General features: G+C 47.5%; 65 protein-coding genes (2 of these 65 only partly in view). 41 read left to right on the forward strand and 24 right to left on the reverse strand.

From position 1 onward, the window contains the following. The 12 genes from ACX0G9_RS02015 to ACX0G9_RS02070 form a co-directional block, all read left to right on the forward strand. Positions 1-645, forward strand: the end of a protein-coding gene (locus ACX0G9_RS02015) for a RagB/SusD family nutrient uptake outer membrane protein (protein WP_459063171.1). The gene continues 858 nt to the left of window position 1, outside the view; the window shows 645 of its 1,503 coding nt (coding positions 859-1,503); its start codon lies beyond the left edge, outside the window; it ends in the stop codon at positions 643-645. Positions 646-669: 24 nt separating this feature from the next. After that, entirely contained in the window at positions 670-1,899 is a 1,230-nt protein-coding gene (locus ACX0G9_RS02020) for a glycan-binding surface protein (RefSeq protein ID WP_459063172.1), read from the forward strand. A gap of 37 nt (positions 1,900-1,936) precedes the next feature. Continuing rightward, the gene (locus ACX0G9_RS02025) at positions 1,937-3,529 is read left to right on the forward strand and encodes a GH39 family glycosyl hydrolase (protein WP_459063173.1); all 1,593 of its coding nucleotides are present in this window, start codon (positions 1,937-1,939) and stop codon (positions 3,527-3,529) included. A gap of 11 nt (positions 3,530-3,540) precedes the next feature. Then, positions 3,541-4,962 carry a cellulase family glycosylhydrolase gene (locus ACX0G9_RS02030; RefSeq protein ID WP_459063174.1) on the forward strand — a complete coding sequence of 474 codons (1,422 nt, stop codon included), beginning with the start codon at positions 3,541-3,543 and terminating at the stop codon, positions 4,960-4,962. Between the two features lie 81 nt (positions 4,963-5,043). Next, entirely contained in the window at positions 5,044-7,137 is a 2,094-nt protein-coding gene (locus ACX0G9_RS02035; RefSeq protein ID WP_459063175.1) for a beta-galactosidase, read from the forward strand. Between the two features lie 47 nt (positions 7,138-7,184). Beyond that, the gene (locus ACX0G9_RS02040; RefSeq protein ID WP_459063176.1) at positions 7,185-7,652 is read left to right on the forward strand and encodes a fibronectin type III-like domain-contianing protein; all 468 of its coding nucleotides are present in this window, start codon (positions 7,185-7,187) and stop codon (positions 7,650-7,652) included. 18 nt (positions 7,653-7,670) lie between these two features. Continuing rightward, positions 7,671-9,776 carry an alpha-L-fucosidase gene (locus ACX0G9_RS02045; protein WP_459063177.1) on the forward strand — a complete coding sequence of 702 codons (2,106 nt, stop codon included), beginning with the start codon at positions 7,671-7,673 and terminating at the stop codon, positions 9,774-9,776. Positions 9,777-9,919: 143 nt separating this feature from the next. Continuing rightward, the gene (locus ACX0G9_RS02050; protein ID WP_459063178.1) at positions 9,920-10,483 is read left to right on the forward strand and encodes an RNA polymerase sigma factor; all 564 of its coding nucleotides are present in this window, start codon (positions 9,920-9,922) and stop codon (positions 10,481-10,483) included. An 86-nt stretch (positions 10,484-10,569) separates the two neighbouring features. After that, positions 10,570-11,685 (forward strand): FecR family protein, encoded by a 1,116-nt coding sequence (locus ACX0G9_RS02055; RefSeq protein ID WP_459063179.1) that lies wholly within the window; start codon positions 10,570-10,572, stop codon positions 11,683-11,685. 44 nt (positions 11,686-11,729) lie between these two features. After that, positions 11,730-15,017: a SusC/RagA family TonB-linked outer membrane protein gene (locus tag ACX0G9_RS02060; RefSeq protein ID WP_459063180.1), complete on the forward strand. Its 3,288-nt coding sequence runs from the start codon at positions 11,730-11,732 to the stop codon at positions 15,015-15,017. Positions 15,018-15,037: 20 nt separating this feature from the next. Continuing rightward, positions 15,038-16,801 (forward strand): RagB/SusD family nutrient uptake outer membrane protein, encoded by a 1,764-nt coding sequence (locus tag ACX0G9_RS02065; RefSeq protein ID WP_459063181.1) that lies wholly within the window; start codon positions 15,038-15,040, stop codon positions 16,799-16,801. 190 nt (positions 16,802-16,991) lie between these two features. After that, entirely contained in the window at positions 16,992-19,151 is a 2,160-nt protein-coding gene (locus ACX0G9_RS02070; protein ID WP_459063182.1) for an alpha-galactosidase, read from the forward strand. A gap of 47 nt (positions 19,152-19,198) precedes the next feature. Here the strand turns inward: ACX0G9_RS02070 and ACX0G9_RS02075 are convergent, their stop codons facing one another. The 6 genes from ACX0G9_RS02075 to ACX0G9_RS02100 form a co-directional block, all read right to left on the reverse strand. Further along, positions 19,199-20,236 (reverse strand): GntR family transcriptional regulator, encoded by a 1,038-nt coding sequence (locus ACX0G9_RS02075; protein WP_459063183.1) that lies wholly within the window; start codon positions 20,234-20,236, stop codon positions 19,199-19,201. A gap of 103 nt (positions 20,237-20,339) precedes the next feature. Further along, positions 20,340-22,310: a hypothetical protein gene (locus ACX0G9_RS02080; RefSeq protein WP_459063184.1), complete on the reverse strand. Its 1,971-nt coding sequence runs from the start codon at positions 22,308-22,310 to the stop codon at positions 20,340-20,342. Then, positions 22,310-23,329, reverse strand: coding sequence for a substrate-binding domain-containing protein (locus ACX0G9_RS02085; RefSeq protein WP_459063185.1), 1,020 nt, complete (start codon positions 23,327-23,329; stop codon positions 22,310-22,312). Before ACX0G9_RS02085 ends, ACX0G9_RS02080 begins: the two co-directional genes overlap by 1 nt. A gap of 16 nt (positions 23,330-23,345) precedes the next feature. After that, positions 23,346-24,290: an ABC transporter permease gene (locus ACX0G9_RS02090; protein WP_459063186.1), complete on the reverse strand. Its 945-nt coding sequence runs from the start codon at positions 24,288-24,290 to the stop codon at positions 23,346-23,348. A gap of 43 nt (positions 24,291-24,333) precedes the next feature. After that, positions 24,334-25,806 carry a sugar ABC transporter ATP-binding protein gene (locus ACX0G9_RS02095; protein WP_459063187.1) on the reverse strand — a complete coding sequence of 491 codons (1,473 nt, stop codon included), beginning with the start codon at positions 25,804-25,806 and terminating at the stop codon, positions 24,334-24,336. A gap of 11 nt (positions 25,807-25,817) precedes the next feature. Then, positions 25,818-26,864 carry a Gfo/Idh/MocA family protein gene (locus ACX0G9_RS02100; RefSeq protein ID WP_459063188.1) on the reverse strand — a complete coding sequence of 349 codons (1,047 nt, stop codon included), beginning with the start codon at positions 26,862-26,864 and terminating at the stop codon, positions 25,818-25,820. A 148-nt stretch (positions 26,865-27,012) separates the two neighbouring features. Here ACX0G9_RS02100 and ACX0G9_RS02105 point away from each other — a divergent pair, with 148 nt between their 5' ends. The 13 genes from ACX0G9_RS02105 (at position 27,013) to ACX0G9_RS02165 (ending at position 55,481) form a co-directional block, all read left to right on the forward strand. Further along, positions 27,013-27,837, forward strand: coding sequence for a sugar phosphate isomerase/epimerase family protein (locus ACX0G9_RS02105; protein ID WP_459063189.1), 825 nt, complete (start codon positions 27,013-27,015; stop codon positions 27,835-27,837). Between the two features lie 36 nt (positions 27,838-27,873). Beyond that, positions 27,874-28,707 carry a phosphogluconate dehydrogenase C-terminal domain-containing protein gene (locus tag ACX0G9_RS02110; protein WP_459063190.1) on the forward strand — a complete coding sequence of 278 codons (834 nt, stop codon included), beginning with the start codon at positions 27,874-27,876 and terminating at the stop codon, positions 28,705-28,707. Positions 28,708-28,775: 68 nt separating this feature from the next. Further along, a complete protein-coding gene (locus ACX0G9_RS02115) occupies positions 28,776-30,173 on the forward strand; it encodes a glycoside hydrolase family 140 protein (RefSeq protein ID WP_459063191.1) in 1,398 nt (465 codons plus the stop codon). 5 nt (positions 30,174-30,178) lie between these two features. Next, positions 30,179-31,486, forward strand: a complete 1,308-nt coding sequence (locus ACX0G9_RS02120) for a glycoside hydrolase family 140 protein (protein ID WP_459063192.1) — start codon at positions 30,179-30,181, stop codon at positions 31,484-31,486. 4 nt (positions 31,487-31,490) lie between these two features. Next, positions 31,491-32,744, forward strand: coding sequence for an MFS transporter (locus tag ACX0G9_RS02125; RefSeq protein WP_459063193.1), 1,254 nt, complete (start codon positions 31,491-31,493; stop codon positions 32,742-32,744). Between the two features lie 7 nt (positions 32,745-32,751). Beyond that, positions 32,752-35,136: an NAD-dependent epimerase/dehydratase family protein gene (locus tag ACX0G9_RS02130; protein ID WP_459063194.1), complete on the forward strand. Its 2,385-nt coding sequence runs from the start codon at positions 32,752-32,754 to the stop codon at positions 35,134-35,136. Positions 35,137-35,275: 139 nt separating this feature from the next. After that, positions 35,276-38,398, forward strand: a complete 3,123-nt coding sequence (locus ACX0G9_RS02135) for a SusC/RagA family TonB-linked outer membrane protein (protein WP_459063195.1) — start codon at positions 35,276-35,278, stop codon at positions 38,396-38,398. Positions 38,399-38,435: 37 nt separating this feature from the next. Continuing rightward, the gene (locus tag ACX0G9_RS02140; RefSeq protein WP_459063196.1) at positions 38,436-40,238 is read left to right on the forward strand and encodes a RagB/SusD family nutrient uptake outer membrane protein; all 1,803 of its coding nucleotides are present in this window, start codon (positions 38,436-38,438) and stop codon (positions 40,236-40,238) included. A 101-nt stretch (positions 40,239-40,339) separates the two neighbouring features. Beyond that, the gene (locus ACX0G9_RS02145) at positions 40,340-44,218 is read left to right on the forward strand and encodes an Ig-like domain-containing protein (RefSeq protein WP_459063197.1); all 3,879 of its coding nucleotides are present in this window, start codon (positions 40,340-40,342) and stop codon (positions 44,216-44,218) included. Continuing rightward, positions 44,218-47,220 carry a hypothetical protein gene (locus ACX0G9_RS02150; RefSeq protein ID WP_459063198.1) on the forward strand — a complete coding sequence of 1,001 codons (3,003 nt, stop codon included), beginning with the start codon at positions 44,218-44,220 and terminating at the stop codon, positions 47,218-47,220. Before ACX0G9_RS02145 ends, ACX0G9_RS02150 begins: the two co-directional genes overlap by 1 nt. A gap of 56 nt (positions 47,221-47,276) precedes the next feature. Next, complete coding sequence (locus tag ACX0G9_RS02155; protein ID WP_459063199.1) at positions 47,277-50,882, forward strand: Ig-like domain-containing protein; 3,606 nt, start codon at positions 47,277-47,279, stop codon at positions 50,880-50,882. Positions 50,883-50,962: 80 nt separating this feature from the next. Next, complete coding sequence (locus tag ACX0G9_RS02160; RefSeq protein ID WP_459063200.1) at positions 50,963-53,128, forward strand: alpha-galactosidase; 2,166 nt, start codon at positions 50,963-50,965, stop codon at positions 53,126-53,128. A gap of 76 nt (positions 53,129-53,204) precedes the next feature. Next, complete coding sequence (locus ACX0G9_RS02165; RefSeq protein WP_459063201.1) at positions 53,205-55,481, forward strand: hypothetical protein; 2,277 nt, start codon at positions 53,205-53,207, stop codon at positions 55,479-55,481. A gap of 38 nt (positions 55,482-55,519) precedes the next feature. On the opposite strand, the gene ACX0G9_RS02170 is transcribed toward ACX0G9_RS02165, so the two are convergent. Then, positions 55,520-59,704: a hybrid sensor histidine kinase/response regulator transcription factor gene (locus tag ACX0G9_RS02170; RefSeq protein WP_459063202.1), complete on the reverse strand. Its 4,185-nt coding sequence runs from the start codon at positions 59,702-59,704 to the stop codon at positions 55,520-55,522. Positions 59,705-60,003: 299 nt separating this feature from the next. Between ACX0G9_RS02170 and ACX0G9_RS02175 the strand changes: the two genes are divergently transcribed. The 4 genes from ACX0G9_RS02175 to ACX0G9_RS02190 are packed head-to-tail and all read left to right on the forward strand — an operon-like array spanning position 60,004 to position 71,625. Continuing rightward, positions 60,004-63,225 (forward strand): SusC/RagA family TonB-linked outer membrane protein, encoded by a 3,222-nt coding sequence (locus tag ACX0G9_RS02175; RefSeq protein WP_459063203.1) that lies wholly within the window; start codon positions 60,004-60,006, stop codon positions 63,223-63,225. 20 nt (positions 63,226-63,245) lie between these two features. Continuing rightward, entirely contained in the window at positions 63,246-64,961 is a 1,716-nt protein-coding gene (locus ACX0G9_RS02180) for a RagB/SusD family nutrient uptake outer membrane protein (RefSeq protein WP_459063204.1), read from the forward strand. 20 nt (positions 64,962-64,981) lie between these two features. Beyond that, positions 64,982-68,377: a VCBS repeat-containing protein gene (locus ACX0G9_RS02185; RefSeq protein WP_459063205.1), complete on the forward strand. Its 3,396-nt coding sequence runs from the start codon at positions 64,982-64,984 to the stop codon at positions 68,375-68,377. A gap of 47 nt (positions 68,378-68,424) precedes the next feature. Then, positions 68,425-71,625 carry a glycoside hydrolase family 2 TIM barrel-domain containing protein gene (locus ACX0G9_RS02190; RefSeq protein ID WP_459063206.1) on the forward strand — a complete coding sequence of 1,067 codons (3,201 nt, stop codon included), beginning with the start codon at positions 68,425-68,427 and terminating at the stop codon, positions 71,623-71,625. A gap of 136 nt (positions 71,626-71,761) precedes the next feature. Here ACX0G9_RS02190 and ACX0G9_RS02195 read toward each other — a convergent pair whose 3' ends face one another. The 13 genes from ACX0G9_RS02195 to ACX0G9_RS02255 all read right to left on the reverse strand — a co-directional run bounded on the left by ACX0G9_RS02195 (position 71,762) and on the right by ACX0G9_RS02255 (position 97,981). Beyond that, the gene (locus ACX0G9_RS02195) at positions 71,762-72,178 is read right to left on the reverse strand and encodes a DoxX protein (protein WP_459063207.1); all 417 of its coding nucleotides are present in this window, start codon (positions 72,176-72,178) and stop codon (positions 71,762-71,764) included. Positions 72,179-72,331: 153 nt separating this feature from the next. After that, on the reverse strand, positions 72,332-73,507 hold the full coding sequence (locus tag ACX0G9_RS02200; protein ID WP_459063208.1) for a n-acyl-d-glucosamine 2-epimerase: 1,176 nt from the start codon (positions 73,505-73,507) through the stop codon (positions 72,332-72,334). Positions 73,508-73,650: 143 nt separating this feature from the next. Next, the gene (locus ACX0G9_RS02205) at positions 73,651-77,961 is read right to left on the reverse strand and encodes a chitobiase/beta-hexosaminidase C-terminal domain-containing protein (protein WP_459063209.1); all 4,311 of its coding nucleotides are present in this window, start codon (positions 77,959-77,961) and stop codon (positions 73,651-73,653) included. Positions 77,962-78,273: 312 nt separating this feature from the next. Further along, the gene (locus ACX0G9_RS02210) at positions 78,274-80,901 is read right to left on the reverse strand and encodes a glycoside hydrolase family 3 C-terminal domain-containing protein (RefSeq protein WP_459063210.1); all 2,628 of its coding nucleotides are present in this window, start codon (positions 80,899-80,901) and stop codon (positions 78,274-78,276) included. A gap of 32 nt (positions 80,902-80,933) precedes the next feature. Continuing rightward, the gene (locus tag ACX0G9_RS02215; RefSeq protein WP_459063211.1) at positions 80,934-84,194 is read right to left on the reverse strand and encodes a VCBS repeat-containing protein; all 3,261 of its coding nucleotides are present in this window, start codon (positions 84,192-84,194) and stop codon (positions 80,934-80,936) included. 85 nt (positions 84,195-84,279) lie between these two features. Next, positions 84,280-87,678 (reverse strand): VCBS repeat-containing protein, encoded by a 3,399-nt coding sequence (locus tag ACX0G9_RS02220; RefSeq protein ID WP_459063212.1) that lies wholly within the window; start codon positions 87,676-87,678, stop codon positions 84,280-84,282. After that, positions 87,611-88,198 (reverse strand): hypothetical protein, encoded by a 588-nt coding sequence (locus ACX0G9_RS02225; RefSeq protein ID WP_459063213.1) that lies wholly within the window; start codon positions 88,196-88,198, stop codon positions 87,611-87,613. Before ACX0G9_RS02225 ends, ACX0G9_RS02220 begins: the two co-directional genes overlap by 68 nt. 32 nt (positions 88,199-88,230) lie before the next feature. Beyond that, positions 88,231-89,847: a RagB/SusD family nutrient uptake outer membrane protein gene (locus tag ACX0G9_RS02230; RefSeq protein WP_459063214.1), complete on the reverse strand. Its 1,617-nt coding sequence runs from the start codon at positions 89,845-89,847 to the stop codon at positions 88,231-88,233. Positions 89,848-89,873: 26 nt separating this feature from the next. Then, positions 89,874-93,059, reverse strand: a complete 3,186-nt coding sequence (locus ACX0G9_RS02235; protein ID WP_459063215.1) for a SusC/RagA family TonB-linked outer membrane protein — start codon at positions 93,057-93,059, stop codon at positions 89,874-89,876. A 181-nt stretch (positions 93,060-93,240) separates the two neighbouring features. Continuing rightward, the gene (locus tag ACX0G9_RS02240; protein WP_459063216.1) at positions 93,241-94,359 is read right to left on the reverse strand and encodes a FecR family protein; all 1,119 of its coding nucleotides are present in this window, start codon (positions 94,357-94,359) and stop codon (positions 93,241-93,243) included. 106 nt (positions 94,360-94,465) lie between these two features. Further along, on the reverse strand, positions 94,466-95,044 hold the full coding sequence (locus ACX0G9_RS02245; protein WP_459063284.1) for an RNA polymerase sigma factor: 579 nt from the start codon (positions 95,042-95,044) through the stop codon (positions 94,466-94,468). 70 nt (positions 95,045-95,114) lie between these two features. Then, positions 95,115-97,016 (reverse strand): hypothetical protein, encoded by a 1,902-nt coding sequence (locus tag ACX0G9_RS02250; RefSeq protein WP_459063217.1) that lies wholly within the window; start codon positions 97,014-97,016, stop codon positions 95,115-95,117. Between the two features lie 92 nt (positions 97,017-97,108). Further along, positions 97,109-97,981, reverse strand: a complete 873-nt coding sequence (locus ACX0G9_RS02255; protein WP_459063218.1) for an AraC family transcriptional regulator — start codon at positions 97,979-97,981, stop codon at positions 97,109-97,111. Positions 97,982-98,254: 273 nt separating this feature from the next. Here ACX0G9_RS02255 and ACX0G9_RS02260 point away from each other — a divergent pair, with 273 nt between their 5' ends. From ACX0G9_RS02260 to ACX0G9_RS02295, 8 genes are all read left to right on the forward strand, one after another. Next, the gene (locus tag ACX0G9_RS02260) at positions 98,255-99,001 is read left to right on the forward strand and encodes a hypothetical protein (protein ID WP_459063219.1); all 747 of its coding nucleotides are present in this window, start codon (positions 98,255-98,257) and stop codon (positions 98,999-99,001) included. Positions 99,002-99,016: 15 nt separating this feature from the next. Further along, a complete protein-coding gene (locus tag ACX0G9_RS02265) occupies positions 99,017-100,963 on the forward strand; it encodes a glycosyl hydrolase-related protein (protein ID WP_459063220.1) in 1,947 nt (648 codons plus the stop codon). Between the two features lie 80 nt (positions 100,964-101,043). After that, positions 101,044-101,307: a T9SS type A sorting domain-containing protein gene (locus ACX0G9_RS02270; RefSeq protein ID WP_459063221.1), complete on the forward strand. Its 264-nt coding sequence runs from the start codon at positions 101,044-101,046 to the stop codon at positions 101,305-101,307. Between the two features lie 136 nt (positions 101,308-101,443). Further along, the gene (locus tag ACX0G9_RS02275) at positions 101,444-102,004 is read left to right on the forward strand and encodes an RNA polymerase sigma factor (RefSeq protein WP_459063222.1); all 561 of its coding nucleotides are present in this window, start codon (positions 101,444-101,446) and stop codon (positions 102,002-102,004) included. Between the two features lie 128 nt (positions 102,005-102,132). Next, positions 102,133-103,065, forward strand: coding sequence for a FecR family protein (locus ACX0G9_RS02280; RefSeq protein ID WP_459063223.1), 933 nt, complete (start codon positions 102,133-102,135; stop codon positions 103,063-103,065). A gap of 51 nt (positions 103,066-103,116) precedes the next feature. Further along, on the forward strand, positions 103,117-106,542 hold the full coding sequence (locus ACX0G9_RS02285; protein ID WP_459063224.1) for a TonB-dependent receptor: 3,426 nt from the start codon (positions 103,117-103,119) through the stop codon (positions 106,540-106,542). A 55-nt stretch (positions 106,543-106,597) separates the two neighbouring features. Next, positions 106,598-107,491, forward strand: coding sequence for a hypothetical protein (locus ACX0G9_RS02290; RefSeq protein ID WP_459063225.1), 894 nt, complete (start codon positions 106,598-106,600; stop codon positions 107,489-107,491). A 20-nt stretch (positions 107,492-107,511) separates the two neighbouring features. Further along, positions 107,512-109,248, forward strand: coding sequence for a hypothetical protein (locus ACX0G9_RS02295; protein WP_459063226.1), 1,737 nt, complete (start codon positions 107,512-107,514; stop codon positions 109,246-109,248). Between the two features lie 43 nt (positions 109,249-109,291). Here ACX0G9_RS02295 and ACX0G9_RS02300 read toward each other — a convergent pair whose 3' ends face one another. From ACX0G9_RS02300 to ACX0G9_RS02310, 3 genes are all read right to left on the reverse strand, one after another. Then, positions 109,292-109,585 (reverse strand): putative quinol monooxygenase, encoded by a 294-nt coding sequence (locus ACX0G9_RS02300; RefSeq protein WP_459063227.1) that lies wholly within the window; start codon positions 109,583-109,585, stop codon positions 109,292-109,294. Positions 109,586-109,757: 172 nt separating this feature from the next. After that, positions 109,758-110,690 carry a nuclear transport factor 2 family protein gene (locus ACX0G9_RS02305; RefSeq protein ID WP_459063228.1) on the reverse strand — a complete coding sequence of 311 codons (933 nt, stop codon included), beginning with the start codon at positions 110,688-110,690 and terminating at the stop codon, positions 109,758-109,760. A gap of 12 nt (positions 110,691-110,702) precedes the next feature. Continuing rightward, complete coding sequence (locus tag ACX0G9_RS02310; RefSeq protein WP_459063229.1) at positions 110,703-111,041, reverse strand: hypothetical protein; 339 nt, start codon at positions 111,039-111,041, stop codon at positions 110,703-110,705. A 103-nt stretch (positions 111,042-111,144) separates the two neighbouring features. Between ACX0G9_RS02310 and ACX0G9_RS02315 the strand changes: the two genes are divergently transcribed. From ACX0G9_RS02315 to ACX0G9_RS02325, 3 genes are all read left to right on the forward strand, one after another. Beyond that, positions 111,145-111,714 carry an RNA polymerase sigma factor gene (locus ACX0G9_RS02315; protein ID WP_459063230.1) on the forward strand — a complete coding sequence of 190 codons (570 nt, stop codon included), beginning with the start codon at positions 111,145-111,147 and terminating at the stop codon, positions 111,712-111,714. After that, on the forward strand, positions 111,698-112,114 hold the full coding sequence (locus ACX0G9_RS02320) for a hypothetical protein (RefSeq protein WP_459063231.1): 417 nt from the start codon (positions 111,698-111,700) through the stop codon (positions 112,112-112,114). The genes ACX0G9_RS02315 and ACX0G9_RS02320 overlap by 17 nt, the downstream gene beginning before the upstream one ends. 744 nt (positions 112,115-112,858) lie before the next feature. Beyond that, positions 112,859-113,950 carry an HAD-IC family P-type ATPase gene (locus tag ACX0G9_RS02325; protein WP_459063232.1) on the forward strand — a complete coding sequence of 364 codons (1,092 nt, stop codon included), beginning with the start codon at positions 112,859-112,861 and terminating at the stop codon, positions 113,948-113,950. Here ACX0G9_RS02325 and ACX0G9_RS02330 read toward each other — a convergent pair. Continuing rightward, positions 113,933-114,286, reverse strand: a complete 354-nt coding sequence (locus ACX0G9_RS02330; RefSeq protein WP_459063233.1) for a cupredoxin domain-containing protein — start codon at positions 114,284-114,286, stop codon at positions 113,933-113,935. The genes ACX0G9_RS02325 and ACX0G9_RS02330 overlap by 18 nt on opposite strands. 513 nt (positions 114,287-114,799) lie before the next feature. Here ACX0G9_RS02330 and ACX0G9_RS02335 point away from each other — a divergent pair. Then, positions 114,800-115,343, forward strand: the start of a protein-coding gene (locus ACX0G9_RS02335; protein ID WP_459063234.1) for a DUF5723 family protein. Its footprint extends 662 nt past the window's final position; the window shows 544 of its 1,206 coding nt (coding positions 1-544); the start codon lies at positions 114,800-114,802; its stop codon lies off the right edge, out of view.

The following is a 115,343-nucleotide window of genomic DNA, read 5'->3' on the forward strand; positions in this document are numbered from 1 at the left end:
TTAGCGCCAACCTACGACTTATACCTGAATTATACAGTCCAGGATACTGTAAGGCGTTTAGCCAGTATTATGCTCAATGGAGATTATTATCCCGAATTGAATGCTGCCGGTGGCGGCTATACGGCATCTTCATCGGTAATGAAAAAACACATTATCGGTAACGAAAAAGATAACAATGCGCCGACAATGGATATCTGGTCATCTGTTGAACACAATACAATTCTTAGATTGGCTGATGTATACCTGGTATATGCCGAAGCGATTTTGGGGAATAATGCCAGCACTTCCGATGCTGATGCCATGCTATATTTTAACAAAGTACGAAATAGGGCAGGCGTGGATCCTGCTCCGATGTTGGACATCGACACCCTCCTTCGGGAAAGAAGAGTTGAATTTGCTTTTGAAGGACAATACTGGTTGGACCTGGTACGGCTGTCCTATTACAATCCGCAAAAAGCGGTCGGTATACTCAATAATCAGCAACGGGTAACATTTACCTATGATCCTGTTACCCGTATTGCTAAGCCGGATACGGGCGGTGGTTCGATTGTCCCAGCAACGATCAGCGCATTTACCTTACAAATTCCGTCATCCGAGCTGACGTCTGATCCGAAATTAACCGAACCGCCGGTGCCTTATTATTAATGGAATAAATTAAAAACGAATAGTATGTACAAGATAGTATATAAGCATTGCCAAGGGTTGTTGCTCACTTTTGTGGTTGCACTGTTACTGGTTTCTGCCTGTAAAAAAACGGCGTCACCCGGCCCGGTACTGACAGGCGTAAGATTTTATGCTCCCTCTCCCAATGATACTACCCTGGGCAGTCTTACGCCAACCGGCCAATGGGTGGTATTGGAGGGGAATAATTTGAAGAATGCCGTACAGATATTATTAGACGGCGTTCCGGTGCCCTTCAATCATGCACTTTTTTCCGATACGAGTGCGGTTGTGCAGATCCCCACTGTGATCCCTTTCAATTCGGTGGCGGCCGGCGATCTTAACACCATAAAATATAGCACTACCAGCGGTTCGGTTACATTTAACTTTAGTATTGTGGTCCCTCCGCCCGCTATTACCAACATTTCGGACGAAATGGCAAACCCGGGCGATTCTGTCCGGATCCGGGGAGCGAACTTTTTTCTCATCAGCGATATAAGCTTCGCCGGTGCTGACGTCGGGTCCTATACTTTTTCGGAGGATGGCACTTCCCTCGCATTTGTCGTGCCGCAGTTTACTGCCGGCGGGCCGCTTGTTATCACCACCAAATCCGGAACGACTTCTACGCCATATAATGTGGAGGATTTTGACACCGGCGTGCTCTGCAATTTTGATAATGTATCCACCTATCAATGGTGGAGCGCAGGAGTCGATAACAACAGCGTTACGTTTCCCGGCAACACAGGCAGTTATGCGATCCTGAACAGTAACGGCCCATTAAGCAATAATGACGGCAGCTGGTGGAACGGCGGGAGGAGCATCAACTGCAATAGCGCACAATGGGTACCGGTATCTGCTTTAAATGAACCGCTGGCCAACTGGGCACTGAAATTCGAGGTCAGTATTCCCGATGCCTGGAACGGAACTTCCATCTTTTTAGCAAGAAATGGCGATTGGACCTATATCGCCCGGTACGAACCGTGGAAAGGCCCCGCGGGCGCAACATCTCCGTATAAAACCAACGGATGGCAGACGGTGACGTTGCCTCTTACCCAGTTTCTTACCAAGCCTGTTAACGGGAAGGACGGTACAGGTCTGGTGGCGCCGGATCTGACAACATTAGTAGGAGGTTCGGGCAGCGGCAGCATAAACGCATATGTCATGAACGATGGCCCGGCACCTGCTGCCACGGGGCTTAATGTCGCCATCGATAATTTCAGGGTGGTAAGGATCAAATAAAGGCGAATAGCATATGGTTATAATATAGAAAAATAAGATGAGAAGAATTATTATTTGCATCGCGGTCCTGAATTTTTACTGTTCAGGTAAAATAATCGCACAAAAGCCAAGGCTCAACGGATCGGAGATCCCGCAACGGTTGATAAACGCCGACTTCACAAAGATGGAAGGGCGACTCGATACCATGTTCAATGAGTGCGTCGGCGCAGGCCGGGCTAATGAAGGGCTTCGGGCGGACTGGCAGCAGCAGCTTGCCTACGTAAGAGAAGAGTGCGGGTTCAAATACATCCGCATGCACGGGCTGCTGTCGGATGATATGGCAGTTTATCAGGAGGATAAAAATGGAAAACCAATTTATAATTACATGTACGTCGACGTTTTGTTCGATTTTTTGCACAGCATCGGCATGAAGCCCTTTGTAGAACTGGGTTTCATGCCATCAGGGCTTGCCAGCGGCAGCAAGACCATCTTCTGGTGGCGGGGTAACGTCACTCCCCCGAGGGATTATGAAAAGTGGGCTGCATTGGTAAGCAATCTTACGCGGCATTTTTCAGAACGATACGGCGCGGAGGAAGTAAAGACCTGGTATTTTGAAGTTTGGAACGAACCCAACCTGGATGGCTTCTGGGCCGGCACCCAACAGGATTACTTTAAACTGTATACTTACAGCGCTAAAGCCATAAAGAGCGTCAACCCCGCCTATAGGGTCGGAGGACCCGGTAGCGCCGGCGCAGCCTGGGAGCCGGAGATGATCGGGTATTGTCATAAGAATAATGTGCCCCTGGATTTTATCAGCACCCATTCCTATGGCGTAAAGCAGGGATACCTGGACGAATTCGGCAACTCGGGCACCATACTGGACAAGAATCCTATGAGCGTCAGCGGGGATGTGCTACAATCCCGGAGGGAGATTGCGAATTCCCCGATGCCCGCACTGGAATTGCATTACACGGAATGGAGCTCCTCTTATACGCCTGCCGATCCCCTTCATGACAGCTATCATGAGGCGTCTTATTTGTTGCAAAAACTCAAGCAGGTGGGTAAAGCGGCCAATTCCATGTCGTATTGGGTCTTCACGGATATTTTTGAAGAGCCGGGGCCTCGTTTTACGCCTTTTCACGGCGGGTTTGGCATGCTTACCATCCAGGGGATCAATAAACCCGTATTCTACGCCTACAAGTTCATGAATCAATTGGGTAATATAGAATTGAAAAATAGCGATTCCTCCTCATGGCTTTGCAGGGATTCAACGGGTAATATCCAGGCGCTGGTCTGGGATTTCACCAATACCCACCCGGGGGATTCCGTGCACAATCAGGATTACTATATAAAAGATCTGCCGGCCGGAACCAAAGGGAGGCTGAAACTCCGGATCGATAAGGTACCTCCGGGAATGTATGCGCTGGAATTATATAAAGTGGGTTATCGATGCAATGATGCTTATTCGACCTACCTGTCGTTGGGCAAGCCGGCACAGCTCAGCAGCCGGCAGTTGGAACAGATCAGGAACCTGAACGACGGGGCGCCGGTCCTGAAGGAGATCATTGAAGTCAGGGACGGAACCCCTTTTTCGAAAGATTGGGAGATCAGGGAGAATGATGTTTTTTTACTCAAGCTGTTCAAACTTTAAATTTAAAACTTATGAAAGCTAAATTTCCTCGCTTGCTTTTGGCTATGTTGTTGGCAGCTGCCTTTTCTTTAGGCTGTAAAAAGAATCCTGGCAGTTCGCCCCAATTGTCAGTGTCGGCGCCCGGAATTGATTTTCAATCCCAGGGAGCCGACTCCATGGTAACCATCACCTGTAATTCATCATGGAGTATCGATAACCCGGTTTCCTCGTGGCTGCAGCTAAGTCAAATATCGGGAACCAGTGGTAATGCCACCGTGAAATTAAGCGCTACTGCGAATGCCACAGGTACTACGCGGAGCGGGGTCTTGGTGGTGACGGCGTCCAACGGCCAGGCCAGGCGTATCACAGTGTCACAAGTCAGCTCCATCTATCCATCGTATAACATCTCTCCGCTGACCCCGGATTCTACAGGGATGACCAGCACGGCCACCCAACTGATCGGCAATATAACAGTGGGATGGAACATTGGTAACACCATGGAAGCTCCAGGAGGGGAGACGGGGTGGGGCGCTCCGCTGATCACAGCGGCCTATGTAAATTCAATGAAAAACCTAGGCTTCAACGCCGTTCGGATCCCTTGTGCCTGGGACTTTCATGTGGACAATAAGTCGACAGCCCAAATAGATGCGAATTGGCTGAACAGAGTGCACGAGGTGGTGCAGTATTGCGTAAGCAACAATATGTATGTACTGCTCAATATTCATTGGGATGGCGGCTGGCTCGATTGTAAGGCTACGGGGCCCCGGGCGGATAGTGTAAACGCCAAACAAAAAGCATTCTGGGAGCAAATAGCTACCAGGATGCGCGATTTCGACGAACATTTGATGTTCGCAAGCGCCAACGAACCAGATCCCACCGATGCCGCTCAGATGAAAGTATTGCTTTCTTACCACCAGACTTTTGTCAATGCGGTGCGTTCTACCGGAGGTCATAATACCTACCGGGTGCTGGTAGTGCAGGCGCCATCCGCCCTGATCAACGATTTTCCCGGCGACCTTACGCCGTCCCGGATGGCCTTTGAAGAGCATGACTACACGCCTTTCCAATTTACACTTATGGATTCGGATGCCTCCTGGGGAAAAATGTTTTATTATTGGGGCGCCGGGCATCATTCTATCATCGAGCCGGATCGAAACCCCAGTTGGGGAGAGGAAAGCGAATTAATGACTTATTTCGACAGCATGAAAGCTAAATTTGTGGATAAAGGAATACCTTTCCTCATGGGCGAATATGGGGCATACCGGCGAAGTACACCCAAAGACCTCCCAACCCACAATGATGCAGTGGATTACTGGATAACATTTAACACCAAACAGGCGATCGCTCATGGCATGAAGCCATTTTTCTGGGACACAGGCGGGCTGGTGGACAGGGGGAGCGATACCGTGAAAGATGCCCGTTCCGTTAACGCCATTTTTGCCGGTGCTCATTGATTGAATAGGGAATATTGATAACCTACGGTACTCATTGATCGTATACGGAAAACATTGATCACCTACGGAACACCGTCGCAGATGAAAAAATACACGCTACAGTTCATATTGGCATCCATAATGTTGGCAACGACGGCAGGCGCACAGCCGGCCAATCGTTTTTTTCCCGAAAAGGATCTTGTCACGACGGGCATTTATTACTATCCGGAACATTGGAACGAAAACCAGTGGGAACGGGATATTGCCAGGATCGCTGAAATGGGTTTCTCCTTTGTCCACCTGGCTGAGTTTGCCTGGTATAAAATGGAACCTGTAGAAGGGAAGTTCGACTTCGCCTGGCTGGATAAGGTGATAGCCCTCTGTGCGAAGTACAAACTAAAGGTGCTGATGTGTACACCCTCCGCTACTACTCCGGCATGGATGCGGGCGGATTATCCGGAAACCTTCATAATGGATGGACATTACATCCGGGCTGAACATGGTACACGGGGATTAGGGGCGATCGTCAACCCTGCGTATCGAAGATTTGTTGAAAAGATCGTGACCGAAATGGCAAAACGTTACGGCCGCGATGCAAATATTTTCGGATGGCAGCTTGATAACGAACCCGACGCAAAGCCGGACTATAGCCCGCCTTCCCAGGAAGCATTCAGGCAATGGTTAAAGAACAAATACAAAACCATCGACACATTGAATGCCGCCTGGGGCGCAGCCTTCTGGAGCCAGTGGTATAATAATTTCGACCAGGTCATCATCCCCAATATCAACCTGGTCGGCTGGTGGGGCAATAATCCCCACGCTTTACTGGATTTCAAACGGTATTCCGCAGACGCCCAGGCCGAATTCCTGGACTTTGAGGCCGGTGTATTGCGGAGATTCGTTTCCCAGGACCAGTTTGTAACCACCAACTACACAGCAGTCTCTACCGGAGCCGACCCAAGACGGACGAGAAACCTCGATTTTGCAACGTATACAGCCTATCCCAATGGCGGTACCGATAACCTGGGCGATCAGGGCTTCCGGCTCGGGAACGGCAAGGTCATTCTTTTTGCTTCCGAATATTATAAGTCGGTGGGCGGAGCGTCCGGCGTGATGGAGATCCAGCCCGGGCCGGTGAACTGGGGAAGTTATAACCCGCTGCTGCTGCCTGGTACCGTCCGGATGTGGTTGTATCACAGCTTTGCGGCAGGCGGAAGACTCGCCTGTTCCTACCGGTTTCGTCAGATCAACTACAGCGCAGAACAGTATCATGCCGGTGTAATAAAGACAGACGGAGTTACCCCATCGCCCGGAGGGGAAGAGTACACCCGGTTTATGAAAGAAATCAAGGTATTACGGGATCAATATAAACCGGGGGTCAAAATGGCGGAGAAACTGGCTGCCCGTTCCACCGCCATCCTTTGGGATCTTGAAAATTTCTGGAGTATCGACAGGCAAAAACAGACCAGGCAGTGGGACCCATGGAATTATCCCATCAAGTTCCTGGAAATAACAAAGTCCCTGGGCGCACCGGTGGATATTGTCTCTCCGGATGCCGATCTTTCGAAATATAAATTCCTGATCGTTCCGGCATATGAAATGGCAGATTCGGGTTTGGTAAAAAAATGGAACGATTACGCGGCAGGCGGGGGACATCTGATCATCACCTGCCGGACGGCCACCAAGGACAAATCGGGGCATTTTTGGGAATCCGGATGGGCTGCGCCGCTATCCGGACTTATCGGGGCGCATGTGCTGGCGACCGACATGCTCCCGGGATCGGGATCGGTAAGGGGCGACATTCTCATGGGATCATCCCATTACGCCTGGAACAGCTGGGCAGATCTGCTTGTTCCGGACAAAAATACGCAGGTACTTGCAACCTATGACAACCAGTTTTATAAAGGAAGGGCCGCGGTGGTAAAACGGAAAGTCGGCAAAGGCACAGTTACCTATATTGGAGTGGACGGCGACGGCAGCGATCTGGAAAAAAAATTATTGCGTGATGCCTATGTTGAAGCCGGAGCCACTACTGATGATTACCCCCCTGGCGTGTATGTTTACTGGCGCGATGGCTTCTATATTGCCGTGAATTATTCTTCCGGCGACTACGAGGTGCCCGTCCCTGCAACGGCTGGCATTCTCATCGGCCAAAAGATATTGAAGCCTGCAGGCGTATTGGTTTGGAGGGAATAAACCGTTGCAGGATAATCGGATATTTCGAAACAAAATAGTTGAAGAAGATGAAAAAAACAGTAAGACAATTTGTGACCGGTTTTTCCTGGATCATGATGACATATGCGGCTAATGCGCAGCAGGCGCCTAAGGACGATAAGCAGGAGGAAAAGATCCGTTCATTGATCAGCCAAATGATTTCAGCGGATAAGGTTGTTTATGGAAAGGATGAAGTGATCCATGTGAAATTTACCGTAAAGAATACAGGTTCACGATATGGCGCAGAAGTAGCTCAGTTGTATGTCAGTGATCCGGTCGCTACCGTTTTGCGCCCCGCAAAGGAGCTTAAATCCTTTGAAAAAGTATTTCTCCAACCCGGAGAGAGCAAGAGAATAACGTTGAACCTGAAAATTGCCGATCTTGCATTCTTTGACGAATCAAAAAATGATTGGAATATTGAAGCGGGAGACTTTATTCTGCAATTGGGCAACTCCTCAGGCAATATTTCCCGGACCTTGAAGATCACGGTCAAATAAGTTAAAAGCAAATAGTCTATGAATAGAATGCTTGTATGGGGCATAATATTTCTCTTTTTTTTGCCGGCCCTTAGCCATGCCCAGCAGAACGCGCCTAACGCACCGAAGCCGTATGGCCCGGTTCCCTCCGAAAACCAGCTGCGTTGGCAGAACATGGAATACTATGCCTTTCTCCATTTTTCGATCAACACTTTCACCGACCAGGAGTGGGGCTCCGGGGGCGACGATGTGAAAATTTTTAACCCCGACAGCCTGGACTGCCGCCAATGGGCGCGCGTTTGCAAGGAAGCCGGTATGAAAGGGATCATCCTGACGGCAAAACACCATTCCGGATTTTGTCTGTGGCCGTCGAAATACACGGAGTACTCCGTTAAAAATTCTCCCTGGAAAAATGGTAAAGGCGACATCGTTCGTGAATTGGCGAATGCCTGCAGGGAATATGGCTTGAAGTTAGGCGTATACCTGTCGCCCTGGGATAGGAATTACGCCGGTTATGGCCGGCCGGAATATATTACCTATTTCAGGAACCAACTCAGGGAACTGCTCACTAACTACGGCGATATATTCGAAATATGGTTCGACGGGGCCAATGGCGGTTCGGGTTATTACGGCGGCGCCAATGAGACCCGGACCATCGATAGAAAAACCTATTACGACTGGAAAAATACATACAGGCTGATCCGCGGGCTGCAGCCCGGGATCGTCATCTGGAACGACGGAGGAGACAGGGGCGATCTGCGATGGGTGGGAACGGAAGGCGGCAACGTCGGTGAAACGAACTGGAGCCTGCTGGACTCTACAGGAGATGTCCCCTGGAATATGTTGCATTACGGACTGGAGAACGGGAACGCGTGGGTGCCCGGCGAAGTGAATACCTCCATCCGCCCGGGATGGTTCTACCATGAATATGAGGACTCCAGGGTGAAGACCTTGCCGCAGTTGCTGGACACTTATTACAGCTCGTTCGGCCGTAATGGGACCTTGCTGTTGAACTTCCCGATTGACAGACATGGTCTGATACATAAAAATGATTCGCTGGCCTCTCTGCAGTTGGCCCGTGCAGTAAAGGTGGCATTTTCACTGGACCTTGCTGCAGGAGTAAAAATTACGGCTTCCAATGTTCGCAGTAATGCAAAAGCGTTCGCAGCAGACAAGGCGACGGACGGTAAAAATGCTACTTATTGGGCAACGGATGATAGAGTAAGCTCCGCATCGATGACCCTGGATTTCGGGAAGCCTACAATTTTTAATTGCTTTATGGCACAGGAATATATCCGCCTGGGGCAGCGGGTCAAAGCCTTTACGGTAGCGGCGATGGTGGATGGAAACTGGAAAGAGCTGGCGAAGGCTACGACCATCGGTTATCGGCGTATCCTCCGGTTTCCCGCCGTAAAGACAACTCAGCTTCGTTTTACCATTACGGACGCGAAAGCCTGTCCGGCGATCTCCAATATTGGTATCTATAATGTCCCTCCTGTTCTGACCTCTCCTGCTATCACCAGGAATAAGACCGGAGAAATAATCATCAGCATAGCCGATAGCGAATCGGCTATCTATTACACGCTGGATGGCAGCATTCCGACCAGTCGATCGCAAAAATATACAGGTCCGGTGAAGACGGACGGTAAATTGGAGGTGCAAGCCATTGCCTTCGATCTTTCGTTGGGGAAAAGCAGTCCTGTGAGCCGCGAGCAATTCGATATTCCCCACATGAATTGGAAGATAGTAGGCACCGGTGATGTGAAGGCGGCCGGCATTATCGATGGCGATCCGCATTCGGCCTGGCACCAGGATGGAGAAAAGAAGATGACGGTGGATGTCGTGATCGACCTGGGTGAGGAGGTAAACCTTTCCGGGTTCCGGTACCTGCCTGACCAGGACAGGCATGCAGGCGTCATTACGAACTACCGGTTCTTCGCTTCGACGGATGGGCAGCAATGGCAACTGGCAGACGAAGGGGAATTCTCCAATATCAACAACAACCCTTTGTGGCAGGTTAAAAAATTTATCTCGGTGAAGGCACGGTACATCAAACTTCGCGCCTTACATAATACCCAGGGGAACGATGATGCGGGGTACGCTGAAATAGACGTGATCACGGATGCGGATTCCAACCGTCCATAGTCAATATCCCGACGTAAACTTATGATGAGGGGCAAAGTCAGGATTAATTGCTTTTCTTAGGCACTTCCATTGTTAATGTAATGATAATGTCAAATGACTTTTGGATATCTCTAATTTTGCAGAGCCTGCAAATGCGGGAGCCCATGAACAATATCATTGATATCTCAGCTGTTAAGGAGGGTAATGAAAAGGCCTTTGTAAATATGTACTACCAGTTAAACGGAAGGGTATTTAACTTTTTCATGAAGAAGACCCGTGTTGTGGAAATGGCCAAAGACCTTACCCAGCAATGTTTCATAAGGCTTTATCAATACCGTTCGTCTCTTTCTCTTGCCCACCCTCCGGAGAAGCAGGTATATATAATAGCCAAATCCGTTCTGATCAATCACCTCCGTCAGGAGGGCAGGAAAAAAGTCAGGGAAATAAAATACATCAGGGAACGTTTTCCCGATGGAAAGGCCGTCGACCCATTCGATAGCCGATTCGAAACGGCAGACTATATCGATAAACTTACCGTGCAATTGTCCCCTGTGCGCAAAAGAGTCATCCTCCTGAAGACAAAGCTGGGTTTATCCAACAAGGAGATCGCAGATGAACTTTCCATTTCCGTAAAAACGGTCGAGAACCATATAACCAAAGCCAATCAACATCTGCGGTTGATCTCGTCCGAAATGTTACTACTACTGTTAATCTGCTCCTGCTCCTGAATCCGGGATTTCAATGTTACCAAAATGTTACCGGTAGGGGATTGACTCCTCCGGCGGTGTACATATAAAAAAACAATTTACCATCCATGCAGCCGGGCCAGCAATTGATCGATCGATTTTATAGAGGGACATGCACCCCGGAAGAGGCGAAGCTGGTGATGGACTGGATGCTGGAGAAAGAGCGGGGTTCCTCCGGTGATGCAGAATGGACGGAGATCTCCCCGGTGGGTAATTACCCGGAAAATTATCCCGTGGAAATGCTTGCCTTTATCGAAGCGAATCATTCGAAGAAGACTGATGACATTCCCCATAAGCCAGGTGACCGGCAAAGCGCTTCAGATGAAGGGCAACGGATGATCCCTTTCCATTTTCCGGCCTTGAGGTGGGCGATGGCTGCAGCCTGTTTGCTGCTGTTTGCAGGTCTGTCAATCGTCATTTGGAACAAGAGTAAACGAACCCTTGCCGTTAATCCGGCAATTGCCGTGAATGTAGAGACCCCTCCTGCAAAAATTCAGCGGCTTGCCAGCTTTAATGCGCCTGTCAAACGTCCATCGACTATACGACTGGCAGATGGTTCGACCGTGATTTTGTCTCCGGGTTCCACCTTACGATACGATTCCCTGGCCTATGATCAAAATGACCGGGTTCTTTTCCTGGAAGGGAAGGCCGTCTTTTCTGTCGCTCCGCAAAAGAATAAGCCTTTCCGGGTAAATGCAAATGGGTTTTCTACTACTGCCCTCGGGACCCGTTTTATGGTGGCGACACGCACCGCTGGGGCTATACAAGTGCGATTATACTCCGGAAAAGTGGTGGTCCGGTATACCGGCACGCCCACCAAACCCATGCAGGATTTTTATCTCCAACCAGGAGATGAGTTGGTATATGACAGCAAGATGCGTCAATCGGTGGTAAGCCGCTTTGAATCTTTGAATGAAAAGGCGGGACTTGCCACCCGTACACGAAAGGATATTAAAATGTCCGGCGACACATTGGTATTCGATAATGCTCCTCTGGCAGACGTGCTGGATCTGTTGCACAAGCGTTACCATGTTGCCATCCAATATAATAAATCTATCCTTTCGGATGCCTGGTTCACGGGTCAGCTATTACCCCAAGACCCGATCGAGCTGATTTTAAAAACAGTAACACGTATTAACAAACTGACACTGATTGCTGCCGATGATGGGTTTATTATCAGGTAAACCAGGGTTCAATTCATCTTTTCAACAATGCTAAACTAAAACAAATGGGAAAAGCTAAAAAGCTCTTCAGGGGCATCGCATGCCTCCTATGCATCCTGCTGCTAACCGAAGGAGTCTTCGCTCAAAAAAGTGTAACGGACGTTCATGGTACCGTTGTAAGTGTTAAAGGTTCATCCCTGGCCGCGGTCACTGTTTCAGCCACTGACAAAACAAACGGCCAGGTTTATCATACTGTGACGGATTCCAGCGGAGACTTTGTATTTCATGCTTTTCAGGTAGGAGGCGAATATGATTTTCATTTTTCCACCATCGGCTACGAGAAAGGAGAGTTTTTAGGTTTTAAGGTGAAAGGTATTGGGAAAAACCTATTGATGGTCCGGCTTCAGGAGAAAAGCGGTAGTCTTGATGATGTCGTTGTTGTGGGTTACGGTGTGCAGAAAAAAGTAAACCTGACCGGAGCCGTTGGTATGACGGATGCCAGAACCTTTGAGGATCGGCCTGCCTCTTCTGCAGCCCAGGCCTTGCAAGGCGCAATCCCCAATCTTAACATTACTTTTGGTGACGGGCGCCCTGGCAGCACAGGTACCTTCAATGTGCGCGGATTTGCATCCGTCACCAATACCACCGGAAGCCCGCTGATCCTCATCGATGGCGCCCCGGGCGATATCAATATGCTCAATCCCGCCGATATAGAATCCTTGTCTGTACTGAAGGATGCGTCTTCAGCAGCCATTTATGGAGCAAGGGGTGCTTTCGGGGTCATCCTGGTGACGACAAAACAAGCTAAAAAAGGCAGGCTGACTATAAATTATGGTTCCAGCTATAGCATACGCAGTATCACTACCAAAACTGATTTCCTTACCGACGGATTTGTTCAGGATTCTTTAGCCGATCTGGCCTTCTCCCGGAACGTGGGTAACAGCTATACGGGTTATACCTCCGCTGACTATGCGGAAATGAAGAAAAGGCAAACCGATAAATCCCTGCCTTCCGTTGTTATCCAGAACAGGACAGGTGTGCCGCAATACGTCTACTATGGAAATACCGATTGGTGGCATTTCCTTTTTCGTAAGAGCGAGCCCGGGATGGAACATCATTTCAATATCAGCGGCGGCAGTGAAAAAGTAGATTATATGTTGTCCGGCAGGTATTACCGTCAGGAAGGTATGTATCAGACTTATTTTTATAAAAATATTTACAATGCCTATAATTTTAGGGCAAAGGTAAATGCGCATGTCAATTCCTGGCTGACAGTGTCAACTAATACACAGTTCGGCGCCAATGATTATACTTACCCAGGTTATAGTCCTTATGCTACCGGCTATTATAATCATGCCATGGCTTCTTATGTGCCGAAAAACCCGGACGGGTCTTTCTTTTTCCGCACTAACCTGAACAATTACGGCGCCTATGAGTTTGCCGATCTGCAAAATGGCAAATCACATGGTGGCACACATAATTATAATTTTTCCAATACGATCGGGTTTACTGCTAAAATCCTCCAGGGGCTTTCCATTACCGGCAACTATACCTATGAACTGGCGCCATATTCGAGCTATCAGCGGCAGGCACTGATCCCCTGGTCCGTATATCCTGGTACCCTCGCCAAGGCAGGAAATGATCAGCTTACGGAAAGTTCCAATACGGATCAGCATCATTCGGTAAATCTGTATGGAAATTATGAGAAAAGCCTGGGACGACATAACCTTAAACTTACGGTGGGTTACAACGAAGAGGTACAGAAATTCAAGGTGATTTCGGTTTCAAAACGCAACCTGCTCTCGGATGATCTTAATCAGATAGATCTCGGAACTACCGCGGCGACGGCTAACGGCAGCGCCGGGGAATGGGCGCTTTTAGGTTACTTCGGACGCCTGAACTATGACTATGCCGGAAAATACCTTCTTGAGGTAAATGGCCGTTATGACGGCAGCTCACGGTTTCCCGCCGGCCACCGTTATGGTTTCTTTCCTTCGGTGTCTGCCGGGTGGCGTATCAGCAAAGAGGCTTTTTTCGGATCCCTGTCCGATATCATTCCGGAACTGAAGATCCGTGGTTCCTACGGTGCACTGGGCAACCAGGATCTGGGTAATAGAAACGAACCGTCTATTCTTTATCCGTATGTGCCTGTCATGAACAGCGGACAGACCAACTGGGTCACCGATGGTAACAAAACGCAGGTGTTGAGTGCTCCTGCACCGGTGACCCCGGATTTCACCTGGGAACGGTCGGCGACCCTGAACTTCGGGATCGATGCGTCCCTGTTAAAGAATCGTCTGCAGTTCAGCTATGACAGGTATCGCCGCAGGACTACCAATATGCTGATCCCAGGATTGACTCTTCCTGCAGTATTCGGCGCGGCTTCGCCGAGGCAGAATGCGGGGGACCTGGAGACGAACGGTTTCGAACTTTCCATAAAATGGCAGGACAATGGTCGGTTGGCAGGCAAGGCCTTTGGTTACAGTTTCGGCCTGGCCTTGTCCGATTATACGGCCAGGATCACCAAATTCGATAACCCGAATAAATTGCTTGGCGATCCTACCAGCCCCAATTACTATAAAGGTCAGCAACTGGGGGAAATGTGGGGTTATAGCACGGATGGGTATTTCAAGAGCGACCAGGAAGCATTGGCTTATCCCATCAACCAGGATTATATCGATCAGGATCAGCGGGTTTCTTCACCTGGTGAATGGAGCAAGCTGCATGCCGGCGACCTGAAATTTAAAGACCTGAATAATGATGGCGTCGTCAATAACGGAAAAAATACTGTCAATGATCATGGTGACATGCGGCATATAGGTAATTCCCTGCCGCGCTATTCATTCGGGATCAATGCCGGTTTTAACTGGAACAATTTTGATCTCTCGGTTTTCTTCCAGGGAATCGGCAAACAAAACTGGTATCCGAATGTGGAGTCTTCTTTGTTCTGGGGACAATATGGTCGTCCCTATACCTCCTTTATTCCGAAAGATTTTGTGAGCAAGATCTGGAGCCCGACCAATACCAATGCTTATTTCCCCTTGCTAAGAGGGTATAGCTCCTATTCCGGAGGCGACCTTGCCGTATATAACGACAAATACCTGCAGAACATCGCTTATATCCGTCTGAAGAACCTTACCATTGGCTATAATTTTCCAGGAGAATTAATGAAACGATGGAAGATGCAGCGGCTGCGTTTGTATTTCACAGGCCAGAATCTGGTCACCTTAACCAAATTGAAGTCGAAATATATCGATCCGGAACAGGTTGCACCTGGATCCGCCTCTGATGTCGGCGGCCGTGATTATCCATTCACCAAACAGTATTCTCTCGGTCTGGATCTTAATTTCTAATCCTTAAACTTCATTATAAAATGAAAAAAATAGTTGTTTGTGCCGTTGCGGGCTGGGTGCTGCTATCGGCTTGTTCCAAGATCCTCGACCAACAGCCGCTCTCACAGATCTCGCCGGACAATGGCTTTAACTCGGAGAGTGAGCTGCAGTTGTATGTACGGTCGTTCTACGACAATATGGTGCCGGACGCGGATAACCCGGCAAAAGAGTTCACCACCTTGTATGCTGAGTCTGCCAACACCATTGTATTGAATGGTCTTAGCCAGGAACAGACAGGCAACCGGCCGATCCCGGTTGCGGGCGGGGGCTGGGACTGGTCAAATCTGCGCAACGTCAATTATTTTATCCAAAACTTCAGCCGGGGAGGCCTGGATACCTCTGTGACCTATAAGTATCTGGCTGTCGCAAAATTTTTCCGCGCCTATTTCTATTCCAGCATGGTACAGCACTTCGGCGATGTGCCCTGGTATTCGAAAGCCCTGGATGTCAATGATAAGACCGAATTGTTCAAGGCGCGTGATCCGCGTACCCTGGTAATGGACTCAGTCGTTAATGATATCGATTTTGCGGTCGCGCACCTGGGCACCGGCAAGAACGTTCAGGAAGTGACAAAATGGACGGCGCTGGCGCTGAAATCAAGGGTTTGCCTTTTCGAAGGTACATTCCGGAAATACCATACAGAATTCTCCCTGCCGGATGCGATGCGCTTTCTCCAACTTTCATCCGATGCTGCTTCCTCCCTGATCAATTCGGGGGTATATACTACCTATAAAAGTTCTCCGGATATTGCGTATCGTGACCTGTTCGCTTCGCTGGCTCCTATTTCCGATGAGATCATTTTATCGCGGCAGTATAGTGCCTCCCTCCAGGTTTTTCACAATGTCAACTATTATACGACAGCTCCTTCTTTTGGTAAGCCCGGTCTGGAAAAAAGTTTCGTAAACAGCTACCTGATGAAGGACGGCTCCCGGTTTACGGATATTTCCCGTTATGATACCCTGCAATTTTTCAAAGAGACGCAGAACCGTGATCCGCGCCTTTCGCAGACGATTCGCACGGCCGGTTATACCCGGCTGGACGGGAATGTAGTATTGCAGCCCTCTTACAGCGGTTCGGTCACCGGTTACCAGTTGATCAAATTCGTTACGGGTGCGGCAAATGACGCGTTGGGGAAATCTCCTAACTCTCTGCCTGTATTTCGTTATGCGGAACTGCTGTTGAATTATGCAGAGGCTAAGGCCGAACAGGGAACTATCACGCAGTCGGATATCGATAAGTCCATTAAGCTCCTGCGGGATCGGGTAGGGATGCCATCTTTGAACCTGGTAGCGGCCAATGCAAACCCGGATCCCTATCTTGCTACTCAATTTACCCAGGTGAGCGGAGCGAATGCCGGTATCCTGCTGGAAATAAGGCGGGAACGCCGCATCGAACTAATAATGGAAGGCTTTACCTGGAATGACCTGATGCGCTGGAAGGAAGGTCACCTCCTGGCGGTACCATTCAAGGGGGCCTACTTTCCTGGCGCGGGTAACTTTGACCTGGATGGAGATGGCGTGACCGACCTGGTGATCTGGTCGGGGACACAGCCCTCCACGCCGAATGCACAGTTGCTGCAACTGGGAACGGACGTGACCCTGGAAAATGGGGCTTCCGGCGGCAATATCATCGTCAACGGGAGCATCCCGAAGACCTTTCACGAGAACCGTGATTACCTGTATCCTCTGCCTACCCAGGAGCTGCTGCTGAATCCGAATCTGGTGCAGAATCCTAACTGGCAATAAATAGTTGGATGATTTGGTTTTCAATAAAAGGGATGCCTCAAATTATTTTTGAGGCATCCCTTTTATTTTATTTGTCAAGGACAGAAGATTATGCCACTGATCCAGGAATGGCAGAACAAGGGATAGCCTGATTTTTATCCTCAAATTTTCGTAATTTGCCCGTTACATAACTCTACTCTACTATAATAGCATGTATATAAAAAAATATCTCCTTACAATCATCCTGAGTACGCTGGTTTTGACCGCCCGGACTCAAAAACCAGGTTCAGACATACGAAATTCTTTTTTTACTATTCATCCTGGTAAGGGTGATCACCTATGGACTTACCGAATGGCAGGTGGAAAAGAACTGGCTATCGGGGTACCTGTCTTTGTAATCGACAGCAACAAGTTGCAGGCCTTTGTTAAGGAGTTTACCATTCATACCGCCACCGATCTTCCCAATGGTACCAAAGAGCAGATTTTTGAAGGGCCTCTGGTGGTGGACTCATCCATAAATTTGTCCATTACCTTCCGTTGGGCAAAAGACAACCCAATGGTAAGGTTTCGGTATATCCTGACGAGCAACGGACATCATCATTTCAGTAAACCGAACGGAACAGATGAATTGCGCTACCTTTCGTTATCTCTGAAGGGCCAAACACATTTCAAGGAAATCCGCTTATCCGATTTCAACGAGCGAACCCATGCTACGCACCCTGGAGAATTCCCGATCGGGAAAAAGGAATTCGACGATAGTTCGGCGGTAATGGGACCCATGTTGGAAGGGAGAGATGACAGTTCTTCCTTTTTGCTGGCTTATGAGCACGGATCTACCTTCCCGAACCGGTTTTTAGAGTTTTGTCTTTCTTCCGCCCATTCAGCTTCTTCTTCTGCCTATTCAGTGTCTTTGAAGGCTGTCAAAGGAAATTACCTGGACGGTCAACCGCTGGACGGCCAGCATAATTTTGAGACGATCTGGTTCGAGATTGGCGGTATCGATGGGAATGAAGATAAGCTGGCCTCTAATTACCGAACTTTTATTTTGAAATATATATCACAAAACCTGGAAAGCCGCAAACCCTATATCTATTATAATACCTGGGGTCGGCAAGAGCGGACTAAATGGGCGGGCGGCAAATATCTGTCTAGCATGAATCTGGCCATCACGCTGAAGGAAATTGAGGTGGCCCACCGGATGGGTATCGAAGTCTATGTGCTGGATGCAGGGTGGTTCACCACTACCGGAGACTGGCGGGTCAATACGCAGTTTTTCCCCGATAGTCTGCGCCAGGTTAAAGCCCTTCTTGACCAATACGGGATGAAACTAGGCTTATGGTTCAATCCAACAGTCGCCGCTCTTTCCTCAGCTATGTTGAAAAGGAATACCAACTTCAGGATGGAATGGCAGGGAAAGAAGGATAATCCTTTTCCCATCTGGGAAACGGAAAATAGTGTGCGGTTTGACCTTGTAAGCCCTTATTGGAATGATTTTGCCGATAAGCTGATCCAACTTATATGGGAACTGGGCGTCGTATACTTTAAATGGGATGCAGTTGAGCAATATGGATGTGACGGGCCGGGCCATTACCACGGAACGGCAACCAATAGCCGGCAGGAAAGAGCCGACAGTTATGCTTTCCAGCTACCAACTTATATGTCCAAAGTGATCGATAAGGTATGTGCGGTGGCGCCGCAGGCCATTTTCGATTTCGATATCACGGAACCGGGCAGAAGCATGGGATTGGAATTCCTTTCCTCCGGTAAATATTTTATCATGAACAATGGTCCTTATTTTGATAATTATAACCTGGCGGTCCCCGGCCAAAGCCCTCTATCGAATGGTAATACGAATATATTTGTCAATCCGGGTCCTGCAAGGGGATGGATCACGCGTTCGGTGCTGGCCTATGACAAATGGATTCCTTCCATCCTTTTTCTAACCCATTATCAACCTGATGAGCCCCGAAATTCGCAGCTCATTAATGTGGCTTCACTAATAGCAGGCCAAAATGGGATCTGGGGTGAAATTCTCAAGACCTCGCCGGAAGGCATCGAACTTTTTCATACCGTACTGGATAAATATAAGCAGGTAAGGGGCGATGTTACCTTGAGTGAACTATTTCGAATCGGAGAACCCGGCGATAGCCCGGAAATTGTAGAAAAGATCAATGGGGTTACGGGCAGAGGAATGGTCACTCTCTTCGCTAATAAGGCGGGCCAGTACCAGTATATAACGGAACATCCCGTTGACAGGCAGGTATGGCATACTCCGGATACGAAAGTAAGTTATGATGCTGCCGGCCGGGCCATCATACAGGCAGATTTCCAGGGCAGCAGTGCCAGGATCGTATTTTTTGGTATACAATAGTCAATAGATACAATAGTTTAGGGGAGCAATAAATGGTAAAGAAATAGTTACAGGGTCTGTCTGATGATCAGTTTACTGGGGTTATGGAATTTTACTTTGGTATTTTCAACGATCATCCTGGCGGCCGTTTTGCCCATCAGTTCGAAATCAGTGGAAATAGTGGTAATGCCATTAAGCAGTATTTCTTTTAAAGGGGTATCGTCATAGGAGATCAGACCGATGTCGCTCCCCACCTGCCATTTATGCGAATAGACTTGCTTCACGAATTTTACCAGGTCACTGTCAGAGAAAAGCAAATAGGCTTCTCCGGTCTTAATCCGGTTTACATCGAGCTGCTCGGAAAAGGAAACAGGCATATTCGCATTTTTGGCAAATTTTTTAATCCCTGCAATAATGCCGGAAGGGATATATTGGAAATGGTCTTTTCCGAGGCTGATAATGAGTTTCTCATATTTACGTAACAAGGGAGCCGCCTGCATTAAAGAATTAAAGGCATCCTTCTCAAAATCCTGGAAAACGGATGCATACCCGTTTTGGAGTGCGGGTATATCTTTGTCGATGATCAGCAATTTCTCTTTGGGTATCTTTGCCACAATAGAGGATACATCCGTATCGAAATGAGGCATGATGACATAACTGTTGAAATTTCCCAGGTTATTTTCAATCAGACTTGCAAACAGTTTTTTGTTGTAGTGATGAAAATAAACGCTCATCTGTGAGCTAACCGGGAGCGAATTTTTAAAAGCATTATACAGCACTTCCTTATAGGCATTAAAAGTATCGAAGAGGACAAAAACGTTCCATTCATTACGTACTTTGGTACTGGCGACATAAAAACCCTTTCCATGCTTGGACATGATAACGCCCCGGGCCTTTAATTCATCGTAGCTCTTTGATACGGTTGCCTTGGCCAATTGATATTCTTCAGCAAGTTCGCTGATGGAGGGCAACTGATCACCTCTTGATATTATCCCCTTTTCTATGGAGATAATAATATTCTCAACGATTTGAAGATATTTAGGTTTTGGCAGATTATCGTCAACCAATATCAACTCCTGTTTTGAATTCGACTGTCTGAATGCCATAATCTTCAATTAAACTAATTGGTGCTAATAAGTTAAGGTGCTGTTTTCCTGGGATAGTAGAGTATAGTATACTGATCCGCAATATACAATTTTTTAAATAATGTCATATCTCTTTGAGGAATACAATACTGAATGGCGGTAGCCTCAACAACCTTTCTACGGGACAGATTTCCGCAGGACGATATCTTAAAGAAAGGAAAGAGGAAGGATTGGAAAGGAAGGTGTTGTAATTAGCCGTTGTCAGTTCTTTTACGCTTAGCCGGTTACCCGGCTTTTGTGGAATTGACCAGTGGATTTCCTGACTGGAGCCTGTAAAATTGCATAAAATGAATAGTCGTTCCCCCTGCCGGTTGGCAACTGTCAGGACATCTGCAACCAGCGGCCGCTCTGAGAGGGTGTGCAGGAGCTGAACCGGTTTAAAAGCATACAATTCCTGCAGTAACAAATATACAGGATATACACGCTGTTCCTGACTATCCTGATGATCGGGCATAATGCCCCCGGGACCTATACCCTGAAATAAAGTGATCTTTTGTGCACGACCCAGGTATTTTATAGCCAGGGAGGTCCAGGCTGCCAGGAATAAGGAAGATTGTCTGGAATCTGCTTCCCAGGGAGACATATAATTTCTAATCGGTGATCTGCCTGCTAAACAAGTATCATAACGCATTTTCAGGGTAATGGGGGAAATGGCTAAGGGCAATTCCGGTGCCACTTCGATTGCGGTCTTAACCGTCTGGGCCTGCGCTGCCAGGTTCTCTACCAAGGATAAATAATCATCCGCATGCATCTGGGGGTTGATCGAATAAGCTGTAAAATCGACCAACCTGTTCCTTTTAAAATTACGGTTCCACTCTGCGAAAAAACCATCGGTGCCAATCCCATATTGAATATCCGGATATAAGGATCTAAACAGGGGTATTAATTCATCCTGAAGGGAAAGGGGAGTGAAATCGTGTTTTTCATCCAGGAGAAGAACGGACTGAATAAATCGACTTTCGCCATTTAAGGCCCGTAACAAGACCTTGCCTTCCTCCAGATAATTATCAGAAAAGAAGATGACCAGTTCCATCCTTACCTTAAGACGTTGGCAATCGGTTAAGGCCTCCCGCCAATAAGGATACCAATCCAAATAGAGTCTTATATCGACCCGGTAATGGTCGAAGGGCACCTGTTGCAACAGCAGGATTTGGGCACCGGTCGACTCCCCTAAGACAGGACCTTTGCTGTAACCCAGACAAGGGAATGGATAGGAAGATTCCCCAATTACCAGATTTACAGGAAAGGCCTCTCTGTAATCTTTGGTTTCAGGTTTGTAATCTTTGGTTTCCGGTCTGTAATCTTTGGTTTCCGGGTAATCAGGGATAATTACTTTTATGACTACTGACTGATGAACCTTATCTCCTGTTGCGACCATTATGGGATAAACTTCACTGAGCGGCGTCGAATATATCTTATAGGAAGCGTCGGTCCAATTTCGTTGATCTTCTGCCTCGAATACATCCCCCTTCAAACTAACGGCGATCTGTGTATTCTGTTGGGTGGTCCAGGTGACAGATCGTATATCCTGGAAAATCTGGTGAGGGGAAACCCGAATGGGAAATAATTTCGTTTCCGGTATTCCCGTTGAATGTTCTACCAGTGCTTCACGTCCCTGGCAGGTATCAATAGGCAAATGAAGACATATGCCTATCCGGTTACGCAGGAAAGAGCATAATGCAGCTCCTTCGAATGAATAGCTGATTTCGTTGGCGGAGGTTCCCCGGATGGTGACATAAGCCTTATAAAGGGCATCTTTCCACCCATATTCGCAGAAATAAGTTATCAGAAAGGAACTGGAACCCTGCACGACAGTCTGGTCCCGGATCCCAAACGGGACATTGAGCCAGTTCTCGTTCCTCACGGTGGAGTATACTTTACGGATAAGTTCCTCCTGTCCATACGAGATATAACGAATCCATCCATTTTCATAAACACAGGTGAGCAAGCCCGCCTTTAAAAATAAACGTTCATGCAATTCCGAAGGAGATCCGGTGAACAATTGCTCCTCTGTTTCCTTGGGTATTGGGGACATTAAAAAAAGCTTATATTTTGTTTGTCAACCCCGATACTGCCGGTTGATACTTTGTCCGGTACCGGTAATATTCCTGCACGGGTATCATTTTGAGAGAATTGTAGAGAGGGATGTCGCATCGTAAACAGGAATTGGGCGCCGAGGGTGGCGAACAATTCTCTTTTTTGACCTACGGCATAATCCAGTATTCCTTCTTTTATCAATCTTACATGTTCTGGTTCCGCATCTATACAGGTTAGCTTTATCTTTCCGGCTTTGCCTGCTTCCCTGACGGACAGACACATCCCGGGTCCTGAATTGGAGTCGAATCCGGCAATGCCTTCAAGGTCCGGATTGGCTGCTATCAGGTCTGCCGTTATTTTAGCTGCTGTTTCTACGTTGGCTTTATCATCATATTTACCCATAAAATGAATGGCCGGGTATTTTTTTATTACATCCTGTAAGCCCAGCATGCCGGCTTCCATATTTTCCTGGCCTAATATTCCCAAACAAGCTACTTTACCTTTTCCCTGCAGAAGCTTAACCATTCGTTCTCCTAACAATCTGCCCATTTCGTACCAATTACTCCCGATAAAACAGTGCCTGCGGGAACCGGGTATCTCCGAATCATAAACAATAGTGGGGATACCGGCGTCAACGGCCTTATTGATGGCCTGCGCGATTCCCGGGTCGGTGCCGTTGATCAGCAGGCCAGCCGGGTGCGAAGGAATTACCTGCTCGATTGTTGCAATTTGTGCAGACACATCCCATTCGGCCGGTCCGAGAATAGTGGTCTTGATATTCATTTTACGGCCCCAGGCCAGGAAGGCAGCCTGTTCATGTCGTACGTATAAGGGTAGGTTTATAGAGGTGGTGATCATGATATATTCTTCTTTGCCGGAAGTAGGCAGGATACCGGCGTTATGGTCTTTTTGTGTGAGGATAGGATTATAGGCATCGCTTTTACCATCGAGGGGAGGCGGCTCACAGGAAGGTGTCAGCAAGACCATACAGAAACAGCAAAAAAGGTTCATTTTCATCCTGTAATTTTTATTCTTAACCGGTGCTCTTTTTTAAGAGTCTGTCAAGTGCAACGGCAATGATCAATATGGTTCCCAATATAATCTCCTGCCAATAACCGGAAATACGGCCAATGATCAGGATATTGTTTATAATACCCATAAATGCCGTCCCCAGAAAAGCACCCGGTATTTTCCCCTGGCCTCCCGAAAGACTGGCGCCGCCTAAAATAACGGCTGTGATCACCCGTAATTCCATCCCCCTTCCGGAGGTTGAGAAAGCGGCTCCCAGTCGGGACGATAGTAATATCCCTGCAATCCCGGCGAGAAAAGAAGCAATGACAAAAGCCCATATCTTCATACGCCTTACGGGAATTCCCGATAAATAGGCGGCCTTTTCATTACTGCCGATGAAATAGTAGCGCCGGAAAAAATAGCTATTTTTTACCAATATCGAAAGAACGACTACAATAATAGCCATATACCAAATGGGCGCTTGTAAATGGAGAAGCTTCGACTGACCAAAATAAAGATAGCCATAAGGGAAATGCTGAATACCTGAGCCACTGAGCATTAATGCGAAGCCCCGCAGGATGCCCATCATGGCAAGGGTTTGGATCATTGGATTGATCCCTGCCCTGGCGATGAGAAATCCATTGGTGAGACCGACAAACAAGGAGCCGGTCAGCGCCGCCAGGGTAGCTGCCAGGAAATTCATCTGGTAATAATACATCAGATAGCCAGCCAGGCCTCCGGAAAAAGCGACCAGGGAACCTACGGACAGATCGAACATTCCGGATATCATAAGTATCATCATGCCGACTGCGACAATGGCATCGATGGAAAAATTAAGGAGAATCTGCGAAAAATTCTGTGCCGTAAAAAAAGTATCCGGAAATACGATGGCCGCTCCCGCGCATACCAAGGCCAGGGTTAACCCTAAGGCGATGACTCTGTTTTGAAGATATTTTCCCGGATTCATAAACAACATTTTTAAATTACATGGGACCTTATCCCGGCGATTCTTATAAGGCAGCAAACCGCATCAGGATTTCCTCCGTCGCCTCTTCCTTGGAGAGGATAGCCACCAGTTTGCCCATACGCATAACCCCGATCCGGTCGCATAATAAAAGCAGTTCGGATAATTCGCCTGAAATCAGTAAAATACTTTTTCCTTCAGTGGTCAAATGTTTCAAAAGATCATAGATATCCTTCTTGGAGCCTATATCGACACCTTGGGTGGGTTCATGGGCAATCAGGATATCGGGACCGGTGCTCAGGCACCTGGCCAGAATTGTTTTTTGTTGATTCCCACCGCTTAGGGTTTGAATTTCCTGGTCCAAAGAAGACATCTTAATACCCAGTGCGGTCTTATTGCCGGCAAGCATTCTTCGCATTTCTTTTTTGTTGATGAATCCACAGGACGAAGGACGACCTGCCATTCCAGCCAACATATTTTCCATCACGCTCAATTGAGGGTAAACGGCCAGCGATTTGCGTTCTTCCGGCAAATAGACAATACCGTTTTTTACAGCTTCTGCGGGAGTTCGTATAGAGACGGCGATCCCCTGTAGCTTTATTTGTCCTGTCTGAATACGTCCGGCTCCAAAAATGGCCCTGGCCAAATCTCCCTTGCCCGAACCGTCCAAACCGGCCAGGCCGAATATTTCACCTTTATGCAATTCCAGGCTGATATCCGAGAACCGTTCACCGGAAAGGCCATGAAGGCCGAGCGCTATATCTTTTCGGACCGTTGACCGGTATGACGTCTGTTTTATTTCGCGACCGATCATTAAGCGAATAAGCCTGTCCTCACAAATCTCGCCTGCAGGAAAACTACCCTGGCATTTTCCATCCTTCAGAACGGTGATACGATCCGCAATAACTCCAATTTCGGCCATACGATGCGAAATATAGATTATAGCCACACCGGATTGTTTTAAATCCAGAATAATACGGAAGAGTATCGCCGTCTCCTGCTGCGTAAGGGAAGCGGTAGGTTCGTCCAATATCCACAACCGGGGTTTTACAGCAAGGGATTTGGCTATCTCTATCATTTGCTGTTGAGCGGAGGAGAGCATGCCTGCCGGTATTGATGGATTAATATCCGGTAATCCCAATTGCCGGAGTAAGCCGGCAGCCTGCTTATGGAGTCTTTTTAAGTCGATAAAACCAAACCGGTTACGGGGCTGGCGGTCGGGGAAAATGTTTTCGGCGACGCTCAAAGCAGCGCTTATACTCTTTTCCTGGTGGACAATGCCGACTCCCCTTTCGATAGAATCCGCAGGTTTGGCAAATACCACCGGGGTTCCGTCCAGAAAAAAGGCCCCGCTATCCGGTTGCTGATTTCCCGCTATAAGATGCATGAGGGTACTCTTTCCAGCGCCGTTTTCTCCGCAGATGGCATGAACCTCTCCGGGATAAATTTCCAGGGAAATTCCATCAAGGGCTTTAATGCCCGAAAATAGTCTGGTGATATTCTGCAATCGTAGATGCATATTACGGGGGCTCATTTTTGCATTACAGGCAGATTTTCCAGTTTCAATAAAGTATTTGTTTTCGCCGATTCATAGGCCGCCCAAACAAGTTTAACGGTTTCCAGGTTATCGGCCCCTGTGGTTTCAGCACTTGTTTTCCCCTGCAACGCTTCCAGTATATTCCGGTTGCAATCCACAATGCTGCTATGGACCACCGCATAATCCGGGTCTGCCCAGGGGTAGAAGACGGGGCTTACAATGGTAGGAACCGTTTGCCGGGGCGTAGTAACCTTCAATTCGAAATCATGTGTTAAATGAAGGGATCCGCCCGCGCCTTCAAGTAGGACAAATGTCTGGGGAAAGGATTCTTTTTCCAGGATGGATGAATAACTCATTTCGGCATAACAATGAATCCCGCTTTTCATTTTCATCATGACATTGGCTACATCCTCCCCTCTGATAGACGGGTTTACGGTGGCTGTCTGGCAATATAGCGACTCGGCTTCACCGAAAAGGAAACGGCATATATCCAGGATATGCGAACCAATATCGATTAGTATGAATTTCTCTAGTTCTGCCAGAAAAGGCTGGTTATTAAACACAGGGAAGGCAGAGCAAAAGCTAACCCTGGCTTTAAAAGGAATGCCGATAATGCCGCTGTCCATTATTTCTTTTAGTTTCCGGATAGGGGCCTGCCACCGGAAATTCTCATGGATGAACAGCGGGACATTCGCCTGGTCACATTGTTTCAGCATTTTAATACCTGCCTGCAGGGTTGGGGCCATGGGTTTCTGACAGATCACGGCAACGCCATGCCTGGCGGCCATAGCCGTAAACAGGGGATGTGTATCTACATCTGTTATGATATCCACGAAGTCCAGCTCTTCTTCGCGGAAAAGTTGCTCCGCATCGTCATAACAGCGGGGAACATTGAATTGCACGGCAAGAGCTTCCGCTTTGGAAAGTGTCCTGTTATATAAGGCTACCAATTCAATTCCCTCAAGCTCGAACCATGCCTTGATCTGGTATTGAGACCAGTACCCGCAACCCAGGACAGCGAAGCGTAATTTTTTTTGCATGATTAATGGAAAATGATTTTTTTTTGAAAAAATGGCCTAGCTTAGCATCATTACTCTACTGTACTCTACTATTTAGCGATCGAAAATAAGGATTTTTTTTTAGAAATTTTTTTTTCAAAAAAATAAAACGGATAAACTGAATGCGGTTATGCAATTAGGGATCAGTTCGTATACTTATGGATGGGCCTTCGATCTGAAAGACCATGTGCAGATGCGGCCGGTAGATGAAACCGATCTTATCCGCCTGGCTGTATCCCATGGGATTTCGGTATTACAGGTGGGGGACAATCTTCCCTTGCATGATTTTTCGGATGACAGGCTGATTGCTTTTAAAGAAAGGTTGAATGAGCATAAAATCAGGTTGGAAATCGGGGCCAGGAAAATGACCCCGGAACTCCTGGAGAGGTATATCGGAATCTGTGGCCGGATGAATGCCAGGGTACTCCGTTTTGTCATCGATGAGCAAGGCTTCCGGCCCGGGCTACATGAAATAATCAGGAGCATCCGGTTGCAATTACCTGTTTTGGAACAAAACAACCTTATACTGGCATTGGAGAATCACGACAGATTCAAGGCAAAGGATCTTAAAGAGGTCATGGAAAAGATCGGTTCCAAACAGGTAGGAATTTGCCTGGATACCGCAAATTCACTGGGCGCGGCCGAGGGCATCGATGCCGTGGGCGAATTGCTGGCTCCTTATACAGTAAACCTGCATATAAAGGATTTCGGGATCCGGAGAATGCCGCATGGACAGGGTTTTATCATGGACGGCAGAATAGCGGGCCAGGGCATGCTGGACATTCCCGGCCTGATTGCACAACTCATGCCCTATCATCGTTGCGAAACCTGCATCCTGGAACAGTGGGTACCCCCGGAAGCGGATCCTGATCTTACCCTGGAAAAAGAACGGTCATGGGCGGATCAGGCCATCCGGTATCTTAAAACCATACCGGGTCTTGCAGGGAATTCATGAAAAAAGTAACACCTTATAAAAAAAATAAAATTAAATATGATAACTATATCTTTAGTAGGCGCCGGAGGAAAAATGGGTCTTCGGCTGACAGATAATTTTCTGAAAAATCCCCAATATAAGGTTCACTATCTTGAAGTAGGAGTAGCGGGCATTTCCGCGCTGAAGCAGCGCGGGGTCGAGGTCTCCGGACAAGAAGACGCCCTTCCTGCAAGCGATGCGGTCATACTGGCCTTGCCGGATATCGCGATCAGGGATCTTTCCGCCAGGATCATACCGCTCATGAAACCAGGTGCACTGGTATTGACGCTGGACCCGGCGGCTCCCCTGGATGGAGCTGTTTACCACCGGGACGATCTTGGGTATGTGATAGCCCATCCCTGCCATCCTTCCGTTTTCAATTGGGAACCGACCGAAGAGGCATTCAGGGATTTTTACGGCGGGATATCGGCTAAACAGAGTATTGTCGTTGCTTTACTATTTGGCGCGGAACCCCATTACGATCTGGGCCGTATGATCGCAGAACACATGTATGCCCCCATTGATCATACCCATCGGATTTCGCTGGAGCAAATGGCGATACTGGAGCCCGCTATGGTAGAAACATTGGCGCAGACCTGTATGGAAGTAGTCAAAGAAGGTTACGATAAGATCGTCTCTCTGGGCGTACCTGAGCATGCCGCCAGGGATTTTGTGCTGGGACATTTACGGATACAGATGGCCGTTCTGTTCAGGGAGGTTAACGGATCGTTCAGCGATGCGGCCTATAAGATCAGCAAACGGGCAAAACCCATCCTTTTCCGGGAAAACTGGCAACGAATATTCGAGATGGAGGATATAAAGGAGCAGGTAAGGGATATTACGGGAAGATAGATTGTCCTGCTATTATTTGCCGCGCAGATTTTATATTTTCGTAGAAGTAATAAAAATCAACCTGACGTATGCGGATCATGCCATATGCTACCGGAACCGGCAAACTGCAAAAGGTTCTGCTGACCTTACTCTTTCCTGTCATTTTTATGACGGGATTTGCCCAGTTCACCGTCAGCAGTAACGGGAGGAATTTACTAAGAGAGGGTAAACCCTTTTTCTGGCTTGGGGACACCGGCTGGGAGTTATTTCACCGCCTTACCCTGGCTCAGGCCGGTCAATATTTCAAGCGAAGAAGTGAACAGGGTTTCACCGTCATTCAGGCGGTTGCCCTTGCTGAATTCAATGGTCTGCATTCGCCGAATGCTTTCGGCAATCTGCCCTTGAAGAATGACGATCCTGCAAAACCCAACGAAGCCTATTTTCGCAACGTGGACGATATGATCGATCTGGCGAATACTTACGGATTGGTCATCGGATTTTTACCAACCTGGGGAGACAAGGTAAATAAGGCATGGGGAGAAGGCCCGGAGATTTTTACCCCTGCCAATGCGAAAATTTATGGTAAATGGCTTGGTAAGCGATATAAGAACAGGACGAACATTATCTGGATACTTGGAGGCGACAGGAATCCGCAGAATCCAACACAGATCGATTTATGGCGCGAAATGGCGGCAGGCATCACCGAAGGGGTGGGTCCGGTGGGTAAACCCATGATCAGCTATCACCCTCAGCCAAATGCCCGTGGCTCGGGAGAATTTTTTTATGACGATGAATGGTTCTCTTTTAATATGTTCCAGAACGGACATTGCCGTGACGCAGCCGTCTATGAAAAGATAAAGGATTCCTATGAACGGATGCCCGTTAAACCCGTGCTTGATGCCGAACCGATCTATGAAGATCATCCCGTTTGTTTCAACGTGCAGGATCTGGGCACTTCGACTGCGTATGACGTGAGGAGATATGCCTATCTTGAATTATTCGCCGGGGCTTGCGGACATACCTATGGCTGTCATGATATCTGGCAGTTCTATTCCCCCGATCGTCCCGCCGTCAATGGCCCGCATATATACTGGCAGCAGGCTATGGAACTTCCAGGCGCCAACCAGATGAAGTACGTTAAACAGCTTATCCTGGCAAGGCCTGCTTCAGATCGTTTACCTGATCAATCGCTGATTCTGGAGAACGGGCTCGCCGCGTCGGAGCGGATCCAGGCTGCAAGGGGAAAGGATTATCTGTTCGTCTACACGGCAGCAGGAAAACCGTTTACCCTAAATTTGGGAAAAATAAGCGGTTCAAACCTGAATACCTGTTGGTATGACCCCCGCAGCGGCAAGACGATAAAATCCGATATGATCGTGAACAAAGGAACTCATTTCTTTACGCCTCCCGGCAGTGGTTATGGGCAGGATTGGATCCTGATCGCCGATGACGCAGACAAAAATTACCCGGTACCGGATAACAAATAAACACTATGCCGAAAGACCGAAGATTAAAACTGTCCGGCAACAAACGGTTTTTAGTATACGAAGACGGTGAGCCTTTTTTTTGGCTTGGCGACACCGCGTGGGAATTATTTCACCGGCTTAACAGGGAAGATGCGGAGTTGTATTTGGAGAACAGGGCTTCCAAAGGATTCACCGTGATACAGGCGGTCCTGTTGGCGGAATTGGACGGATTAAGATACCCCAATGCTTTTGGAGAGGTTCCTTTGACAGACCTGGATCCTCAAAGACCAAACGAGGCCTATTTCGGGCATGTGGATTGGATTATCCGCACCGCCTCGCAGAAAGGATTATTCATGGCCTTGTTGCCGGCCTGGGGAGATAAGATCGACAAACGATATAATTGGGCGGAAGGACCGGAAATCTTTACCGTTTCCAATGCCTTTGCCTATGGCAGGTGGCTGGGTGAACGGTATAAAAACGATAAAAATATAATCTGGATAATGGGAGGTGACCGTGATCCGGATGAAAAGGCAGTCGAAATCTGGCGATCGATGGCAAATGGGGTCATTGATGGCGTGGGTGGAAAACAGCATACCCTGATGAGCTTTCACCCGCAGCCATTTGAATCCGGTTCCTCCTCCCGTTGGTTTCATCAGGATGACTGGCTGGATTTTAATATGCTCCAGACAGGTCATGACAAACAAAAAAACACATTCAGCCAGGTCGCAGGAGATTATGCACGGATTCCGGTTAAACCCGTCATCGACGGAGAACCTGTTTATGAGGCACATGGTTTAGGGTTTAAGCCTTTCGAGAATGGATATTCCTCCGATGCGGATGTCAGAAAATATGCTTACTGGAACCTGTTTTCCGGGGCATTCGGTCATACTTACGGCTGCCACAGTGTCTGGCAATTTTACACGCCGGACCGCAAAGGAATCAACTTTCCGATCTACTTTTGGAAAGACGCTCTCGACCTGGCCGGCGCGTCACAAATGAGGCATGTGAAAAATTTAATGACAGGGAGGCCACAACTTTGCCTGATCCCCGATCAATCGCTGATCGCGGACCTGCAGGAGGAAGGGGAAGATTACCTGGCGGCTACCCGGGCAGATGATGGTAGTTATGCCTTCGTTTATTCCCCGACCGGGAAAAGATTCCGGCTTAATACCGGACTTTTGGCTGGCAGCGCCTTGAAATATAGCTGGTTTAATCCGCGCGACGGAATATCCACCGTCGCGCAGGTTACAGCCAAGGAGCAGTATTTGGCTTTTCAGCCTCCCAATTGGGGCTATGGGCAGGATTGGGTATTGGTTATCGATAGTATAAAATAAATATATGGAGATCCGTAACAAGCCATTGCTGTATCAGGTATATGCCATCTATTTTATTTGCGGGTTGGCGCAATGTTTTGAAGGCGTTTTTTTGCCCGAATTTAAGGCGCTTTTTAATCTTTCGTATACCGGTCAGATGTATATACTGTTTGCTAAAAATATTCCTTTTGTATTTTTCTCGATCGGGATCGGATGGCTGACCCGTAAGATCGGGTTTAAAAATTGCCTTGCCGTATCGCTGCTGCTTTTTGCTTTGGGCACATTCCTTATCGTTCCAGGCCTTCGATCGGGTAATTACAGCCTATTGTTGATTGCCTTCTTTATTTTAGGCATCGCTTTTAATATGGAACTGGTAGCAGGCAACCCCTTATTATCGGTACTGGGAGAGGAGCGTGGCAGTTCAAGCCGGTTGAATACCGGGAGTGCATTGGGTGCAATCGCGCAGATCATCGCTCCGCTCCTGCTGGTCATGGTGATCCCTGATAGTATCCCTTCCATTGCCGGGAAAATACCCTACATGCAAAACATTTTTATAATAACGGCTTTGGTGCTGCTGGTAATGGCCTTTTATACCTTTCGTATTAAAGGCAGTCAGGGGAAAGAAAAAGAAGGTTCGTTTGACGGTGAGGAACTAAACAAGAGTAAGAGTGGTCAGCCATCCATTTGGGTTCAGCCCAAAATAATATTGGGTTTTATCTCGCTTTTCCTGGTGCTGGGTTTCGAAGCATGCCTTTTTGGCTTTTACCGGAACTTTGCAGAAGATAAAAATCTTGCCGGGTTAAGCGCCCATCAGTCTCAAAAAATGTTTACCGTTTATTTTGCTGTGTTTGCGCTGGGAAGATTGGCTGGATCCCTTCTCCAAAAGAAAATAAAGCCGGTTATTACCCTGGTTTTTGGATTGGTGATTGTCCTTTTTTTATTGGTCCCTGTAATTCTGGCGGATGGTTGGCTTGCACTGGCAGCTTATACGGCCATAGGTTTTTTCGTATCCATCTTTTTTCCTACACTTTTCTCCATTTCCATAGAAGGACTCAGCGGTAACACTGGGATTGCCTCCGGGCTGTTGACCATGGGATTTCTGGGAGGGGCTTTACTGCCGGTACTGCAAGGTAAACTGGCTGATATAACCAGTCTGCAGTTTTCCTTTCTGCTTGGTTTTTTGCCTTATATATTTGCCCTGTTTTATATATGGAAATGGAATGGAAGAGATATCTATGGCAGCCATTCAACTGCAGCCATTCCACAAACGAAGAAATAAGCTTATTATGAAAATATTGGTTATCGGAGGAACGGGGAATATCAGCCGGTGGTTTGTACCCCAACTTATCAGGGAGGGGAATGAGGTCACCTTATATAACCGTGGCATGCACGAAGTAAAGTTCGAATCGGAGGTGAAAAGGATAACCGGCGACCGGACAAATCATGCCGCCTTTGAAACCGATATGAAGAAAGCCGGCCTGTTCGATTGCGTCATCGACATGGCGGGTTTCGAACCGGAAGATGCCCGTAGCGTAGTCAGGGCTCTTTACGGAAGGACTGCACAATATATATTCTGTAGCACGGTAGATGTATATGGCAAACGTCAGCCTTCATATCCCGTCGGCGAAGATACCGGTCTGAGTGCATCGGCCGGTTTTCCTTATGCAGCGAAAAAGGTAGAAATGGAAAAGATCTTATGGGCCGCCTGTGAAAAGACAGGTTTCCCGCTTACGGTCATACGCCCTGCTGCCACGTATTCGGAAGGATGGAGCCCCCTGGTTACCTGCTTCGGCGGGCAAACCTATCATCTGGACCGGCTGCGGAAAGGCAGGGAAATGATCCTGCATGGAGATGGAACGGCTATTTGGGTCGCTACGCATTCACAAGATGTCGCTAATGCTTTTATTGGAGCGACAGGTAACCATAATACTATCGGTAAAGCCTATAATGTAACCGGCGATGAATTGTTAACCTGGTATAGTATGCACCGGTTGGTGGCAGAGGAATTGCAAGCGCCTGAACCCCGGTTCGTATATATACCCACAGAACTATTATTTCAATTAGCCCCCGAAGAAGCTTCCTGGTGTAAAGAGAACTTCCAGTTCAACAATATTTATGATAATACCGCTGCTAAACGAGACCTCGGTTTTACCTATACCATTCCTTTTGCCGAAGGGGTTAAACGTTGTATTTCCTATCTGCTTAAGGAAAATGCCATCGACGACTATACGGGTTTCCCATTTTACGAAAAGGTGACAGAACGTTGGAAGCAGATTTTGCATAGCTTGAAATTTTTCATTTTAGTATTGCTGATCCCTTATCTGAGTCCAGGACAGTCGCTCACGGAGTTTAGCCAATCGGTAATTTCTTTTGGCGCAGTAGCAGACGGGCATACGGATAATACTATGGCGTTCCAAAAGGCAATCGATAGCGTGGCTGTACAGGGTGGGAGAGTGTATATTCCTGCAGGACAGTTTTTAATCGGCGGCAGTATTAAGATCAAACCGGGGGTAAGTTTGTTTGGGACCAACGATGCACCTTTGTCCCCTTACCAGTTGACGGGAACCGTGATCCTGGCTACGGGCGGCCGGGACCGGGAGGAGGCCGAACCTCTCTTCGAAATGTGGAATGCGAGCACGGCAAAGGGCTTCACAGTGTACTATCCCGATCAGCAAACAAATGACATACATCCCTATCCCTGGACGTTTTATATCCGGAACCCTGCGGTGGTGCATAGTCTGACCGAGCGGCGAAAAGAGACCTTTGACGTGACGATCGAAGATATCACCCTGATCAATAGTTTCAATGGCATCCGTTGCGGACCGGATGAAAATGGAAGACACCGGATCCGTAATATCAGCGGCTGCGTGTTACGACGGGGGATTTTTGTCGATTGGGTTGGGGATGTTGGAAGGATTGAAAATATACAGTTCCACAGTCATTTTTGGTTTCATCCCACTACCTCCGGTAACTGGGATCAGGTATTCGCTTATATGCAGCAAAATCTGGAAGCCTTTATTTTTGGTCGTTCGGATTGGGAATATGTAACGAATACCTTTGTTTTCCCGGCAAAGGTCGGGTATAAATTCATTTCGACCTCCAATGGGCAGTGCAATGGTCAGTTTTCGGGAATTGGTGCCGATGCTACCCAATCCGCCCTGGTCGCTGAATCTATTCAGTCCCAGGGACTATTGATCAGCAACGGGCAGTTCAACACGCATTTAAAAGGACGCAGTGCCCAGATCATCGTTGAAAAAAGTTGTGCGGGAAGCCTTCGTTTCACCAATTGCGGCTTCTGGGGTCCCTCAGCAAACAATGTCCTGGTGCTGGGCAATTCCTTTGTTTCTTTTCAAAATTGTTATTTCTCCAATAATCATGTTAGCCGGGATACTTCCACTCCCGGATATTCGATTATCGCCGAAAACGGGAAATTACAAGTGCAATCCTGCACCTTTGACGGCATGCAGACCGATGAAGTGGCCCAATGGACCTACGGCGGAACTAAACGAAGGCCTCCCTGCATACTCCTGAGGTCCGGTGTAAAATCAGCCATTATTACCGGTAACAACGGATATGGCGGTGTTAAGATCTCCAATGGAATCGGCAGGAAGGCGATCATCAGGGACAACGAGCCCGATGGTCCTGAAGGCTCTGAGGGTGCTGCTAAATAAAAAAGGACCCTGATAATCTAAAAATAATTTTGTTTATACAAAAAAAATAATAACATTTGTGTCGCTAAACTGTACTATACTCTACTGTACTGATTTTTTAAACACATTATTAAACGATTGAACCAAAACTTCTTTGCCGATGAAAAAGAATCTAAAACAGATTTCTGCCTTTTTGCCCTTCGCAGCCTTTCTGGCCGCGGCATTCCTGCTTTTTGCGTACCCATCCTATAGTCAGCAACCGCAAAATACTGTTACAGGAAAAGTTGTCAACAAGACCGGCCAGGGCCTGGAAAATGTCTCGGTGACGATTAAAGGCTCACGAACAGGAACGGTTACGGGTGCCGATGGTACCTTTACCCTTCGTACCGATCGTAGCAATGCGGTCCTGGTTTTTTCCCTGGTGGGCTATCTGCCTGTAGAAAGACCGGCGGCAGGAAACAATCTCACCGTCACTTTACAGGAAACTCCCGTAACCCTCGATTCCGTGATCGTAGCCATTGGGTACGGGTATCAGAAAAGAAAAGACCTCACCGCGGCAGTAGGAACGGTGTCCGGAAAGGAGATCAGGGACCTGCCTGTTACCAATGTGCAGGAAGCTTTGCAGGGAAGGATCGCCGGGGTACAGGTTATCAAACCATCAGGCTCTCCCGGGGCTTCCGGCGATATCATTATCCGGGGTCTGGCATCCCTTAATAATGCCAAACCGCTCTATGTCGTAGACGGGGTCCGGTCATCCGGAGAAAATTTTAATGTGCAGGACATTGCTTCCATCGATGTCATTAAAGACGCCAGTGCAGCTGCCATTTATGGTTCTGCAGCAGCGGGCGGTGTGATTCTGATCACCACCAAAAAAGGCCAGAAGGGTAAACCTCTTATCAATTTTTCGGCCCGTTATGGTCTTTCCAAACCCCGTATACAGCAACTGTTGGGAAAAGACGATTTCATCAAATTGCGCAGAGAATATGACCCTGCTTATTTACAAGGCGTGAATACAGGAGATTTACCCAATACGAACTGGACGAATGCTGTGTATGGCAATGGTACCGATGAAAAATACGATCTTTCTGTGTCGGGTGCGACGGAAAATACCAATTATCTTGTATCCGCATTTTATAATGGCCAGAAAGGAGTGTACATCGACAATTCCAATTATGTCAGCGGCGCAAGAATAAATTCGGAATTCAAACTCAGCAAGTCCATCAAAGTCGGAGAACAACTGTATGTTACTCAACAAGTCTATAATCCCACCGGCTTCAGCACCAATCCAGGTGATCCAAATCTGTCCAATCCACCTAATCCACCTTACCGCACCATTCCCATCATGGGCATATATGATCCGTCCAATCTGTTAGGAGGTGGCTGGGCAAAAGATATATATGGCTATCAGGGCGGTAACCTGGTGGGCTCCGAACTGACCTACCGGGCAACGACCAGATCACTTAATCTGCAAGGCAATATCTATGCGGAAGTAAAGCTTCCGTTCTATCTCAGTTTCAGAACCACTTTTTCGTACAGCCCGGGTTACAGTACCGGTAATTTTTTCCAGGATACCTATGATTTCGGAGCAGTTACCAATACCGTCAATACCCTGAAAAAGACCTCCGGCTCGGGTCATAGCCTTTTGTCCAATTATGTATTGACCTTCGATCATACCTTCGGACGCCATGCGGTCACAGCCCTCGCGGGTTATGAACAGATCGCCACTGCTTCTGATAACATTAGCGTACAACAGACGGCCCAGGCACAGTCGGGTTTTAATTTTTTCCCCACTTCCGGATCCACGACCCGGAACCCGGAAGGAATATATGACCCCAACGGTCTGATCAAATCCGAATTCGGAAGGCTGAATTACAACTATGATAATAAATACTATCTCTCCGGAACCATCCGGCGTGACGGAAACTTTACCAGTTTCGGACCGGGAAATCAATACGGGGTTTTCCCATCCGTATCCGGAGGATGGCGTGTCAGCGAAGAACCATTTTTCCAGGGTGCTACCCGCTTCGTCAATGAATTGAAACTGCGCGGAAGTTATGGTGTATTAGGAAACAGCAATATACCGGGATACGGATTCCTCTCCACGTATGAACTTCTCCGTGCCCAAAATTTTACCCCTGGTGACGGTTCATCGAGGAATCTGGGTTATGGGATTACCAGCCTGGCCAACAAGGATATAAAATGGGAAAGTTTGTACGAAACCAATATCGGGCTCGACGCAGAACTTTTGCAAAATAAATTATCTTTTACGTTCGAGTGGTATGATAAGACCACCAAAAACATGCTCTACAATGTCCCTGTTCCGGCAAGTTCCGGTATTTCCAAGCCCTATCTAACCAATATCGGTTCGGTAAATAATAAAGGAGTCGAAATAGTATTGGGCTATAAAGACAAGGCCGGAGAAATCGGTTACAGCGTGAATGTGAATGGTGCTTTTAATAAGAATAAAGTACTCAATCTCGACGGGGTTAACAAAAATCCGATCTTCGACGGAAGTAATAATATAGGGGGCGGGTATGGTGTCATGAACGGATATAACCTGTCTATCACTCAGGTGGGCCATCCATTCGCCGAGTTTTACGGCTACCGGTCGAAAGGGATTTATAAGGATGCTCAACAGATCGCGGCAAATCCCCAGCAGGTAGGTAAGACCGCCAATATCGGGGATCTGGTCTATGAGGATATAGATCACAACGATACGATCAACAACAAGGATATGGGGCCTATCGGCAATCCCAATCCAAAACTGGTATATGGGATCAATATCAACCTGAACTGGCGTGGATTCGATATTGCCCTTCTTTTTAACGGAGTAGCCGGGGTTCAGCTCTTTAATGGCCTCAAACCCTATAACCAATACCTGTTCAGCGACGGCAATTCCACTTCTGCTGCCTTTGGGGCTTCCTTCCTGGGAAGTAATGCCCTAACCGGTCAGCCACGAGCCGGGGTAATTCAGACGGGAGGGGCATTTTTGGCCGACCCTAACGGAAATTATACAACGCCCAGCAGCTATTATGTGGAGAACGGCAGTTATTTGAAATTAAAGAACCTGCAGCTCGGTTATACTTTTTCAGGAAGATTACTGAGAACCGCTCATATTGCCGGCGCCAGGCTTTTCGTAATGACCAATAATCTTTTCACTATCACCAAATATTCGGGACTGGACCCGGAACTTTCAGGATCGGTGACGTCGAGGGGAGTCGATCTGCCCAATCAATACCCCCATACCCGTATATATTCCTGCGGGTTTAGTGTGACGTTTTAAAAAAATACACCATCCTTTCATTAAAAATCGAACAGTCATGTACAAAAAAATATTTCCGGTCATCATCATCGTATTGATAGCTGCCTGTACCAAAAACCCAACCAATATAGCCAGACCGGGGGTATACAGCACCAACAGCTATCCGCAAACTTCCACGCAGCTTTTCGGGCTCCTGGTATCCGGATATGCTCAGTTTAGGAATGCCGGCTTATACGGGTTCGAGTTCCGGTCCCATGATTTTGATTGCCTCGACCATACGGCGGACCTGTCTTATAACGGTGATGCCTCCTGGAATGGAGTAGCAACGAACAATCTGACCGTCAGTAATAATTACGCCCAGGATATTTGGCAGGCCAGCTATACCGGTATCCAGTATCTCAATACTTTTTTCGGGGGATCCGATTATTTTGAGAAGAATTTTTCCAAACCCGGAGAATTGGCAGATATCAATGCCATGCGCGGCGAAGCCCATTTTCTTCGGGCCCTCTATTATTTCTACCTGGAATCTTTTTATGGAGAAAGTTATATCAGGGCAGGCAAGGGCGGTGACAAAATGGGCGTGCCCCTGATCGCTTCCACGGCCACGACCCTGGACAGCACACAGCTTCCAAGGGCTACCGTAAGCGATACCTGGAAGTTTATTATCGGAGAACTACAGCAATCTATAACCCTTTTACAGGGAAAAACCTGGGATGTGGCTAACCAGGGAAGGGTAACGGAATGGTCTGCAAAAGCCTTACTGGGGAAAGTGTATGTGTTTACACAGGATTGGGCGAATGCTAAAACCGTTCTTAAGGACGTAATCGACAATAGCGGGAAGACACTGATGCCCTATGAAAAATACAGGGCCTCCTTTATCGGTATTGCTGCCAATGAATTCAACGAAGAATCGTTATTTGAAGTGAATGTAGACCGGGTACCCGGGGATAACTACGGCATTTTTGCAACGGGGATCAATCTTACTTCAGCGGAAGGCCTTCCTTTGGGACCCACTATCATGGGGGACGATGGATCGGAGTTACACCCTAAGACCCTTGGTTATGCCAATGAATTTATACATGATAAAAACCTGCAGCGGTTCGGATTTAATCTCCCTCTCTGGACCCTGGTGAAGAACCCATTATTTGACCCCGGTCAATCCCACAGCCCTTCCAACCCGGATTCCATACTGAACCCTGTTTACCGTCAGCAATCTCTCGATGCACGTACCAATATGACGGTTGATCCGCGTTTATATGTAAATGCCCTTCAGCCCTGGATCGATAGTGCGAGCCCGGACGGGAAAACCTGGAGACCCATTGTCCGTTACGCCAATATCCCCTCCAACCGAATGAGTCATTATGGATGGAGTTTCCGGAAGTACAATACGTTCGATAACAATACCTTTAATTACAGCGCCGAGGATGCCGCCAATATTTATATTTTGCGTTTGGCGGATATTTATCTCCTTTATGCAGAAACTTGCGCGAACACGAGCGATAACCCCAATGCACTGGAATATCTTAATAAAGTCCACCGCAGGGCTTACGGATATGCCTATAATAATGTATCGCCGGTGGATTATCTCTCTCTCTCGGATAAGACCAGCGCTTTTGCCGCAGGCGACCCGGTTCTGGGAACTAATCCACTCTATTATGAACGATGGGCGGAGTTGATGGGTGAAGGACATTGGTGGTTCGATGTATGTCGTTGGCAGATCGGAACCTCCGAAGCCACCTGGTATCAGAACACTGCCGTAGGCGCTATCCAATGGAACGACGGGAAATCTTATCTGTTCCCTATTCCCAACAGTGAAATACTCTCGAATTTTAAAATAAAACAGAATCCAGGCTATAATTAATTAACCAGGGATACAGATGCTGAATGACAGGCCTGCCGGAAGGTATGCCTGTTATTCATGCCCCCTGCGCAAGTCATTTCTACGACCAATAAACGATCGTCATGAAAAAAATTTTACCTTATCTGGCTTTTTGCCTGCTGTTTTCTGGTATTGGCGCAAAGGCCCAAACCTCTCAAATCACAACCGGCCTCAAAACTACCTGGGTAGGTAACAGCTTCCCCGGAGGGAATAAATGGGTGCAGGATTACATCGAGAACACAAAAGTGAATGCAGATGGAAGTATTAACGCAAAATGTTCCTGGGATGAAGCTGGCCGGAATAATGGAATTTATGTTCCCTGCGATGTAGTCGGTAACCAGGATGCCGGAGCCAATTCGCGTCTCGCGACGGACAGCCGGGGTAATACCTGGACGATCGTAAATTTTTATGGACGGTTTCTCAACTACGATAGTATCGCACCCATTCCCACTGGCACTAAAGCTCCCTATATCCAATGCTCCGATGGCAGGATGATCAATTCGGTAGCCGATCCTTCCGCCATTGCTGTGGATAATAAAGGCCGTTTGCTGGTGGCGGATAATGGCATCGATCAGAATATCAAAATATTCGATATTTCAAGTATACCCTTACAGACAGGCTCCTTCGGCGATCCCGGGGGCGTCTATAGCGGCGTAACCGGGATGATAGCGCCAAAAAAATTATACGGTATCCGGGGAATGGGCACGGATTCCCTGGGCAATCTATGGGTCGCCAACAGCGGATTCCCTTCCCAGGCAGGAGGCACCGATCTTCGGCATTTTGATAGTCTGGGAAATATGAACTGCAACCTGAAAGGCCTGATATTCGTGCAATCCGCGGACGCCGATCCGGGTGCCCAAACGGATGTTTATCTCAACAATGAAAGGACGCATGTCAACTACGATGGCGCTCCCGGCGATTGGACCTTTACTTCAGAATCGATCAACCCTTTCAAATATCCCGATGACCCAAGGCTTTCCATGAGTATGGAAACGACCTGGATGCGGCGCATAAACGGTCAGAAATATATGTTCCAGTTAAATATGTATGCGGAATTTCTCGCCGTATATCGGTTCGACGGGGAGATCGCCGTGCCTATGGCGATGTTCACCATCGGATGGAACGGGCAATGGGACAAATACAAATGGCAGATCGATAAACGACCCACGTGGGACCCGAATGCCTATAACAGCAGAAGATGGCTTTGGGTGGACAAGAACGGCGACGGACAGGTCTCTTCCGATGAGTTCTCTGTCTATGATATCGGGTATCCCTATAACACGGGTATAGCGGTCACGGCTAACGGAACCGTCATTGTCGGAGGAAGACACCTGCTCAGCTTCCCCGCGAATGGGACCGATGCGAACGGGGTCCTTCAATATTCTACCGGCTCGGTGACCGACCGCCCCCTACCCGCAGCACCTGACCTGTATGATGTCAACAGGCTTAAATATGTCGACAGCACAGATATGATGTATATCGCCAGTGGCGGCAATTATCCCAATTTCAATACTATTTATCAATTTGCCAACTGGAGCGCCGGGGGCACACTCCGGAGAGTTATACGGACGGGGCTCAACCCGGGCGAGTCCTTTACTGCCGACGATAAATTTATCTATGCGGCCGGCGTAAAGAACGGCGTTTATACGAGCTTGCAGGGAGAGGTCGATATATGGGACGCAGGAACCGGGCTTCCGGTCGGCTACCTGGTACCTGGCAGTGAAGTAAACAACCAATCGGGCTGGATAGATCTGACTTATGGTCTGAATACATTCAAACGCCCAACCGGGGAGCGGGTATTACTGGTGGAAGAAGACTGGAAGGGAAAAAATATCATCTATCAATGGAAGGACCATTTTATCCCTCCGGCCATCGACAGCCTGATCATTCTGGCGCCTAAGGATAGCGCTGCTTTTACCTACGGTTCTCCTGTTACTTTCTCGACCTATATCAACGATGGAAAAGGAGATAGTACGATCGGCAAACTGGCCTTTTATGTGGACGGCGTTAAAGTTGCCGATACTGCTAATTCGGCCTACGGCCTCTATAGTTATACCTGGCTGAACGGAGGGGCAGGGCCTCATAGTTTTTTTGCCCGTGCTTTCGATACGGCTGGCCGTCAGATCAGCACTTCCGCAATAACGCATATCCTTATTAATTATCTTCCGGATCTTCTTCCGGCCGCCATAACCTGGGACCCTGCCGGCGTTGCAGCCGGAACCCCGGTTAATTTTAAAGTGAAGGTTAAGAATATAGGGCAGGGGCCAACGCCAGTCGGCGTGGTCATCGGTGGAGTTTTTGCAGTGGACGGGCATAATGTAACCTGGAGTGATACCGACAACACTGCCCTGGCTCCTGGAGACTCTGTCATACTCTCGGCCAATAACGGGGTGAATGGAACCGGTAACTGGATCGCTTCGACTCCGGGCAAGCATACCGTATCCTTCCTGGTAGACGATATCAACAGGATTTCTGAATCCAACGAGAATAACAATAGCTTTAGCACGACTGTCTGCGTTGCAGGGGGAGGCCCATCCATCAGCATAAGCACTCCTGCCGATAAGGATACGCTCTACGCTGGGAATAGTATACTGGTGACCGTAGATGCTTTTAAATGCGGAGGGCCGATCACTTCTGTGGAATATTTCGACGGGACCCAAAAAATAGGTCAATCCCGCACCTCCCCTTTTTCTTTCACCTGGATCAACGCTCCAATCGGAGGACATAGTCTGATCGCCAGGGCTACCGATGGAACAGGTGTTTCCGTATACGATACAGCAAATATTATTGTTGCTCCCCTGCCTCCATATGGCATCCTGCGTCAGGAGTGGGACAATATAAACGGCGGTACGATAAACGACCTGGAAAGTGCACCCAATTACCCCGGCCGACCCGATCATACCAGTATGGTGACCAGCCTTTTTGAAGGTCCTGTCAATACCGGAGTTAATAATTACGGAGCCCGGTATTCTGGTTATATCACTGCCCCACAGACAGGGAATTATACCTTCTGGATCGCCAGTGACGACCAATCGGAGCTTTGGTTAAGCAATAACGGGGATAGTGCCGGCAAACAAAAAATTGCCTGGGTTGCCGACTGGACCAATTCGAGAGTTTGGACAGCTTCTCCCAGTCAGCAATCCGTTCCAATATCCCTGGTTGCGGGCCAGCGATATTATATTGAAGCGCTTTACAAACAGGGAGGCGGGGGCGATAACCTGGCCGTGGGATGGACATTGCCGGATAGTTCGGAAGAAAAGCCTATCCCGGCGCAGCGGATAGTACCCTTCAACATTCCGTCCGTACAAAGTTTTACACTCACCAATGCAGATGGCAGTAAGGATATCCGCCAGCTGAAAGATAAGGATACGATCAACCTGGCGTCGATGACCAATTGGTTCCTGAATGTCAGGGCCAACACGGCTCCTTCTGTGACAGGCAGCGTAGTCTTCGTCCTGGATAACATAAAGATCAGGACGGATAACTATACTCCCTATACGCTTTATGACAGGGCTTATTTCCCCGTACTCCCGGGCAAGACCTATACCCTCACTGCAACTCCTTATTTGCTGGCAGGTGGTAAAGGTCAGGCAGGTCAGCCAAAGACGATTACCGTCAAAGCGATATTCGTCCATCCGGGCGGTGTATTCTTTGGGGATGGCAAGGGGAAGGATCCTGGAAGGGGCCTTCTGTCGGGAAATGACCGGTTCGAACTCTATCCCAATCCGGCGGGTAGTAACGGCAATCGGGTAACGGTTAGCTTTTTTCTCCCGGTCAATGAAAAAGTGGAATTGCAGGTCGTAAACAATATGGGCCAGATAGTGCAAACCCAATCTATGGCGGGGTATGAGGGATCGAATACCGGAAGCCTGGATACCGGCAAACTGCTGCCCGGCATTTATTATGTCAATCTGGTGACGGCAAACGCCCGGAAATCCAAACAATTATTGATTATCAGATAATGACTCGTTTATCCCAATCTTATGTCGTACGCTTCGTTCGATTATTCCTGTCGACAGGAGCATTATGTCTGTCAGTATGGGGAGGCAACGCCCAAATGAAGGATCCGCCGGATTGGGAAGGGTATGAACAGGTGTTAGGCGTAAAGAACGGGCAGCATGCCAGTGATTTCGAGGTGGCTCTTACCGGCTCCTCTACGGCAACAAATGTATTATGGCCTCGTGAGGCTGCGCATTATACCGTTCAGGTGACCAACCTGACGGATCAGTTGATAAAGGATTCTGCCACCATTCGTATCATACGCTATGGCACCAAAGGTAAACCCGATGATGTATGGACGCCGGTAATGTATAAAATAGCCGAACTGCCTTCTTTGACGCTGGCCATCACCTTGCCAGCGAAAGGGTCTTATATCCTGAATGCAGATCCGTTGATTCCCGAAACATTCGGCGGTTATGCCCTGGTACTGGATTTCGGTAAACATGGCCGTCGGCTGATTACCAGCCTGGTCCGTACTTATGCAGCTAAACCCGAACGAATTCAATTTCCCAAACAGTCCCTGGATGATCTGGGGGCTGCTTTTCTTAACCGGGTGGGCGTACAGGCTATCCGGATGGGAGTGGATTATACCCCAACCACCCTGGGTGGCTATTCAGGTAATGGCTATTATGAAAAGATGAAAGAGCTGGAGAACAAATTAAAAGAATACGACCGTAAACATATTACGGTACTGCTGATGTTCGGCGCTGGCTCCAATCTTATGCCACTCGGTATGCCGCGGTCTTTTCTGGATTCGCAGCAAATTATGCTGAAGACCAAACAGGATTTTGTATGGCTTCCTTCGCTGGATGAGGATTTCCGGAAGTTTGTATACCGCATTTGTAAACAATACGGATGGCCTAAAGGACCGGTAACGGCGGTTTCACTCTGGAATGAGCCTTGGGAGGGGATTTCCATTTCCGGTTGGCAGGCAGATATGCTCCGCTACCGGGAGATCTACCGGAAGATGGCTGAAGGTGTTCTAAGTGCCCGGCAGGAAGGGGCTGAAGTGCTGGTAGGGGGAACCGATTCCCATTCCAATGCCTGGGATAAGTTATTCGCCGATGGATCCATGGATTTCCTGCCCATTTTCGATTTCTGCTCTGTCCATTATGAAGGAATGGAATCGGCTGCGCTTTACCCGGAATGGATCAACCGTAAATCACCCTACGGAAGGGTGAAAATCTGGGATACCGAAAGCTGGGTGGCCAACACAGACGACCGGATCGGTTTGGTCGTTGCGACGAACCGTTCCGCAGGGTATGACCGTTCGATGGGGATCTATGGCGGTTATCTCCTGACAAATGCCGGTAAAGGTTTTTTCCATGCCTGGTCTCCTGCTTCGGCATTAGGAGCCGTCCAGCATCTGTTGGGGGAGCGGTCTTTCAATCGGCTGCTATTCAAAAATGGTTTGCCTTTTATTCTGGTATTCGATGGAGAGAATGGGAATAAGGAAGACGGTACGATAGTCGTATGCGGTGACATCGGAAATGCCTTCGGAAAGGACAATGTTTTGTACCGGCAGATAAAAAGAGAAAACGCACGATTGTTTTTGCGGGCGTCTGAAGCATTCCGTTTGTTCGATTTTTATGGCAACCCCGTTCCGCCTGAAAACGGCCGACTGGTAATTCCGCTTGCCTGTCAGGGTTATTTTCTCCGAACCGATGGGAGTAAAGGCGCCTTCGACAGATTGACCACTGCTCTGGAACATGCCCGGATCGAAGGATACGAACCGGTGGAGATCATCGCTAAAGATATGGTCCATCGAATTAATGAAAAACCCACTCTCGATGTACAGCTCACCAATATACTCAACCGGCCGGTAAAAAGCAGGTTGAGTATATCTATAGGTGATTTACGAGTAGCGGAGCCTTCAATTGTCAGCCTGATGCCGCATGAAACAAAAACAATACCTGTCAGGATACTTTCCGGAAGGTCCGCAGCAAACAATACTTACCTTATAACAATAAAGCTGGACGCCGGCATAGACGGAATGGCCAGCCATGCTGAAGAAATGCATGTGAACCTGGTCTCTCGGTTGACGATCGAGGTCGATGGCCGGCTGGAGGATTGGAAAAATGCGCTTCCCCAGACCGTCAGCAGTGAGGGGAAAGGCAACATCAGCCTCACCGAGGCCGCCTGGTATCCCTTTAAAAAATTTAATACCACGGCAGAAGGATATGCCAATGGATACCTTGCTTACGACGATCACTATTTTTATTTTGCTTCCAAAGCTGCCGACAAGACGCCTCATCCGGGGACCTATCGTTTTGCCACGAGACCCGATGACGAGTTCTTCTATCCGGACACCAGTTATAAAATGAAGGAGGATACCTCTTTTTTAAACCCGTACGAAAGAAAAGACACCTTGATATGGCCTGCAGACGTACGTCATTTTTCTTACCGGAAGGATCCTGTCCTGCCTGACAATAGTGGTCTTGGAGAGTTGTTTGACAATGTACTGATCGCTTTTAATGTCCTTCCGGCAGGGCAGGACGGACTGTTGGCTAATCCTCCGGGTACTATGCCCCGCTATACGGGGTATAAATGTACCGATTACGAATATGCGCTAAACAAGGTTTCTTCCCTTTATGGCGGGGGCACAGAGATATGGCGGCTGCTATCGCCGGGAATGAACCGGAAACACTTTTTTCCCCGGCAACCAAAGTCGCCCCATGAAGGAGCCGTAACGAAAGGGCAGTTAGTAATCCGGCGGGAAGGCAATACCCTGATTACCGAATGTGCTATTCCGTGGGAAGAAATACCTGAGGTAAAAAAAGCGCTCGATGAACACCGGACGATAAAATTCTCTTTCCGTGTAAATGACAACGGGGCTCCCGGAAGTTGCCTGGAACTGGCCAGAGATCGCAGCGTGTCCAAAAGGAATGCAAGAGCTTTCCACCCGGATTGGAAAGAGCATTGGGCTAATGAGGTAGAATTCGGATTCGAAGAAACCCATCATTGAAAACGATAAGTTCTGGAATTTTAATTACTAACGATTCTTTTAAAACCTTCCTGTTTATGAAAAAGTCCTTTTTTTTACTGTTCTATTTTTTATGCATGGCACTTTTGCAAACCAGTCATGCGCAACAACTTACTTACAAAACATCCTGGATAGCGAATACTTTTCCGGGAGGTGACAGCTACAGCACCGACCCTGCTAAAGCACATGTGCAGAATTATATCCAGAATTTTTGGGTGAACAGGGATGGCACCGATGGTAAAGTGTTTACTACAGCTACCTGGGACGAAGGTGATCGCGAAAAATCAATTATCCAAAATGCCCAGGTGATCGGAAGAATGCCCGATCCCGGACATAATGTACAGCACGATGCCATTACCGGTGATGGAACTTTCATTTATATCGCCCAGGTTATCGATCGGGGCAACTGGGTAACCAACGGTTATGGACTGAGACGGTACAATCTGGATGGCTCTTCCGCACCTATGTCCAACGGCGTGGGTAACGATAAAAGTTATATTGAAGTACAGGCCTCCGGTACCGATCTGACCAGGATCGCTACTTCTCTTGCCGTTAACACCTCCAGTAAAGAGCTGTATTATTCCGATCCTGTAGATGGAAAGATCAAGGTCCTGGACCTGAATACAAATACGGTTGTTGCCAGTTTTACCATAAGCGGAATTGCCGTGGATAATAACCGGCTGGCCGTCGCTACCGATGGTTATTTATGGTGGCTGGTCCGCCAGGATAAAAAAATATACCGGTATTCCAACCGGGGTGCCAAACAGTCACAGGAAATCACCGGCATACAGGACCCCTCTGCGATATGCATTGACAAAAACAATAATCTGTATGTGACGGACAATGGCACCAGTCTTCAAATCCGGCTGTATAATAATATAAATTCATCCCCCGCTTTCCAAAAAACGATTGGAGACAATAACGGAATTTACGGAGGAAGCAAAGGCGTGGTGGGAGATATGAAGTTTCACCCCGGGATGGCAGGTCTGGGGACAGATGCCAACGGTAACATTTATCTGGCGACAAATGGTGTGGACAATGGAACCGGCACTATCCTTAAATCGATCAATCCGGCCGGAACGGCCCTGAATTGGCAGGTCTATGGTCTTGCTTTCGTGGATTGTTTTGACGTCGACCCATCCAATGATGGCCTGGACATATACGGACGTACGGAACACTTTAAAATGGATTTCACCAGGAACAATGGGAAAGAGTGGTCTTACCAGGGCTATACGCTCGATAAATTCACCAACACCGGCGATGGCGTTCGGGGAGACGGTACTTCCATTATCCGTAACCGGGATGGAAGAAAATTCATGTACACGATAGGAATGACATCCGGTGGGTTTAATTTATATCGTTTCGATCCTGCTCCCAGTGAAATTGCCGTTCCTATTGGATCCATAAATCGTGATACCGGATGGGGATGGGATGTCGATAATAACTGCGATGTATGGTCAGGCGGGGCAGGAGGTAAAATCCGAAGGTACGCCTACCCGGGTATTAACCTGAACTATAACACCAGTAGCCCTGATGAATGGAATATCCCTGCCCCTTTTAATGCCGTGGAACGGGTGAAATATATCGCCGATTCGGATATATTGTATATATCAGGATGGTCAAATACTTATCCGAACAGTAAAAATGACTGGGGACGGATCGGCCGTATTATCTGCAGATATAACAACTGGAAGGGCGGTAACCGGACAGCTAATGTAACTACCGTACTGGATTATACGAACCAGGAAGCTCCCAAAGCCTTTGATATTGCCGGAGATTATGCTTTCGTAACCGCCTGTAAAGAAGAGAAAACCTGGGTCTATGCAACAGCCAACGGAAGTATGACCGGAATTTTAACGCCCGGTCCGGAAGTCAACAGCAAGAGCGGATGGGTCGATATAGCCTATGGAACACGGGCCTTTAAAAGGTCGAATGGCGAATATCTCATATTGAACGAGGAAGATCTGTTCGGGAAAGTGATCATGTACCGTTGGTGCCCTTCCGGTAATTGCAGCGTTAGCAATGTTCCTGTTGCCAGTGTAATCGTAAGTCCTGTAACCGGCAATATAAATACAGGTGGGACTATTAACTTAGCGGCAACAATAAGCCCCGGCAATGCTACCAATAAAACAGTAAGCTGGAGTTCTTCCAATACAAATGTCGCCACCGTAAACAGCAGCGGAGTAGCAACCGGGGTGGCACCAGGAACGGCAACCATAACCGTTACCACACAAGATGGCAATAAAACGGCTTCCAGTGTCATAACGGTTCAATCCGGGGGTAGTTCGACTAAACTTAACGGAACGGTCATTACCAATGTCGATCCTTATGGAAGCGGCGTGGGCAACAACGCCTTCGATAATAATACCACCACTTTTGTGGATGCCAAACAAACCAGCGGCGCTTATGTCGGTTTGGACTTTGGATCGGCGCAAGGGCTTGGTTCTATAAGGTTTTTCCCTCGCAGCGGACAGGAAGCACGCATGAATGGAGGGAAATTCCAGGGTTCGAATGATGGCAGCAATTATACCGATTTGTATACGATTGGTGCCAATCCGCCTGCGGGGTGGAACACCGTGACCGTTTCCGGAAGTTACCGGTATTTCCGGTATATCAATAATGCGGCAAATACGTATTGTAATGTGGCGGAAATCGAATGCTGGAGTTCCGGTTCTGCAACGGTGGCCGTTACCGGAGTAACCGTCAGCCCAACGACGGTCAGTGTTGCCACAGGGTCAACAACCAGCTTGTCCGCTGCGGTAAGTCCAGGCAATGCAACCAATCAAACGGTAAGCTGGAGTTCATCCAATACGGCTGTAGCCTCCGTAAACAGTAGTGGGGTGGTAACAGGCCTGACCTCGGGAACTGCAACCATTACTGTCACAACCCAGGATGGCAATAAAACGGCCACCTGTGCGGTTACGGTTCCCGCAGCAGGAGCAACCAAATTTACCGGAACGGTCCTTACCAATGTAGACCCTTATGGCAGTGGAGTAGGCAACAACGCTTTCGACGGAAACACCACCACTTTTGTGGATGCCAAACAAACCAGCGGCGCTTATGTCGGTTTGGATTTTGGATCCGCCAAGGGGCTTGGATATGTTAAGTTTTTTCCCCGGAGCGGACAAGAGGCGCGTATGAACGGTGGAAAATTTCAGGGTTCGAACGATGGCAGCAATTACACCGATCTTTATACGATCGGCGCTAACCCGCCTGCGGGATGGAACACCGTGACCGTTTCCGGAAGTTACCGGTATTTCCGGTATATCAACAATGCAGCAAATACCTATTGTAATGTTGCCGAAATTGAATGCTGGAGTACAGGAACAGCACCTTCTGCGGTTGCAAACGGGACCAGTGTGAATACAGGGGCCTCCTTTGAGGAAAGAAAACCAGCAACATCGTTTTATCCGAATCCGGCCAAGGATTTTGTGAACCTGACATTTAGCACGGAAGATGAAGGACAGGGACAGGTTGAACTGGTGACTTTGGACGGAAGGGTAATAAAAAATCAATCATTTTCTTATAAAAAAGGAGTCAACACGATTAAGGTTACCTTCCCTACCCAATCAGGTAACATTCTTTTGACTTATGTAAAGGCAGGAAAAGTGAATAACGTGTATAAATTGATGATACAACACTAGCGGATATTTTTTAAAAGAAGTCGTCTCAAAAAAAACGAGGCGACTTCTTTTTATAAAGATTTTAAAACACCTTTCTGTATATGTTCAAAATCATTTTCCTTTTTACCTTCAATATGTTTTTGTTTTTTTCAAACCTTTTCGCCCTTCCTTCGGCTTCTGTTCTCATCAATACCCTCCATACTACGCTTTTATTAAAAACCGGATCCGATCAGAAACTTTATCAGGCTTATTTTGGATCCCGGCTGACCAATACCCTGGAATACGATCATTTGCCGCTTTTCCTGGAAGCCTATACCACCTCAGGAATGAATAACCTTTTCGAACCGGCTATCCGGGTTATTCATGGCGATGGCAACCCTTCCCTGGATTTGCGGTACACCGCAACAATCCAGGAACAACCGGAGCCCAATTTCACCCTGACGACAATCCAATTGAAAGATCCTGTCTATCCATTTTTTGTTACCCTGCATTTCAAGTCTTACTACAAGGAGGACATAATCGAAGCCTGGACCGAAATCAGGAATGAAGAAAAGAAACCGGTCCGACTCAGCGCCTACGCCTCCTTTATGCTTCACGTGGATGCCGCCTCTTACTGGCTCACCCAGTTTCATGGCGACTGGTTCTCTGAAATGCGGATGGAAGAGAGCAGACTGACCAGCGGCATAAAGATACTCGACAGCAAATTGGGGACGAAGACCAATAACTACCAATCACAGGCATTTTTATTGGCATTGAACAAAGCGGCCACAGAAAATGAAGGGGAGGTAATAGCAGGAACCCTGGCCTGGACCGGTAATTTCCGGTATGCCTTTGAAACGGATAATAATAATACCTTAAATCTCTCGGCCGGGATCAACCCTTTCGCTTCTGAATTTGCATTACCACCGGGAAGCTCTTTTACCACGCCCGCTTTTATTTTTACGTATAGTCTGCATGGAAAAGGGGAGGCCAGCCGAAACATTCAGCGATGGGCAATAAATTATGGAATATTGAATGGAAAAGGTAAAAGAGAAACACTCCTGAACAACTGGGAAGCCACCTTTTTTGATTTTGATGAAAACAAATTATCGCATCTGATAAAAGATGCTGCCGGGTCCGGGTTGGACATGTTCCTGCTGGACGATGGTTGGTTCGGCAACAAATATCCCAGAAAAAATGACGGATCTTCCTTAGGAGATTGGCAGGTAACGAAGACCAAATTGCCGCATGGAATCGGTAACCTGGTGAAAGAAGCTGCAGACAAGGGCATCAAATTCGGTATCTGGATCGAGCCGGAAATGGTCAATCCCAAAAGCGAACTCTATGAAAAACATCCTGATTGGATGCTCCGGCTGCCGAACAGGGAAGAAGATCTGTCCCGTAATCAATTAGTACTCGATCTTAACCATCCTGCCGTCCGGGATTTTATTTATAACACACTGGACTCCTTGCTGATACAGAGCCCGGGATTGGCCTATATAAAATGGGATTGTAACCGTTACCTGACCAATGCTTATTCTTCTTATCTCGGACAAGATCAGTCCCGGTTATTTATCGGTTATACGCTTGGATGGTATAGCGTGTTAAAAAGATTTCGCGCCAAATATCCAACCCTTCCCATGATGCTCTGCTCCAGCGGAGGCGGACGGGTGGACTATGGAGCTTTACACTATTTTTCTGAATTCTGGCCAAGCGATAATACGGATGCCTTCGACCGGATTTTCATCCAATGGGGGTATTCCTATTTTTTCCCTTCCCTGGCCATTTGCAGCCATGTTACTTCATCCGGAAAATATTCCTTAAAATTCAAAACGGATGTGGCTATGTCCGGCAAGCTGGGTTATGACATCGTTATGGATGCGCTCAATGACCAGGAAAAAGAGTATACCCGTGATGCCATAAGGAATTACAAACGATTAAGCGGGGTGATCTGGCACGGCGATCTGTATAGATTGGTTTCTCCTTATGAAGGGGGGCACGCGGTTATCATGCACGTCGATTCATCCAAAAATAACGCTGTCATCTTTTCCTATAATCTGCATACTCCGCATTTTGGACATACGAATAATACCCGGCTGGAAGGTCTCGACACGGTAAAAATGTATAGGGTGAAAGAAACCGATCTCTATCCCGGCACAAAGTCCGGGTATGATTTTCATGAAAAATTATTTTCCGGTGACTACCTGATGAAAATAGGATTGAACATTTTACGGAATGAAGCTTTATCCAGCAATATTATTGAGCTGATCGCTGAGAATCAGCCTTAAACCGGAAGGAACCGTTCAGCACTGAATCAACCGTTCAGCACTGAATCAATCGGTCCGTACTGAATCAAACTAACGCATGGAAAATAAAAAGAATCCCAGAAGGTACTTTATCAGAAACATGGGTCTTGGCGCAGCAGCCACCCTGGCTTCTCCTTTGTTGAACGCCAAAAATGATAAACAGGTACCACTTCCGGAAAATTCAAAGACGGCCCAACCCGAGGAGCAGGATAGGACACCCAATAAGGAAAAAACCTGGGTAAAGCTGGACAATGGAATTCAACTGGAATTGCTCACCACACAAAATGATTTCCACGGCATCGGGCAAGTCATGTCCGGCGATATTCTCCTGCGGGATGGAACACACCCTTTATTTTGTCATATCCGAAGTCCGGAAAGTATAAACATTACCCGATACTCCATTCTGGAAAAGATCATTTCACCACAGCGGATCTTTATAAAAATGGATGTGGAAAGACATACAACAGGCCTGATGGAATTTATGCTTCACACGGTGCGCAACCGGGAAAATCTGTATGACTGGGTGGATGCGCCTGAAAAAGACAGCCTGACCACGATCGTTCTGGAAATATTACCAGTAACCCGGCATATGGGCGGGCAGTCATGGGAAGGTTTCTCCTATCAATACACTTTTCAAAGTGGCAGCTTCGCTATATACAAGATACTGGACCGGGGCACCTGGGAGATCGGAGGCCAGGCATCTGGCAATGAGTGCTGGATGCGGATAGGGCATATACCATCTATTGTCCGGATGGATAAGCAGGAAGATCGTTATTCCACGGAAAATTATTACAAAGGGATCGCGAACCCGAATGTATTCCAGTTTCTTCCCCTCCAGACAGAACTACAAGGTTTTACTTTTACGGCCCATGACGAGGGTGTTTTGATAACCTATCCTGCCCGGGTGGCTCATGTCCGCACTTTACTGGAAAAACCACAGGGCAAGGATCATATTTTTCATTATCACCAGCATTGCAACGATCTGTCCGATACCTTTCAAACAAGCCCGGTAGAGGTATTGTGGATTCCCGAAAAAAAGACGGATCGTATTGCCCGTTATAATATCTATGAATCGGTGCGGGCCTCGGTTCATAAGAGCCTGCACATTCAGGCAGGTATTAAGGAAGAAACTATTTCTACCTATGGGCAAATTGAAGAATGGACAGAGCCTGATTTCGACCGCTATACGGATCATATCTTACCTCGCCTTGTTGAAAAGGGAGTTAAACGGGTTTTTATTCCCAATCAGTTTCAAAATGCCATGAATACCTGGGGTCTTTCCAATATGTGTTGCAACATAGACTATAAATTTTCAGAGACAGCAGGAGTGGATAAGATCAAACGTTTCTGTGCAGCGGCAAAAGCAGCCGGCGTGACCGTCGAGATGTGGGGTAATACTGCCATCTCTACCCTCGCCGAGATGTTCCGGTCACGTGAAGGCCGGAAAAAAGGTATCGATTTTTTGCCGGAAAAGAATTCCATTGCTGAAGTATTGGAAAAGGCAAAGGAACCTTTCGTACGTAACCCCGCTAATGCTATCGAGGCCGATCACTATACTCCCCGTTTTGCCATGCTCAATCTCCGGGACCCGGATATCTTCGCCTATTGGATGAAAAGCTGGAGAACTGCCTATGATGTGGGGATCGGCTCCATCTTCCTGGATAGTTCCTTCAACATGACCAGCGATAAATTCCATTTTATACAAAACGCTGAAAAGGATAGACCGGTAATAACGGATGATAAGGAAGGGCAGCAATATTATCGTCCGGGCCTCCAACCTCCGGCGGCAATAATGACACAATATCCGGCACATCTGCGGCTCGTCAGGGAGATGCAGGAGGCCGGCTATTCCTATTGCGGCGAAGATCTGGGGGTATTCGGCATTCACCGGCATGGACCGGATATGCATCGAATATCGACCTGCATGCCACTCTGGAGAGATTGTGTGATTAATTTCGATGCCGGAAGAGTTGGGCAGGGTAATGATCCGCTGGCCGTTTTTTTCAAAGGACTCGCCTACCGGATAGGCTGGGCACTTCGCTGGGATTTTTCAAAGGACAGACTCGAGCCAGGCATCGAAGATCCCCGGGCCTTCCAGTATATTAAAGCTTTTAATGCCGTCAACGAATTAATGAAACTACGTCATATCCTGCCGGATGAAAAAGGCGTGCAATACATTGCCGGCGACGGGCATACTATCTGTTTGTGGACTATGGTCCCCCATACCCTTACGTTTGAAGGGAATAGAAAGATATGGGATGTAATGACCGATAAAAGGATCAATACGGATAAACTGGAAGCCAGGGCAATGGGGATATACACCATCGGTTCATAGCAGAATGCAAAAAATACAATTGTTGAAATACCTGTTATTTACCTTTCTTTCTTTTTTAAAGCCTGCATGAACTGTAGCGGGGATTTGCCAAATTCTTTCTTAAACGTCCTGGAAAAATTTGAAGCGCTTTGCATTCCAATTCTGTCTGCGACATCGTTCATGGCTATATCTTCATGGGTCATGATCTGGACAGCCTTTTTAAGCCGGAATGTCCGTATGAATTCCGCCACCGACTGATCTGCAATGCTTTTTATCTTTTGGTAAAGTTTTGTCCGGCTGATGTATAATTTGTCGCAAAGGAATTCCGCATCGAGAGCCGGATCACTCATATGCTCTTCGATGAGATCGGAAAGTTGCTGAAGGAAATCTTTATCCTTTTCGGAACTGACGAGTTCAGTGGCTTCCGACAGATAATCATTGGTAAATCGCTGTTTAAGCTTTTTATTCTGTTCGAATATATTATTTACGGTCAATAAGAGCAGGTCGATGCTCAGCGGTTTGGCGAAATAATAATCGGCTCCGGATTCCATCCCCTCGATCTTGGTATCCAATGCATCCTTGGCAGAGAGGATGATAAAGGGGATATGGCTTGTCTCAAACCTCTCCTTGACAATCTTACAGAGTTCAATGCCATTCATTCCCGGCATCATAACATCGCTTATGATCAGATCGGGTACTTTTTCGACGGCTATTTCAATGGCTGCATGGCCATCCTCCGCCTCGTATATAGAATAGTATTTTTCAAAGGCTTGTTTTAGGAAAACCCGCAGCTCCTGGTTGTCATCGACAAGGAGGATATTTTTTTGAAATTTGGCGACCTCGGGAAATTTTTCCTTTTCCTGATAGGAAAGAGGTAATAGGGTGGAAATGTCGATTGGTTCGAGCCGGGTGGTCATTCCTGCCATGGAAACCGCCTTTTCAGATGCACTGTAATTCTCCTCACCCCAGGGAATACCGATGATTATTTCCGTGCCTTTATGCCGCTCGCTGTTCACATAAATGTCCCCTTTATGCAATTGGGTAAGACTTTTTACAATAGCCAGTCCAACCCCTGACCCCAGGTGATTCTTACTGATACGGTAATACCTTTCGAAGATGTTTTTCAGGGAATCGCCGGAAATACCTATGCCGGTATCCGCAACACGGAAATATATATATCTTTTTGCCCTGCGGCCTTCATGCAGCAATTGAAATCCGGTGGTAAATGATGGTTTAATTTCGGCAAGATCAGTGAAGATATCGAAGGATATCTGTCCGCCTGCATTGGTATACTTGAATGAGTTATTCAAGAGATTAAAAAGGATTTTTTCCAGGACCTGAACATCGAATGGACCTGTGGCTTCCGGAAGGGTATTCGTGTGATCGGTCATAGTGAAATTGATATCCTTGCCGTTCGCCAGTTCATTAAATTCCGAGGCCATCTCTTTACAGAATGCGTTAATAGATAGAGGCCGCACCTGTAATTTTATGACACTGTCGGCAATCTTTTTAAAATTCATCAGCTCGCTGATCAGGTTGATCAGTCTTTTGGCATTTCGCTGCATCAGCTTGTAAGAATTATCCAACACCAGGTTTTTATTCTGGCTGATCAGGCTTTCCAGGGGGCCGAGTATTAATGTCAGCGGTGTACGAAACTCATGAGAAACATTGGTGAAGAAGACCAATTGCTGCTCATAAAGCTTTTCATTTACCGCACGGACTTCCAGCTCCCTTTTTAGACGATACCACCTGGCCTGGTAGATGTAAATCCCTGAAAGAGCCAGTAGCGCCAATAAGGCGTAAGTCATTTTTGCAATGGGGGATTTCCACCAGGGGGGTGTTAAAATAATAGTCAGTTCTGCCCGGCTTTTGCTCCAGATCCCGTCATTGTTGGATGCCTCGACGACAAAGGTGTAGTGATTGAAGTCCAGGTTGCTGTAGGCCGCCCTTGGATTTTCCCCATACGTATAAATCCAGCCTTTGTCGAATCCCGCCAGTTGATAGCGGTACTTGCATTTCAACGGGTTAGCATAATGCATGGAAGAAAAGGAAATGACGAAGTTATTCTGCCGGTAATTGAGCCGCAGGTCCTTGCCATAGCCGATCGCCTGACTGATGCTATTACTACGGGCATCTTCCTTACCATAACGTGGCTTTTGGTTATTGATCAGGATATCGGTAAGTACCGGGCGCGCATCGATGTCGTTCGCCCTGATCAGGGCCGGATTAAAATAGTTAAGACCGTTGATCCCGCCAAAATATAATTTTCCATCCATACCGTTATAGGATGAACCTACTTTAAAACTATTGCCTTGTAACCCATCGTTCTTATCATATCTTATCAGTTTCCCCGTAGTAGGGTTCAGACATTCCAAGCCATTGCCACCTATCCAGATATTTCCTTCCTTATCGATCTCCAGACTTTCAACATCGTTAAAAACCCCATAATCGGTTCCAAAGGACTTTATGCTAAAGGAATCGGTCCCCGTTTGCAAAGTAAGACGGTTTAGCCCGCCACCCATGGTACCAATCCACCAGGTACTGTCATTCTGCATGCGGACAGGATACGTATAATTGGAGCTCAAAGAATGTCCGTCCGAAGACGCCTTATAATAAAAGGTCTTGATTATATTTCCTTCCGGATCGATGATCACCCGTTTCAGCCCATGTGTGCTGGAGATAAATAACTGCGGTTTATGTTTGTCGGGCAGAATAGAATAGCCTTCATCGTAATAACGGACATTGTACTGACCCTGATGATCTTTCCATATTACGCCGTATCTGTTCATATGATTGCCAAACCAGATATTTCCATAACAATCCTTTACAAGGGTTTCGATCACATAGTTTGGAAATTTATCATAACCGGGAGGGCGCCATAACTGTTTTCTGTCCGGTTGGAGGATCTCGATGCCGGCGTTGCTTCCAATCCACAGATTCCGCTTATCGTCGAATGTAATGGAAGTAATAATGTCATTCTTCAACTTCACCGGTGTGTTGTGACTGTTGTATAAAGTGAATGTCTGGGTTTGGGTATTATAAAGATTCAGACCGCCTGACATGGTACCGATCCAAAGGTTCTCCCCATCCCTCAGAATGGAACGGATATGATTTCCGGACAGGGAATTGGCAGACCCGGGATTATGCTGAAGCGTAAAGAATAGTTTTTCATTCAGATCGCAATAATTCACACCTCCGCCAAAGGAGCAGACCCACAAGCATTCGGAACGGTCGATCAGCATTTTTGTGAGCGAAGCGGAGTTTAGGCTATGGATCGAACTTGCTGAATTTACCAACTGGAGAAATTGAAGATTTTTATCCAACCTGTAAACATCCTTTTCCGTATTCACCCAGTATTCCGGCTTCTGGCAGGATAAGATATTCTTTATATAACTGTTGGCAGGACTGGCAAAATGTTTCACCATTGCCCAATGCTCTGTGTCGGCCTTCCCTTCGGATCCGGGTGATTTAACCAATAGAAAAACATGGTTTACCGAGGATACCAATAATGTATCCATGCCGTCAAAATGCAGGACGGACAGGTCTTTTAGGTACTCTTCCTGCAAATCTGTAATGGATATATGCTTTAATCTTCGATCCCTGTCCAGTTTCCAAACCCCATTATTGCCCGCTAAGTACAAATGACCGCTTCCGTCAGGTGCCATGTCCGAAAAACGAATGCCTGGCGGGTTATTCACGGGGATGGCTTCCATTACTTCCCCTTTTATCGAAAACAGCCTAAGCTCACCTTCCAGGAGGCCATACAAAATATTACCGGCAGGCTTAAACAGTTTCTCAAAAAGGGGATGAGGCAATACACCCGGCACATTATAGTCTATGTATTTTTCAGATCCGGCATTAAAACATTGCAACCCGTCTTCTGTCCCCAGCCAGATATTGCCTGCATCATCCGGGTAAAGGCATCTCAGACGATTTTTAAAGGCATTGATCAGGGGGGAGTTGTTATTATAATATCGCTTAACGGAATAGCCGTCAAACCGGGAAAGGCCGAAATAGGTAGCCACCCATATATACCCCTGCTTATCCTGGGCAATATCATTGGCGTCGGTATGCGATAACCCTTCATCGACGGTTAAATAATTGAATTGATAAGGATGAGACTGGGGAAAGCCGGTTCCCGGGATTGAACAAAAGAAAAGGAGCAATAAAGATAAAGATCTTACCCAAGGCACCCTGCTCAACCAAAGCCGGCTCCTTATATTTTTCACATCGTCTTTTTCCATGAAGCAAGTAGATGAGTACTCTTTCAAAATTAGGGTCCGGTACGGTATAAAAAGCAAGCTATTGAAATTTTCTTGACTATTCCGATTGTAATGTATTGATTATGAGGAAAATAAAAGCTTTATGTATGACTAAAATGTATTACAGGTCAAGAAACATGTACACTATGACAAGCTTTTTCAAACGAATAGCAGGAGAAAAAAAGATTAATGGTACTGCCTGTCAAGAAACATGTACACAGCGGCAACCTCCTTTTCTGCATAAATAAGTTATTTGTGCAATCAAACTAAATGCTTCCATCATGAAAAAAACGCTCTCAGACGAGAACCGAAGTATTAAAAAAGCCCTGCTTTGTCTTTACGGTCTCGCTCTTTTATTTTCTCCCCATCTTATGTACGCCCATAATTCAGAGGGCGTTCCACACATGGCAGCCTTCTGCCAAGAAAAAGGCGGAAAGAAAAATAACATCGTTGTAAAGGGTAACATCGTCGTAAAAGGGAAAGTCCTCGACGCTTCCGGCGGACGGGGTATTGCCGGCGTTTCTGTACTGATCAAAGGCTCGGAGACCGGCGTAACAACCGATGCCAATGGTAACTTTTCATTGGACGTGGCGGAGAATGCCACCTTGGTATTTAGCCACATCGGTTATGACCCCTTGGAAATCCCGGTTAACGGAAAGGCTGTGCTTAGCGTCAGCATGCAATTATCCGGTAAAAGCCTGAGTGACGTGATCGTGATCGGGTATGGTACGCAAAAAAAGCAGTTGACAACTGCTGCGGTATCTACGATCAATACATCGGAGATTGCTCAAAAGCCGGTGGTTAATTTAACCAATAGCCTGGTGGGCCGGGCATCGGGCCTGATCGTTACCCAAGGGAGTGGGGAACCTGGTTTTGACGGTTCCAATATATTGATCCGGGGGATCGGTTCCACGGGCAGGACTCAACCGCTGTTCGTGGTCGATGGGGTACCTCGTGATTTCAGCCGGCTGGATCCGAATACCATCGAGACGATAACTATCTTAAAGGATGCCGCTGCCGTCGCTCCTTATGGCGTCGCAGGCGCCAATGGCGTTATCCTGATTACCACCAAACAGGGGAAAACCGGTAAGCCCAGTTTATCGTACTCCGGATATGCGGGCTGGCAGAATCCTACCAAGGTTCCGCAATTCGTCAATTCCTACCAATACGCCTTGCTGCGTAATGAAGCACGCGCCAATGACGGATTTGCACCACAATATACCGATTTAGATATTCAGAAATTCAAGGACCATTCGGATCCGGACGGGCATTCCGACGGACAGCCATTAAAAGAAATCATTTTACGGAATCGCCTGATCAGCAATAATAATATGGCTGTATCCGGGGGCTCCGAAGATGTAAAATATTATGCATCTCTGGGGTATACGAGCCAGGATGGGATGTGGAGCACGACCTATCTCAAGAAATATAACGGAACATTGAATGTATCGGCGAAGGCTACCAGGACAACTACGGTTAGTTTGGCCCTCAACGGCTATGTAGAGGATCAGCATTATCCCTCACAGGGAGCGGGCACGATCATCAACCAGTCGATGCGACAGACGCCTAATTTCCCGGTATATTACAGCAACGGATTGTGGGCTGGATTTATCGGACAGTCGTTAATTGGAGAAATATACCATAGCGGGTATGAGACGAATGAGCAAACAGCCCTTTATTCCCAATTGACGATTGAGCAGAAACTGCCTGTAAAAGGGTTAAGTGTAAAAGCGGTCGCAAGCTACGACAATGGCCCTGATCCGTTGTTCACTGACAATAAAACTACATTGAACCGAAGGTACTCCACCCCTATTCCATTGTGGAATGTCGATACCACGACAAAGCCGTATACGTATAACAAGGGTAACCAGGGTAATTCCAAGGCATCTTTCAAAGAGGGCAGTACACAAAATCATAGTGTTACCTACCAGGGGATCGTTAATTATTCCGGATCATTTGGTAAACATGATATTTCTGTTTTAGGGGTAATAGAAGACCGGATCGTAAAATTTCAGCAATTCACGGCCGAAAGGGCTAACTACAACCTGAATATCGATGAATTGGATTACGGGGGTCCGGCTGCAACGGATGTGAAGGTCGGTGGTTCTTCCAGCGGTCAGAAGCAGTTGGGGTATGTTTACCGGGTTGGTTATGCCTATGACAGGAAATATTTGTTCGAGGCTGCCGGCCGGTATGACGGGAACTATTTGTTTGGACCGGGCCACCGGTTTGGATTTTTCCCCTCGTTTTCGGCAGGATGGCGAATTTCTGAAGAAAATTTTTTCAAGAATAATTTTAGCTGGATCAATTACCTGAAGGTGCGGGCATCATGGGGAGCGTCGGGAGCATATCCGAGCGTCGGGGGAAATATCAAGACATATCAATACCTGAGCCCTTATAATGTGTATGGCAACTCAGCGGTGATCGGAAATCTTACCACTCAAGGGATCAATGAAGCGCTGCAGGGCAACCCGAATATCACCTGGGAGAAGGCCAAAAAGACGGATGTTGGGTTTGAGGCCAATTTATGGAATGGCCTGCTGGGGATCGAAGCGGATTATTTTTATGAGAAAAGATCGAATATGCTGGTCGATCCGGGTGCAGCGGTACCTGTTGAATATGGTATTGGTCTGGGCCTGGTAAATGGAGGGGTCATGCAAAATCATGGTTTCGAACTGACCCTCACCACTGCCAGGGTTTTTTCCAACGGTCTGAGTCTCGACGTGAAGGGAACGTTCACTTTCGCAAGGAATAAACTTTTGCAAACATTTGAAAAAGCAAGCCTGTTAAACAGCCCTACCCGTCGCCGGACAGGCAGACCCATCAATACACAATTCGGGTTCCAGGCAACAGGTCTGTATGCAGAAGCTGACTTTGTGAACGGAACGCTCAAACCCGGCCTGCCTGTGCCCAAATTCGGCGATGTCCACCCGGGGGATATTAAATATGCCGATATTAGCGGTCCGAACAATAAGCCGGATGGTATCGTTGATGGCAATGACGAGACCGTCATTGGACATCCCAATACCCCCGAGATCATTTATGGTCTGGAGCCCCGGCTGACTTATAAGAACTTCGACCTGGACGTTCTGTTCCAGGGATCGGGCAGCAGTGATATTGAAATCAATAATTATTTTGCGTTTCCTTTTTATGGATCAGGTTCAGCCACCGAGGTGGCCTATCAGAATCATTGGACACCCGCGCATCCGAATGCCCTCTATCCCAGGATCTCCGGAACGCCCAGCAACAATAACACCCAGGGGTCTTCGTGGTGGATCAGGAACGACGCTTATATCCGAATAAAAAGTGCCCAGATCGGATACTCCTTCAGCAGCAAGCTGATCGGTCATGCTATCCGCGGAGTACGGATATACGTTGCCGGTCAGAATCTGGTGAACTGGCTCCCGAAAGTAAAAGAAACCCTCGACCCGGAAAACAGCGGCAGCAATCAGAATTATTTTCAGCAACGGGTATTTTCAGTGGGTCTTAATGCTACATTTTAGAAACAAAAGATACAAAAAAGATGAAAAATAAATATATTACAAACGGTTGGTTCCTTTTGCCTGCAATGCTGATCTCCAGCCTCTGCTCGTGTAAAAAGGATGGCTTTTTAAACGTACCTCCGAAAGGCTCTTTAACAGACCAGGTGACCTTCTCCTCCGAGGCTAACGCAGACTTATTTGTAAACGATGTTTACAATCAGCTGCCCAATGGCAATGATGATTATGAGCACCTGGACCAGTATACCGACAACAGCGATGTGGGTGCTACCAACATGCAGGGGCAGCGCATCATCCGGAGCAATTCGCTGACGCCGAACAGCGTTCCCTCGGGGCCGGGCGGCATGTTAAAATGGGATCAGAATTATAACAATATCCGGAAATGCAATGTTTTTATAACGCAGGCCACAAAAAATAAAGCGAATTTTTCCGATGCCTGGTATAAACAGCGGGTAGGCGAGGTGACTTATCTGCGGGCCTTGTTCTATACCTTCCTGTATACCAATTATGGAGGAGTGCCCCTGATCTCCAAACCGCTGGATAACACCGTGGACTCAGGGACAAATCTGCGTGTTCCCAGAAGTACGGCAGACCAGACCCTGGCGTTTATCGAGGCTGATTGTGATGCCGCCGCGGCCGTCCTGCCGGCGACAACGAGATCGAACGATTTCGGCAGAGCCACCAGCGCCGCAGCCGTGACCCTCAAAGGCTGGGTTGAGTTGTTTGCCGCCAGTCCTCTTTCTAATCCCGGTAATGACCCCACGAAATGGACAAAGGCTGCAGCTACCAATCTGCAGATGATCAATAATTTCACTGATTACGGTTTATTTACAGGTGATGGGAAAGATTCTTACTGGACGCAATTTCTGGCCCGGAACAACTGGAACCGGGAAACGATCTTTGCGAAGGGCTATGCCAATCCCAACAGCGGACACAGACTCGAAGGCCTGATGGGCCCGACCATTGTTCGCGGCACAGAGGAGGCTTGGGGGAATTTCATACCTACCCAGAACCTGGTGGACGATTATGAAATGGACAACGGTCTGCCCATCACGGATCCAGCATCCGGCTATGACCCTCAGCATCCCTATGATCACAGGGAGCAACGTTTCTACCAGACCATCGTATATGATGGCTCCTACTGGCAGGGGGATATCTTCCAGTCCCGGACTGGCGGTAATAACCAGATAGATCTGGGTTCGGGGAGTGACATTTCCAATACCGGTTATAATGCAAGGAAAAGACTGGATTCTGCGAACAATGGCCAGGTAGCGTTAAATCTTCATAACGGAACGTCCAACTATATATTTTTCCGGTACGCAGAAGTGTTGCTAAACTACGCAGAAGCGCAGAATGAGGCTGCGGGACCTGATCTCAGTGTGTATGATGCCGTCGGAAAAGTAAGGGCAAGGGCAGGATTTACAGCTACCCCGCTTCCCGCGGGTTTGACCAAGGATCAGATGCGGACTGTTATTCGCCGTGAACGTCGGGTCGAATTCGCATTCGAGGACAAACGTTGGTATGATATCCGGCGATGGGACATCACCGCAGGTATTTCCGGAGTGTTGAACAATCCGGAGTATGGCATGCAAATAACCATCGGCGGTCCCGGGCAACTGATTTATACACCGGTTATCGTATTCAGGAATAAATTTTCGGAATTTATGAACTGGCTGCCAATTCCGCAAAACGCCAGGGATCAGAATCCGAATCTTACCCAGAATGACGGATATAATTAACTCGGTAAATAAGCTAACGTATGATCAACCGGTTAATCGGTGCCGCCGGGTATTTGTTGTTATGCACCCTGTTAGGGGGCTGCCAAAGGCCAGGCGGGGATGCGGGAAACAAACAAACGCTTTTTCAATTACTGACTCCTGAACAAACGCATATATATTTTGCAAACACCCTTACGGAAGGATTGAACAACAATGTGCTGATGTATGAATATTTTTATAATGGGGGAGGTGTGGCTGCCGGTGATCTGAACGGCGATGGCCTGGTGGACCTTTATTTCACAGGAAATATGACCGATAATAAATTATACCTGAACGAAGGTCATATGCAATTTAAGGACATCACGGAAGAGGCGGGGCTGTTGGGGCGTACTGGCCCCTGGAAGACCGGGGTTACCATGGTTGACGTAAATGGAGATGGCAGGCTGGATGTATATGTCTGTTACTCGGGAAAGATCCGGGCGGAAAAAAGGATCAATCAATTGTTCATCAATCAGGGAAATGATCCCAAGGGCATTCCCCGGTTTAAGGATATGGCATCGGATTATGGGCTGGCATTTCCTTCCTACAGTACACAGGCCTATTTTTTCGATTATGACCGGGATGGAGACCTGGACTTGTTGCTGATCAATCATAATCCTAAGCGGATAAGCAATCTTGACGATCGATCCGTTAAAAGTCTGATGGATACTAAGGATGCTGAATCCGGTATCCGTTTGGTCCGCAATGACAATGGGCATTTTCACGACATATCTGCGCAGGCGGGTATCATCAATACTTCATTATCCTATGGATTAGCAGCAGGTATTGCCGATGTGAACGGAGATGGGTGGCCGGATATTTATATCAGCAATGATTATAACGTACCCGACAGGTTATATATCAATAATGGAATGGGTGGATTTTCAGATGAGCTGCAGCATCAACTCGGGCATACTTCTTTTTACAGCATGGGCAATGATATTGCAGATATCAATAATGACGATGAGCCAGATATTTTCACCTTGGATATGCTGCCTGAAGATAACCGACGCCAAAAACTGCTGATGGGCGCGGACAACTATGAATCCTTCGGTCTTAACCTTCGGGCGGGTTTCTATTATCAATACATGCGCAATATGCTTCATGTCAATAATGGTAACGGAACCTTTAGCGAAGTCGGGCAGTTGGCAGGAGTTTCCAACACCGACTGGAGCTGGGCCCCTTTGTTTGCAGACTATGACAATGATGGCTGGAAGGATCTTTTTGTTACCAACGGGTATACCCGTGACTATACCAACATGGATTTTTTGAAATTTGCAGGAGATAAACTCAAGGACCGGAATGTCATGCGCCAGGATCTCCTGGATATTGTCAGTCACATGCCTTCGTCTGAAGTCAGGAGTTATCTGTTCAGAAATAACAGCAATGGAACCTTTACGAATACAAGCGCCTTATGGGGAATAACCACTCCATCGAACAGTAACGGCGCCGTTTATGCTGACCTGGATAATGACGGTGACCTGGACCTGGTAGTGAACAATGTCAACCAACCCGCCTTTATCTACGAGAACCAGGCAGTTAAACAGAACAATAACCATTATCTGGAAATCAGGTTGCAAGGCGCCGATGCCAATACGCTGGGGATCGGCGCAAAAGTGCTGATCTTTTGCGGACATGACAAACAATACCTGGAACAAATGCCTACGCGAGGTTTTCAGTCCAGTGTCTCTCCGGTTTTACATTTTGGACTGGGCCATGCGAAGCAGGTGGATTCTTTACGGATCATCTGGCAACGCGGGAAATCACAGCTACTTCAGCATGTGAAAGGCGACCAAACCATTTTACTGAAAGAGAGGGAAGCTGTTGATGCTGGGCCTGCCTGGCGGGAAGGCATCCGGTCCGATTCTGTCGGGTCCGGTTTTGCCCTGACCGCAAGGGCCGAGGCGCCGGTTTTCAAACAGATACCTTCTCCTTTTAATGTAACGCCTTCCACGGTCAGTTCTTATAAAACAGGCGCTCTAACCAATGACTTCATACGTCAGCGGTTGATGATCAATTCCATTTCCTTTTCCGGGTCCTGCCTCGCAAAAGGCGATGTAAATGGTGACGGACTGGAAGATGTTTATATTGGCGGTCATGATGGTAAACCTGCCATGCTGTACCTGCAGCAAAAATCCGGTAAATTTTTAAAAGCAGCCGTATCCGTCTTCGAAGCCGACAAGGCCTGTACGGACGCCGCCGCTGTTTTTTTCGATGCCAACGGGGATGGGAAACCCGACTTGTATGTAGGGTCGGGAGGGTACGGAGATCTTAGCCCGGGTGATCCCCGGTTGCAGGACAGGCTATATCTTAATGACGGCAAGGGGAATTTTACCAGGGCGAAGGATGCGCTGCCCGGGATGCTGTGCAGCAAGAGCTGTGTCAGCGCTGCGGATATAAACGGAGATGGTTTTACCGATCTTTTTGTCGGGGGAAGAGTTATTCCTTACCGTTATCCCGAAACCCCACAAAGTTATCTGCTTATAAATGATGGAAAAGGGCATTTTACCGATCAGACAGAAAAATTCAATCCGGCATTAAGCCATATCGGCATGGTTACGGATGCTCTCTGGATCGATATGAACGGCGATAAACGACCGGACCTGGTGCTGACCGGTGAATGGATGCCGATCACCGTATTGGAGAACAGGAATGGGAAATTAGTCGATGCTACCACCCGGTACTTCGACAAAAAATATTCCGGATGGTGGAATTGTTTACAGATAATGGATATCAATCATGACGGCCATCCGGATCTGGTGGCAGGCAACTTTGGCCTGAACACCCAATGCAAGGCCTCCGATAAGGAGCCCGCGGAGTTATATTACAAGGATTTTGATGGCAATGGAACGGTCGACCCTATACTGTGTTTGTATATTCAGCACAGAACCTATCCTTTTCTGACGAGGGACGAACTCTTGGACCAGATCAGCATGCTGCGCAAACGTTTCCCTGATTATAAAAATTATGCCGACGCCAGCCTGGATCAGGTATTCACCAGGGAAGAAATGCAGGGAGCCATTCATTTATCCGCCAATACGTTGGAAACGGCCTGTTTCATCAGTGATTCAACGGGTAGACTGCATCTTGTCCCTTTGCCGTTACAGACCCAATATGCGCCTGTTTATACGATAACGGCGCTGGATTACGATCATGATGGAAATACCGACCTGTTGATGTGCGGGAATGCCAACCATGCCAGACTGCGTTTGGGTAAGTCCGATGCCAACTACGGGGTATTGCTGCGGGGAGACGGCAAAGGTAGGTTCACCTATGTCGATCAAAAAGAATCCGGTTTTACAATAAGGGGGGATGTCAGGTATGTGTTATCCCTAAATGCAAATTTGGTATTCAGCCAGGATCAGGGAATTATTACCGGTTACAGGAAGGTTCGATGAGGTCTGCATCGTTATTTTTTAAACAATATCATTTAATATAAGGATTTATGAACCAGGTGTTGGGAAGGAAAGCATTAGCGAAGTTTTTAATTGTTTTTATTTTTGTTATCAGCCATAATATGAGTCTGGCCTTTCAGGGATCCTCCGCTGAATGGTTATCCAAAACGGATACCGCCTTTATTCCAAAAGAGATCGAGGACCCTGAATGTCTTGGGGTCAACAAAGAACCTGCCCACGCCACCTTGATGCCTTACGGGAGTTTAGCCGAAGCTTTAAAAGCAGGCCGCCATGCTTCTTCCTTTTGCAGAATGCTGAATGGCAACTGGAAATTCAATTGGGTGGCATGGCCGCAGCAGCGGCAGGTGGACTTTTATAAGACCGGCTATGACGTAAGCAAGTGGAAAGAGATAAGGGTGCCCTCCAACTGGCAGGTCGAAGGTTACGGCACCCCGTATTACAGCAATTTCAATTACATTTTTCAAAAGGACTTTCCCCGGGTAATGACCACTCCGCCGGTCAGCTTTACTGCCTATAAGGAAAGAAACCCTGTCGGCAGTTACCGCCGGAACTTCGAAGTCCCGGTGGCGTGGAAAAACCGTCGGGTCTTTGTCACCTTCGATGGCGTCGATGCTGGGTTTTTCCTCTGGATCAACGGGAAAAAAGTGGGCTACAGCGTGAACAGCCGCAATGCTGCAGACTTCGATATAACCAATTACCTGCAACCAGGTAATAATTGCATAGCCGTGGAAGTCTATCGTTTTACCACAGGCAGTTACCTGGAAGACCAGGATATGTGGCGCTTAAGCGGTATATTCAGAAATGTCACCTTATGGAGTTCCCCGCAGGAGCATATCCGCGATTTTTTTATAAAGACCAATCTGGACAGTTACTATACCGATGCTGTCGTGGAAGTGACGGCGAAGATTAAGAATTTTGGTAATAGCGAAACTATTCCCGGCAAGCTGACCGCGAATCTTTACGATGGAGATAAATTGATAAGCGGCGCAGCCGGTTCCACGGAAATTCCGGCATTGAAACCGGGCGAAGAAACAACTGTATCGGTGCGATTCCCTGTTTCGCGCCCCGGCAAATGGACAGCAGAAACCCCGAAACTTTATACAACGGTCATCTCGGTCAGCAACGGAATAAAGACCCTGGAAAGGGTATCGACCAGGACAGGTTTTCGTAAGGTCGAAATAAAAGGGCGGTTATTCCTGGTAAACGGTGTTCCGGTTAAATTAAAGGGTGTGAACAGACATGAGAACTGGCCGGACGTGGGTCATGCCGTTCGGGAAGAACAAATGATAAAGGATATTGTCCTGATCAAACAGGCCAACTGCAACCATGTACGTACCTGTCATTATTCGGACGATCCGCGATGGTATGAACTATGTGATGAATATGGCCTTTACCTGGTTGCAGAAGCCAATCTGGAGAGCCATGGAGCCTGGGATGAATTTAATGAAGACCCAAGAATAAAAGCAGCTATATTAGACCGTAATGTGGCCAATGTGGAAAATTTCAAGAATAATCCATCGGTCATAATCTGGTCTTTGGGTAATGAATGCGGTTCCGGAGGATCCAATTTCAGGGCTGCACTAAAGATCATCAAACAGATCGATCCGGGCAGGCCAACCCATTACCAGGGTTTTGGAACCGGAGACGATAAGAATCCCGCCGACATGGATAGTGAGATGTACACCCAATTGGGTCCACTGGAGGAACATGCTGGGGATACGCGGCTGACCAAACCTTTTTACCTTTGCGAGTATGCACATGCCATGTTCAATTCCATGGGAAGTGTGTCCGACTACAACGACCTGTTCGATAAATATCCCGCCTTGCTGGGTGGCGCTATCTGGGAATGGCAGGACCAGGGAATAAATAACCATTTCGATCCGAAACATCCCATCACGGCCTTCGGCGGAGGTTTTGGCGAAGTGCCGAACGATCATTATTTTATCCATAAAGGAGTAGTGTTCTCGGATCGCTCCTTAAAGCCCCACTACCCGGAATTAAAACATGCGTATCAGTGGATCAGCATAACTCCCGGTGATCTTTCAACAGGCATGATCAATATTCACAATCGTTACCAGTTCATCAGCCTGGATGATTTTCAGGGAGAATGGAGCCTAACCGAAAACGGAGTGGAGATTGAAAAAGGCATGCTGTCTATAGGACATATTGCTCCGGGCGCTACGGAGCCTGTCAAGGTACCCTACCGGTTCTCCACAAAACCCGGAGCGGAATACTTTTTAAGGATTGCCTTTTCGCTGCAAAAAGATCAATCCTGGGCAAAAAAAGGATTCGAGATCGCTGCACAGCAACTGGAATTATCAAAGGCTGTTGTCGCGGCAGCATCTCCTGAAAATTCAGCGGTCCTTCCTTTAGAGCTCTCGGAAGACACGGGCCGTATTTTCATCGGCGGCAAAAATTTCAGCCTCATATTCGATAAAGCAAAAGGAACATTTTCCTCCCTGAAAAGCCATAATCAAGAACTTCTCACCACAGGCGGCGGACCGATGCTGCATTTGTGGCGCGCCCCGCATCGCAACGATGATATGTGGGCCGACAATGCATGGAACAAGTATGGCCTGAAAAATATTTCCTGGACCTCAGGTGACGTATCCTCCCGACGGATAGCCACAGACAAGATCGAGATCCATGCTACTCTGGAAGGGCATGGACGGGAAGGTTTTACCGTCAATCACCAGGTCTCCTACATTGTCAACGGAGACGGGAGTGTTCTGGCGGGTAACGAGGTCTACTTTAGTATTCCTGCTATCCCTGTCGCCAGGATTGGCGTCAGGATGTTGTTGGATACTGCTCTCCGCCAATTTGAATATTTTGGACGGGGCCCGATGGAAAATTATGCAGATCGCAAGAGCGGATCGGAGATAGGAATATACCGAAGTTCTGTTGCCGGTCAGCTAACCCCTTATGAAAAACCAATGGAATGCGGAAATCATGAAGACATCCGCTGGGCATCCCTTAACTCTAGGCAAAACCATGGGCTGACGGTAAAGAAGGACTCGGCTTTTCTCCAGGTATCTGCACTGCCTTACAGTGACGAGGAGATGCAGAACGTGGAATATCGTATCGATCTTCCTGCCAGTCATGTGACCGCATTATGCATCGATGAAAGGACGATGGGGGTAGGTTCCAATTCCTGTGGTCCCAGACCATTGCCATATTGTACTCCGGTGACTGAACCGCAAAAGTGGACCTATATCCTGAAAATTGAATAATGCGCAATATTGCAGGATACCACCAGGTTTTTTCATCTCCAGGTAAAAAACGTCGTATCAAATTTCTTTATTGGCAAAAAAAGAATACTCTGGAAACCTATTCTTTTTGCGAAATGATGTTGCTCTTGCTATTGAGCTATTTTCTATCAAGTCTGGTTTGAACCAAAACACTTAGTGCAAATGCAGCTGCCGATGCACTAAAAACAGAATAGTCAAGCGGTGCTTTTATACCCTTGGAAAATGTCATTGCTAATCCAAATAGTAAAAGTAAGAATCCGGATCCTCTTGCCACCCAAATCGTTTTAAAGTTAGTTAGCAGTAATGCACCAAAGGCAATTTCTAAAGCTGTAGCACTAATTGCTAATAAGGGAACGATTTTAGCTGGAACAAAAGGGTTTATTTGCTGGGTATAAGCAACAAATTTTTCCCAATTACCCCAAGCCGATATTTTTTTAGGCCAAAACCCAAATCTGTCTGCTACTGCGGATAATAGACCTATACTCAATGCTAAACGTAGAAACCATTCAATGATTTTGTTTTGAGAAAGTGCCATATTATCTTTAATTTAATGGTTTAGGTATATTACTCCGTAAATTTAAATTGAAACGGCAAAGTCGTAACTGGTAAACTCTTAAAACATTAAAAAAGTTCAATAAATTGAATTTATATTAAGCTTTTTAAGGTTGTTTTTTTGGTTATTCAAGTGCTAGGCAAGCCCTCCCCCGAGCAGATCGAGCGTCTTCCAACATTCCATAAGTCCCCGGGGAAGATGGTAACACCCCTTCCATTTGCTCCCCTTAACAGGCAGCAGGACTTCTCCACGGCGATTAAGATATCCGAACCATTCCCCGTTAGCCGGGTCCGGGAAATGTTCCCAGGTATAAGCATGGATGACCTCAAACCATTCCAGGCATTTACGGTTGCCAGTATATAGATAGCCCTTCAGTAAAGCCACCAGCGCTTCCATATGCACCCACCACATTTTTTGATCCCATTCCAATTGCATAAGAGGCATGGCGCTTATATCCTGGAAACAAAATATCCCTCCATATTCCCTGTCCCATCCGTTCTCGATTGTCGCAAGAAGGATATTTACAGCCTTTTCCGTTGCCCCGTGTTTACCCAATCGCTCAGCCAGGTCCATGACAAACCACATAGCCTCTATAGCATGACCCGGATTGAGGAGCCGGCCTTCAAAGCTGTCTGAAAATTCTCCTTCCGACGTAACGTTTTCCAGGATCAACCCTGCACCTTGATGATAAAAGTCTTCCATGACCGTATGGATGCCCTCCATCATCGTATCCATCACCAGGTTTTCCGGCAAAATGTGATCAAGTTCCTGAACCAGGCTGCAAAGGACCATCGGCAATGTAAAACTTTGCAGGGGACGCGTCCCCGGGAAAGCTTTGGAATATATTCCTTTCGGATTAGACTTTCTACCAAGGATATTAAAAAATGTATCCAGTGCAATTTTTTTATGAGTTGGATCACCGGAGGCTTTATAGAGCTGCCCGAAAGCCATCGATGCGTAACAATCTGAAAAGATATTATAGGGTTCGATCAGCGGCAGTCCCTCGCGTGTCAGGGAGAAGTACCATTTTCCGGAGGCATCGCGACCATGTTTTTCAAGAAATTGAGCTCCGTTTAAGGCGACGTCCATCCAGTCCGGCCTGGCCTCGACGGTATTGTACAACTTTGAAAAACACCAGACCTGTCGCCCTTGCAGCCATATAAATTTATCCGTATCGTACACATTTCCTTGTCTATCGAGCGATGTGAGATAGCCGCCATATTTCTCATCGATCGAATGATTTTGCCAGAAAGGTATAATATCATTAAGCAGCGTCGTCTCATATTGCCTGGCCAGAAGTTTAAAATCCATATTATTTATTTTCATGCGGTCATTAGGCTGCCCGCCCGTGAAAAAAACGCCTGCATTCAAAAAACGAAGATATATTATATGGGAATAAAGGTTCTTAGGAACCTTTATTCCCATATAAAAAAATACAACGGCCGGATCCTTTATTATTTAAGCAGTAACACCTTTCGGGTTACAGAACCACGGTCAGTATTGATCCTTAACAAATAAACTCCTTTAGCCTGTTCGCTAAGGTCGACATTGATGCTGCTTGCGCCGTTTGCCGACTTGATGAACAGCGGCTTGCCGCTGAGATCCAGCACAAGGACATCCAATAAATTGACTCCCTGATCGGAGGTCACCGTAACGAGACCGCGTGTAGGATTAGGATAGTTATAGATCTTTACTCCCGACGCATCATTATTTGAAAATGTTGACTGAGATCCAATGCGTTCCCTATTGACAACACTGCTGGAATCGATCTGTCCGAACTCCCAACGCCCGATATCCGGCGCTGATCCGACAAAAGGAAATCCCACATCGACTCCTTTATTCACGACCAGGCTGCTTGCGGATGACGGCATATAATATGTACCGGACCGGTTGCCGGTCAGCATAAATCCGGGTACTCCCTGGATATTGCCCGAACCCAAGGTTCCGCTCACTACCCAATTGGGTTTTTGCGGATCAGTATTGTACCGCAGGTTATTGGTGATGGTCAGGCTGCTGCCACTCTGAATATCATCTCCATGACTGTTTTGGAAGACATTGTTCCTGATGTCTACCGTCGTCGCCTTGTCGAGCTGCAGAGAATTGCCAAGGCCATCGAAGACGTTATTGTAGATCTTGATATCATTGGCCGGATCGGGTACGAAAACCCCGGCACTGTTACCAAAACCGAATGTGGCCGGCGTGTTCACTTTAGTAAAGATATTGTTGTGAACGCTTTCGGCATGATTGGCGATGTCGCCACCCCAGCCTGCGCCACCCCATATCGCGATGCCGAAACCTTTGTCCTGGAAATAACTATTATATATCTCCACGCCGCTCAACGCACACTCGATCGACTCGATACCCGCGCTGATGCCATCTCCGTCGATCATCGTGACATGATGGATCTTCAGGTTGCTTGGATGTTGTGCCGTAGGTTGATAAGCGTCGAGTTGATAATGATTGACCATCGACAGCCATGTATTGCACCGGATGTTATAGATCTCATTGTTATAGCTCATATTCCAAAGTTCGATGGAGATCTTCTCTCCCCAGGTTGGGTCTGTTTCTCCAACCGATATGTTGCAATCATGGATCTTCGTATTCCTGAAATGGCCGACATGAGCGAATTTGATACCTTCTCCATTAGGATCGGTAATATTGATATTATAAATCTCCGCCCCGTCAAGGCCTCCCAGGCAAAGATTTCCAACCTGCTCCCCGCCGCTGGTACTGCCGGACGTGGTGAACGTACAATCATGTATAAGCGTGCCGCTCATCCACTTCCCATCCGGTAAGACGACATAGTAATACATATCTCCCCTGGAGAAGACCGCTCCGCTCTGTTGCAGATTAATAAAAGTAACATGCTGCATGGTCAAGTTATTCCGGTTTTCCACCCATACACCCGCTTTTACCGTTTTATTATGACCGTCGATGGTAAAACCGCTCAGGGATTGATTGCCATTCTGAGCAGCGATCATCAACGAAGGATCCCCATACCGTGGGTTTGCCCCGGAGTAAATTGGAGACTTCAGCTGGATAAGGCTTCCGTCAGCCCATAAATGATAATCCGCAGCCGACTGGTCGACACCTGGCGTAGGCAATACCCCATTTGTGGTAAGGATCGTTACGCCCTCACCCGCACCGACTATATTGACCCCCAATGGAAGGATCGTACATACTGTCTCGACATAGGTACCTGCAGCCAGGCTGATGGTCGTCGTGCCCGTACCTGCAGGAACCTGGCTGGCAGCATAGGCCAGCGTTTTCCAGGCCCCGTTGCCGGGACTTGTCCCATTACCCGTTACGTCTGTCCCGGCCGGCGACACATAATAGGTCGTGCCGGAAGTAGCCGAAGTATTGAAAGAAATTCCAGAATTGGTAGCTATGGTCGTTCCCGTCCCGTTGCTTGCCGTGACCTTCCAGTAATAGGTAGTACTGACGGTAAGAGGCGTTGAAGGCGAATAGCTGGTCGAGGTCAACCCGGTCACGTTGATCAGGGGACTCGTAAAAGAGCTGCTTGTCGACACGACCAACGCATAGCTGACGGCATTCGAAGAAGACGCCCATGTAAAGGCTGGATAAGTATTGACACCTGTTGCCCCGGCGGCTGGCGTCGTCTGTGTAAAGGCTCCGGGAGCAGGCGGTATCAATGTCGTAAAAGAAATACCGGCATTGGACGCAACCGTTGATGCGGTAGTATTCGTAGCGGTCACCTTCCAATAATACTGGGTGTTCCCTGCCAGCGCGGTGCCAGGTGTATAGGAGGTGCTGTAGATATTCGATATGTTGATGACTGGACTTGTATACGATGCACTGGTGGATACAACGAGGGAATAACTGGCCGCATTCGTGGAGGCTGCCCAGCTAAAGGCAGGCGTTACAGAGACACCCGTTGCCGCGTTTGCAGGGCCGGACTGGGTAAAGGAGCCAGGTGCGGGAACAGGTACAGTTAATGCCGTCGATAATGCACTACCGGGGATTACCACCTGGCTTCCGCCGGGGATCTGCCACGATACTGCAAGATTATCGCCACCCTGGTCCTGTTTCATCAGCGCCTCGATATAATACTGGGTACCGGCTACCAGTGTAATAGCGGTAGAAGCCTGCGATGAATATTTCGTCCATTCCTCAGGGTTGGTCCATCCGGTGACCGATGCGATTTTTAATTTATTAGCCGACAGCCCGTTCGTGCTTAGCCAAAGTTCCGAATTGTCGTCACTGGCAATCCAGAAATGATAGGTTCCGGATACGGGCGCAGTCAGATATCCATACACGCGCTGACCATAGTTTAATGCTACGTTGGTTGGCGCCTCGAAGGTGGATAGAATACTGGTGGATGTCGGACTGTTCGGATAGTTCGGACTGTTTGTAAGGGATGCCACATCAGCCCCGGTTATATTGGCCCAGTATTGTCTCGTTACCCCTGACTGACCTGCGGGTGCCGTACCGGTGGTAAACGAAAGACCGGCATTGGAGGCAGTAGTCGGGCTTGTCGAATTGACCGCCGTCACCTTCCAGTAATACTGGGTGCTGTATGCAAGCGATGTTCCGGACGTATAGCTCGTAGCGGCAATTCCGCTGGTATTGATGACAGGGCTCGTAAATGAACTGCTTGTGGATACGACAAGCGTATAAGTGGCCGCATTGGATGAGGCCCCCCAGGTAAAGGTCGGGGTAGCTGAAATGCCTGTGGCACCGGTTGCGGGCGTTGTTTGGGTAAACGTGCCCGGTGCGGGCGGAGGCGCCGTGATCGTATAAGTAGCAGAGGCTACCGAAGAGTTGGCCAGTCCCGACTTAATGGCTATCGCCTTGATCGTTTTTGTTGCTGCGACGGAAATCGCAGCGGAATATACGGTTGATGATGTTGTCGGCGTCGAATTATCCGTAGTATAATAAATGGTCGCCCCGGATGTGGAAGAGCCTAACGTCACCGATTGTGTACTTGTGTATGTTCCCGCGGCAGGAGAGAACGTGGGTGTCGCGGCCGTAGGTACGTTAATCGTATACGTGGCTGAACCGACCACCGATGCTTCATGTCCGGAAGCGGTGGCAATGGCCTTGACCGTCTTCGATGTGGAGACGCTTACGGCGGTGGAATAAACCGTAGAAGACGTAGTAGGCGTAGTGCCATCCGTCGTATAGTAAATGGTAGCGCCGGAAGTGGCGTCACTGATGGTAACCGCTTGGGCAGACGTATATGTTCCAGCCGCCGGACTAAAAGTCGGCGTTGCCGTTGCCGGTGCCGTGCCATCGTCTACGGAGACATCGAAATAATCGATGTTCACGCCGGTAGTGATATTGGCCGTCCCGTTCACGATAATGTTACTGCCCCATGAAGGATCGTGATTAAAGGTCACCGTAATTGTGCCCCATGTCGTCCATGATCCGGTAGAAGGAAAAACCAGGTCCTGGATCTTCTGATTAGAGCCCACATACAAGGCGAGGTTGATGACTGATGCACCGGTGCCATTGGCGTATGCGATCACGATCTTCGTCGGTGTCAGCCCATTGACATTATTATCGAACTTTATCTGGGAGTTCGTTGTCGTTAATCCGGTGACATATCCTGATCCGGAATAGCCCGAATAGGTCGAAGCCGTAATTACGCCGGCGTCGAAGCCATTTTCTGCTTCCGTGCGGGTTGGCGTTCCATAGACCTGCGCTTGCGTGGTCCCATAAAAAAAGGTAAGCAGCAGCATAAAAAAAACCGGTAGCCACAAGTTTTTTTTATAGGGAATATTTTTTAGTAAATGTGTTTCCATAAATAAAGTTTGATTGGTTTGATTGGTTGGATAAGCATTGATAGATGCAAATAAAAGCCCTCTGGATAATTGCCGGGTCGTAAAAAAGCCGGTAATGTCCATTAAATGATTTTCGATAAATTTTTTGTTATGGCTGTAGTAGCCTTTGCGTTGGTTTTTTTGGCATTTCGTTAGAAGATTTTGATGAGGAAATCGAATCGTTATTATTTCAAGACGAACATGATCGTTTTTTTTACCACGGATTATTTATTTTTGTCCGGGTAATCTATGGTTACCCTTACATTACCGTCCACGTCCTGATCAGCCATGGATTTATTGGACCGGCACCGGCTGTCCAGTCAGTTTTATCACACCGGATATGACCTTATTTTCTTTCAAAGAAGATCTGTCAGGTAAAGTTCCCCCTGCAAAAAGGACAACTTCTCCCGGAAGGATCATCCGGCGATATGCATTGTCAATGATGGACATTTGCTCAGGCCGGACCGTGAACGCAATATTCTTACTTTCTCCTTTTTTTATCATTACCCGTTTAAAACCCACGAGCGTTTGCAACGGGGTGATAGTCGAACTGTCCCGGTGCGAAAGATAAAGTTCAGCGACTTCCCCGGCATCCCGGTTACCTGTATTGGTAATGGTTACGGTAACCTGTAAGGAGTCCCCGCAGGATAATAGTTGAGGCATGCGCAGGTTTGAATACCGGAAGCTGCTAAAGCTGAGTCCATAGCCAAATGGATATAACGGTTCCCCGGTAAAATACCGATAGGTACGCCCTTTCATCGCATAATTTTTAAACGGAGGAAGGTCATCGACCGATTTGTAAAAGGTCATCGGCAACCGGCCGGCCGGATTGCTGTCTCCGAATAAGGTATTGACCAATGCCGTTCCACCAGCTTCACCCGGATAGAATGCCTGTATGATCCCATCCATCGATTGATCTTCCCAGTTCAAGGCGACCGCACTGCCGCTAAAATTTATATAGACGATCTTCCGGCCAGTCTTTTTTAGCTTCATCAGCAGCGACTCCTGCACCGCAGGCAGATTGATATGCGTTCTGTCGCCATGTGAGAAACCGTCGATCTCCAGGGGCATTTCTTCTCCTTCCAACTGGGACGAGATACCGCCGCAAAAAATGACCACATCGCCTTTTGCCGCTACGTCGAGCGCCTCTTTTTCATAGTTTCGCGACGTGTCCACCCATAAAAGTTGGGCAGCAGGCTCGATGGTATTTCCCCACCAGAATGGTTCAACAACCAGCGACGCTTCGATCTCATAACGTTTGCCCGCCTCCAACGCCATATAGTTTTTCACAGGCTGATGGTTTATTTGCAACAGAACATTTCCGCTGAAAGTATAAACGCCTGTAACTGCAGGCACCAGCAATCCCGTCCATCTAACGGAAAAACTGTCTTCCCATTTTGCATTCACGGGGGATCGTACCCAATGAAAGTCAACGGCGGTATCGGTTCGAACCAACGCCGGAACCCCCTCAAAACGGGTATTGCCGAAATAGGAGCCTGTTAACCCTCCTTTTAATCTACCCTGTTCCAGATGAAAAAGCTGCTTTCCGGAGATGATGGCTGCATTCGTATACACACCCTTTACGATAGCGCATCCGGCCGAATAAAATACATTTGCCGAACCCAGCCGTTGCTGTAACGCCTTTAGCGGTGTAACCGGATTTACAGGTAACCCGTTGTAATTTCCAAGTAAGATCAGCCCATTATCCGCATTCGGCCCGATGATCGAAATTTTATGCACATTCTGTAAGGGCAGAACGCCATTATTTTTTAACAACACGATGGATTGGGTGGCGGCCTTTAGGGCTAATGCCTGATGTTCCTTGCTTCCTACCGTCGAAAGAGGGATCTTATTATAAACGACCTGCTCTTCCGGGTCGAACATTCCTAATAAGAACCGAGCCCGTAAAAGCCTTTTAAGCGAAAGATTTATGTCCGCTTCGTTAATAATGCCGACACTAACCGCAGAATCTATGTTTTCAGGAATAAATGCCTTACTTTCTTCACAATTTACGTCGGTCCCGGCTGACAAGGACCAACCCCAGGCTTTGGCGGGCGTGTTAACCACATGGTGGGCTTTGGCCTCATAAAAATCGGAAATGGCGCCGCAATCGGAAACTACATAACCTGTGAAACCAAAACGGTCCCGAAGGATATGGCTCAATAAAAGATTCGAACCGCAGCAGGGCTGATCCCGGAAACGATTGTAGGCGCACATGACGGATTGAACATGCCCCTCTATAACGGCGCTTTTGAATGCCGGCAGATACGTTTCATATAGATCACGGTCATCGACGAATACATCGTCCTGGTGACGTGAGAACTCAGGGCCGCTATGTACGGCATAATGTTTGGCAGTCGCGATGGTCTTCAAATACCTGGGGTCGTCGCCCTGAAGACCACGAATGAAGTTCACCGCCATCCGGCCTGTCAGGAACGGATCTTCGCCGTAAGTCTCCTGGCCACGTCCCCAACGGGGATCGCGGAAAATATTGATATTAGGGCTCCAAAAGGTCAGCCCTGTATAAATGCTATGTACACCGTTACGGATAAAGAAATTATGTTTTGCCCGCGCCTCGTCGGAAATGGCCATTGCCACTTCCAGCATAAGGTCCTCATTGAAGCTGGCCGATAGTCCGATGGCCTGCGGAAATACAGTGGCGGTTCCGGCGCGGGCAACCCCGTGCAGCCCTTCATTCCACCAATTGTATTCCGGTATACCTAACCTGTCGATGGCTGGTGAATGACTGAAAAGCTGGTTCAGTTTTTCGGAAAGCGTCAACCTGCCGACCAGGTCAGCGGCCCTTGTATCCACTGATAAAGAAGGATCCTGAAAAGGGTAGGAGGCTTGTTTTTGCCCAAAGCCACAGGCGGAGATCATTATAGATATTATACAGCAGGCTGTTTTTAATTTGAAGATCATGTGAACTCGTTTAAATATATTTTGTGATCGGTTTATTTTTTTACTTCCCATAAGACTGGCGTGTCATTGTTTCGTGCGATCAGCAGTGCCTTTCTGTTCCCGGTCAGGTGAATGAGCTGCATGTCCCGCACCTCTCCCTGCACATCCGGGACATTAATCAGCTCCGGCTGCAGTTTGCATCCGCCTTTGCCATCTCCGGGACATAAAGGGATTCCAAGCGCATCATACCTGCCTTCAAAAGGGGTTGCACCATATAGATTGCCGCCGGCAAGCCAATCGATCAGACCGTCCTGATCAAAATCTGCTGCCAGCAGGCTATAGATGGGCCCGTATTGCATGGCCCTGCACATAGGTAACGACGCGAACTTGCCACCGCCTTTATTTATAAACACTGTCGATGCCAGTGTATTCGCTTTCAACACAACAGCATGAGCCTCTAATCCAGGAAAGATCTCGTCGATGGTCTGACCTGCAAACGATGCATAGCCTGGATATTTCTTACGGATGGAAGGTATCTGCTTTTCGAGCTCTTCTTTACCCGCAAACGGGTAATACCGGCCATTTTTATTGCATACCACAAGCTGTTTGATCATTCCATTGTTGGAGAAGTCCGACAGATACATTAACAAAGGCTCAGTAGCGGATGCACAGAGCTTGCTGTTAAGTCCGCGATTACCCGCCAGTAGGTCCTCCCTGCCATTATGATCGGGATCCGCCAATGAAAGGCAGTTCCATAATCCATTGGTTCCGGCAAGGCAGGCATTTTCGGTCTCGTTGATAAGATGCCCGTGATGATTTCTAAAGACCGTCACTGGCATCCATTCCCCTACCAGTACCAGGTCTTTCCAGCCATCCTGGTCCGTGTCTGTCCAAACAGCCCCCGTAACCATGCCCGCTTTACGCAGACCCGGCGCAAGAGCATCCGTTGCCAGCGTAAATCTGCCATGACCGTCATTGAGGAGCAGATAACTGTCCGGGGACATGCCGTAGCTTCCAGCAACGACACGCCCACCTATAAAGAGGTCCAGGTCACCATCATGATCGATATCCGCCGCCGCGGCCACCGACTTGTTGCCATAAAAAAGGGGTAGCCCCGTAGACCGGGTGAAACCACCTTTGCCATCATTTATGTACAGACGGTCGAGGACCGAACTGTCTTCATAGGCGGTTTCGTTGCCCCCCGTGACCAGATAAAGATCCGGGTGGCCATCATTGTCCGCGTCAAAAAAAATCGCATCGACGTCCTCTCCGGAGCTGTCCTGGTCAATAGCCGGCTGAGGACTTTTTATAAACCTGCCGTCTTTGGTTTGCAGGTACAAAGCGCCTGGCTGCTTCTTTGCCCCGCAAATAAAAAAATCTTCGAGGCCGTCGCCGTTAACATCCGCTACGGCAATTTTAGGACCTTCTGTCGAAACAAGGTGGGGGATGAGCGGCTGCATGGCAAAATCGTTAAATACATCCTCCTTATGCCGGAATGCAGGCTGAAGAACCGATGAGATATCATTGAAATATTTTATCGGGATTTTTCCAGGCTCCGCCTTAAGTATGCTGGCATTCCGGTAATCCAATATCAATATTTTAGAACCATGAAGCCGTTGTATCTCCTGGTCTTTACCATCCGGCCAGGTTACGACCAGGCGGTCAACCATCGTATCGTTACCAATCCCAAAATGAAGATATTGCAGGGAGCTGCTCTCGAATCCGCGGGTACTCTCCAACTCGCACATCTGCATCTTATCTTTTTGCCAAATTTGCACACGTGCGCCAATCCCGAACGGATTGGACGGCGCACCAACCAAGCGTATGTCCAGCGAGTGATGGTCCGGAAATTTATTCGATTCGTTACGGTAAATGACAGCGGGCGAGTTGATATTATTAACGACGATATCGAGATCGCCGTCATTGTCCAGGTCTGCATAAGCAGCCCCGGTTGAAATGGTCGGAGCCGACATGCCCCATTCAAGGCTCTTATCGATATAACGCAGGCTGTTGGAGCCTTTAAAAATATAATTTGGGACTTTGCCTTCCGGCAATGCCCGGATTGCAGTCAGATCCAGCGACCGGTCAGCGGCACGATTGATACTGCCCGATTTAAATTTCAGATAATCCAGGTCATTCGGACGGCGTACAATGCCATTACTGATAAAAAGGTCTTTGATCCCATCGTTGTCAAAGTCCGCGGCGAGCGGCGACCAGCTCCAGTCTGTAGCTGCTATTCCGGCATACAGGCCTATCTCGCTGAAATGATAGCCAGCCCCGGTATTCAGCTGAAGGCAGTTGCGGCTGTTCTGATGGTTGTAGCCCAGGTCGTATTTTATAGTATAAATATCTGGCGCGTCGTCGCCGGCGGATGACTTTAGTGTCTTTTCATCTTCGGGCAGCATATCGAGCGTGATGATGTCCAGCCAGCCGTCATTATTGACATCGGCGATATCGCTGCCCATCGAGAAACGGCTTTCATGGCCAAATGCCTCCCGGTTGATCTCCGTAAATCCGCCGTGCCGGTTGTTCAGGTAATAGTAGTCGTTCTCATGAAAATCATTGCTGACATAGATGTCCGGCCAGCCATCATTATTCAGATCGCCGATCGCCACGCTGAGGCCATACCCGATAGCGCTGCTGTAAATGCCAGCCGATGCGGTTACCTCCCGGAAATGTCGGGTGGGCGCATCGCCCTGGCCGCCTGTACCTTTACCCTCCCGGACCACCGGTTCATTATGGAATAATTTGTCACCGCTGACCTCGGAATGCATATTCCTAACCGACGCATCCCGGAAATTATCCGACCCATGCACCGAGTGATTCACCAGAAACATATCTAAGAACCCATCGTGATCATAGTCAAAAAATACAGCCTGGGTATTAAACCCGGTTGCGTCGAGACCGTATTCGTGGCCCTCTTCTTTAAAATGACCATTTCCCTGGTTGATAAAAAGCTCATTTTTCCCTTTAAAAGAAAGATACCCACCGACCTCGCTGACATAGATATCGAGAAGGCCATCGTTGTTGACATCTGCCATCGTCACCCCTGTCTTCCAATTTCCCGTTCCACCGACATGCGCGGAAGCGGTAATGTCCTCAAAATGCATGTCACCCTTGTTGAGGAATAATTTATTTTCACCCTGATTCGAGACCAAATAGATGTCTGCCAGCCCGTCGTTATTTATGTCACCTATAGCTACGCCGCCTCCGTTATAATAGTAGAGATAATCGAAAAAGTTCAGACTATCCGTATCGTTGACGGTGTTTTGAAAAGACAGCCCGGACCGGTCAGGCAGAAGCGTCGTAAACAATGGTACCGGCTGTTGCTTGCACGCAACGGTAAACAAAAGGCTGCAAAAGAACAGCCATCGCCGATCAGAACCGGTATGTCGGAATTTAATATTCATATCTCAGCAATCTGACCTTTTCATTATTCATTGCAAGTACCAGGTAACTGTGTTTGCCGATGATGACAGAGCGGATCTGACGCACCGCTCCCCGTATATTGATCCCGCTACGCGATGCCGGTACCGGCGTAAAATTTCCCTTGCCATCCCCCACCAGTAAAAGACCGAAAGAAGCATCATAAATCCCTGCCTCCGGCTTACTTTCAAAAAAATTTCCTCCCAGCACCAGGTCCTTATTGCCGTCGCCGTTCACATCCAAAACCGATATGCCGTAAACCGGTGAGAACTGTGCAGGGCCCGGGAGCGCCCCGATCCGGAAGGTACCGTTACGTTGATTCATGAGAACACTGGATGCCATCCGGTAGGCATCGCACCGAACGGCCTCTTTCAACTGCCCGGGAGTAAAAATATCCGCCATCGTTTGCAGTTTATACGACTCATATCGCAAAAATCTCTTTTTAAGATAAGGCAGAACCGCAACCAGGTCATGTCGCAACGACATAGGATAGGCGGTGTCCCCGTTGTAGCAGGTGATCACCTGTTCGACGGTCCCGTTGTGATCAAAATCGGACGCATACATGCTAACCGGCTTTGTCGGACTGGCTTTAAATCTTGAATTAAGACCATGGTTGCCCGCGATGATGTCAGGATAGCCGTCATTGTCCAGATCGGCGATCTCGAGCCTGTTCCACCATCCATTGGAGGACGCCAATCCTGCATCGCCTGTCCGCTCGGTAAAATGCCCGCCATCGTTGTGAAAGATCCTGATCGGCATATATTCGCCCGTTACCACCAGGTCAATACGCCCGTCCATATCGTAATCCACCCATTTCGCGTCCGTTACCATTCCTGCGGTAAGCAACGCCGGACAAACGATGGCAGTTACATCGGTAAATTGTCCTTTCCCGTTATTATGCAAAATAGTGCTTTTACAGGGATAGCCATATGCATTCGGTTTGGAACGGATACCAACAAAGAGATCGGCAGCCCCGTCGCCATCGTAGTCGGCAGCCGCCACGCAGGAACTGCTCATGTAATTACCGGATGAATCCGGCAGACCCTGCGCCGACCGGGTGAAATTACCTTTGCCGTCATTAATATACAGCCTGTCGGCAAGCGCTTGGGACTTACCCGAGAACTCGCTGCTGCCGCTGCATATGAACAGGTCGTTATCTCCGTCGCCGTCCGCATCGAAAAACAGCGCATAGGTATCCTCACATTGTTTATCAGCGTCCCACACTTTCTGATTGCTCCGGTGAAACCGCCCCTTGTCGTCCTGTACATATAAAGCGCCTCCCTGGTCCCTGGCGCCACCGATATATATATCCATTCTGCCGTCATTATTGACGTCTCCTGTTGCCAGGGCCGGCCCCTGTGTCGACAGCATTTGGAACCTAAGAGGCTCCTCGTCAAAATCCGAATAGCCATTTTCCCGGTGTACAAAATCGAGACCTGTGCTGCTATCAGCGCTGAAAAAGGGCTTTGGGCCCCGTGCCGACTGAGGCGGTAGGAGAGGTGGCGAAGCGGTGTTTTGCTGGATAACCAATGTCGTGTCAATCCCCAGCCCTGCCAGCCTGCTTTGTTTGCCGTCATTCCACCTAACTATCACGGAATCGATCTTTTTCACTTTGCCAAGCCCGAAGTTCAGACAGTAATCGACACTCGACTGAAAGCCACGGACAGGCATCTCCTCCTGCATAAATGTACCTGAAGCGGTAAATACGGTAACCCGGGCGCCGACGCCAAAACGATTCTTGCCCTGTCCCAGCAGTCTTATTTTTATATAAGCGCGATCCGGGTAACGCAGGGTGGCATTATTGCGATACACCGAAGCGGGCATGTTAACATTGTTGACAACGAGATCAAGATCGCCGTCATTGTCGAGGTCTGCGTAGGCCGCTCCGTTCGAAAAGCCCGGCTTGCCTAAACCCCATTCCCCGGCGCGGTCGGTGAAGGTGAGATCCCCGTTATTCGCATAGGCGTAGTTGGAAATAGGCGTGGATGTCATCGCTTCTATCAGTCGGCGGCTACGGTCTTTACTATCCAGAATATTTTTCATTACCTCCCCGTTGGATATGTATTGAAGATAATCTCCGTTCGTCAGGTCTTTATAAATGCCGTTGGAGATAAAGATATCTTTCAGCCCATCATTGTCGAGATCGGCGATCAGCGCACCCCAGCTCCAGTCTGTAGCCTGCACCCCGGCATACCGGCCGATCTCACTGAATGTATTATCGCCATTGTTAAGCTGTAACGTATTCCGGGAGAACTGATGATAATAATCATAACGCAGGTTCAACTGATATTTGTTCCAGTTCTCGAAGGTCGTATTTGTTTTTAGCCGGTCTTCTTTTTCCGGAAGCATTTCCGGAACAAAGATATCCAGATGGCCGTCATTATTTATATCGGCCATGTCGCTACCCATGGAAGAATAGCTGATGCTGTGCATTTGCTCTTCCAGTGACTCCCTGAATGTACCGTTCTTTTGATTGATATACAGGTAATCCCGCTCGAAAAAATCATTACAAACATAGATATCCGGCCATCCGTCGTTATTGATATCCCCGACCGAAACGCCCAGGCCAAAAGCGATCCTTCCACCATAGATACCTGCTGCTGCGCTGACATCCGTAAAATGCCCATTGTCATTCCGGAAAAGCTTCTGCCCACCCGCGGAATCGCGAATGGCCCTTTCATTTTGCTGGAGATTAAAAGAGCCGATCAGTTTAAAGGAGTTGTTGAGCAGGAACATATCCAGGTCGCCGTCATGATCATAGTCAAAAAAGGCGGCCTGGGTCGATTTGCCTCCCTTGTCGGCCAACCCATATGACAAAGCCTCTTCACTGAAGGTCAGGTCACCTTTGTTTATATACAATTCATTTTGTTTATTATCGCCCTGGACATCCGCGCTGTTGCAGACGTAGATGTCCAGCAACCCGTCCCCGTTGACGTCAGCCATCGTAACGCCTGTAGACCACTTGCCTTTTTTTAATATGCCTGCCGGCACAGTTATATCCCTGAATGTAAAATTCCCGAGGTTAAGATATAGCCTGTTGGGACCGGTATTCGAGATAAAAAAGATGTCCGGCAGCCCGTCATTATTGATGTCACCAATGGCTACTCCTCCGCCATTGTAGAAATTCCGGTACGTGAAAACATTGAACTGCTCATTATAGGTGACTGTATTTTGAAAATTGATATGGCTGGAGTCCGGCGGTACCAGATCAAAAAGCTTTTTCTGGCCGGCCGGATCATTAAAATGGGAGGGGCCCGGTCTGCATTGAAAAAAAACCAGGCAGTAACAAAAGAGAGCAAAGGCTTTACAGGGATGGCACATCGGTACGGCTGTTTTCTTTTTGAAGAAGGTCGGTATAATCCACTTCGACATCTTTATCGTTTACCCGGTAGATCGTTATTTGCCGGTTGCCGTCCACCTTTACCAATTCATTCCCCCCTTCTTTCCTTTTCATCACCATAAAATGATCGGGTCCGTACCACCTGCTGAATACGTTGATAATATCCTTCAGCAGGCTGTCCGCCCCCAAATGCCTGTTCCATGGAGAATATGCATTGTAGCTGAGCCCAGCCCGGAGCGCCGTGATCCGGGCATCATGAAACTCCGGGTAGAACCTCCAGGTCACGGTTGACCTGAAGGTTGTATCGGATTGGTATAAAACGGAGTGATTGTTATTCGCATTCGTAAACAGTTTCCTGGCATGCATCTTCTGACAATAATAAAAAAAATCCGGCTTTGCCATCCCAAAGGTCAGATCGAGGAGCAGCTTTTCATGGCGTTCCGCACCGGCCAGCTGTTCCCGGACAAGCGCCTGGTAACGCTCCTGCGCATCGAGCGGCCGACAGGATACGCAGGCATTAATAAGGGAAAGACAAACAACAAGATATTTCATATATTTTTTAACTAAATTGTCCGGACTTCGTATTAATACCCGGGGTTTTGCTTCAAATTTGGATTCGCATTCAGCTGCACCACCGGGATTGGAAATATATTTACATGGTTATCCGGATCGGCGGTATTATAGGTCCTGGCCAGGTTGAAGGTGCCGAATCTTATCATGTCCTGTCTTTTTACCGATTCAAAGGCCATTTCCCGGGACCTTTCCTGCAGGAACCTGGTCGCATCGAGCGTGGCGAAAGGCGTAAGCCCTGCGCCACCATGGGTTAACCTGATGTTGTTGACCGCAGCTATAACAGCAGGATCGTTCCAGCTGCTTTGACGGGCTATGCATTCCGCCTTCATCAGCAGGATATCCGCATACCGGAAAATTGCCATGTCATTATCGAGCGCGTCACGCATACCCTGATAGAACTGCCATTTGCTAATCCTTGCTCCCGCCTGTGCCCAACAGTCCGGCTTTAGCATATTTATATAAGGAGTAAAGGTTAGAGGTGGGCCGTCCGGATCCGTAGGCTCAGCCGCGCCATCCATCAGCCGGGTCGTACCGTCCGATGCATATTGCGGACCGACCAGGAAATTGGTCAGCCGGTTATCTTTCGTACCCATAGTCGGAGTGCCCAGCGGATCGAGACCCACTACGGTTCCCTGCGTTCCGGGGTTGATCGCAGCATCCATATAGGTTTGATAAAATTCCTGTTGTGCGGCAAAGCCATTCCAGGCGCCCCCGATCATATTGTAGGTTTGAACGCTCAGGCCATGCAGCGTATTGGCATTCAATCCGAATTGAGGCGCTTTGACACCGTCATAAGGAATCGCCCAGATAAATTCAGAAACACCGGTATTGTCCCGCTTGAAGTTGTCGAGGTAACTTGGCGTCAATGCATAAACGCCGGAATTGATGATCGTATCACAGGCAGCGCTGGCTTTTTGCCATTGAGGCGTTCCGGTATAGACCCCGGCATTCAGATAGAGCTTGGCAAGGACTGCCCAGGCCGTATAGTAATTTACGCGGCCATAGAGAGGACCGTCGCCAGGACCGCTTTTCGGAAGTTGACCGGCGTTGTCCAGTAATTCCTTCTCGATAAAATTATAAACGCTCTGTCTCGTCGCATTGGCAGGAGGCTGGGTATTCGTAAAATCCGTCACGATCGGAACATTACCGTAAAGGTCCATCAGCCAATAATAATAAACCGCTCTCAGCACCTTTAATTCGGAAATATAGCTCCCTGCCGCGGGCGCCGAGCTTTGCGACAGTGCCAGTAGGGTCTTATTACAAGTCGCCACCCCTCCGAATGCCCAGGTCCATGCGTCATTGATCTCTCCGTCCGTGGGGTTCGAGACAATGCTATAGGTATGATCCGCAAAGCGAACCCATTTCCCACCGTCTTCCCAGCTGGTGCCCCGTTGCGGCACGACCATTTCGTCGGACGTACATTCATTGAGGATGAAATAGTAATTCGAATACTGGTAGATCGGGGCGTAAGCGCCTCCTACCGCGGCAGCCAGCTCCGCGTCGGTCTTATAAAAATTATCCGTAGTCACCTGATCATAGAGCAGGCTTTTCTCATTTAGCTTGGTACAAGAAAATGATAGCAGCATCATTCCCGGAACTAAATATTTTAATGGAATATTATATTTCATACAAATTCTTTTGTTTCATTGGTTACTTAAAATCCGATGTTCAGGCCGAGTGTGAAAGAACGCGTAAATACCCATGTCTCCCGACGGTCGACACCTGGCGCAAGGATGTTGGTTGTCCCATCGTCCCTGACATCGGTATAGCGTACTTCCGGATCGACGCCGGTGTATTTTGTGATCGTAAACAGATTCTGCGCCGACACATAAACACGAAGGCTCCTTACGGTAGACGGTTTAGCCGAGCCCGTCTTCACGGGGAAAGTATAGCCAAAGGTGGCATTGTCCAGCTTTATAAAGGAGGCCTTTTCCACAAAAAGGCTGCTGTAGGTTGGACCGTCCTTCAATTTAGGGTTGTAGTATTTGGTGGTTACAATATTGTAGCCATGTAAATTGGGGTTTTCATAGAATGCGCGGTATGTATTAACCAGGCTATGCCCGATCGATCCACGCAGGAAGAAATTAAGATCGAAATTCCTGTACCGGAATGTATTGGTCCATCCGAACTCGAACTTGGGCAACCCGCTGCCTATTACGCCTGGTTTTGCGCTGTCGCTTCCAACGCTATTTCCCTTGCCGTCGTCAAAAAGATATTTTCCATTCTGATCGGTACCCCGGTATTTTAAGCCCCACAAGATCCCGATCGGTTGCCCGGCCACTGCACGTGTCAGCTCCAATCCGCTAAAGCCAGGAGATCCAAGGCTGCTGGCGCCGACATAGGAGTTCTTCAGTGATTCATCCAGCTTTGACAGTACGATATGATAAGAAGAGTAATTGACGGCTGTAGTCCAGGTAAGCCTACTGTGCGCCAATACATCATAATTCAGGCTGAGCTCAAACCCGTGATTTGTAATCTCGCCTATATTTTTCCAGGTAGTTGGATTCAGGTTAGGAGGTGACGGCACCGTCAGATCAAAGATCAGGTCGGAGGTCTTGCGGTTGAAATAATCGAAGGTCCCCTTTAACCGGGATCGGAAAAGGCTAAAGTCTAGCCCTGCATCGATCTCTTTTTTGGTTTCCCATTTCAGGTCAGGGTTAGGATTGACATAGGTCGCATAGGTCTGCAAATAGTTGCCGCCGCCGGCATAATAACTGCCGCCCTGGTTGGTGATCCTTTCCAGGGAAAGGTATGGACCGGGCGGCAAGGCACCTGTCACCCCATAGCTGGCGCGTACCTTCAAATTGTTGATCGTAGTCGCATTCAGGAACCGGCTGACGTCCACACCGGCGCTGACCGCTGGGAAATATCCCCATTGATGGTTGGAACCAAACTCGGAAGAACCTTCGCGGCGAAGGCTGGCCTGCAAAAATGCCAGGTTATCGTAGTTGATCCCGGCTCGACCGAAAAAGGCTACTAACCTGCTGGCGTTCTTGTAACTGGTGGCCTTGGCGAGTCCATTCTGAAGATCCAGTGCAGAGGTGATATTTTCGGCTGATGCATCGGTCAAAAAATTGCCGGCGGAAATGCCGTATCCCTGGTTGAGGAAGTCCTGGTAGGAGTAACCGCCAAGCAGGTTGACTTCCCATTTGTTTATAGTATGATGATAGGTAGCTATACTTTCAAAAAGTTGGTTAAACGCCTCGTCGTCGCTCTTCCCGGCGAGCCCGTGTCGTTGAAATCCGCCATATTGAGCGTTTTTAGGAGAATAGGTATGAGCATACATGCTGGTTGTCTGCTGCGAATAGTGAAGTTGCAGCTTCAGTCCGGAAATGATCTCATACTCACCCGAACCGTTTATGTTCCATCTTTTTATCTGCGCCTCATTGCTGTTTTGTTTAAGTATAGCCACAGGATTATAATAGTCCAGGATACCCGGGTCTTCAAAATATCCGCCGCCGCTGATATTATGCTGGGGATCTGTGGTCGTCAATGGCGCGGTCGGATTAAAGATGGTCGCCCACTTGAATGCAGCCGTATTACCCAGCTGAGCATCTTTTTTAGTCGTGGTTATGCTGAGGTTCAGGACGAGTTTATCCTGTAATGCTTTTTGGACCAGGTTGAAACGGCCGTTTAATTGCTGGTTTCCATTTTCGATAGCCACTCCTTCATTATTTCGGTAATTCACCGATGCATTGTAGGTGGTGCCTTTGAAGCCATTGCTAAGCGTAATGTTATGTGCATGCGAGAGACCCGTCCGGCTGATAGCCTTTTCCCAGTCCGTGTTGGCACCATAGTCCGTTCCGGTGCCCAATGCCTTGAACTGTGCTGCATCCATATGTTTTGTGAACCTGGCAGCAGATTCGATGGTCCCGGAGCCATTGTAGCTTATACGGGGACCGCCGGAAGCGCCCGATTTGGTATTGATAATGATCACGCCCGCCGAACCTCTCGTTCCATAGATAGCTGCGGCAGAACCGTCTTTGAGGACATCGATACTTTTTATATCATTTGGATCGATGGCATTCAGGTCTGCGCCGATCTGATCATCGATAACGATCAATGGCTGGGCGTTACTTCCCAACGTGGAAAGCCCGCGCAGACGTAAGACGAATTCACCGTTTGGATCACTGCCCGGACGGGAAATCGATAGTCCGGCCACCTTGCCCTGCAGCAGTTGGGCTACGTTGCTGATATTACCCTTATTAAAGTCTTCCGCGGCGACATGTGTGATCGCGCTGGTGATCTCTCTTTTCTTCTGGGTGCCATATCCTACTACCAGCACTTCATTCAGGTCTTTTACGTTTTCTTCCAGCACAATTTTCAGATCAATTCCTTTGAAGGGGACCCGTTGGGTAACATAGCCTACCGAGGAAATAATTAACACCACATTGGGGGTTTCGACCTCAAGGAAAAAGGAGCCGGCGGCATTTGTCACTGTTTTCAAGGGGCTGCCTTCCACCGCGACGGTTACCGCTTCCAGCAGCTGGCCTTTGGTATTCAGCACCGTTCCCAGGATGGGTAGGGCGGTAGCATGCTGTGCGTTTCCGATGATGATAATCAGGTCCTCATCCTTACGAAAGGTGTAACCTGTCTTCTCCAGGATCATTTGAAGGATCCGGGTCACGGCCATTTCCTTTACCTGCAGAGATACCAATATTCTGGAAGAGAAGAAATTGTCGGCATAGACAAATTTGAGGTCGGTGTTATGCTCGATGGTTTGCAGGACCTTGCTGATCGGGGCGTCCTTAAAATTAAGCGTTAATCGGGGCTCCTGGCTGTACCCTCTGGCAGTAACCTGGAGGCAACTTGTGAGGATGAGCGCAAAAATCAATTTCATAAGCAACAGGAATTTGAGATTTTGCCTGGACAGACATAGCCGCCAGAGCAATCGTTTTTTTTGCATACCTTTAGTTAGTTTTTAAATTGAAAAATGAGACAGGAATTTGACCTCCTGTTTCGAACGTCAACCGGGGGATGTGCCAACATCTTCCCGGTTTTTTATCAAAAAAAACTGTCATCTATTTATTGATGACAATTTGATTGCCATTGGTCAGCGAATAGGAAAAAGGTTTTGAAAATGCGAGCGCATCCAACACCTGCCGGATGGTTTTCTTTCTGAAAACACCGGTGTAACGATATGCCATTATTTCTGTGTTTTTAAATTCGATCGAAACATTGTACCATCTTTCCAACTGACGAACGATATCACTTAGTTTCTCCTGATTAAATGCCAGGCTGTTATCCAGCCAGGAAACTTCGTTGATCGCGGTGTCTGCAGGCAGATGCGTTAATGCGGCTACTTTATAGATCGGAGAAGGAGATAAGTTTGTTCCCGGAGCGGCCTGTTTGACCGAACTGTCGGAGCTGTTATCTTGCTGATAAATTATTTTTTCTTTTGGATGAAGGATGACCTTATGATTACCCCTGGCAGTTAGCGTAACCTCCACTGATCCGCTGATCAGGGACGTTTCAGACTGCGGATCATTGTCATAAGCCCTGACATTGAAGACAGTGCCCAGCACTTTTACATCCATGCAGGATGTATGAATGACAAACGGGTGATTTTTATCATGGGTAACATCGAAGAAAGCCTCTCCGTGAAGGACCACATTTCGGTCCGACCGACCAAAATCGGCAGATATCGTAAGGGTGCTCCCTGCATTGAGCGTTACCTGGGTGCCATCGGACAACTGAAAGGATTTTCTTTCTCCCCGCTTACTTTCCTGGGACAACAGATTGTTGGACGCCAACAAGGCAGGCCGAGCCGATGGTCTGCGCCCAATCCCTAACCAAATCCCTCCTGCAATGGCCGCTGCCGCTGCCGTTCCCAAAAGCCAGCGTTTGAGCAGTGAATAGGAAGGAAGGAGGGTTATCTGCCCGGCATCATCCTGTTCATGGATGACCTCGTCAAAAGACGTCACGAATTCAGCACGTTCCTGTTCGAATATTTCGTCCGTTATGTTACCATTAAGTATAAAATACATACCTCGGGCGCGGTCCATTTCACTAACCTGCCCTGGATGTACAGCTGCCCATTGTTCCCAATATTTCACCGTTTGCTCATCGCTCCGGAGGCAATATTGTATAAAACTTTCGTCAGCCAGGAAATCCTCCGCATTCTTGTAATTACTGTCCAAGGGGTCGTATTTATATAACATGACGAACTGAAAACCGGTTTTTACCATGGAATCTGGCGGAAAAAATAAAAAATCCGGAAATAGACCTGAAAACGGACTGAAAAAATTACCTGGAAGGCGGACGCAGCTGCTGTTTTAAAAGAACCAACCCTTTTTGGATGATATTGTAAGCCGTGCGCTTGGTGATCCGGCACCGAAGTGCTATTTCATCATAGCTGAGATCTTCGTAATATTTTAATTGCAGCAGTTCCAGCTGGCGGGCCGTCAACGTAACGAATGCTTTCCGGATCTGCTCTTTCCTGTCATGGTCGAGCTGGCTGTTGATCAGGAGCTCTTCGTAAGGCAGCTCGGTGGCCGGCCAGTCACGGGTCATATCTTTATGCCGGGTGACCCTGACATTACGCGCTTTAAGTTGACTAACCAATTCATTGTGAAGGCTCGTTATCAGGTAGCCTCTTACATTTTCCACATTTGGAAGATCTTTGCGCTTTTCCCAAAGACGCAGCAGGATCTGGGTTATGCAATCCTTTACCAGCTCGCGGTCGCCGGTAAGCTTAACACCATAGTTGACCAGGCCAACATAGAAGGCATTATAGATTACAAGCAGTGCGTCCCGGTGGCCAGCTTTCAGCCGGGCCCAGTTGTTCTTATGATTGATAGGGTCTACAATAATAAAATGAAAAATACACTAAAAATTTCTGCGGGTATAATTTTTATTAAGTGTATCGACTTTTCTTTCTATGAATAAAGATTGTTTATTTTTTGGACACGATGCTGTCAATATAGGTGAACAGATGTTCGGATGCCTTGCCTTCATCCACCAGCTTGCGCCAGATATGGTAAATGGAAACATTCCAGCCCATATTTGGTTTCCAGGGTTCCCCCGTTGTCGTATTCAGACATTCGTAGGTAGTAGCCCCGATCCTGAAATCCAGGCCTACCCTCCAGGTAAGCTCTTCTTCGGCGCCTTTTATCCTATGGAGATAAGCATCGATCAGGAAAAGGTTATCATACAGAAAAAAAGATCCGCCTTTAAAATACTGGCCGTCAGGCATGATCCCATGGTTGGCCTGCGACGTATAACCGGGCACGTCGTACTGTTCGGTTTTCAAATAGCGGCCATCCGGCTGCGCGATAATCTTATACCCGTATGCCGTTTTCAAATGACCTACAACCGTTCGATAATGTTGTCTTATGACCTCGTCGCTCAGCAGGGGACGATTGAAATACAATATAGAAAGAAGGTCGGGAGCCACCGGGTCAGGACCTGTGATATCTTTTTTCTTCCTGCTGATAGGAAGGTAACCCCCTTTGGCATTGAATAGGTGTTTGTAATTATTTATAGCCACAGCAGGGTCTGTTTGGGTATGAAGCCCCATTTGTCTGGCGGCCTCGATAGCAAGGGCAAACAATCCCTGATTATAGGTGACAACATCGTCTTTGTCGAAAGCAATGATGTCTCCCCAGTATTGAAAATCCTGGCGTCCATCCTGTTCAGTATAGCTGTAAAAGTAGCCGCCCCGCGCCCTCTTCTCTACGGAATCGACATAGGCCTGGACTTGTGTCAGGTTGACCGGCATCTTTTCTTTTTGCGAACGATATGCCCATAAGATCGTCATCAAAGGATATTCCGCATAGGTATTGACCCGCGCCAGTTCGCTTTTCAGACATTCGCCCGCTTTATCCTGCGGCAGCATCATTGATATCCAGAATGCGTCCCGGCAATACTGCGAATTAGCATATTCCACGGAAGGCACCACCCAGTAGCTGCTTTTCCCGGTCTCATTGGTCCGGAGATTCATGTAGGCCGTGGTGAACGCCAAGGCTCCGAAGTAATCTTTATACCGGCCGCCTGAAAAATAGGATGCCGTTCGCAGCGTGGCGGCTTTTCGCAAATCCGTCAGCGTGCTACCCTGGGTGTAGAAAATGATGCCTTCGAAAACATGCTTTTTCCGATCGTTTACCGGGTGATAATACGCGAGAATCTTGCCGGGTGTCATGATCTGCGTTTTATCCTTATTGTAGGAGGCCGTGTCCGGAGCCATCATATCGGGACTCAATCCGGGTTTGGCTCCGTCGTCCCCCGAACGTAACGCCAGTACTTTTTTTCCGGGATAAAAGGCCTGGCTGGTATAGTTGTCATATAACGAAGGAGATCCGTTGATAGCAACGGTAAAGCCCTCGCCTGTCCGTATTGCTACCATCGGTAAGGCCTGCTTGGCAATCCTTTCGGTAATCCAGGCGTTTACATCGTGCGGACCCTGCCTGAAGATCTCCGCACTTTTTACCTCGCCATTGTAATTATACGGGATCTCATTGGCATAGTTATTTTCCAGCGCAAAAAAGATTGAGTCGCTCCCAAGCCCGGTGGCACTGGCTCGGAAGACGGTATAATCCGGGGTCGGATCAAGCGTGAATTCGATATGCAGCTGACCGATGTCTTGCTTGGCTGAGAATGGCCTGGAAAGGTCTTCCGGCAACCGGGTGATCAATACATCGCTTTTGCCAGGTCTTTTTACCATCAATGACCATGATCCGCCTACCCCCTGACCCTTTGAGCGACAAAATGAAAAGACCGTGCAGCAAAGCAGCACCACCAAAGAATAAAATATGACAAATAAAAGCAAACGGGTCAGGCGGACGACGGAAACGTTCATGGGCCGAAAGTCTAAATATAATATGACTTTTCTTTATATTATCTTAACCAGATCATGTACAATTCAGCCTATCCAATAAAAAAGCTGCCACTTCACTTGACCCTGTCAAGGTAGGCCATACGGTACTGTAAGGGAGTGAGGGCATGCATGACCTTGAAATACCGGTGAAAGTTGGAAAGGTTATTAAAACCGCATTCATAACAAATATCCAAAACAGCTTTATCGCTTTCGATCAACAACCGGGCGGCATGGCTCATCCGTACTTCTGTCAGATAATTGGAGAAAGTCTTTCGGGTTCTTTGTTTGAAGAAGCGGCAGAAGGAAGTTTCAGCCATATTGGCCACTTTTGCAGCCTCTGCGACATTTATATCGTCACTGAACCGGCGAATAACAAAATTCAGGACATCGTTCATACGCTCGGATTCTTTTTCGTTTCCGCCGTTTACATGTTCCCCTGAAATGTAGCTAAGATCCTGCGACTCAGAAATAAGTTGCAGGATCTTCAGCAACTCCAAATACCTGTCGAATCCGCTCAGCCCGCTGAGGTTTACCAGCCTGTCCGCTACTTGTTTATTCGTTCTGCCTGAAACATCCAGTCCCCGCCGGCTTTTTACAAGCAACTGCCTGATCATTTGAGCTTCAGGCAAAGAAAGGAAATTATCGCCAAAAGAATTCTCGGAAAAATGAACGACGACAGCTCTGGCTTTATTCTGGGAATGTGCAGCATAGTATGATGCGTCGTTCCGGTACAAATGAGGAAGGTTCGAACCGATCAGGGCGAGGTTTCCAGCGCGGAAACTGGAAATGTTATCCCCAATAAACCGTCTACCTGTACTTTCCGTTACCAAAACGATCTCATATTCAGGATGGAAATGCCAGGGTGTCGGATAATAATTATAGGTGAAATCCCGCACCACAAAGCTTTCATCATCTGCTTTAGGTAGATGTTCGAGGATGGGTTTCATATGCAATCAACATTTTTTTAACCATTAGTTTAAGCTAAAATAGAAAAGTAGGGTTGAAAAATACACTTTTTAAGTAGTATTTGGTACTTCAGGTAGAAGCAAAGGAAATAATTTTGGGTTCATAAAAGTATTTGCCATGCCTTCTGTAAATTTTTCAAATAAGCACATCGAATCTTTCAAAGAATATGGCTTGTTCGGTTACCTTACCAGCATCGGGTCGATCATATTCTGTTATTCGTCTGGCTGGGAAGATGTTGTTAATACTGAACAACCGTGAAACTTACCTTCCTTTTCCGCGCTACGATGCTGTGCCTGCTCATTTGGATGAGATCAGGGGCGGAAAAAGCACAGGCTATGTACATGGATACCCAACTACCGAGAATATATATCGCTAACGACGATCACACGGACTATATGTGGTCCGGCGACGAGGCGACCTACAAAAAAGCATTTTTGGATATGCTGGATTACTATATCCGGCTCAATGATTCCACTGCTAGCCTGCCTTATCCACTTCAAAGTAAATGGAATTGCGATGGATCTTTTTGGATCTATACCTATCAGCAAAACAGAAGTAAGGAGCAATTCGATAAATTGATCTCGCAGATCAGGCGGGGGCAGATCACCGTTCCATTAAATACGCTCATTGTATTAATGGGTGCCGCCCCTGCCGAGGCAACCATTCGTAATATGTTCTATGCCGGTTCTCTTGAGCGAAAATATGGTCTTGACCTTCCGCTTGTTCTCCACATGGAAGACCAGGTGTTGCCACTTGGCCTTTCGTCTTTATGGGCGGGCTGCGGGGCACGTTATAGTTGGAAAGGTGTTTGCGGATGTGCAACAAAAGTGACCGGTCTCGATGCCCGTCTTCATCAGATGTATTGGTACAAAGGCCTTGACGATCAGAAAATACTGATGAAATGGTATAATGTCAATCCGCCCCGGATCAGGAAAAGAAAGGATGACCGTTATTTTCTGGGCACCTACCTGGAGGCGACACAGCCGGCTAAGGCGGTCTAAGACTGCAAAACACTTATGAGCGACACAGTCGACTATCCATATAAGATCGTCAGAGCCTTTGGAAAAGGCGGCGATGACCTGACAACGCTTACAGACCTATTCCCCAAAACCGCAGCCGTAGCTAAAGACCCGGATTACCAGGTCATAGTTTCCAACGAAACAGATTTTTTTAATGATTTTGAAAAGAATTATGGTGGTACCCTGCCATCTGAAACCGTCTCCTACGGCAGTACGGAATGGGGCAATAGTTATGCATCTCTGGCGGAAGTATCGGCTTCTGTCAAACGTTCAATAGAGAAACTGAGAACGGCGGAGGCTGCATATTCCTTGGTTGCGTTGAAAGAGCCTTTGTTCGCATCAGACCTGAAGAAAGAAAAAGTAAAGGCATGGATAGCCTGTGGGCTTTATTTCGAGCACAACTGGACGGCCGACGGGCCAAATATTACCCGTAAACAACGAGCCGACTGGCAACGCCGGATGGCTGATGATATAAAAAGGTATGTTGATACTTTATACGAGCGATCATTTAAAAATCTTGGACACCTTATCCGGCCTACGTATTCTACGGCGAAGTCTTTTGCAGGATCCTTCTATGTCTTTAACCCGCTCAGCTGGGCGCGAACGGATTACAGTGACTATGCATACGACGGTCCTCATGACATACAAATTTTGGATATGTCGGATCTGAAACCCGTACCGTTTCAATTTATCCACAAAAAGGAGAAGTCATATATCAGGATATTGGCTTTCAATGTACCCTCACTCGGCTATAAAGCTTATGAGATCTTTAAGAACAAAGTTCGCATACCCATTTCGCCTGTTAATCCTGCTGCGGAGCTACTGTCCGCAACGGATAGTACAATGGAAAATAAATTTTATAAAATATCCTATACAAGCCGGGGCACTATAACCCGACTTTTTGACAAATTGAATAACCGGGAGTGTATAAGGCCCTTCTCTAATTTGTATGCCAACGATCTTGGCGGAGGATCAGCAAATAACTGTGATAAGGTATTTGTCGAGAGCTCAGGGGCAGTTTCCGCAACCCTGTCTTCTTTTAGCTACCAGCCAGTCAAACATACATCCAGGCTTACTTTATTTGCCAATAGCGACCGCATCGAAATTGAAAATTATATCCAGCAAAATACGGGTGAAACTCCTGTTAGTTATACATTCTGTTTCAACCTAGATCATCCTGATACATGGCATGAAGAGGCCGGCGTAATCCTTCATGCCAAATCTATTTCCCGTGGCGGGCATTATGCAGATTCGGCCTCGAGGCTCGATTGGCTGGCACTAAACCACTTCGCCGATATGTCTGATCGGAATTATGGAGTCGTATTATCCAACCGGGACGCCTATTTTATGAGGATTGGTGAAAGTATATTTAATAAACTGGACGATAGTTCCTCTCATATCCGGGTGCTGGCAACCGGTCGGATTGATCCTTCTCTTGGTATGGAAAATCAGGACGGTGATACTTATTTCGAGGATTATTTGGCGCTTCGCCCGCATGGCAGCGGATTCAGTCCGGCTGATGCGATGCGTTTCAGCTTACAGCATCAGAACCCGCTAATAGCGGCAGGTATCGCTGACGGTCGGGTAGCCGGATCTGATATGCAAGCGGGAAAGCCCCAAAAGGTTGCTCTGGCTGATAATCTTTTTTACAAGGGCACGAAGATTTCCCTTCTGTCTTTATCGGATTCAAATGTTATGGTATGGGCACTTAAACCGTCGGAGGAAGGAATTAGAAATGGTTTGATAGTTCGTTTGTGGAATTTTTCCAGTGAAAACATACCTGTTACTGTTACCTCCCTACCAGCTATCACAAAGGCTTTCTCCATTACGCATATCGAAACAAACGACCAGCCTGCTGAAGTACTGGGTGCAAAACTACAAACAATCATCGGGCATAACAGGATGCAAAGTTTCAGACTGTTTTTGAGTTTAAAATCTCCTTAACTACTCGAATAAAATGAAGAATACCTTTGGAATGGGGATGGATTGTGGTGGCCGCCGGACAAAACTGACTTTTTAAACAAGTGCGGGTTTCTCTTCCTTATCCTTTCTTGGCATCCTTTTTTTATTCTTGCCCAAATTTTCCTGGTGAATTATTTTTAACTAAAGTACATATTCGAATTATAAATGCTAATGGTTTGGAATTAGTAAGTACCGACCAAAATATCGGTGCCAGTGGAATGGAAACCGTAAAATTGAATGTTCAGGCTTTTAGCGCGGGAGTTTATATCGTAGAGGTTAATTTCGGGAATGAAACCAGGACGGCAAAATTTATTAAATCGAATTAAATTTATCCTTTTGCCCAGCCATTGCTATCCGGATCCGGATTTCATGGCACCTCTTTTGTTTGGAGGAATGACTTTTTTCCCTGATTCCTGTACCAGATTTAATAATGGTTTAATATAAGGTGCTTACTTTTACCGCGTGAATACTATAATCTATCGTGAACGGGAGATTTGGCGTGCCGTTCAGCGGGGCGATATGAAGGCGTTCGATGAATTATACCAACTGTATATCCAGGTGGTGTATTCTGCTGTGTATAAACATATTGGTCATCGTCAGGATGCCGAAGACCTGACACAGGAAGTATTTTTGGATTTATGGAAGCGGCGAGGACAAATCACCATTCAAACCTCTCTTTTTAATTACATTTACAGCATAGCGCGCTATAAAACGTTGCGTTATATCCGGGATAAAGGTATCCATCCCCGCAGCCTTGACTTATTGATAATGGAGGATGAGGGCTATTCCCCCTTGCCCGAGCGGGATATTCGACGGGCTGCAGCCAAAGTAGCGATGGAAGTGGCCTCATTACCTTTGCAAATGAAAAAAGTGTTTGAATTGAGTGAGGAGAATAATTTTTCTGTAGCTGAAATAGCCGAAGAACTGCAGATTTCTCCCAATACCGTCCGGAATCACCTTGCTAAAGCACGTACCCGCCTGCGTAACATCGTTTCCCGGCTTGCAGTTTTACTGTTCTTCTAACCAGCCCCATTTTAATTCCAGCCCCAATGTTACCAGAATATTAATTCGCCGGCAGTGAATAGTCATCCTCCTGTTTTTTGACACTATGCCTGCGGAGATACACCTAAAAAAGGGCGTATTAATCATTCATGGGCAATGAAAGCAGACTCAACAGATTAATAGATCGTTACCTCGCCGGAGCCTGCACTCCGGAAGAGATTAAACGTATTGAACAATGGTTCCGCGAGGGTGGTGATGAGGTCAAACCGGGTATCAGGTTATCCGATTCGGACAGCCTCCGGATACTACAAAAGATCCATGGGGAAATTGACCGGCAGGAGCCAAAAAGAATATCCAGGGTTTGGTTTTCTGCCGCCCTGTTTACGGGTTTATTGCTGGGAGTGCTAACCATCTATAAACTACTCCAACCTCCCGGATATGTTTCGCTGCAAACTGCAACAGGCGAAATCAGACATGCCTGGCTACCGGACAGTTCTGAAATATGGATCAATGCCAGCTCCGCCCTACGCTATAATAAGGATTTCAAACATCACCGCGAAGTCCTGCTAACAGGTGAGGCGCTCTTCTCCGTAAAAGAGGATGTGGCGCATCCATTCCTGGTCACCACTTCTGACAGCCTTACCACCCAGGTTTTAGGTACAAAGTTCAATATCAGCAGCTATACTTCATCCGGTGAAACGGGTATAACCGTGCTTAGCGGAAAGGTGAAAGTATTGTCAGCCAACACCTCTTTGTGTACGCTGACAAAAAATCAATCCCTGTCTTTTCGCCGGATTACTCACACTTATACCCGGGCCGCTATTCCAAATGCCGATGCGATCTCCGGTTGGACCAACGGGGAGTGGATATATGAAAATATGGAAGTGCAGGAATTAGTTCACCTGCTGGCTATTCAATATGGCATTGAAGTAAAAAATAAATGCAGCGGTAACCTGAAGCTTAAGGCCAGTGTGAACTTTTCTCATCAACAGACTGGCTCTGAAATCATAGAAATATTCAGCGCCCTGGCTAATTGCCGCTTCAGGATCATCAACGAAAAGTTATTCGAAATATACCGTTAACAATTAAACGCTCAATACGGCGCATTAATTAACTAAACCAAAACAATAACTATGGTTTTCATATGGCGTGGGAAATATCCCTTGAATCCCTTCCTGTTGGTAATTGGAATGCTGATGCTGTCAACAATACCTGCTTTTGCGCAACAACAGGTTTTTACCATTCATTTTTCAAAAGGCTCCCTGGAACAGGCGCTAACGCAATTGCGCAGGGAGACCAATATCAGCATTGCCTTTACTAAAGAGGATATCCTGGGAGAAGTCATTCCGGCAGTGGTTTGTGAACAGCAAACAGTCGGTCAGATCCTACAAGTATTACTGAAAGGATTGTCTTTCAATGCGGAACAATTGGGTACCGGCTGGGTGATCCGGAAATTGGTTCATCCGAAAGAGGGGGCACCTGTTGCAGCTCCGGTCAGAGTGAGGCCTTCCGGAAAAATAAAGGGCCGCATCGTCGATTTTGATAGCTTCCAGCCCTTGCAGGGAGCGACGGTCACCCTGCAGGAGACAGGGCAGTCAGTGCTCTCCGACGAGAAAGGATTTTATTCCTTCAAAGGGGTTCCGGACGGTACTTATACGCTGGTAGTCACTTATACTGGGTATCAAAAAAATTGGATTGCCGGGATCGTGGCAGGAGCAGGTAATGAGGTTGCAACGGATTTTAAGATGCAGGCGGGGAACAGCCTGGGAGAAGTGGTGGTGCAGGCCGGTGCCCGGAAGGTAAAAGCCGTTACGCATACCACTGAAAAGGAACTGATTGCGGAGATCCGTGGTTCCACAGGGATCTTATCGGGGATATCCAGTGAGCAGATTGCAAAGACGGCCGATAGGAATGCCGCCGATGTCGTCAAAAGGATACCTGGAATAACAGTAATGGATAACCGCCTGATCGTGGTTCGCGGTATGAACGAGCGGTATAATCTCACTTACCTGAATGACAATATCGCCCCCTCGACAGAGCTGAACACCAAGGCCTTCGCCTATGACCTTCTTCCCGGCAGCATTATCGATCGCATAATCGTGTATAAATCTCCCCGCGCCGATCTGAATGGGGAATTTGCCGGGGCGGCGGTTAAAATTTATACCCGCAATGCCATGCCTGTGAAGCATTTCGATATCGGTATCCAGCTCGCACACCGGCCCGGTTCGACCATGACGGATGTCAATACTTACAACGGCGGCAAAAGGGATTGGCTGGGCATCGATGACGGAACCAGGAAGCTGCCCGGCTTCTCGCCCGGCTATTTCCAATCCGGCAAGAGCGCGGGGAATATCAGCCAGGCAGATATGGTGAATTCTTTTTCCCCGACGCTGACCTATCGCCGGATAACCAGTACTCCCGACATGCAGTTCTTTGCCAATTATTATAATGTATTCCGGTTAGGCAAAAGGATTCGTTTGTTCGATCTTACTTCGGTTACTTATACCAGGGAAACGACCAGCTACGAATTATACCGGCAAACAGGGAACACGGATATCTATAAGGCGGAAATTGGGGTGGGAGTGGGAGGGACCGGTCTTGATGTGGGCGTCAAAAATAAGGTTATTAACAGCAGTCAGACTACCAGTATCGGAAAGATCAACCTGCTGGAAAATCTGACTCTCCGGCTAAACCCCAAAAATACCATCCAATTCAAAAATTTCCTGGTAAACGATGGCCGGCAATTTACAGGTGTCAATGATTCGCGATTTAACGCCCTTCCCCGTTACAATAATCAAAAGGGTGGGTCAAAGGACATTATCCTTTCTTTCCAGCAGCGATTGTTATACAGTGGTAACCTGGGAGGCCGCCATGAGTGGGGTGCGAACCATCACCAGGAACTGGACTGGAACCTGGGCTACAGCCATGACCTGCAGAGCATTCCCGATCAGCGGATCAGCCATTTTGCGTATGTCGGCGTAAACAATTACGAAATCCCCGGCCTTAATTATCTTCCTGTCGGGAGCAATAGCAGCGAGGCAACTTTCGGTATGATCTCCCGTCTTTTTACCCGTCAGATCGAAAATAATTACAATGGGTCCCTGGACTACCGGTACACCCTTAACGCCTCCTTTCATTTCAGTTTGGGAACCTCTCAGCTTTTCAAGACCAGGGAAGTTGGGAGGAGGTTCTTCCGGGTCAACCGGGCGGGATTGGCGCCGGATGAAACATTTGATACTAACCTGGGAACTGGTGGCGGTTCTAACGATGGATGGAACCAGGGTTATGGCTGGATAAACCCTTCGCTGATCTACTATCATTTACAGGACCTGGGAAGGATCTGGAATCCCGCAAATTTTCCTTCCGACAAGAGCGGGCTGGCTATATATGATGTTACTTCGCCGGTCGACAAGTATGTAGCCTCCGAACAAAATAATTCTTTCTATGGGATGGGTGATTGGCAAAGCAGGGACAAACGATTTTTCATCAACGGCGGCGTTCGGGTGGAATACGACCGGCAAAAGATCTCCGGGGCACAAATAAAAAATGACCAGCTTCGGGTCGTTTATGCGGTTCACCCAAAAACTTCTGTGCTGCCTTCTCTAAACCTTACCTGGCGACCGGATTCACTATTTGTCGCACGAATGAGTTATGGACGAACGGTCAATCGTCCCGAGTTCCGGGAACTGACCCCTTATATCGACATTGACTATATTAATAACGAAAAGATTAACGGGAATCCCACGATGGTCAGCGCCACTATCGATAACTATGACTTCCGGCTGGAATTATATCCCCGCAGTGTCGCCCGTAACGAGATAATCGATGTCGGCCTCTTTTATAAAAATCTTCAGAAACCCATCGAACGGATCCGAATGGATTTCGATGCCGATGCCGGAGCAGGCCCCTTTACTTTGATATTTTTTGACAATGCGCCAAGCGCAAAATTATATGGTCTGGAGGCGGAGATCAAAAAGAACCTTTCCTTCCTGGGCGGGGCTTTTTTCAGACGCCTGAATATTGTCCTTAATGGCTCCTGGACAAAGAGCACGACGCAACAATATGACAATAGTCTTTTTGGGCGTGTCAATAAAGACAATATCGTGAAAGGCCGGCCACTGCAGGGACAGGCGCCCTATGTATTAAATGGAGGATTGTTCTACGAACACCCCGGGATCGGATCGAAGATCGGTCTGACCTACAACGTGACCGGTCCTGTCATATATGCTAAATCGCTTTATAATAAGTTCGCTCCCAGTCAGAGAATGGATACGACTTCCCAGAATAGTGTAAGGCCGGATCTACTGCAGCTGCCCATGCATCTCCTGGATTTTTCGTATTCCCAGCGGATCATCCGGAGCCTGCAGGCCAAGCTGAGTATACAGAACCTGCTGGACCAGCCTTATCGTATTGTTGAAGACCAGAATTACAACCAGCGATACGACGCGGAACGGCCGCTGTACAATTCCCGCGGAGACCGCTACTATAAAGGAGATAATTTTTATACTAAATACAAACCTGGCCGGTATTTCCTGCTGTCCTTCTCCTATGCGTTCTGAACCTGCTTTCGTCGGGCTGAGCTGTCAGCCGGACAACCCTGTAAAAAAAAACAACATGAAAATTTTCAACTATTTATTCTTTCGCCTCCCTATGTGGCCGCTCGCCTGCCTGGGTATAGGGGGCGTCTTTTTACCAGCCTGTCATAAGACGGGAAATATCACGGATATACCGGACAGCCCGATCAGCTTTTACAACGCTTCCGAATATTTAAGAAGTCACCTGGAAGATCCCACAGGTACCGGTTATTATGCGGCGTTTGGATATATTTTGATCGACACCCCCGATACCGTTACCCGGCCAGACGGGTCCGCCTTGTCCATTGCCGCTTTTAATAACTATTCCCAAAACACCTATCAGTTCCCCAATCTGGGTTTCTATTATGAAGGATATTCCTCCAATCAAAAGCAGACCTGGATCAGTTACATGCGCATACTTAGCGGGTTGCATACCGTTGTCCTGACCGATACAGGGGGGCTGCGTCCACTGGCCTATAACCGGATAGCAACCACACAGGGCAGCCCGATGACGATCTATTATGCAGATAGCCTGGGCGTTTTCCGCTCCTGGCCCTTGCTGGATGCCCCTGTTGTGGCCGATAATACGATTGGCATTCGGGTGCTGGATCTGAGTCCGGACGCCGGTAACTTGTTTTTTACCATTGGGGGAAAGTTGGCGACCGGGTTTCCCGACAGCCTGCAATATGGCCGGATATCCGATTTTGTTCCCTGGCCAAACCCGGTGTCCGATACCCTTACTATCCGGTTTTACCAGACTTCGGACAGTAACACCGTTGTGACCAGTACTTCTATTTTCAATGCATCACCCGGCCATGCCTATAACCTGCTGTTGCGTGGATACATGAACTATCAATCTTATACGGACCCGTTCACGGGCAAGTTACTCAATGTTAACGCGGACCTCAAAGCTGTAGTCACTCAAAATAAATAATTCATTCCCAATCTTCTCCCATGCCGAAAAATAAATATAGCTGGTTTCCCTTTTCTCTCGCCCTGATTTTTCTGTCATTTGCATCCTGTAAAAAAACAGAGCAAAATGCGCAGCAAGTGAACCAGCAACCCTACCTGGTCACTGCTTCGTTTGGTCTTGTCCCATATGGACTGCCAAGTTACGGTTATGGGCGATCCTACCTGGTAGGGGATACAGCCGCCCTTCTTGGCAAATTCTTTTTGGACCAACCCGGATTCCAGGTTCGCATCGGTAATGATATCGCGAAAATTATCTTTAGAACCCAGATACCTAACCAGCCTGATTCGATCAATCAATATACCCACCAGGTGGATAAGCTTGACTATGTACGATTTGTCATCACCAAGAGCATGGGGATCGGTAATGATATAGCGGTTTCAATTACCGCCAATGGAACGACCCTACAGGCGCCGTCGATATCCATTCAGCAATTTTTATTCGGGAGCGCCGGAAAGACAGATACGACCCTTTTCGTGGACAATATAGCCAACTGGAAGCCGGCCGACTTCACTCGTTATTCCTCAGGTGGCTCTTTGGTTTCGGGTATGAGTATTTCCCGCGATGGATTGATCTGCTTTAACAATTACACGGACCTGTTTCTCCAGAAAGACGGAGTGAGCAGCCGGTTTATAGGAACCGACGATATCTTCACGGAAAATGGAGTGTCCTTTACCATACATAACATGATGGGATCGGTGCTTTCCATTGGAGGGGATTCATTAACTTTTTCCGCGGAAGTGCTGGAGGATACACCAGATACAGCCACGGCCTTTCTGTTTCGTTTATGCAAGATGGATCTGGCCGGCAAGAAAGTCAGGACGCTGAACCGGACGGAATTTGCGAAGACCATACCATCGGTAGATGGCCCCGTAGGTCCGGTTCAGGGTGCAGCTTCCGCCCTTTCCATGATTGCCATTAACCTAAAGACCGACCTGAATGGATCTCTTTATTTTGTCAATGCCTTTGCACCTGCAAGGGCGGACTTTGACCCTATAAACTATTGGAGTAACGGGCAATTTATGTTTCAGAATCTTACTTTTATATTTCAGCAGGCATTTAATAATATTTGCAGGATAAATGTGGCAGGGCAGGTCAAATCTCTGGTTACGCAAGGCGGACAACTGGCCCCATCCATCTACTCGCTTCCGGGAGTTTCGTCCCCCCAGACCTCCGATTATATCGTAAGCGCCGATGGAAGCAAGGCCTTCATTAGTGACGGGTTCGATCCAAATTCAACAATCCCAAATAGTTTTACGTTATTGGATTTGGTGCAGGATCTTCCACAATTGTCCACCGGCGTCGATCCACTGTACCATTTTTTCTCCTATGATACTTCGGTGGCGACGGGGCAATCCGGCGGTAACTATCAAGTGAAATTAAGTTTTTCTGGCGCTAATTCTTATATGAGCAATTTTTTATTGCTGCCCGATGGGGAATTGTTGTACATATCGGATTTGGTACCGTCAATCGTGGGGATCAGTCCCCAAAATAAAACATTCTATTGTTTTGCGGGAACGGAGCAAGGTTGTATCACTAATAACGTTCCCTCCCAAATAAACATCACTGGTCCTGCGAAATATGTTGATTTTAAGGGCAATATTAACCTGGGGCTAAGCCGTTTCATCGGCTTCGATAAATCAGGGGCCATTTACTATTATAACGGATATTCGGATTACACCAATGGGATTTCATTTTATAAACTGTATTCTAAAAAATAAGGATCATTTTTCCTTTTTCTGTCCCCCGGCTATCATTTCATATTTATTTTATAGCTATCAAATCTACCTGTTCAATCACGGGAGGTTTTGCTAAAAGGGCAGCGGCATTAGCCATTAACGCCTCGGCAATTTTACCGGAAAGATGGGCTTTCCTGCCATCCTCTGTTTCGAAGGTGTCAAAAATGCCAAAAGTAGATGGACCCAATTGCAGGGCATACCATCTTATTGTATCTGATTCGGCCTGCGCCAAGGGTAATGCGCTTTTTAAAAAGGCCAATACTTCAGCCTCTTTGCCTGGTTTGGCTTCTACGCGAGCTAACAATGCAAACTTTTCCATAATATTTTTTTTATTTACGATGAAAGGAGAGAGATAGATTGCAAAGTACACTTCTTCCTGCTTTTTATGGTACAAAAAGGGCGATCGTGCTGTTTTCCAGGTGTTAAACCCCTTTGTTCAAAAACGGCTACGATTACAGCTATGACAGGTTTATGATTTTTTTATCGAAAGCTTATTGGTGATCATAGCTAATCTCGCGGGTTATTTTCCACTGTCCGTCGATTCGATGCCATAAGGTGATGAATTTGGCAGTCGCTTCCAGTTTTTCCTGCCCATTTTCTATACCATAGAATTGATGCACACCAATTTCCACCGCGCCATAATTGCTGATGGGATACACTTGCAGGGTGCCTTCCACCAACACCCTCCGTACATGTTTGGATAGATCTTCCAGATGTTTTCTGAAGTTTTCCATATTCCAGGAATATGTTGAGAAGCCGGTTTTGTCCTGGTAAAACTCCAGGTCTTCCGAGAATACGGATTTGAAGGTATTAAAATCGCGGGCGTTGAAAGCGTTAAATGCAACGCTGTCCATATGCGCTATTTCCATATAGATGGGCCGGGCTTTCATCGCGGCGTCTTGAGCAGCTTGATTATCCTCCACATTATCTATCTCCACTGCGATTTTCCAACTGCCATCTTTCCATTTCCAGATACGGGAGAACCGGGAAGTCTCCACCAACTGCCCGGTCCCTCCCGGAATCACCAGGAAAAAACGCTGCACACCAGTTTGCATGACACTGCTGTCCTTTTGCGGAAACGTCTGCACGAAGCTGGCCTCTCTTTTAATTCCCGGACCTTCCTTGCCGTTTGCCCATCTTCTCTTTATATTCCCCATAAATTCCTCCTGGAGGGTCACTGAGGCCGGCTCCTGATCTCTCTTGATCTGATAAAAGGCAAAGTCCGGAGCATATACAGATTCCACTTCTTGCAGGCGATGGGTGTTGAAGATCGCATTGAACAACAGGCTGTCTTTTAACATCAGGTGCCGGGCCACCGGACCGGATCCCGCCAATTCGTCGGGTGCCTGGGCTATCAGGGACAAGCTAAAGCTGCTCAATAACACAAAGTATAGGGCTTTTATGGGTTTGCTTGAATGAATCATGAGATTGGTGTTTTAAGATGGTTTTTTGCGCTTGATGATCAGGTAATAGAGCAGGAAGCCAACCGAGAGAAAGATGGCCTCCAACCCATAGGGTAGAGGGGAGTCCTCTGCGTTGGATGGAATAAAGGCCAGCACGACCAGCCCGAGCCCCCCAAAGAAAAAGATCAACCCCCATTTCAGCGCTTCTGAAGCAGACCCGGGAAGCTGGTTTAAGAGGCGGATGGACAGTTCATCCAGGGGACCGGCATCCAGGATCCGTTTTCTTAACCGGTAATGGAATAAACTGATAATGACGACGGCCATAATTATTAAAAGAGCGATCATCACAATAAAAGGGGCTATTTGTTTCATGGATTTCTACCTTTGCCCAGTAGTCGGCAAATAGTGCTAACCGGTTGCATTTGTTTTTTACAGTTTTTGCAACCTTTGGAAACGAATGCCCGACTAATCCCTTATGTTTAATGAAAGGCAGACGGTTTCCCTTATCCTGAGCGGTGATTTTCGGGCGTTCGGGCTTTTGGTGAAGCAATATGAACACCTTGTCTTTCATGTCATTAACCGACTGGTCACTCAAAAGGAGGACCAGGAAGACATTTGCCAGGAGGTGTTTATGAAAGTTCACCATAGCCTGCCCCGGTTCGCCTTTGCTTCCAAACTATCTACCTGGATAGCCCGGATAGCCTATTTAACTGCCGTCGATCATGCCAAAAAAGCAAACAAAGAGCGGCACTCCGCTTACCCTGACGACATCGGGAGCTTTCACTTCACGACAGACAACCCGGAGCTATTGGCAAGCCGCAAGGAGAGCAGTAATTACCTTGAAGGCCTGATCACCCAATTGCCGGAAAAATACAGGATCGTATTGACCCTTTACCATTTGGGTGAATTTTCCTGCGCAGAGATCGAAACCATCACTGGCATTCCCGGAGGCACGGTCAAAAGTCACCTGTTCCGCGCCAGAAAATTGTTAAAGGACCAACTTGAAAAACAATTAAAAACCGATTGGTATGAAAACTGGAAGTGATGACGAATTGCAGCAATGGTTAGACAGCCCCGCCCCGAGCCAGGAAATGGCAGATATCCCTGTTGCTGACCTGCAAGCATACCGCTTGTTATTCGAACTGCTTGGGCAGGAACCGCCATCAGGCTTGTCCCCCTCTTTTTCCGCTAAAGTAATAGAAAGAGCAAAAGAAAAGGCTTACAGAAGAAGCAATCGCCGGTTTTATCTTTGGACGATAGCGATTTTTTGTACAGGGCTTGCCATCGCCTATTGCCTGATGGCTGTCATAAGCCATCAGTCTACCGCACAACTTTTGGCTGTTTTTGGGAAATACAAAGGGATCGGCCTTTTTGCGCTAAGTCTGCTATTGATCTTGCAGTATATGGATTATAGACTGGCAAAGATCCCGGCATCAAGTCAATGAGACATAATACCAGCATGATAGCATTAAAGAATAGGTCTGCATTCAGGTTTATGTGCGCATTGCGCAATCTGATCGAATGCCAGGCGCGATGAATACCATCGCACCGGCCAGGGGAATATTTCGTGGTGGGTATTTATAAGAGCTGCAATGTTCTATGCTTTCATTGCGCGGATAACAATTGGTTTTTATTGGCACGATAATAACCCTTGGCTATTGCTATTCCTTAAATTGTTAATCCCATTTGGCTAAACCTTGTTGCATTAAAAATTATTAGGTAAGGAGTAGACACATGGGATAAAAGCAATTGTATTAGAAACCTCTCGAAGTAAGCAGGATGAATAACAACTTTTTGAGATTCGTTGCTTCAATAATTTTTTTCTTTGAGGTATTTTCGAAAAAGTGCTGTAGTTTTGCCCGAAATCTGAATTTTGATCTAATTCATCGATATGGACAGTCATTTGCGATACTATCATATTACCTAATTTCCAGCCTGGTTGACGCGCTTTACCGCAATCGCTCCAAGCGGGATAAAGCAAGCGTTTTATGCTCTGTATTTACAAATTCTACAATTTATTTATTTGGCTCTGCACTAAGCAGATGATCATGTGTATAAAGAATTGTTGGCGAATTTTATTCCAGGTACCACTTCAGGAAATAGACTTACAGGATTATTATTTTAATGTTGGCGTTGCAATAATCGACTTGAAGGTGAGTTGGCTTGCAATATTAAAAGGAGGCCGTAACATGAACGCGTATATCAAAGAGGCAAAAAAGAAACTATTATTCATTAATATGATCAACAGTGACAAAGCTGCACATGAATTTGATGATGCCGCCGTCACAAAATTGAAGGATGTCGCATGTAGGGACAAAGAGTTTTTTCTTCCCATGATCGATAGTCAGGAGACTGGCCTAACGGAATTGCAGCTGCAGAATAAAGTGCAGCAATTCGGTCGTAACGAAGTAGCTCATGAAAAAGCGCCGGCTTGGTATTTACAATTGTTACAGGCTTTCCTTAATCCTTTCATTGGAATATTGATCGTAATAGCTATCGTTTCGCTCATAACTGATGTTCTCCTGGCTTTGCCCGGTGATCGGGACTATAAAACCGTGATAGTAGTATCTATCATGGTCATGCTCAGTTCCCTCCTACGATTCTGGCAGGAATTCAGAAGCAACCTTGCCGCAGAAAAATTAAAGAGTATGGTAATAACAACTGCTACCGTGCTGAGAAATGGGGTATCGGGACCGGGCAAACTTGAGATCGATATTAAAGAGTTGGTACCAGGCGATATCATTTTTTTATCTGCCGGTGATATGATTCCAGCAGACTGCCGTATTCTTCAGTCCAAAGACCTATTCGTTAGTCAGGCTATGCTAACCGGAGAGGCACTTCCGGTTGAAAAGAGAGATCATTCCATCGAAGATGTAGATAGGAGATCACCCCTGGAGTTAGAAAACTGCTGTTTCATGGGAACAAACGTCGTGAGTGGCACAGCTATGGCGGTTGCCGTTGCCACTGGAAATTTCACCTATTTTGGATCCATCAGTAAATCTGTTTCAGGGAAAAGGGCTGAAACTAGCTTTGATAAAGGGGTAAACAGCGTAAGCTGGCTACTGATCCGTTTCATGTTGATTATGGTACCGCTTATATTTTTTATAAACGGGCTCACTAAAGGCAACTGGCTACAGGCCCTTCTCTTTGGCATTGCCGTAGCCGTAGGACTGACACCAGAAATGCTGCCTATGATCGTAACTGCGAACCTGGCCAAGTATCCAAAGTTATGCAGGTCGGTACAGAGATTTAATGATTTTGGATTACTTGGCTGTGACTGATGCTTTCATTACAGCATGGTATTTACAATGGTACGGAAAAGTACCTTTTGTATTAAATGCCATACTGAAGGTGTGACCGGGAAGAATATCGCCGCTGTTAAAACTGGCATCGTCCGCAGTAACTGTATGTGTCAGGTTATCATTATTGGTCCAGGTAACAGTCGCTCCCGCCGTAACCTGAAGACTGGTTACAGAAAAACTCATATTCTGCATGTTTACCATATTGGTGTTATTTGCTGGGGGAGTCATATAGCTGCTTCCTTTTCCGCAATAGCTTACAAATACAGCCACAGAAAGCACGAGAATCAACGCGGGTAAGAAATTACGCTTTTCCATATGCAAACATTTGTAATACAAACGATCGATTTCCAGGCATAGTTGGCTGGCGGGTAAAGAAAGAACTAGTTATTGCGCATTTTAACTTCCCCCTACCATATAGAACAATATTGGAGAAGTAAATAGGGGCAACCTTTGATTGTTGTCTCGCGTTTATACTTTTATCCTGTTTTTAGCCATTCGGCGTACGCTATTTCAGCTTCATTGACCAGGAACTCTCTGGTAATAATCTTGAATAAAGATTGTAATAACTTTTTTATGCAAAAAGCAATAGCCTTCCTGCTATGTATGAACAATTTCTTATGTACGAATGCACAGCAAAACCTCGGGATACGCAATAGCAATTATTCGGGCATTCAGGGCGCACTTCTCAACCCCTCTTCAATTGCGGATTCAAAACTGAAATGGGATTTGAATATATTATCTGTAGGTACGGTTTTTGACAATACCTTCCTTTATATTCCCAGGGGTTCGGCACCTGTTTTGGGCTTTAAAGCTATTATAGAAGATGTATTGCATGAAAATAATTTCACCACGAATTTTGATCTCAAGAATCCCAATAAGTTGTATCAGCTTACACTGTCTGCCGAGGCGTTGGGGCCTTCATTTCATCTGGAAATTGCTCCTAAGCAGGTAATCGGTTTTACCTTGGTATCAAGGTCTTATGCCAATATCAAAGATATACCTGGTCACGTCGGGCAAAATGCATATGCTTATTTATTGGCGAATGACCTTTGGAATACTCCATATTCAGATCATACAACGAAATTAAACGGTATGGACTGGCTGGAGTATGGGTTGAACTATGCCACCGTTCTGTATAAAAACGGAAGAACTGAATGGAAAGCCGGTATTAGCCTGAAATATCTGCAAGGGATCGGCGCTGCATATGTAAAGAATACCAACCTCAATTATATGATCTCCGACACCACGCATATCTTATTTACGCATTCAGTGGTTGATTACGGGAGAACAGATTATGATTCATACAGGAAAATAAATAATTATAATGATCTAAATCACGGAAATGGTTTTGGGGCCAATATTGGATTCACCT

This window comes from Flavitalea flava (assembly GCF_054461575.1).

Coding starts and splice junctions, on each gene's coding strand:
- ACX0G9_RS02020 (WP_459063172.1), top strand. CDS start 670: ATGTACAAGATAGTATATAAGCATTGCCAAGGGTTGTTGCTCACTTTT.
- ACX0G9_RS02025 (WP_459063173.1), top strand. CDS start 1,937: ATGAGAAGAATTATTATTTGCATCGCGGTCCTGAATTTTTACTGTTCA.
- ACX0G9_RS02030 (WP_459063174.1), top strand. CDS start 3,541: ATGAAAGCTAAATTTCCTCGCTTGCTTTTGGCTATGTTGTTGGCAGCT.
- ACX0G9_RS02035 (WP_459063175.1), top strand. CDS start 5,044: ATGAAAAAATACACGCTACAGTTCATATTGGCATCCATAATGTTGGCA.
- ACX0G9_RS02040 (WP_459063176.1), top strand. CDS start 7,185: ATGAAAAAAACAGTAAGACAATTTGTGACCGGTTTTTCCTGGATCATG.
- ACX0G9_RS02045 (WP_459063177.1), top strand. CDS start 7,671: ATGAATAGAATGCTTGTATGGGGCATAATATTTCTCTTTTTTTTGCCG.
- ACX0G9_RS02050 (WP_459063178.1), top strand. CDS start 9,920: ATGAACAATATCATTGATATCTCAGCTGTTAAGGAGGGTAATGAAAAG.
- ACX0G9_RS02055 (WP_459063179.1), top strand. CDS start 10,570: ATGCAGCCGGGCCAGCAATTGATCGATCGATTTTATAGAGGGACATGC.
- ACX0G9_RS02060 (WP_459063180.1), top strand. CDS start 11,730: ATGGGAAAAGCTAAAAAGCTCTTCAGGGGCATCGCATGCCTCCTATGC.
- ACX0G9_RS02065 (WP_459063181.1), top strand. CDS start 15,038: ATGAAAAAAATAGTTGTTTGTGCCGTTGCGGGCTGGGTGCTGCTATCG.
- ACX0G9_RS02070 (WP_459063182.1), top strand. CDS start 16,992: ATGTATATAAAAAAATATCTCCTTACAATCATCCTGAGTACGCTGGTT.
- ACX0G9_RS02075 (WP_459063183.1), bottom strand. CDS start 20,236: ATGGCATTCAGACAGTCGAATTCAAAACAGGAGTTGATATTGGTTGAC.
- ACX0G9_RS02080 (WP_459063184.1), bottom strand. CDS start 22,310: ATGTCCCCAATACCCAAGGAAACAGAGGAGCAATTGTTCACCGGATCT.
- ACX0G9_RS02085 (WP_459063185.1), bottom strand. CDS start 23,329: ATGAAAATGAACCTTTTTTGCTGTTTCTGTATGGTCTTGCTGACACCT.
- ACX0G9_RS02090 (WP_459063186.1), bottom strand. CDS start 24,290: ATGAATCCGGGAAAATATCTTCAAAACAGAGTCATCGCCTTAGGGTTA.
- ACX0G9_RS02095 (WP_459063187.1), bottom strand. CDS start 25,806: ATGCATCTACGATTGCAGAATATCACCAGACTATTTTCGGGCATTAAA.
- ACX0G9_RS02100 (WP_459063188.1), bottom strand. CDS start 26,864: ATGCAAAAAAAATTACGCTTCGCTGTCCTGGGTTGCGGGTACTGGTCT.
- ACX0G9_RS02105 (WP_459063189.1), top strand. CDS start 27,013: ATGCAATTAGGGATCAGTTCGTATACTTATGGATGGGCCTTCGATCTG.
- ACX0G9_RS02110 (WP_459063190.1), top strand. CDS start 27,874: ATGATAACTATATCTTTAGTAGGCGCCGGAGGAAAAATGGGTCTTCGG.
- ACX0G9_RS02115 (WP_459063191.1), top strand. CDS start 28,776: ATGCGGATCATGCCATATGCTACCGGAACCGGCAAACTGCAAAAGGTT.
- ACX0G9_RS02120 (WP_459063192.1), top strand. CDS start 30,179: ATGCCGAAAGACCGAAGATTAAAACTGTCCGGCAACAAACGGTTTTTA.
- ACX0G9_RS02125 (WP_459063193.1), top strand. CDS start 31,491: ATGGAGATCCGTAACAAGCCATTGCTGTATCAGGTATATGCCATCTAT.
- ACX0G9_RS02130 (WP_459063194.1), top strand. CDS start 32,752: ATGAAAATATTGGTTATCGGAGGAACGGGGAATATCAGCCGGTGGTTT.
- ACX0G9_RS02135 (WP_459063195.1), top strand. CDS start 35,276: ATGAAAAAGAATCTAAAACAGATTTCTGCCTTTTTGCCCTTCGCAGCC.
- ACX0G9_RS02140 (WP_459063196.1), top strand. CDS start 38,436: ATGTACAAAAAAATATTTCCGGTCATCATCATCGTATTGATAGCTGCC.
- ACX0G9_RS02145 (WP_459063197.1), top strand. CDS start 40,340: ATGAAAAAAATTTTACCTTATCTGGCTTTTTGCCTGCTGTTTTCTGGT.
- ACX0G9_RS02150 (WP_459063198.1), top strand. CDS start 44,218: ATGACTCGTTTATCCCAATCTTATGTCGTACGCTTCGTTCGATTATTC.
- ACX0G9_RS02155 (WP_459063199.1), top strand. CDS start 47,277: ATGAAAAAGTCCTTTTTTTTACTGTTCTATTTTTTATGCATGGCACTT.
- ACX0G9_RS02160 (WP_459063200.1), top strand. CDS start 50,963: ATGTTCAAAATCATTTTCCTTTTTACCTTCAATATGTTTTTGTTTTTT.
- ACX0G9_RS02165 (WP_459063201.1), top strand. CDS start 53,205: ATGGAAAATAAAAAGAATCCCAGAAGGTACTTTATCAGAAACATGGGT.
- ACX0G9_RS02170 (WP_459063202.1), bottom strand. CDS start 59,704: ATGGAAAAAGACGATGTGAAAAATATAAGGAGCCGGCTTTGGTTGAGC.
- ACX0G9_RS02175 (WP_459063203.1), top strand. CDS start 60,004: ATGAAAAAAACGCTCTCAGACGAGAACCGAAGTATTAAAAAAGCCCTG.
- ACX0G9_RS02180 (WP_459063204.1), top strand. CDS start 63,246: ATGAAAAATAAATATATTACAAACGGTTGGTTCCTTTTGCCTGCAATG.
- ACX0G9_RS02185 (WP_459063205.1), top strand. CDS start 64,982: ATGATCAACCGGTTAATCGGTGCCGCCGGGTATTTGTTGTTATGCACC.
- ACX0G9_RS02190 (WP_459063206.1), top strand. CDS start 68,425: ATGAACCAGGTGTTGGGAAGGAAAGCATTAGCGAAGTTTTTAATTGTT.
- ACX0G9_RS02195 (WP_459063207.1), bottom strand. CDS start 72,178: ATGGCACTTTCTCAAAACAAAATCATTGAATGGTTTCTACGTTTAGCA.
- ACX0G9_RS02200 (WP_459063208.1), bottom strand. CDS start 73,507: ATGGATTTTAAACTTCTGGCCAGGCAATATGAGACGACGCTGCTTAAT.
- ACX0G9_RS02205 (WP_459063209.1), bottom strand. CDS start 77,961: ATGGAAACACATTTACTAAAAAATATTCCCTATAAAAAAAACTTGTGG.
- ACX0G9_RS02210 (WP_459063210.1), bottom strand. CDS start 80,901: ATGATCTTCAAATTAAAAACAGCCTGCTGTATAATATCTATAATGATC.
- ACX0G9_RS02220 (WP_459063212.1), bottom strand. CDS start 87,678: ATGTCGAAGTGGATTATACCGACCTTCTTCAAAAAGAAAACAGCCGTA.
- ACX0G9_RS02225 (WP_459063213.1), bottom strand. CDS start 88,198: ATGAAATATCTTGTTGTTTGTCTTTCCCTTATTAATGCCTGCGTATCC.
- ACX0G9_RS02230 (WP_459063214.1), bottom strand. CDS start 89,847: ATGAAATATAATATTCCATTAAAATATTTAGTTCCGGGAATGATGCTG.
- ACX0G9_RS02235 (WP_459063215.1), bottom strand. CDS start 93,059: ATGAAATTGATTTTTGCGCTCATCCTCACAAGTTGCCTCCAGGTTACT.
- ACX0G9_RS02250 (WP_459063217.1), bottom strand. CDS start 97,016: ATGAACGTTTCCGTCGTCCGCCTGACCCGTTTGCTTTTATTTGTCATA.
- ACX0G9_RS02255 (WP_459063218.1), bottom strand. CDS start 97,981: ATGAAACCCATCCTCGAACATCTACCTAAAGCAGATGATGAAAGCTTT.
- ACX0G9_RS02265 (WP_459063220.1), top strand. CDS start 99,017: ATGAGCGACACAGTCGACTATCCATATAAGATCGTCAGAGCCTTTGGA.
- ACX0G9_RS02280 (WP_459063223.1), top strand. CDS start 102,133: ATGGGCAATGAAAGCAGACTCAACAGATTAATAGATCGTTACCTCGCC.
- ACX0G9_RS02285 (WP_459063224.1), top strand. CDS start 103,117: ATGGTTTTCATATGGCGTGGGAAATATCCCTTGAATCCCTTCCTGTTG.
- ACX0G9_RS02290 (WP_459063225.1), top strand. CDS start 106,598: ATGAAAATTTTCAACTATTTATTCTTTCGCCTCCCTATGTGGCCGCTC.
- ACX0G9_RS02295 (WP_459063226.1), top strand. CDS start 107,512: ATGCCGAAAAATAAATATAGCTGGTTTCCCTTTTCTCTCGCCCTGATT.
- ACX0G9_RS02300 (WP_459063227.1), bottom strand. CDS start 109,585: ATGGAAAAGTTTGCATTGTTAGCTCGCGTAGAAGCCAAACCAGGCAAA.
- ACX0G9_RS02305 (WP_459063228.1), bottom strand. CDS start 110,690: ATGATTCATTCAAGCAAACCCATAAAAGCCCTATACTTTGTGTTATTG.
- ACX0G9_RS02310 (WP_459063229.1), bottom strand. CDS start 111,041: ATGAAACAAATAGCCCCTTTTATTGTGATGATCGCTCTTTTAATAATT.
- ACX0G9_RS02315 (WP_459063230.1), top strand. CDS start 111,145: ATGTTTAATGAAAGGCAGACGGTTTCCCTTATCCTGAGCGGTGATTTT.
- ACX0G9_RS02320 (WP_459063231.1), top strand. CDS start 111,698: ATGAAAACTGGAAGTGATGACGAATTGCAGCAATGGTTAGACAGCCCC.
- ACX0G9_RS02325 (WP_459063232.1), top strand. CDS start 112,859: ATGAACGCGTATATCAAAGAGGCAAAAAAGAAACTATTATTCATTAAT.
- ACX0G9_RS02330 (WP_459063233.1), bottom strand. CDS start 114,286: ATGGAAAAGCGTAATTTCTTACCCGCGTTGATTCTCGTGCTTTCTGTG.